The sequence below is a fragment of the Streptomyces candidus genome (assembly GCF_014207445.1).
GTDB classification, from domain to species: Bacteria; Actinomycetota; Actinomycetes; order Streptomycetales; family Streptomycetaceae; genus Streptomyces; species Streptomyces candidus.
This window is the reverse complement of the sequence record NZ_JACHEM010000010.1, coordinates 1-114502: the sequence shown is the minus strand read 5'-3', so window position 1 is coordinate 114502 and position 114502 is coordinate 1. Positions and strand designations below refer to the sequence as shown.

Annotated in this window: 100 protein-coding genes, 2 tRNA genes and 1 riboswitch; of the genes, 43 read left to right on the top strand and 59 right to left on the bottom strand. The window is 71.6% G+C overall.

From position 1 onward, the window contains the following. Window positions 1-38: 38 nt before the first annotated feature. Window positions 39-992: a LysR family transcriptional regulator gene (locus tag HNQ79_RS19765; RefSeq protein ID WP_185032892.1), complete on the bottom strand. Its 954-nt coding sequence runs from the start codon at window positions 990-992 to the stop codon at window positions 39-41. A gap of 242 nt (window positions 993-1234) precedes the next feature. On the opposite strand from HNQ79_RS19765, the gene snpA reads away from it, so the two are divergent. Next, window positions 1235-1897 carry a snapalysin gene (gene snpA, locus HNQ79_RS19760; protein ID WP_185032890.1) on the top strand — a complete coding sequence of 221 codons (663 nt, stop codon included), beginning with the start codon at window positions 1235-1237 and terminating at the stop codon, window positions 1895-1897. Between the two features lie 113 nt (window positions 1898-2010). Here snpA and HNQ79_RS19755 read toward each other — a convergent pair whose 3' ends face one another. The 3 genes from HNQ79_RS19755 to HNQ79_RS19745 all read right to left on the bottom strand — a co-directional run bounded on the left by HNQ79_RS19755 (window position 2011) and on the right by HNQ79_RS19745 (window position 4037). Continuing rightward, window positions 2011-2763: a DUF6304 family protein gene (locus HNQ79_RS19755; protein ID WP_221507939.1), complete on the bottom strand. Its 753-nt coding sequence runs from the start codon at window positions 2761-2763 to the stop codon at window positions 2011-2013. 87 nt (window positions 2764-2850) lie between these two features. Then, window positions 2851-3438, bottom strand: coding sequence for a dihydrofolate reductase family protein (locus tag HNQ79_RS19750; RefSeq protein WP_185032888.1), 588 nt, complete (start codon window positions 3436-3438; stop codon window positions 2851-2853). 5 nt (window positions 3439-3443) lie between these two features. Next, window positions 3444-4037: a dihydrofolate reductase family protein gene (locus tag HNQ79_RS19745; protein ID WP_185032886.1), complete on the bottom strand. Its 594-nt coding sequence runs from the start codon at window positions 4035-4037 to the stop codon at window positions 3444-3446. Between the two features lie 125 nt (window positions 4038-4162). Here HNQ79_RS19745 and HNQ79_RS19740 point away from each other — a divergent pair, with 125 nt between their 5' ends. Then, window positions 4163-4744 carry a TetR/AcrR family transcriptional regulator gene (locus HNQ79_RS19740; RefSeq protein WP_185032884.1) on the top strand — a complete coding sequence of 194 codons (582 nt, stop codon included), beginning with the start codon at window positions 4163-4165 and terminating at the stop codon, window positions 4742-4744. Window positions 4745-4862: 118 nt separating this feature from the next. Here the strand turns inward: HNQ79_RS19740 and HNQ79_RS19735 are convergent, their stop codons facing one another. The 3 genes from HNQ79_RS19735 to HNQ79_RS19725 all read right to left on the bottom strand — a co-directional run bounded on the left by HNQ79_RS19735 (window position 4863) and on the right by HNQ79_RS19725 (window position 8187). Next, window positions 4863-5456 (bottom strand): GNAT family N-acetyltransferase, encoded by a 594-nt coding sequence (locus HNQ79_RS19735; protein WP_185032882.1) that lies wholly within the window; start codon window positions 5454-5456, stop codon window positions 4863-4865. Window positions 5457-5583: 127 nt separating this feature from the next. Then, entirely contained in the window at window positions 5584-6642 is a 1059-nt protein-coding gene (locus HNQ79_RS19730; protein WP_185032880.1) for a family 2 encapsulin nanocompartment cargo protein polyprenyl transferase, read from the bottom strand. A 132-nt stretch (window positions 6643-6774) separates the two neighbouring features. After that, the gene (locus tag HNQ79_RS19725; RefSeq protein ID WP_185032878.1) at window positions 6775-8187 is read right to left on the bottom strand and encodes a family 2B encapsulin nanocompartment shell protein; all 1413 of its coding nucleotides are present in this window, start codon (window positions 8185-8187) and stop codon (window positions 6775-6777) included. 468 nt (window positions 8188-8655) lie between these two features. On the opposite strand from HNQ79_RS19725, the gene HNQ79_RS19720 reads away from it, so the two are divergent. Continuing rightward, window positions 8656-9246: an N-acetylmuramoyl-L-alanine amidase gene (locus HNQ79_RS19720; protein ID WP_185032875.1), complete on the top strand. Its 591-nt coding sequence runs from the start codon at window positions 8656-8658 to the stop codon at window positions 9244-9246. Window positions 9247-9400: 154 nt separating this feature from the next. Beyond that, window positions 9401-10363, top strand: coding sequence for a 1-aminocyclopropane-1-carboxylate deaminase/D-cysteine desulfhydrase (locus HNQ79_RS19715; protein WP_185032873.1), 963 nt, complete (start codon window positions 9401-9403; stop codon window positions 10361-10363). A 126-nt stretch (window positions 10364-10489) separates the two neighbouring features. On the opposite strand, the gene HNQ79_RS19710 is transcribed toward HNQ79_RS19715, so the two are convergent. After that, a complete protein-coding gene (locus HNQ79_RS19710) occupies window positions 10490-12082 on the bottom strand; it encodes a Na+/H+ antiporter (protein ID WP_185032871.1) in 1593 nt (530 codons plus the stop codon). Window positions 12083-12147: 65 nt separating this feature from the next. Between HNQ79_RS19710 and HNQ79_RS19705 the strand changes: the two genes are divergently transcribed. The 3 genes from HNQ79_RS19705 (at window position 12148) to HNQ79_RS19695 (ending at window position 14213) form a co-directional block, all read left to right on the top strand. After that, window positions 12148-12408 carry a UBP-type zinc finger domain-containing protein gene (locus HNQ79_RS19705; protein WP_185032870.1) on the top strand — a complete coding sequence of 87 codons (261 nt, stop codon included), beginning with the start codon at window positions 12148-12150 and terminating at the stop codon, window positions 12406-12408. Window positions 12409-12672: 264 nt separating this feature from the next. Then, window positions 12673-13086 carry an ATP-binding protein gene (locus HNQ79_RS19700; RefSeq protein WP_185032869.1) on the top strand — a complete coding sequence of 138 codons (414 nt, stop codon included), beginning with the start codon at window positions 12673-12675 and terminating at the stop codon, window positions 13084-13086. Further along, a complete protein-coding gene (locus tag HNQ79_RS19695) occupies window positions 13083-14213 on the top strand; it encodes an RNA polymerase sigma factor SigF (RefSeq protein ID WP_185032868.1) in 1131 nt (376 codons plus the stop codon). The genes HNQ79_RS19700 and HNQ79_RS19695 overlap by 4 nt, the downstream gene beginning before the upstream one ends. Before the next feature lie 45 nt (window positions 14214-14258). Here the strand turns inward: HNQ79_RS19695 and HNQ79_RS19690 are convergent, their stop codons facing one another. Then, window positions 14259-14738: a hypothetical protein gene (locus HNQ79_RS19690; RefSeq protein ID WP_373312626.1), complete on the bottom strand. Its 480-nt coding sequence runs from the start codon at window positions 14736-14738 to the stop codon at window positions 14259-14261. 272 nt (window positions 14739-15010) lie between these two features. Here HNQ79_RS19690 and HNQ79_RS19685 point away from each other — a divergent pair, with 272 nt between their 5' ends. Together HNQ79_RS19685 and HNQ79_RS19680 are read left to right on the top strand one after the other, a co-directional pair. Then, a complete protein-coding gene (locus HNQ79_RS19685; protein WP_185032867.1) occupies window positions 15011-15982 on the top strand; it encodes a diacylglycerol/lipid kinase family protein in 972 nt (323 codons plus the stop codon). Between the two features lie 327 nt (window positions 15983-16309). Continuing rightward, window positions 16310-16567 carry a WhiB family transcriptional regulator gene (locus tag HNQ79_RS19680; protein ID WP_004937597.1) on the top strand — a complete coding sequence of 86 codons (258 nt, stop codon included), beginning with the start codon at window positions 16310-16312 and terminating at the stop codon, window positions 16565-16567. Between the two features lie 190 nt (window positions 16568-16757). Here HNQ79_RS19680 and HNQ79_RS19675 read toward each other — a convergent pair whose 3' ends face one another. Further along, window positions 16758-18224, bottom strand: coding sequence for a sensor histidine kinase (locus tag HNQ79_RS19675; protein ID WP_185032866.1), 1467 nt, complete (start codon window positions 18222-18224; stop codon window positions 16758-16760). A gap of 610 nt (window positions 18225-18834) precedes the next feature. Between HNQ79_RS19675 and nagB the strand changes: the two genes are divergently transcribed. Continuing rightward, the gene (gene nagB / locus HNQ79_RS19670; protein WP_185032865.1) at window positions 18835-19620 is read left to right on the top strand and encodes a glucosamine-6-phosphate deaminase; all 786 of its coding nucleotides are present in this window, start codon (window positions 18835-18837) and stop codon (window positions 19618-19620) included. Between the two features lie 81 nt (window positions 19621-19701). Here the strand turns inward: nagB and HNQ79_RS19665 are convergent, their stop codons facing one another. From HNQ79_RS19665 to HNQ79_RS19650, 4 genes are all read right to left on the bottom strand, one after another. Further along, a complete protein-coding gene (locus HNQ79_RS19665) occupies window positions 19702-21234 on the bottom strand; it encodes a glycoside hydrolase family 3 protein (protein WP_185032864.1) in 1533 nt (510 codons plus the stop codon). A gap of 8 nt (window positions 21235-21242) precedes the next feature. Further along, window positions 21243-22031, bottom strand: a complete 789-nt coding sequence (locus HNQ79_RS19660; RefSeq protein WP_260421716.1) for a carbohydrate ABC transporter permease — start codon at window positions 22029-22031, stop codon at window positions 21243-21245. A 119-nt stretch (window positions 22032-22150) separates the two neighbouring features. Beyond that, a complete protein-coding gene (locus tag HNQ79_RS19655) occupies window positions 22151-23170 on the bottom strand; it encodes a carbohydrate ABC transporter permease (RefSeq protein ID WP_185032863.1) in 1020 nt (339 codons plus the stop codon). 181 nt (window positions 23171-23351) lie between these two features. Next, complete coding sequence (locus HNQ79_RS19650; RefSeq protein ID WP_185032861.1) at window positions 23352-24641, bottom strand: extracellular solute-binding protein; 1290 nt, start codon at window positions 24639-24641, stop codon at window positions 23352-23354. A 370-nt stretch (window positions 24642-25011) separates the two neighbouring features. Between HNQ79_RS19650 and HNQ79_RS19645 the strand changes: the two genes are divergently transcribed. The 8 genes from HNQ79_RS19645 (at window position 25012) to HNQ79_RS19610 (ending at window position 33984) form a co-directional block, all read left to right on the top strand. Beyond that, a complete protein-coding gene (locus HNQ79_RS19645) occupies window positions 25012-25812 on the top strand; it encodes a GntR family transcriptional regulator (RefSeq protein WP_185033194.1) in 801 nt (266 codons plus the stop codon). A 183-nt stretch (window positions 25813-25995) separates the two neighbouring features. Further along, window positions 25996-28227 (top strand): carbon starvation CstA family protein, encoded by a 2232-nt coding sequence (locus HNQ79_RS19640; RefSeq protein ID WP_185032859.1) that lies wholly within the window; start codon window positions 25996-25998, stop codon window positions 28225-28227. After that, a complete protein-coding gene (locus HNQ79_RS19635) occupies window positions 28224-28427 on the top strand; it encodes a YbdD/YjiX family protein (protein WP_185032857.1) in 204 nt (67 codons plus the stop codon). The genes HNQ79_RS19640 and HNQ79_RS19635 overlap by 4 nt, the downstream gene beginning before the upstream one ends. 89 nt (window positions 28428-28516) lie before the next feature. Beyond that, entirely contained in the window at window positions 28517-29035 is a 519-nt protein-coding gene (locus HNQ79_RS19630; protein ID WP_185032855.1) for a GNAT family N-acetyltransferase, read from the top strand. A gap of 121 nt (window positions 29036-29156) precedes the next feature. Beyond that, a riboswitch (cobalamin riboswitch) is annotated at window positions 29157-29280 on the top strand. Between the two features lie 148 nt (window positions 29281-29428). Then, on the top strand, window positions 29429-31825 hold the full coding sequence (locus tag HNQ79_RS19625; RefSeq protein ID WP_185032852.1) for a ribonucleoside-diphosphate reductase subunit alpha: 2397 nt from the start codon (window positions 29429-29431) through the stop codon (window positions 31823-31825). Further along, window positions 31825-32841: a ribonucleotide-diphosphate reductase subunit beta gene (locus HNQ79_RS19620; protein ID WP_185032850.1), complete on the top strand. Its 1017-nt coding sequence runs from the start codon at window positions 31825-31827 to the stop codon at window positions 32839-32841. The genes HNQ79_RS19625 and HNQ79_RS19620 overlap by 1 nt, the downstream gene beginning before the upstream one ends. A 131-nt stretch (window positions 32842-32972) precedes the next feature. Further along, a complete protein-coding gene (locus HNQ79_RS19615) occupies window positions 32973-33812 on the top strand; it encodes a helix-turn-helix domain-containing protein (RefSeq protein WP_185032848.1) in 840 nt (279 codons plus the stop codon). Beyond that, the gene (locus HNQ79_RS19610) at window positions 33784-33984 is read left to right on the top strand and encodes a DUF397 domain-containing protein (protein ID WP_185032845.1); all 201 of its coding nucleotides are present in this window, start codon (window positions 33784-33786) and stop codon (window positions 33982-33984) included. The genes HNQ79_RS19615 and HNQ79_RS19610 overlap by 29 nt, the downstream gene beginning before the upstream one ends. Window positions 33985-34043: 59 nt before the next feature. Here the strand turns inward: HNQ79_RS19610 and HNQ79_RS19605 are convergent, their stop codons facing one another. Then, a complete protein-coding gene (locus tag HNQ79_RS19605) occupies window positions 34044-34223 on the bottom strand; it encodes a hypothetical protein (RefSeq protein WP_185032843.1) in 180 nt (59 codons plus the stop codon). Window positions 34224-34304: 81 nt separating this feature from the next. Between HNQ79_RS19605 and HNQ79_RS19600 the strand changes: the two genes are divergently transcribed. After that, window positions 34305-35273, top strand: coding sequence for a helix-turn-helix domain-containing protein (locus tag HNQ79_RS19600; protein ID WP_185032841.1), 969 nt, complete (start codon window positions 34305-34307; stop codon window positions 35271-35273). A gap of 24 nt (window positions 35274-35297) precedes the next feature. Here HNQ79_RS19600 and def read toward each other — a convergent pair whose 3' ends face one another. From def to HNQ79_RS19560, 8 genes are all read right to left on the bottom strand, one after another. Then, entirely contained in the window at window positions 35298-35930 is a 633-nt protein-coding gene (def, locus tag HNQ79_RS19595; protein WP_185032838.1) for a peptide deformylase, read from the bottom strand. Between the two features lie 61 nt (window positions 35931-35991). Further along, window positions 35992-36975, bottom strand: coding sequence for a tetratricopeptide repeat protein (locus HNQ79_RS19590; RefSeq protein ID WP_185032836.1), 984 nt, complete (start codon window positions 36973-36975; stop codon window positions 35992-35994). Window positions 36976-37080: 105 nt separating this feature from the next. After that, window positions 37081-38367, bottom strand: a complete 1287-nt coding sequence (locus HNQ79_RS19585) for an HD-GYP domain-containing protein (protein WP_229923710.1) — start codon at window positions 38365-38367, stop codon at window positions 37081-37083. A gap of 336 nt (window positions 38368-38703) precedes the next feature. Beyond that, window positions 38704-40185, bottom strand: coding sequence for an HD-GYP domain-containing protein (locus HNQ79_RS19580; protein ID WP_229923709.1), 1482 nt, complete (start codon window positions 40183-40185; stop codon window positions 38704-38706). A gap of 318 nt (window positions 40186-40503) precedes the next feature. Further along, window positions 40504-40890 (bottom strand): mycothiol system anti-sigma-R factor, encoded by a 387-nt coding sequence (rsrA, locus tag HNQ79_RS19575; RefSeq protein ID WP_185032830.1) that lies wholly within the window; start codon window positions 40888-40890, stop codon window positions 40504-40506. After that, on the bottom strand, window positions 40887-41555 hold the full coding sequence (locus HNQ79_RS19570) for a sigma-70 family RNA polymerase sigma factor (RefSeq protein ID WP_190012350.1): 669 nt from the start codon (window positions 41553-41555) through the stop codon (window positions 40887-40889). The genes rsrA and HNQ79_RS19570 overlap by 4 nt, the downstream gene beginning before the upstream one ends. A 267-nt stretch (window positions 41556-41822) precedes the next feature. Next, the gene (locus HNQ79_RS19565; protein ID WP_185032828.1) at window positions 41823-42470 is read right to left on the bottom strand and encodes an alpha/beta hydrolase family protein; all 648 of its coding nucleotides are present in this window, start codon (window positions 42468-42470) and stop codon (window positions 41823-41825) included. A gap of 248 nt (window positions 42471-42718) precedes the next feature. Beyond that, the gene (locus HNQ79_RS19560; RefSeq protein ID WP_185032826.1) at window positions 42719-43540 is read right to left on the bottom strand and encodes an SOS response-associated peptidase; all 822 of its coding nucleotides are present in this window, start codon (window positions 43538-43540) and stop codon (window positions 42719-42721) included. A 49-nt stretch (window positions 43541-43589) separates the two neighbouring features. On the opposite strand from HNQ79_RS19560, the gene HNQ79_RS19555 reads away from it, so the two are divergent. The 4 genes from HNQ79_RS19555 to HNQ79_RS19540 all read left to right on the top strand — a co-directional run bounded on the left by HNQ79_RS19555 (window position 43590) and on the right by HNQ79_RS19540 (window position 47248). Continuing rightward, window positions 43590-44318 (top strand): M50 family metallopeptidase, encoded by a 729-nt coding sequence (locus HNQ79_RS19555; RefSeq protein WP_185032824.1) that lies wholly within the window; start codon window positions 43590-43592, stop codon window positions 44316-44318. 152 nt (window positions 44319-44470) lie between these two features. Next, window positions 44471-45790 (top strand): 3-phosphoshikimate 1-carboxyvinyltransferase, encoded by a 1320-nt coding sequence (gene aroA, locus HNQ79_RS19550; RefSeq protein WP_185032822.1) that lies wholly within the window; start codon window positions 44471-44473, stop codon window positions 45788-45790. 18 nt (window positions 45791-45808) lie between these two features. Next, on the top strand, window positions 45809-46825 hold the full coding sequence (rsgA, locus tag HNQ79_RS19545; protein WP_185032820.1) for a ribosome small subunit-dependent GTPase A: 1017 nt from the start codon (window positions 45809-45811) through the stop codon (window positions 46823-46825). Between the two features lie 99 nt (window positions 46826-46924). After that, window positions 46925-47248, top strand: a complete 324-nt coding sequence (locus HNQ79_RS19540) for a DMT family transporter (protein ID WP_185032818.1) — start codon at window positions 46925-46927, stop codon at window positions 47246-47248. An 8-nt stretch (window positions 47249-47256) separates the two neighbouring features. On the opposite strand, the gene HNQ79_RS19535 is transcribed toward HNQ79_RS19540, so the two are convergent. Further along, window positions 47257-47844, bottom strand: coding sequence for a TetR/AcrR family transcriptional regulator (locus tag HNQ79_RS19535; RefSeq protein WP_185032816.1), 588 nt, complete (start codon window positions 47842-47844; stop codon window positions 47257-47259). A 145-nt stretch (window positions 47845-47989) separates the two neighbouring features. Here HNQ79_RS19535 and hisN point away from each other — a divergent pair, with 145 nt between their 5' ends. Then, on the top strand, window positions 47990-48790 hold the full coding sequence (gene hisN, locus HNQ79_RS19530; RefSeq protein ID WP_185032814.1) for a histidinol-phosphatase: 801 nt from the start codon (window positions 47990-47992) through the stop codon (window positions 48788-48790). Between the two features lie 161 nt (window positions 48791-48951). Next, window positions 48952-49359 carry a CBS domain-containing protein gene (locus HNQ79_RS19525; RefSeq protein ID WP_185032812.1) on the top strand — a complete coding sequence of 136 codons (408 nt, stop codon included), beginning with the start codon at window positions 48952-48954 and terminating at the stop codon, window positions 49357-49359. Between the two features lie 131 nt (window positions 49360-49490). Here HNQ79_RS19525 and HNQ79_RS19520 read toward each other — a convergent pair whose 3' ends face one another. Then, window positions 49491-50966 (bottom strand): catalase, encoded by a 1476-nt coding sequence (locus HNQ79_RS19520; protein ID WP_185032810.1) that lies wholly within the window; start codon window positions 50964-50966, stop codon window positions 49491-49493. 126 nt (window positions 50967-51092) lie between these two features. On the opposite strand from HNQ79_RS19520, the gene HNQ79_RS19515 reads away from it, so the two are divergent. Then, window positions 51093-51503, top strand: coding sequence for a Fur family transcriptional regulator (locus HNQ79_RS19515; RefSeq protein ID WP_185032808.1), 411 nt, complete (start codon window positions 51093-51095; stop codon window positions 51501-51503). A gap of 104 nt (window positions 51504-51607) precedes the next feature. On the opposite strand, the gene HNQ79_RS19510 is transcribed toward HNQ79_RS19515, so the two are convergent. From HNQ79_RS19510 to HNQ79_RS19495, 4 genes are all read right to left on the bottom strand, one after another. Beyond that, a tRNA-Met gene (locus HNQ79_RS19510) sits at window positions 51608-51681 on the bottom strand. Between the two features lie 166 nt (window positions 51682-51847). After that, the gene (locus HNQ79_RS19505) at window positions 51848-53743 is read right to left on the bottom strand and encodes a tetratricopeptide repeat protein (RefSeq protein WP_185032806.1); all 1896 of its coding nucleotides are present in this window, start codon (window positions 53741-53743) and stop codon (window positions 51848-51850) included. A 164-nt stretch (window positions 53744-53907) separates the two neighbouring features. Next, window positions 53908-53981, bottom strand: a tRNA-Met gene (locus HNQ79_RS19500). A 72-nt stretch (window positions 53982-54053) separates the two neighbouring features. Then, window positions 54054-56984, bottom strand: a complete 2931-nt coding sequence (locus HNQ79_RS19495; protein ID WP_185033191.1) for a UPF0182 family membrane protein — start codon at window positions 56982-56984, stop codon at window positions 54054-54056. Between the two features lie 173 nt (window positions 56985-57157). On the opposite strand from HNQ79_RS19495, the gene HNQ79_RS19490 reads away from it, so the two are divergent. Continuing rightward, the gene (locus HNQ79_RS19490) at window positions 57158-57739 is read left to right on the top strand and encodes a PPA1309 family protein (RefSeq protein WP_229923708.1); all 582 of its coding nucleotides are present in this window, start codon (window positions 57158-57160) and stop codon (window positions 57737-57739) included. A 75-nt stretch (window positions 57740-57814) separates the two neighbouring features. On the opposite strand, the gene HNQ79_RS19485 is transcribed toward HNQ79_RS19490, so the two are convergent. The 4 genes from HNQ79_RS19485 to HNQ79_RS19470 form a co-directional block, all read right to left on the bottom strand. Then, a complete protein-coding gene (locus HNQ79_RS19485) occupies window positions 57815-58906 on the bottom strand; it encodes a YlbL family protein (protein WP_185032802.1) in 1092 nt (363 codons plus the stop codon). Window positions 58907-59040: 134 nt separating this feature from the next. Further along, window positions 59041-59286, bottom strand: coding sequence for a hypothetical protein (locus tag HNQ79_RS19480; protein ID WP_185033249.1), 246 nt, complete (start codon window positions 59284-59286; stop codon window positions 59041-59043). A gap of 193 nt (window positions 59287-59479) precedes the next feature. Continuing rightward, on the bottom strand, window positions 59480-59974 hold the full coding sequence (locus HNQ79_RS19475) for a molybdenum cofactor biosynthesis protein MoaE (RefSeq protein ID WP_185032800.1): 495 nt from the start codon (window positions 59972-59974) through the stop codon (window positions 59480-59482). A gap of 124 nt (window positions 59975-60098) precedes the next feature. Next, window positions 60099-61229, bottom strand: coding sequence for an SDR family oxidoreductase (locus HNQ79_RS19470; RefSeq protein ID WP_185032798.1), 1131 nt, complete (start codon window positions 61227-61229; stop codon window positions 60099-60101). Between the two features lie 191 nt (window positions 61230-61420). On the opposite strand from HNQ79_RS19470, the gene HNQ79_RS19465 reads away from it, so the two are divergent. Continuing rightward, window positions 61421-62887 (top strand): zinc-dependent metalloprotease, encoded by a 1467-nt coding sequence (locus HNQ79_RS19465; RefSeq protein WP_185032796.1) that lies wholly within the window; start codon window positions 61421-61423, stop codon window positions 62885-62887. Further along, window positions 62884-63405 (top strand): NUDIX hydrolase, encoded by a 522-nt coding sequence (locus HNQ79_RS19460; protein ID WP_185032794.1) that lies wholly within the window; start codon window positions 62884-62886, stop codon window positions 63403-63405. Before HNQ79_RS19465 ends, HNQ79_RS19460 begins: the two co-directional genes overlap by 4 nt. A gap of 137 nt (window positions 63406-63542) precedes the next feature. Here HNQ79_RS19460 and HNQ79_RS19455 read toward each other — a convergent pair whose 3' ends face one another. The 4 genes from HNQ79_RS19455 to HNQ79_RS19440 form a co-directional block, all read right to left on the bottom strand. Then, window positions 63543-64298, bottom strand: coding sequence for an AIM24 family protein (locus tag HNQ79_RS19455; protein ID WP_185032792.1), 756 nt, complete (start codon window positions 64296-64298; stop codon window positions 63543-63545). Between the two features lie 17 nt (window positions 64299-64315). Next, window positions 64316-64996 (bottom strand): AIM24 family protein, encoded by a 681-nt coding sequence (locus HNQ79_RS19450; protein WP_185032790.1) that lies wholly within the window; start codon window positions 64994-64996, stop codon window positions 64316-64318. Window positions 64997-65009: 13 nt separating this feature from the next. After that, on the bottom strand, window positions 65010-66767 hold the full coding sequence (locus tag HNQ79_RS19445; RefSeq protein ID WP_185032788.1) for a TerD family protein: 1758 nt from the start codon (window positions 66765-66767) through the stop codon (window positions 65010-65012). Between the two features lie 142 nt (window positions 66768-66909). Further along, window positions 66910-67452: a M48 metallopeptidase family protein gene (locus tag HNQ79_RS19440; protein ID WP_185032786.1), complete on the bottom strand. Its 543-nt coding sequence runs from the start codon at window positions 67450-67452 to the stop codon at window positions 66910-66912. Window positions 67453-67646: 194 nt separating this feature from the next. On the opposite strand from HNQ79_RS19440, the gene HNQ79_RS19435 reads away from it, so the two are divergent. Together HNQ79_RS19435 and HNQ79_RS19430 are read left to right on the top strand one after the other, a co-directional pair. After that, window positions 67647-68930 carry a ThiF family adenylyltransferase gene (locus tag HNQ79_RS19435; RefSeq protein WP_185033189.1) on the top strand — a complete coding sequence of 428 codons (1284 nt, stop codon included), beginning with the start codon at window positions 67647-67649 and terminating at the stop codon, window positions 68928-68930. A gap of 65 nt (window positions 68931-68995) precedes the next feature. After that, window positions 68996-70459: an ABC1 kinase family protein gene (locus tag HNQ79_RS19430; RefSeq protein WP_185032784.1), complete on the top strand. Its 1464-nt coding sequence runs from the start codon at window positions 68996-68998 to the stop codon at window positions 70457-70459. An 89-nt stretch (window positions 70460-70548) separates the two neighbouring features. Here the strand turns inward: HNQ79_RS19430 and HNQ79_RS19425 are convergent, their stop codons facing one another. The 4 genes from HNQ79_RS19425 to HNQ79_RS19410 form a co-directional block, all read right to left on the bottom strand. Then, window positions 70549-70878 carry a putative WhiB-interacting protein gene (locus HNQ79_RS19425; protein WP_185032782.1) on the bottom strand — a complete coding sequence of 110 codons (330 nt, stop codon included), beginning with the start codon at window positions 70876-70878 and terminating at the stop codon, window positions 70549-70551. Then, entirely contained in the window at window positions 70875-71240 is a 366-nt protein-coding gene (locus HNQ79_RS19420) for a WhiB family transcriptional regulator (protein WP_185032780.1), read from the bottom strand. Before HNQ79_RS19420 ends, HNQ79_RS19425 begins: the two co-directional genes overlap by 4 nt. A gap of 174 nt (window positions 71241-71414) precedes the next feature. After that, a complete protein-coding gene (locus tag HNQ79_RS19415) occupies window positions 71415-71696 on the bottom strand; it encodes a hypothetical protein (protein ID WP_185033187.1) in 282 nt (93 codons plus the stop codon). Between the two features lie 253 nt (window positions 71697-71949). Further along, window positions 71950-74133, bottom strand: coding sequence for an ATP-dependent DNA helicase UvrD2 (locus HNQ79_RS19410; protein ID WP_185032778.1), 2184 nt, complete (start codon window positions 74131-74133; stop codon window positions 71950-71952). A gap of 166 nt (window positions 74134-74299) precedes the next feature. On the opposite strand from HNQ79_RS19410, the gene HNQ79_RS19405 reads away from it, so the two are divergent. Beyond that, a complete protein-coding gene (locus tag HNQ79_RS19405) occupies window positions 74300-74557 on the top strand; it encodes a glutaredoxin domain-containing protein (RefSeq protein WP_185032776.1) in 258 nt (85 codons plus the stop codon). 75 nt (window positions 74558-74632) lie between these two features. On the opposite strand, the gene nudC is transcribed toward HNQ79_RS19405, so the two are convergent. The 5 genes from nudC to HNQ79_RS19380 all read right to left on the bottom strand — a co-directional run bounded on the left by nudC (window position 74633) and on the right by HNQ79_RS19380 (window position 85047). Beyond that, complete coding sequence (gene nudC, locus HNQ79_RS19400; RefSeq protein WP_185033185.1) at window positions 74633-75562, bottom strand: NAD(+) diphosphatase; 930 nt, start codon at window positions 75560-75562, stop codon at window positions 74633-74635. 169 nt (window positions 75563-75731) lie between these two features. After that, window positions 75732-77069, bottom strand: coding sequence for a M20/M25/M40 family metallo-hydrolase (locus tag HNQ79_RS19395; RefSeq protein ID WP_185032774.1), 1338 nt, complete (start codon window positions 77067-77069; stop codon window positions 75732-75734). Window positions 77070-77079: 10 nt separating this feature from the next. Then, complete coding sequence (locus HNQ79_RS19390; RefSeq protein ID WP_229923707.1) at window positions 77080-80802, bottom strand: ATP-dependent DNA helicase; 3723 nt, start codon at window positions 80800-80802, stop codon at window positions 77080-77082. A gap of 76 nt (window positions 80803-80878) precedes the next feature. Continuing rightward, entirely contained in the window at window positions 80879-84286 is a 3408-nt protein-coding gene (locus tag HNQ79_RS19385; RefSeq protein ID WP_185032773.1) for an ATP-dependent helicase, read from the bottom strand. A gap of 362 nt (window positions 84287-84648) precedes the next feature. Next, window positions 84649-85047 carry an MGMT family protein gene (locus tag HNQ79_RS19380; protein WP_373312625.1) on the bottom strand — a complete coding sequence of 133 codons (399 nt, stop codon included), beginning with the start codon at window positions 85045-85047 and terminating at the stop codon, window positions 84649-84651. Window positions 85048-85220: 173 nt separating this feature from the next. Between HNQ79_RS19380 and HNQ79_RS19375 the strand changes: the two genes are divergently transcribed. The 3 genes from HNQ79_RS19375 (at window position 85221) to HNQ79_RS19365 (ending at window position 91428) form a co-directional block, all read left to right on the top strand. Further along, window positions 85221-88007: a lysylphosphatidylglycerol synthase transmembrane domain-containing protein gene (locus HNQ79_RS19375; protein WP_185032771.1), complete on the top strand. Its 2787-nt coding sequence runs from the start codon at window positions 85221-85223 to the stop codon at window positions 88005-88007. Window positions 88008-88099: 92 nt separating this feature from the next. Continuing rightward, window positions 88100-89674, top strand: a complete 1575-nt coding sequence (locus HNQ79_RS19370; protein WP_185032762.1) for an alpha/beta hydrolase — start codon at window positions 88100-88102, stop codon at window positions 89672-89674. A 140-nt stretch (window positions 89675-89814) separates the two neighbouring features. Next, on the top strand, window positions 89815-91428 hold the full coding sequence (locus HNQ79_RS19365; protein ID WP_185032760.1) for an alpha/beta hydrolase: 1614 nt from the start codon (window positions 89815-89817) through the stop codon (window positions 91426-91428). 28 nt (window positions 91429-91456) lie between these two features. Here the strand turns inward: HNQ79_RS19365 and moeZ are convergent, their stop codons facing one another. The 7 genes from moeZ to HNQ79_RS19330 all read right to left on the bottom strand — a co-directional run bounded on the left by moeZ (window position 91457) and on the right by HNQ79_RS19330 (window position 101129). Then, the gene (gene moeZ, locus HNQ79_RS19360; protein WP_185032758.1) at window positions 91457-92635 is read right to left on the bottom strand and encodes an adenylyltransferase/sulfurtransferase MoeZ; all 1179 of its coding nucleotides are present in this window, start codon (window positions 92633-92635) and stop codon (window positions 91457-91459) included. A 63-nt stretch (window positions 92636-92698) separates the two neighbouring features. Next, entirely contained in the window at window positions 92699-93511 is an 813-nt protein-coding gene (locus HNQ79_RS19355; protein ID WP_185032756.1) for a spherulation-specific family 4 protein, read from the bottom strand. Continuing rightward, the gene (locus tag HNQ79_RS19350; protein WP_185032753.1) at window positions 93499-94506 is read right to left on the bottom strand and encodes an SDR family oxidoreductase; all 1008 of its coding nucleotides are present in this window, start codon (window positions 94504-94506) and stop codon (window positions 93499-93501) included. The genes HNQ79_RS19355 and HNQ79_RS19350 overlap by 13 nt, the downstream gene beginning before the upstream one ends. Window positions 94507-94816: 310 nt before the next feature. Beyond that, the gene (locus HNQ79_RS19345; RefSeq protein ID WP_229923705.1) at window positions 94817-96271 is read right to left on the bottom strand and encodes a hypothetical protein; all 1455 of its coding nucleotides are present in this window, start codon (window positions 96269-96271) and stop codon (window positions 94817-94819) included. Continuing rightward, a complete protein-coding gene (locus tag HNQ79_RS19340) occupies window positions 96268-98259 on the bottom strand; it encodes a DUF3492 domain-containing protein (RefSeq protein ID WP_229923704.1) in 1992 nt (663 codons plus the stop codon). Before HNQ79_RS19340 ends, HNQ79_RS19345 begins: the two co-directional genes overlap by 4 nt. Before the next feature lie 228 nt (window positions 98260-98487). Then, window positions 98488-99726 (bottom strand): DUF3152 domain-containing protein, encoded by a 1239-nt coding sequence (locus HNQ79_RS34545; protein ID WP_229923703.1) that lies wholly within the window; start codon window positions 99724-99726, stop codon window positions 98488-98490. A gap of 419 nt (window positions 99727-100145) precedes the next feature. Then, window positions 100146-101129 (bottom strand): alpha/beta fold hydrolase, encoded by a 984-nt coding sequence (locus HNQ79_RS19330; RefSeq protein ID WP_185032751.1) that lies wholly within the window; start codon window positions 101127-101129, stop codon window positions 100146-100148. A gap of 140 nt (window positions 101130-101269) precedes the next feature. Here HNQ79_RS19330 and HNQ79_RS19325 point away from each other — a divergent pair, with 140 nt between their 5' ends. The 4 genes from HNQ79_RS19325 to HNQ79_RS19310 all read left to right on the top strand — a co-directional run bounded on the left by HNQ79_RS19325 (window position 101270) and on the right by HNQ79_RS19310 (window position 103200). Beyond that, the gene (locus tag HNQ79_RS19325; protein ID WP_185032749.1) at window positions 101270-101491 is read left to right on the top strand and encodes an Rv3202a family protein; all 222 of its coding nucleotides are present in this window, start codon (window positions 101270-101272) and stop codon (window positions 101489-101491) included. A 209-nt stretch (window positions 101492-101700) separates the two neighbouring features. After that, window positions 101701-102342 carry a TetR/AcrR family transcriptional regulator gene (locus HNQ79_RS19320; RefSeq protein ID WP_185032747.1) on the top strand — a complete coding sequence of 214 codons (642 nt, stop codon included), beginning with the start codon at window positions 101701-101703 and terminating at the stop codon, window positions 102340-102342. A gap of 151 nt (window positions 102343-102493) precedes the next feature. Further along, window positions 102494-102721 (top strand): DUF3107 domain-containing protein, encoded by a 228-nt coding sequence (locus tag HNQ79_RS19315; RefSeq protein ID WP_185032745.1) that lies wholly within the window; start codon window positions 102494-102496, stop codon window positions 102719-102721. 200 nt (window positions 102722-102921) lie between these two features. Further along, the gene (locus HNQ79_RS19310) at window positions 102922-103200 is read left to right on the top strand and encodes a hypothetical protein (RefSeq protein WP_185032743.1); all 279 of its coding nucleotides are present in this window, start codon (window positions 102922-102924) and stop codon (window positions 103198-103200) included. Window positions 103201-103234: 34 nt separating this feature from the next. Here the strand turns inward: HNQ79_RS19310 and HNQ79_RS19305 are convergent, their stop codons facing one another. Beyond that, window positions 103235-103984, bottom strand: coding sequence for a ferritin-like fold-containing protein (locus HNQ79_RS19305; protein WP_185032741.1), 750 nt, complete (start codon window positions 103982-103984; stop codon window positions 103235-103237). 527 nt (window positions 103985-104511) lie between these two features. Between HNQ79_RS19305 and HNQ79_RS19300 the strand changes: the two genes are divergently transcribed. Both HNQ79_RS19300 and HNQ79_RS19295 read left to right on the top strand, forming a co-directional pair. Beyond that, window positions 104512-106491 (top strand): DEAD/DEAH box helicase, encoded by a 1980-nt coding sequence (locus HNQ79_RS19300; RefSeq protein WP_229923702.1) that lies wholly within the window; start codon window positions 104512-104514, stop codon window positions 106489-106491. A 190-nt stretch (window positions 106492-106681) separates the two neighbouring features. Continuing rightward, on the top strand, window positions 106682-107578 hold the full coding sequence (locus HNQ79_RS19295) for an alpha/beta fold hydrolase (protein ID WP_185032739.1): 897 nt from the start codon (window positions 106682-106684) through the stop codon (window positions 107576-107578). Window positions 107579-107623: 45 nt separating this feature from the next. Here HNQ79_RS19295 and HNQ79_RS19290 read toward each other — a convergent pair whose 3' ends face one another. Continuing rightward, window positions 107624-108541 carry an NYN domain-containing protein gene (locus HNQ79_RS19290; RefSeq protein ID WP_185032737.1) on the bottom strand — a complete coding sequence of 306 codons (918 nt, stop codon included), beginning with the start codon at window positions 108539-108541 and terminating at the stop codon, window positions 107624-107626. A gap of 255 nt (window positions 108542-108796) precedes the next feature. Between HNQ79_RS19290 and HNQ79_RS19285 the strand changes: the two genes are divergently transcribed. Then, window positions 108797-108949: a DUF8834 family protein gene (locus HNQ79_RS19285; RefSeq protein ID WP_185032735.1), complete on the top strand. Its 153-nt coding sequence runs from the start codon at window positions 108797-108799 to the stop codon at window positions 108947-108949. Window positions 108950-109112: 163 nt separating this feature from the next. Here HNQ79_RS19285 and HNQ79_RS19280 read toward each other — a convergent pair whose 3' ends face one another. The 4 genes from HNQ79_RS19280 to HNQ79_RS19265 all read right to left on the bottom strand — a co-directional run bounded on the left by HNQ79_RS19280 (window position 109113) and on the right by HNQ79_RS19265 (window position 112648). Further along, window positions 109113-109718 (bottom strand): MarC family protein, encoded by a 606-nt coding sequence (locus tag HNQ79_RS19280; protein ID WP_185032733.1) that lies wholly within the window; start codon window positions 109716-109718, stop codon window positions 109113-109115. Window positions 109719-109854: 136 nt separating this feature from the next. Then, window positions 109855-110721, bottom strand: a complete 867-nt coding sequence (locus tag HNQ79_RS19275; RefSeq protein WP_185032731.1) for a PHP domain-containing protein — start codon at window positions 110719-110721, stop codon at window positions 109855-109857. Between the two features lie 387 nt (window positions 110722-111108). Then, window positions 111109-111747: a DUF6758 family protein gene (locus tag HNQ79_RS19270; RefSeq protein WP_185032729.1), complete on the bottom strand. Its 639-nt coding sequence runs from the start codon at window positions 111745-111747 to the stop codon at window positions 111109-111111. A gap of 316 nt (window positions 111748-112063) precedes the next feature. Next, on the bottom strand, window positions 112064-112648 hold the full coding sequence (locus HNQ79_RS19265) for a suppressor of fused domain protein (RefSeq protein WP_185032727.1): 585 nt from the start codon (window positions 112646-112648) through the stop codon (window positions 112064-112066). Window positions 112649-113157: 509 nt separating this feature from the next. Here HNQ79_RS19265 and HNQ79_RS19260 point away from each other — a divergent pair. Continuing rightward, on the top strand, window positions 113158-114267 hold the full coding sequence (locus tag HNQ79_RS19260) for a magnesium and cobalt transport protein CorA (protein WP_185032725.1): 1110 nt from the start codon (window positions 113158-113160) through the stop codon (window positions 114265-114267). Window positions 114268-114502: the final 235 nt, after the last annotated feature.

Sequence of the window (114502 nt, the reverse complement as noted above, 5' to 3'; positions counted from 1 at the left end):
TGCCGGTCGGGCACCGGGCGGGGCGGGCGTCGGGCGGGTCAGGCGTCCACCAGCGGGCTCCCCGTCCGGGTCAGCCATTCCCGGTAGCCCGCCGAGCGCAGGGCCGCGTCCCGGTAGGCGGCCTCCAGATCGGCGTACAGGAGCGGGAGTTCGGCGAGACCGGGGCGGCCGGCGAGGAGCAGGCGAACGCCCAGGGGGTCGCCGCGGAGCGGACGGATGGCCATGTCGTCGCGGGGGCCCGAGGTGGGCTGGCAGGGGGCCACGGCTTCGCCGATGACGATGAGGGAGGACGCCGTGAGGTAGTCCCCGTAGAGGAGGGGCGGGTTGAGGCCCGCGGCCGCAAGCACCCGTCGCAGGCCGTCGCGTTCGCCGTCGACGCTGGGGTCGACCATCCAGCGGTCGGCGGCCAGGTCGGCGAGGTCGACGACGGGGGCGGAGGCCGCCGGATGGTCCACGGCCAGGGACACGAACTGGGGCTCCCGGTCGAGGAGTACGCGGACCTCAAGACCGGGCGGCACACGCAGCGGGAAGCCTTCCACCTCGTGCACGAACGCGACATCCAGCGTGCCCGAGGCCACCCGTCGCAGCAGGGCGTGGGCGGAGACGTCGACGTGGAGCGTGGTCTGCGCGTCCGGACTGCGTAGCCGGAGCCTGCGCAGCCAGCCCGCGACGACCCGGCTGGCGGTGGAACCGATGTGCAGGGCGGGTCCGCTGGAGGCGGCCAGGACGGCTTCGGCGCGGGTTTCACTGATGAGAGTGCTCATGCCGTCGACCAGCGGCCGGGCGCGGGCGAGGAGGGACTGGCCGAGGGGGGTGGGGCGGCAGCCGGTGCGGCGACGGGAGAAGAGTTCGGCGCCGAGCGAGTTCTCGATGCGGCGCAATTGCGTGGTGAGGGACGGCTGGCTCATCCCCAGCGTGCGGGCGGCCTTGTGCAGGCTGCCCGCGTCCGCGATCGCGCACAGTGCACGAAGGTGTCTCACTTCGAGCTCCATGGGGGTGAGGGTAGGGCTGGGCCCGGGAGCGCACCAGATGCGCCAAGTCGAGTGCGGGGGCAAGTGGCCGGAAAGCGGCGGCGGCAGGGAGCTGGACCGGGGGATGTCATGGCGCTATCACCGGGTGACATCATCCGCAGCGCGCCTCCGCTCCCCCACACTCTCCCCAGTCCCACTCACACTGTTCCATCCCCCGCCCGGCCACCCACCGGGTACACGGACCAGCAGGGAGACCCCCCACCATGCGTTTTTCCCGTACCCCTCGCGCCCTTCTCGCCACCGCTCTCGGGCTCGGCGTCGCCACCGTCGGCGCCGTTCCCGTGGCGAACGCCTCCTCGGCCAACGCCACTGCCCCTGCGGTGAGTTCGTACGTCTCGTACGAGCAGTCGAAGGAGAACGCCTCCGCCACCAAGGCCTTCCAGCAGGCCGTCTGGAAAGAGGTCGCCAAGCAGCGGGCCGCCAACCCGGGCATCCAGGTCGTCACCGTGCGCTACAACGCGTCCAGTGCGCCGAGCTTCCGCACCCAGATAGCCCGCTCCACGCAGATCTGGAACAGCTCGGTCAGCAACGTGAAGCTCCAGGAGAGCACTTCGGGCGCCAGCTTCAGTTACCGCGAGGGCAACGACTCGCGCGGCTCGTACGCCAGCACTGACGGGCACGGGCGCGGTTTCATCTTCCTCGACTACCGGCAGAACCAGATCTACAACTCCACCCGCGTCACCTCGCACGAGACCGGTCACGTGCTCGGCCTCCCGGACCGCTACTCCGGCCCGTGCAGTGAGCTGATGTCGGGCGGCGGGCCCGGCCCGTCCTGCACGAACGCCGTCCCGGACTCCCGGGAGCGCGCCCGCGTCAACCAGCTGTGGGCGAACGGCTTCAACGCGGCGGTGGCGGCCACCCGCTGATCCACGCCCCGTCCGCCTCACGGCCCTCCGTCGCGTCTCGTGCGACGGAGGGCCGCTGCCGTGGCGCGCATCGGTAGCCGTCGCGCAGGGACACGGCGTACGGGCGGGGCGCTTCAGGCCGTGGACGCCGGCGCCTGGGGTGGCCGAAAATCGCCCTGCACATGAATGAGTTCGGTCCGCGGCGGCGGAAACGCGCCGCGGTGGCCGAGCCCGGCGGCCGGGCGCAGCTCGAAGTCCGGACAGCGGTGCGTTTCCTGTACGGGGCCCGAGTTGAGGTCCCACACGCCGAGCACGTCGGCCCCGGCCGTACGGTACGACTCCTTGGCCTCGCGGAAACAGGCCAGCGAGCCGAAGAAGCCGACCGCCGTCGTCGGGGCGTAGTCGGAGAAGGCGCACGAGAGGCAGGACTTGAGATAGGCGCCGGGCGGGAGTTGCCGCTGGATCTCGGCGAGGGCGCCGGCGAAGTCGTTCTCCGCGTGCCCGGACGCGTACAGCGCCCCGTCGAAGTGCAGGGCGAGCCCGAGGTGGAGGCGGTCCAGACCCGGGCTTCCGGAGTCGGACACCGGTACCGGCCGCCCCAGGGTGAGCAGGCAGCGCAGGACCGCGCGGTGCACGACTCCCGCGTCGTACACCGGCATCGGTATGTCCCACTCCAGTACGCAGCCGCACAGCGCCCCCTGCGGCGCGAGCGTGAACCCGGGGCCTTCCGGCGGCACTTGGGAGTCCGGGTACAGACCGGTGAAGTCCTCGCCGGTGAAGTCGCATCCCCTGATGCGGGCGTGCAGCCGCTGCCCGTCCGTGCTGATGGTGAGGGCTTCGGTGCCCGCACGATCGCGGTACCACCCGACCCATGACTCTGCTGTCATGGGCGGGACTTTAGTGCGTCCGGGGGGCCCGTCGATCATCGAGCGGGGACGGCCGCCGGGTACGCCCGGCGGCCGTCCGGGAACGGGTCACCGGACCTTGCGGTACATCGTGACCACCGCACCGTTGTCGAAGCTCCGGCAGGAGGTCAACTCGTAGCCGCGCAGGGCGAATCCGGCGGAAGCCATGGGCAGTCCCGAGCCGAGCAGCACGGGGTACGTCTTGATGACCAGTTCGTCGATCTCGTCGATGAGCTGTCCGGCGACCTCGCTGCCGCCGCAGAGGTAGATGTCCAGCGGGCTGCCCTCCGCCTTCAGCTTCCGGACCTGCCCGACGACGTCGTCGCCGATCAGCTCGACCGCGGGGTCGGGGTATGCGGTCAGACTGCGGGAGACGACGTACTGCCGCAGGTGGGCGTAGGGGCTGGTGATGCCCATGTCGTACGCCACCTGGTTGCTCCTGCGGCCCTGGACGACGGTGTCGAAGCGGGTCAGCGGCGCGTCCGCAAGGCCGAGGGCCTCGCGGCCCGCGGTCGGCAGGGTGTCGGGGAACTGGTCGAGCATGAAGCTCTGGAACTCCCCGGACGACATCGGTATGAAGAACGCGCCGTCCCCGGTGTCCGGGTGGCCGATGAAGCCGTCGATGGAGGTGGCGATGTAGTAGATCAGCTTGCGCAAGCGGGTCAGCCCTTCGAACGGGAGTAGGTGAGTACGGCGGTGCCGTTGGCGAAGGTGCGGGTGGCGTCGAGCGAGAAGGTGCGCACGCCGAACTCCGTGGTGAAGACGGGGATGCCGTCGCCGAGCACGACCGGGTAGACCTTCAGGACGAGTTCGTCGATCTCGTCGAGGAGCTGACCGGCGAGCTTCCCACCGCCGGCGAGGTAGATGCCGAGTCCGCCGTCCTCCGCCTTGAGTTCCCGTACCTTCGCGACCACGTCGCCGGAGACCAGCTCGATGTCGGGGGACGGCGGGGGGCCCGCCTCGGCGAGGCTGCGGGAGACCACGTACTGGCGCAGGTGGGCGTACGGGCTGGTGATGCCGAGGTCGAGGGCGGGCTGGTAGGTGGTACGGCCCTGGAGCACGGTGTCGAAGTGCGTGTTCGGCGCGTCGTCGATGCCGAAGTGGCGCCGCAGGTGGGTCGGCACGCAGTCCGGGTAGTCGGCGAGCAGGAAGTCCTTCAGGAACTCCTCGCTGACCGGGTAGTGATCGGCCGAGTGGTCCGGGGCGGCGATGAAGCCGTCGAGGGACATTCCGACGTAGTACGTGAGCTTGCGCAAGCGCGGTCCTCTTCCGTAGGGGTGGGTGGCAGGCCCGGGCGGCACAACCACGACGGCTATAGTGCTTCAGATGTAGTGGTTGGGCAACCCCGGCCGGAAGAAAGTGCGAGAAAGAAGAGATCCCCATGGCCAGGAACCCCGAACGCCGTACCGCCCTGCTCGACGCCGCCATCGAAGTCCTCGCCGCAGAAGGGGCACGCGGGCTCACCTTCCGGGCCGTCGACGCCCGCGCGGGGGTGCCCACCGGCACCGCCTCCAACTACTTCGCCGACCGGGACGCCCTGCTCGCCCAGACGGCGGTCCGCGTCCACGAGCGGATGACCCCGGACATCACGGCGATCACCGGCCTGCTGACCCAGGAGCCGTCCCGGGCCGTGGTCACCGGCCTGATGCACGATCTCGTACGCCGCATGGTCGCCGAGCGCTCCGGCTACCTGGCGATGCTGGAGCTCAAGCTCGAAGCGACCCGCCGTCCGGCCCTGCGCGAGTCGCTGAGCCGGACCGTACGGGACGACCTCGACGCGAACGTCCGCTTCCACCTGGCGACCGGCCTGCCGGGCGACGAGGACACCGTGCGCGTCCTCTACCTGGGCCTGACCGGGCTGCTGATCGAGCACTTCACGCTGCCCGACGTGCTGACCGGAACGCCCGAGGCGCTGGACGCCCTGGTGGAGACGGTGGTGGAGCGCGCCCTGCCGTCCGGCTGACCGGCCCGCCGGCCGACCGACCGGGGCGGAGGACCGAGGTCGGAGGACCGGGGGCGGGAGGACCGGGGGCGGGAGGACCGGGGGCGGAGGACCGGGGGCGGAGGACCGGGGGCGCTGTTCAGCTCTGGGGTTCGCGCCACATCGGGTACATGGCAGGCCCGCCGTACGGGAGGTGCAGCGGCTCCCCGTGGTCGGCGAAGCCGAGCCGCCGGTACAGCTCGCGGCTGCGCGCGCTGCTCGCCTCCAGGTACGCGGCCTTCCCCTCCCGGTCGCAGCGCTCCAGGACCGGCGCCATCAGGGCGCTGCCCAGTCCCTCGCCCTGCCGCTGCGGGTCGACCGCGATCATCCACAGGTACAGGTGCGCGGCGTGGTGCGGGTGGTGCGCGGCGGTCAGGGCCCCGATCAGCTCCACCCGCTCGTTGTCCGGGTCCACGGCCTCCCGCAGCCGCGCGGGCCCGTCGTCCGGATCGGGCTTCCCGGCTGGGGTGGGCAGCCACAGGGCGACGGCCGTACTGTCCTCCGCCAGGTCCACCCAGCCGTGCTCCTGGACGAGGTCGACGAAGGTCGCCATCAGCACCGGGTGCACGCGCCGGCGGTGCTCCTCCCCCGGGAGGATCCAGCAGCTCACCGGATCGTCGTGGAACGCCGCGTCGAGCAGCCGCACCACCAGGTCCCGGTCGTCCTTGGTCGCCCGTCGTACCCGCACGCCCATGTCCGTCTCCGTATCGCCGCGGTACCGCACAACTGTCCTGCGCGATCTTAAAGTTGGCGATGCGGGAACGGCGGTACGGGGGCGGGGCCCGGCGGGGTCCGCCGGGCCCCGCCCCCGCCCTCCGCGCTCAGCGCGTGCGTCGCGTGACGAACTCCGCCAGCGCCAGCAGTTCGTCCGCCGCACCCAGCTCGGGCACCGCGCGCGACAGGTGGTCCACGGCGCGGGCCATCCGGTCGGCGGCCTGGCTCTGGGCCCAGTCCCGGCCGCCCGCTCTCTCCACGGCGTCGGCTGCCCGACGCACCGCGGCAGCGTCCATCGCGGGCGCCCGGTACAGCTCGGCCAGTTCCTCGGCCGCCGGGGTCCCGGAGGCCATCGCCGCCACCACCGGCAGCGACTTCTTGTGCGCGACCAGGTCGGCGCCCACCGGCTTGCCCGTCCGCGCGGGGTCGCCCCAGATGCCGATCAGGTCGTCGATCAGCTGGAAGGCGAGGCCCGCCTCCCGGCCGAACGCGTCCATCGCCTCGACCTCCTCGTCCCCGGCCCCGGCGTACAGCGCGCCCAGTGCGCACGCGCACCCCAGCAGTGCCCCCGTCTTGGCCTCGGCCATGGTGAGGCACTCCTCGATGGTGACGTCCTGCGGCGCCCGGTTCTCGAACGCGCAGTCCGCCTGCTGGCCCGCGCACAGCTCGATCACGCAGGCCGCGAGCCGGGCGGAGGCCTTCGCCGAAGCCGGGTGCGGGTCCTCGGCGAGCACCCGCAGCGCGAGCGCGCACATCGCGTCGCCGGTGATGATCGCGTCGGGGACGCCGAACACCGTCCAGGCCGTGGGCCGGTTCCGGCGGGTCGGGTCCTCGTCGATCACGTCGTCGTGCAGCAGTGAGAAGTTGTGCGCCAACTCGATTGCCGTGGCTGCCCGTTCGGCCTGCCGGGGATCGCCGCCCAGAGCCTGGGTGGCGGCCAGGACGAGCGCGGGACGGATCGCCTTGCCCGCGTTGCCCTCGGCGGATGTGCCGTCAGCCTGCTCCCAGCCGAAGTGGTACCGGGCGATCCTGCGGACCTGCCCCGGCAACGACTCGACCGTTGTCCGGAGCCTGGGGTCGACGGCGGCCCTGGTGCGCGCGAGGAGCCCGGCGGCGCCCTCCATGCCGTCGCCCTTCGGGTCGCCCGTCGTGTGGGTCGTGGTCATGGTCAATGCCAAATCCCTCCGTAGCGGAAGGCGCTGGGCGGGATACGCAGCACGCCGCCCACCGCCCCCTTGCCCCCTACCCCCTCGGGCCGTCCCCTCCTGGTCACCCCGCCCCGGACCCGCGGCCCCCGGCTAGCTCCACCGCCCGATCTCGACGTTCTCCAGCACGCCGAGGGCGTCCGGCACCAGGACCGCGGCCGAGTAGTACGCCGTCACCAGGTAGGAGATGAGAGCCTGTTCGTCGATGCCCATGAAACGGACCGAGAGACTGGGCTCGATCTCGTCCGGCAGTCCGGTCTGGTGCAGGCCGATGACGCCCTGTTCGGCCTCGCCGGTACGCATGCAGATGATCGATGTCGTCCGGGCATCGCTGATCGGAATCTTGTTGCACGGGAAGATCGGCACGCCGCGCCAGGCCGGGATCTTGTTGCCCGCGATGTCGACGCTGTCGGGGACGAGCCCGCGCTTGTTGAACTCCCGGCCGATAGCGGAGATGGCGCGCGGGTGGGCGAGGAAGAACTTGTTACCGCGCCGCCGCGAGAGCAGCTCGTCCAGGTCGTCGGGGCTGGGCACGCCGTCGTGCGGCTGGAGGCGCTGCCCGTAGTCGCAGTTGGCGAGCAGGCCGAACTCCCGGTTGTTGACCAGCTCGTCCTCCTGGCGCTCGCGCAGCGCCTCGACGGTCAGCCTGAGCTGCTGCTCGGTCTGGTTCATCGGCTTGTTGTAGAGGTCGGCGACCCGGGTGTGGACCTTCAGCACCGTCTGCGCGACGGAGAGTTCGTATTCGCGCGGCGCGGCTTCGTAGTCCACGAACGTGTGCGGTACGAGGGCTTCGCCGACGTGGCCGGCGGAGAGGTCGATGGGCGCCTCGCCGTACCTGTTGGTGCGCTGGCGGGGCAGCTCGGCGGCGTGCCTGAGGTGGTCGCGCAGCGAGTCCGACCGGTCGGCGAGCGTGAGCACATCGTTCCTGGCCAGGGTCAGGACGGTGCACGCGGTCGCCGCCTTCGCCGTGTAGCTCCAGTCGGCGTCGTCCTCGACGAGTGCCTGGTCGCCGAAGTACGAGCCGTCCGCGAGGGTGCCGAGCACCTGCTCCTCGCCGTACGGGCCGGCGCTGAGCTTCTCGACCCGGCCGTGCGCCAGCAGGTGGACGGTGTCCGCGCTGTCGCCCTGGCTGACGATGACGTCCCCGGCGGCGAACTCGCGCTGCTGGCAGCGCTGCGCCAGTTCCCGGAGGGCGTCGTCGTCCTCGTACGTCCGCAGCGCGGGCAGTTCGCGCAGCTCGCCCGGGATGACGGTGACCTCGCCGCCGGTCTGCACGAAGGTGATGCGGCCGTCACCGACGGAGTAGCTCAGCCTCCGGTTGACCCGGTACGTACCGCCCTGGACCTGCACCCAGGGGAGCATGCGCAGCAGCCACCGGGAGGTGATCTCCTGCATCTGCGGGGCGGACTTGGTGGTGGTCGCCAGGTTCCGCGCGGCGGCCGTACCGAGACTCTGCTGCGGCGGCGCCTGCTGTTCGCGGACCTCGGGACCTGCCTCGACCGACATCTGTCTCCCTCTTCGGTTCTTCTTGATATCGCGCTCGTGGAGCACTGCTTCAGGCTGTGCCTGACCTGCAGAGGAAGCCTTTCAGCACGGGGAGTCGCGGCGCCATTACACAAAAGAGTGTGACTAGATCACCGCGGAGGGGGGAACCCCGCGCGACCGCATTGACAGACCGTGCATGTGCGGCTCGCTGCGAGTCGGCTCCGCCACGACGACCGCCCCGCAGGGACTGTTTCCGGTCACATCGCGTTCCCGGGCCTGACGCCCCGAGCGCTCCCCTCACACGTCGTGACGTACGACTCGCCCCGGCGCCGGGCCCTTGGGGTCTTTGCCCGTACTTGCGGCCGGCCACCGCCCGAGGGCGTCGGTGGCTGTCCGGATCGGCTCGCACGGCGTGCGAGAGAGGTATCGGCGGAAGTCCTGGTTCCGGTACAAGCGGTACACGCAGTTCCGGACGAGGAGACAGCAGCCATGGCCAATCCGCTCTCCGCCGACACCTTCCTGAGAGCCCTCCGCAACGAAGGGGTGTCCGTCGTGGAAGTGGGCAACTGGCGCACCCACAACCGCCACGGCCACGGGCCCTGGGGTCCCGTGCACGGCGTGATGATCCATCACACCGTCACCAGGGGCACCAGCAGTACCGTCCGCATCTGCCGCGACGGCTACTCCACCCTCCCCGGGCCGCTCTGCCACGGCGTCGTCGCCAAGGACGGCAAGGTCCACCTCGTCGGCTACGGGCGGGCCAACCACGCCGGTCGCGGCGACGACGACGTCCTGCGCGCCGTCATCGCCGAGAAGCGTCTCCCGCCCGACAACGAGGCGAACACGGACGGCAACCGGTACTTCTACGGCTTCGAGTGCGAGAACCTCGGCGACGGCCGCGACCCCTGGCCGCACGTCCAGCTCGCGGCCATCGAGCGGGTCTCCGCCGCCCTCTGCCGCGCCCACTCCTGGACCGAGCGCTCCGTCATCGGCCACCTCGAATGGCAGCCGGGCAAGGTGGACCCGCGCGGCTTCACGATGGACTGGATGCGGGGCAGGGTGCGCGACAGGCTGAAGTAGGGACGGGAAGGGCCGGGAACCCGCGACGCACCGCGATTTTCGCAACGCCCGGGACCGGACGCCCGGCGCCCCGGCGCCCGCGACGGGCCCCGGCGCGACTCCAGGGCCGGACGCCACGTACCCGCGACGTGCCGCCGGGCGCGACAATTGCCGGATGCCCCCCGCGTCCCACGACCCGCGCGACCCCCATGGCCCGCACGGCCCGCACGGCCCGCACGATGCAGGCGACGTGCACGAGGTGCGCGACCTGCGCCCGCAGTTGCCGTCTCCCCTGGTCCCCGTCCGGGACGACCGCTTCGAGCGGCACGGGGTGCGGCTCCTCGTCAAACGGGACGACCTGATCCACCCCGACCTCTCCGGCAACAAGTGGCGCAAGCTCGCACCCAACCTCCGCGCCGCCGCCGGCCGCCCCGTGCTCACCTTCGGCGGGGCCTACTCCAACCACCTGCGCGCCACCGCCGCCGCGGGCCGCCTGCTCGGCTTCCCGACCGTCGGCGTCGTCCGCGGCGACGAACTGGCCGGCCACCCGCTCAACCCCTCCCTCGCGCAGTGCGCGGCCGACGGCATGCACCTGCACTTCGTGTCCCGCACGGACTACCGCCGCCGCGCCGACCCCGACCACCTGGCCGCGCTGCTCCCCACCACGCCCTTCCCCGATGCGTACGTCGTCCCCGAGGGCGGCAGCAACGCGCTCGCCGCCCAGGGCTGCGCGGAACTCGGCCGGGAGCTGCGGGGCGCGGCGGACGTGGTGGGCGTGGCCTGCGGCACGGGCGGCACGCTGGCCGGACTGGCGGCGGGCCTCGGCCCCGGGCAGCGCGCGCTCGGCGTGCCGGTCCTGAAGGGCGGCTTCCTGGAGGCGGAGGTCCGGGCCCTCCAGACGTCGGCCTTCGGCGCCCCGACCAATTCCTGGACACTCGCGGACGGCTTCCACTTCGGGGGTTACGCCCGTACCCCACCCGAACTCCACACCTTCGCCCAGGACTTCGAGGAGCGGCACGGGATGGAGGTGGAGCGGCTGTACGTGGCGAAGCTGCTGTACGGGCTGCTGACGCTGACGCAACGGGGAGAGTTCGCGCCGGGGACGCGGCTGGTGGCGGTGGTCACGGGGCGCCCGTGAGGTAGCGCAGCCCAAGCGGGGAGCCGGTGGCCCGGAGTGACGGAACAGTGGGCAAGGGGACGGCACGGCACCAGCAGCACGGCTCCGTCCATTCCGTACCCGCCGGCCCGAGCAGTACAGCGCCGGCTACTCCGCCTCCCGCCACCCCGCCGCCTCCTCCAGATCCAGGCGTCGCAGGAGCACCCTCATCAGTTCGTCGTCGATGCGGCGCGCGTCGCGCAGTTCCACGAAGACCGCGCGTTCCACGTCGATGACCTCGCGCGCCATCCGGCGGTACGTCGCGTCCGCCGACTCGCCGGTGGTCTCGTTGACCGTTCCCAGCCGCTCCCACACCGCGTTCCGCCGCCGCTCCAGTACGGCGCGCAGCCGGTCGGCCAGGGGGCCGGGCAGGGCGTTCCGTTCGTCCGCCAGTAGTTCCGCCAGCCGTGCCTCCGCCGCCGCGGACGCCTCGCTCTGGGCCTGCGCCTCCTGGAGCGTGGCCCGGTGGGTGTCCCGCTTCGGCAGTTCGAGCGCGCGGATCAGCGGGGCCAGCGTCAGGCCCTGGACGCCCAGGGTGCCGATCACGGTCGTGAAGGTGAGGAAGAGGATCAGGTCGCGTCCCGGGAACGGTTTCCCGTCCGCCACCACCGGAATCGAGAAGGCGATGGCGAGCGACACCACGCCGCGCATCCCCGCCCACCCGACGATCAACGGGCTCTTCCAGTCGACGTCCGCCTCCCGGGTCCTGATCCGCCGCGAGAGCCGGCGCGGCACACTCGTCGCCGGGAACACCCACACGAACCGCACCGCGACCACCAGGACGAACACCACGACCGCGTACCGGACCAGTTCGCCGCCGCCGTACTCCCCCAGCCCGCGCAGCACCACCGGGAGCTGCAGCCCGATCAGCGTGAAGACGACCGACTCCAGCACGAAGGAGACCATCTTCCAGACGGCTTCCTCCTGGAGCCGCGTCGCGAAGTCCACCTTCCACGAACGGTGCCCGAGGAACAGCGCCACGACGACCACGGCCAGCACACCGGACGCGTGCACGTGTTCGGCCGTCGCATACGCAACAAACGGAATGAGCAGCGACAGGGTGTTCTGCAGGATCGGTTCCCGCAGCCGCGTCCGCAGCCAGTGCAGCGGCAGCGTCAGCAGCAGCCCGACGCCCACGCCGCCCACGGCTGCGACCAGGAACTCCCGTACCCCCGTGCCCCAGCTCGCGCCGATCCCGACGGCCGCGCCGAGGGCCACCTTGTAGGCGGTGATCGCCGTGGCGTCGTTGACCAGCGACTCCCCCTGGAGGATCGCGGTGATACGCGGCGGCAGCCCGAGCTTGCGAGCGATGGCGGTCGCCGCCACCGCGTCCGGCGGCGCGATCACCGCGCCGAGCACCAGTGCCGAGGCCAACGGCAGCGCCGGCACCAGCAGGCTCACCAGCCAGCCGACCGTCACGGTCGCGAACAGCACGTAACCCACGGAGAGGAGGGCCACCGGCCGCAGGTTCGCCCTCAGGTCCAGGTACGAGCTCTCCAGCGCGGCGGTGTGCAGCAGGGGCGGCAGCAGCAGCGGCAGCACGATGTGCGGGTCGAGCGTGAAGTCCGGCACCCCGGGCACGAACGACGCCGCGATGCCCACCGCGACGAGCAGCAGCGGCGCCGGCACCGGGGTCCGCCGGGCCAGGCCGGCCACGGCGGCGCTCACGGCGACCAGGGCCAGCAGAGGTGTCGCGTCCATCGGTTCTCGTCCCGTCCGGTCGGCGGCCACGCACGCGGGCCGGCTGCGCGCGTACGCTGGCAATCATGAAGGACTGTCCGCACGTCGAGGAACTGCCGCACCCGCAGCCCGACCCGCTGAGCGACACCTGCCTCGAATGCCTGGCCGCCGGCACGCACCCCGTCCAGCTGCGCATCTGTCTCGGCTGCGGGCACGTCGGCTGCTGCGACTCGTCGCCCGGCCGGCACGCGACCCGGCACTTCGGCGACACCGGACACCCGGTGATGCGCAGCTTCGAGCCGGGCGAGAGCTGGCGCTGGTGCTTCGCCGACGGCGCGATCGTCTGAACGGGCGGGAGCGCGCGGGGTACGGGGGCCGGTTCCGGCTCCGCGGCGAAGCGGTTCGGACGGGCGGCCCCGGGGTACGTCAACCCCTCACCGGTACCGCCCAATTGGGCTCCGCACACCTCTAGCCACTTTCCGTGCCCACATGCCTACCATGAGTGACAATTCGCCGGACAGGGGGTCTGGCGACACGGAACGGCGGATCGCGATAGCGTCACCGGCGATAGACGTATCAGACGTACCGCTTGTGCCACCTTGGAGGTGAGGGTGTCCCCTATCGCAGGCGAGCCCGGGAACCAGGACTTCGTGGAGGTCCGGCTGCCCGCTGCGGGTGCCTACCTGTCGGTGCTGCGTACGGCCACGGCCGGCCTCGCAGCGCGTTTGGACTTCACCCTCGACGAGATCGAGGACTTGCGCATCGCGGTGGACGAGGCCTGCGCGATCCTGCTCCAGCAGGCCGTGCCCGGCTCCGTCCTCAGCTGTGTGTTCCGGCTCGTGGACGACTCACTGGAAGTGACCGTCACGGCCCCCACCACGGACGGCCGCGCCCCCGAGCGCGACACGTTCGCGTGGACGGTGCTCTCCGCACTCGCCGGCAAGGTCGACGCGACCGTGGCCGACGACCGTACGGTCAGCATCAGCCTCTACAAACAGCGCGGCGCGGGACCCGGTCCGGCGTGAGCGGGGACGGGCCGGTGCGGGGCGACGAGCGCAGCTCGCGGGCGCTGGACGGGATTCCTGAACAGCAGGCCCGTCCGTACCCGGTGGACGGGCGTGCCGTGGCGTACGAGGCTGCGCAGAGGGCCGGTGCGGTCGCGTCCGCCCCGGCGAAAGCCGCGGCGGGCACGGGCGCGGCGGGCAGGGCTCAGGTGCAGCAGGCAGCGGAGCGGGCGGCGGACCAGATGAGCGACGAGAAGGATGTGCGCCCCGAGGCGCACGAGGTGCAGGGGGCGCTTGAGACGCCCGAGGCGCACGAGAAGCACGAGGTGCCCCAGACGCCGGAAGCACACGAGGTGCACAAGGAGCGCGACGAACAGGAGCTCCCGCCCAATCCGCGGGACCGCAGCGGTGCGCGGGCGCTGTTCATCCAGCTCCGCGAGCTGCCCGACGGCTCGACCGAGAAGGCCGAGCTGCGCAACCGGCTCGTGCGGATGCACCTCCCGCTGGTCGAGCACCTGGCGCGGCGCTTCCGCAACCGCGGGGAGCCGCTGGACGACCTGACCCAGGTCGCCACGATCGGCCTGATCAAGTCGGTGGACCGGTTCGACCCCGAGCGCGGCGTCGAGTTCTCCACGTACGCGACCCCCACCGTCGTGGGCGAGATCAAACGGCACTTCCGCGACAAGGGCTGGGCGGTACGGGTCCCGCGCCGCCTCCAGGAACTGCGGCTGTCCCTGACCTCGGCGACCGCCGAGCTCTCCCAGCAGCACGGACGGTCGCCGACCGTGCACGAGCTGGCGGAGCGGCTGGCGATCTCCGAGGAGGAGGTGCTGGAGGGCCTGGAGTCCGCCAACGCGTACTCCACGCTCTCCCTGGACGTCCCCGACACGGACGACGAGTCCCCGGCGGTCGCGGACACCCTCGGCTCCGAGGACGTGGCGCTGGAGGGCGTCGAGTACCGCGAGTCCCTCAAGCCGCTGCTGGAGGACCTTCCGCCGCGGGAGAAGCGGATCCTGCTCCTGCGCTTCTTCGGGAACATGACCCAGTCGCAGATCGCGCAGGAGGTCGGCATCTCGCAGATGCACGTCTCCCGCCTGCTGGCCCGCACGCTGGCCCAGCTCCGGGAGAAGCTGCTGGTGGAGGAGTAACCCGTACCGGCTGCGGCCGTACAGGACGGGGCTCGCGTCGGGCGCTCAGACGCCGCGCGGGCCCCTCTTGATGCCCAGCGCGTCCACCACCGCCGGGTTCAGCAGCAGCACCATCGAGACGACGGCCACGGCGGCGAGCGCGATGCCGCCGGGGATCGAGAAGCCGCCGTCGGTGGTCAGCAGGGTGTACGCCACGGGCAGCGCCATCAGCTGCGTGATCACCGCGGGCCCCCGGCTCCAGCTCCGCCGCAGCCGCAGCCCGTTCGCCGCCACCAGCGGCAGCACGCCCAGCGCGATCAGGGTGACCCCGCCCATCTCCGCCTGCTCCGGCCGGTCGGGGCTGCCCAGCAACCCCATCACCAGCAGGTAGAGCCCCAGGGCGACGAGCGCCGCGCCCTCCGCCGCCACCAGGGCGGCGGCGACTCCCAGCCGCGCGGGCCGCGGCTTCGCGGGATGCGGCACCGCTGGCACCTCGTCCAGCGGATCAGGCTTGGATTGCGGCTTCCGGCCACGCTTCTCACTCACCCCCGCACCCTAACCTCCCACCCACTCAAGCCCCCCGGACGACCCAGCCCCCAGTAGCCCCCTTGGGCGGCGGGGCCGCCCCCGCCCCCGGGGGCGGAACGGGCGGGCAAGGGGGCGGCCCCCACCGGACGGTGCCCCACGCCCCGCCCCGCCGCGCCACCCCACGTACGCCCACCCCGCAAGGCCCCGCCACCACCCACCCCCCGCCTCCCCCCCGGAGGGACCCGCACCTGCCCCCGTCCACAAACCCCCACCCAGGTAACCTTCCCCGCATGCGCGCACTCCTCGTGGTCAACCCAGCCGCCACCACCACCAGTGCCCGCACCAGGGACGTCCTCCTGCACGCCCTCGCCAGCGAGATGAAGCTGGAGACGGTCACCACCGAGTACCGCGGCCACGCCCGCGACCTCGGCCGGCGCGCCGCCGACAACTCCGACACCCTCGACCTCGTCGTCGCCCTGGGCGGCGACGGCACCGTGAACGAGGTCGTGAACGGCCTCCTGCACTACGGCCCCGATCTCGACCGCCTCCCGCGCCTCGCCGTCGTTCCCGGCGGCTCCACCAACGTCTTCGCCCGCGCCCTCGGTCTGCCCAACGACGCCGTCGAGGCGACCGGCGCCCTTCTGGACGCTCTGCGTACCGGAAGCGAACGTACGGTGAGCCTCGGCCGCACAAAGGGCGTACCCGGTACGGAGGACGAAGCCGTTCCGGAGCGCTGGTTCACCTTCTGCGCCGGCCTCGGATTCGACGCGGGTGTCATCGGCCGGGTCGAACAGCAGCGGGAGCGCGGGAAGCGGTCGACGCACGCCCTGTACCTGCGCCAGGTGGTACGCCAGTTCCTGGACGAGCCGCACCGCAGACGCGGCGTGATCAGTCTGGAGCGCGCCGGCGAGGACCCGGTGACCGACCTCGTCCTGTCGATAGTCTGCAACACCTCTCCGTGGACCTACCTGGGCAATCGCCCCTTGTACGCGTCCCCCGAGGCGTCCTTCGACACCGCGCTCGACGTGCTCGGCCTGAGCCGGCTCTCCACCCCCGCGGTGACCCGGTACGCCACCCAGCTCCTCACCTCGTCACCGGAGCGCGGGCCACACGGTAAGCACGCAGTCACCCTGCACGACCTCACGGACTTCACCTTGCATTCCAAGGTTCCACTGCCCCTTCAAATGGACGGTGACCACCTGGGGCTGCGTACCAGCGTGGCGTTCACAGGCGTTCGCCGTGCACTGCGTGTGATTGTGTGAGTGGAAGGGCCCAAAGTCCTTTATCTCGAACGTACGGACTGGACTCCACCCCTTAGAAGTACGGCTGTGAGCTAGCCGACACCGAGGAATCAAAAAAAACTTCTCGGAAGGGGTTGTATCCGCCGTCGAGGTTTGCGAGTCTCTTCATGGCGATCGGGACGGCCCGCAACACCGGCCTCCCTGAAAACCGGAATCCCTCCTCACACACAGGACCACAACCAGTCTCGACTGGAAGTCGGCCCTTCCCTCGTGAGGGGATTCGTGAAAGCGTTCACATTCACAAGCAATGTGTGTGACATCGAGATCATTCAAGGAGAGGTAGCAGCCATGGACTGGCGTCACAACGCCGTTTGTCGTGAGGAAGACCCGGAGCTGTTCTTCCCCATCGGCAACACCGGTCCTGCGCTGCTGCAGATCGAGGAAGCCAAGGCCGTCTGCCGCCGCTGCCCCGTCATGGAGCAGTGCCTGCAGTGGGCGCTCGAGTCCGGCCAGGACTCGGGTGTCTGGGGTGGCCTCAGCGAGGACGAGCGCCGCGCAATGAAGCGCCGCGCCGCCCGCAACCGGGCGCGCAACGCGACCGCCTGACCCACCCCTGCTTCGAGCCTCGGCTCGGCGGCGCATACAGCGCGTATGCAGTCACCGCCCCCGAAACGCAGCGCGCAGTACCCCCGGATGCGCAACAGAGCGTGAGCAGTTGAGCCCCGGACCGTCACCTCGGTCCGGGGCTCGGTGCTGTCCCGCGCGAGGGCGGGCGGGTGACTCCTGCGTACGGCGACTACTTCTGCGGCCGTACGGGAATGTCCAGCACCACCCGCGTACCGCGCTCGCGTCCGGGAACCATGTCGAAGGTCCCGCCCAACTCGCCCTCCACCAGGGTCCGCACGATCTGCAGCCCCAGATTGCCGGTCCGCTGGGCGTCGAAGCCCTCGGGCAGACCGCATCCGTCGTCGAGCACGGTGATCAGCAGCCGCGCCTCCGCCGGCGTACCGCCACGCAGTGCGGAGACCTCGACGGTGCCCTGCTCGCCCTGGGTGAAGGCGTGCTCCAGGGCGTTCTGCAGGATCTCCGTCAGCACCATCGAGAGCGGTGTCGCGACCTCGGCGTCCAGGATCCCGAACCGTCCGGTCCGCCGGCAGGTGACCTTTCCCGGCGAGATCTCCGCCACCATCGCGAGGACCCGGTCGGCGATCTCGTCGAACTCGACGCGCTCGTCCAGGTTCTGCGACAGCGTCTCGTGGACGATCGCGATCGAACCGACGCGCCGCACGGCCTCGTTGAGGGCTTCGCGCCCCTGGTCGGAGTCCATCCTGCGGGACTGCAGCCGCAAGAGGGCGGCCACGGTCTGGAGGTTGTTCTTCACCCGGTGGTGGATCTCCCGGATGGTGGCGTCCTTGGTGATCAACTCCCGCTCGCGGCGGCGCAGTTCCGTCACGTCCCGGCACAGCACCAGGGAGCCGATCCGGGTGCCCTTGGGCTTGAGCGGAATGGCCCGCAGCTGGATCACTCCCCCGCTGCCCTCGACCTCGGTCTCCCTCGGCGCGTAACCGCTGGCCAGTTTGACCAGGGCCTCGTCCACCGGACCGCGGGACGGTGCGAGTTCGGCGGTGGCCCGGCCGAGGTGGTGGCCGACCAGGTCGGAGGCGAGGCCGAGCCGGTGGTAGGCGGACAGTGCGTTGGGGCTCGCGTACTGGACGAGGCCGTCCGCGTCGAGCCGCATCAGCCCGTCACCCACCCGCGGGGACGCGTCCATGTCGACCTGCTGGCCGGGGAAGGGGAACGAACCGGCGGCGATCATCTGGGCCAGGTCGGAAGCGCTCTGGAGGTACGTCAGTTCCAGCCGGCTCGGCGTACGAACGGTCAGCAGGTTGGTGTTGCGCCCGATGACCCCCAGGACGCGGCCCTCCCGCCGTACCGGAATCGACTCGACCCGCACCGGCACCTCCTCGCGCCACTCCGGGTCGCCCTCGCGCACGATGCGGCCCTCGTCGAGCGCCGCGTCGAGCAGCGGGCGGCGGCCCCGCGGGACGAGGTGCCCCACCATGTCGTCGTGGTAGGAGGTCGGCCCGGTGTTCGGCCGCATCTGCGCCACCGAGACGTACCGGGTGCCGTCGCGGGTCGGAACCCACAGCACGAGGTCGGCGAAGGACAGGTCGGAGAGCAGCTGCCACTCCGAGACCAGCAGGTGGAGCCACTCGAGGTCGGTGTCGCTGAGAGCGGTGTGCTGGCGTACGAGATCGTTCATGGAGGGCACACCGTCGAACATACCCGTAACCTCCACGACAACCGGCGTGCGCATCCCGTAGACAGGCATTACTGGTCTAGTCCACAATGACCGGGCAAAGCTTCATCCTCCCCGCACAGGAGGATGAAATCGGAGGACGGCGCTCTCTGCCCTGACTGCGCCCGCCCCTCCACACGGCCGGAGGCACCGCACGCCGCCGGCCGAGCAACTCCGGGCTGCGGTGCCGGGTGGGCCGAGGGTCCCACCGGGCGCCGTGGCCCGCGGGTCTTTCCGGGGCCGGACACCGTGGCCCCCGCACGGGCCGCTCAAGGCCCCACCCCGCTGCACCCGTCGGCGCACGCCGCCCCCTCCCCACCCCTGCTGCTGCGGCGCCCCCGGGGCACCGCACCCGTGCACCCGTTTCCGCCCCGTCGCGAAGTCGGGCGCCGCGGCGCCCGGCGTGGCCGCGCGCGCGTCCGGCGGGGCTCCACGAGGGTCGCCGAAGTGCCGGAGCGGGCGACGCGGTCGACCATGGGAGGGACCGCTCACCTCTGCTAGATTGGTCTATACCACAGATCGTTTTCGGCCCCTCCCCCCTCATCCCCCTTCTTCCAGATAGGCAGGCATCAGCGTGGAAGTTGTCATCGTTCCGGACGCGAAGGCGGGCGGCGAGCTCATCGCGCAGAGCATCGTGGACCTGCTGGGCCGCAAGCCCGACGCCCTGCTCGGTGTGGCCACCGGCTCCTCCCCGCTGCCCATCTACCAGGCACTGACGGCCAAGGTGAAGGGCAGCGGCATGGACGTGTCGCGGGCCCGGATCTGCCAGCTCGACGAGTACGTGGGGCTGCCCGCCGGGCACCCCGAGTCGTACCGGGCGACCGTGCTGCGCGAGGTCGTGGAGCCGCTGGGGCTGACGGAGGCGTCGTTCTTCGGCCCCGACGGTTCCGCCGAGGACGTCCAGGGTGCCTGCGAGGCGTACGACAAGGCGCTCGCCGAGGCGGGCGGTGTCGACCTCCAGATCCTGGGCATCGGCACCGACGGGCACATCGGCTTCAACGAGCCCTGCTCCTCGCTGGCTTCCCGGACCCGGATCAAGACGCTCACCCAGCAGACCATCGACGACAACGCGCGCTTCTTCGACGGCGACACCGCCCAGGTCCCGCGCCACGTCATCACCCAGGGCATCGGCACCATCCTGGACGCCCGCCACCTCGTGCTGCTGGCGACCGGCGAGGGCAAGGCGGAGGCCGTCGCGCAGACCGTCGAGGGCCCGCTGTCCGCCCTGGTGCCCGCCTCCGCGCTGCAACTGCACCCGCACGCGACCATGGTCGTGGACGAGGCGGCCGCGTCCAAGCTGAAGCTCGCGGACTACTTCCGCCACACGTACGCCAACAAGCCGGTGTGGCAGGGGATTTGAGCCCCTCGGAGCAGACGCGTCACACAGAAGGCCGGGCGTCCCCCCAGCGGGCGCCCGGCCTTCAGCGTACTCCCGGGTCGCCTATCGCCCAGTGAGCGCTTCGGCGGCGGCCGTGCCGCAGACGCGGGCCGCACCGTGCGTCGCCACGTGCAGGGCGCCGCGCGGGGTCGACTGCGGGACGCCCATCTCGACCACGGCGGTGTCCGGGCGGGCCGCCAGAAGGCCGTCGAGGACGGCTGCCATCCACGGGTGGCGGTGTTCGTCCCGTACGACCACGACGACCCGGCGGCCCCCGGCGGCGGCGAGGATCGCCTCGGCGGAGCCGGTCTCGGCGGTGAACGCGCCGGTCCCGGTGCCGGGGAGAAGGCGGGCGAGGTCGGCGGCAACGCCCCAGGGGGTCTCGTCGCCGACGGCGATGTTCGCGACCGGGGTGAGGGCCGCCACGTACGGAGCGGACGACAGCGGGGCGGCACCCGGGGCGCGGGTGACGCGCACGGCCCGGCGGGCGGCGTCCAGGCCCACCTCGCGCACGGCGGGACGGCCGGTCTCGTTGCCGGGCGCGGTCCCCTCCTGCACTGCCGCGCCCGGCCCCGAAGTCCGGGCCCGCTGGGTCCACGTGGCGAGGGATCGCACCCGCGCCGCCGCGTCGGCCAGCCGCTCCTCCGGCAGTTCGCCGGAGCGGACCGCCGCCACCAGCGCGTCGCGCAGCAGCAGGACGGTCCCCTCGTCGGCGAGGCCGCCACCGACGCAGATCGCGTCGGCACCCGCGGCGATCGCCAGGACGGAGCCGCGCTCGATTCCGTACGTCGCGGAGATGGCCTGCATCTCCATGCCGTCCGTGATGATCAGCCCCTGGTAGCCCAGCTCCTCCCGGAGCAGACCGGTGAGGATCTGCGGGCTGAGAGTCGCGGGACGGGTGGGGTCGAGCGCAGGGAGAAGGATATGCGCACTCATGACCGTTTTGGAACCCGCGGCGATGGCCGCCCGGAAAGGCACCAGTTCACGGGCGTGCAGTGTGTCCAGTCCCACATCGATGCGGGGCAGGTCGTGGTGCGAATCGACGTTGGTGTCGCCGTGCCCGGGGAAGTGCTTGGTGCAGGCGGCGACGCCGGAGGCCTGCAGCCCCTCGACGTACGCGGCGGTGTGCCGGGCGGCCAGGTGCGGGTCGGCGCCGAAGGACCGTACGCCGATGACGGGGTTGCCGGGGTCGGAGTTGACGTCCGCGGACGGCGCCCAGTTGAGGTTGACGCCGCACTCGGCGAGCCGGCGGCCCAGTTCGCGGGCAACCTCGCGGGTCAGGTCGGTGTCGTCGACCGCGCCGAGGGCGAGGTTGCCGGGGAAGGACGATCCGCCGCGCACCTCGAGGCGGGTGACGTCGCCGCCCTCCTCGTCGATGGCGACCAGCACGTCGTCCCGCTCGGCCCGCAACTGGGCGGTGAGGGCGGCCAGTTGTCCGGGCGAGGCGATGTTGCGTCCGAACAGGCCGACCGAGGACAGCCCTTCGCCGACGCTGCGCAGCAGCCAGTCGGGGGCGGTGGTCCCGGTGAAGCCGGGCTGGAGGACGGCGAGGGCGTCCCGGGTCAGGGTGTCGGTGGAGCGCGTGGCAGTCGCCATGGGTGAGGTCATCCCTTCACTGCGCCGGCGGTCATACCGCCGACGGCCTTGCGCTGGAGGAAGAGGAACACGATGAGCACGGGCACGGTGAACATCGAGGCGGCGGCCATCGTCGCGCCCCAGTCGTTGCCGAACGCGGTGTTGAACTGGGTCAGCCACAGCGGCAGCGTCTGCGCGTAGTCCTCCTTGTTGAGGATCAGCACCATGGCGAACTCGTTCCAGGCCGTGATGAAGCCGAAGAGCGAGGTCGACATGAGGCCCGGCGCGAGCAGCGGGAAGATCACCTTGAAGAAGGCCTGGGTGCGCGAGCAGCCGTCGATCATCGCCGCCTCCTCCAGTTCCACCGGGACGGCGGCGATGAAGCCACGCAGCGTCCAGATGGTGAAGGGCAGCACCATGACGAAGTAGACGAGGGTGAGCGTCGCGATGCTGTTCAGCATGTCGGAGTCGCGGGCGATCATGTACATCACGATCACCATGACCTCCCAGGGCGCCATCTGGGCCATCATCACGCCGAGGACGAGCCCCTTGCGGCCACGGAACCTCATCCGCGCGATGGCGAAGCTCGCCGCGAGCGCGACGATCAGCGCGAGGAGGACCGCGCCGACGGTGACCATGAAACTGTTCTGCACGTACGTCCAGAACATGTCGACGCCGGACGCCTTGACGTAGTTCTCCGTCGTCGGGGAGAAGACGAACACCGGGTCCTTGGTGAGGATCTCCGCCTTCGGCTTCAGGGACGAGGAGAACATCCAGTAGACGGGGAAGACGAAGACCGCCGCCACCAGGAGGGCCAGGACGTTCTTGCCGGCCTTCCCGACGACCTTGGCGCGCTTGCCCACGGGCCGCTTGCCTGCGGGGACGCGGGGCGCCGCGGCGGAACCCTTGGCCACTGCTGACGCTGTGCTCACTGCGCTCACTGCTCCTCCTCCTGCTTCAGGATCAGGCGGAAGTAGAAGGACATGACGGCGATCAGCATGACGATCGTGAGGACGGAGATCGCCGCGGCCATGCCGTAGTGCTGCTGGCCGCTGCCCTCGACGAAGGCGAAGACCGGGAGGGTCTCGGAGCCCCGGTCGGGGCCGCCCGCGTTCATGGCGTACACCTGGGCGAACGCCTTGAAGACCCAGATAACTTCGAGGAACGTCGTCACCAGGAAGAACGGCTTCATGATCGGGAAGACGACGGCCCAGAAGATGCGCCAGCCGGAGGCGCCGTCCATCCGGGCGGCCTCGTACAGCTCGGTGCCTACGGTGGTCAGGCCCGCGTACATGTTGAGCGCCACGAAGGGGATCGAGCCCCAGGCGATCAGCACGGTGATGATGACGAGCGTCGAGGTGCCGGTCTCGAACCAGTTGTGCTGTTCGTAGCCCGCGAACCCGAGGGAGCGCATGACCCAGTTGGCGACGCCGAACTGCTCGTCGAACAGCCACTTGAAGACGGTGACGGAGGCGACGATCGGCATGGCCCAGGCCATCACCAGCGCCAGCGAGAGCACCAGCCGCATCTTCTTGCCGAGATTGTTGAGCAGGATGCCGATCAGGGTGCCGATCAGCATGATGACCAGCACGTTGACGGCGGTGAACACGAAGCTGCGGACCACGACGGTCCAGAAGTCCGAGGACCCCAGCAGCTCCTTGTAGTTGTCGACGCCGATCCACTCGGGCTTGCGGGTGATCAGCTCGCGCTTGTTCACCTGCTGGAACGAGAGGATCACGTTCCTGATCAGCGGGTAGCCCAGCAGCACGACCAAGGAGATCACCGCAGGGGCGACCAGCAGGTACGGAAGCAGGCCGGTGGGCAGGCCGCGCCTGCCGCGAGGCCGCTGGAGGACTTCCTTGGAACCGGAGGGCGGCGGGGTCTGCGACTCCCCTGCCGACTTCCGGGGCGCGTCCTCCGGAACGGAGGTCACGACTCCCTGGGAGTGCACGGTCATGATGATCTTCCTCGCGGTTGTGGGGCACCCGCGCCCACCGGGCCTGGCGGCCCACCCGGGGGCCACGTCAATGCGTGCTGCCGCACGAAGGGGCGTGCCGGCGCACCCGGGGGTGCGCCGCCGCACGTACGGGTGGTGCGGCAGGGGGACGACTCACCCCTGCCGCACCACTCGCGGTGGACTACTTCTTGTTGATGCGCTCGGTGATTTCCTTGTCGGCGGCCTCAGCGGCGGCCTTCGGGTCCTGACCCTTGAGCACCTTGGTCATGTACTCCTTGATCGGGTTCGGGTTCGTCTCGACGTTCGCCCAGCCCTCGGTGATCGGGGTGAGCTTGCCGACCGAGGCGGCCTGACCCATGGCCTCGGCGAAGGTGCCCGCCGGGGCCTTGAAAGCGGCGGAGTCGTGGTTCGGCAGCGCGGCACCCTCGGTGGCCTGGGCGTACTTGGCCATCTGGTCCTTGCCTGCGGCCAGGGCCAGCCACTCCTTGGCGAGGTCCTTGTTCTTGGAACGCTCGGCGATGGCGAGGTTGGAGCCGCCGAAGAAGACGCTGCCCGGCTTGTCGGCCGTCTTGCCCGGGATCGGGAAGTAGCCGAAGTCGGCCTTGCCCTTGGCGTCCTCGATCGCCTTGATCGCGCCGCCGGCCTCCCAGCCGAGACCGATCCACGAGGCGATGCCGCCCTTGGGAACGACGTCCGTGGACTGCTGCGGGGTGGCCTCGTCCTTGTCCTTGGGCGCCGTGGAGTAGGACTGCAGCTTCTTGTAGAAGTTCATCCCCTCGATGGACTTGGGGTCCGCGAGGGTGCCCTTCCAGTTGTCGCCGTCCTTGACCGCGAGGTCGCCGCCCTCGTCCCAGATGAACCCCGCGAGGACGTACCAGCTCTGGCCCGGCAGGTAGAGGGGCTGCGTCTTGCCCTTGGAGGTGGACTTGATCTTCTCCAGGCCGGCGATCCACTCGTCGCGGGTCTTGGGCGGGGTGACGCCGGCGTCCTTGAAGGCCTTCTTGTCGTAGACGACGACACGGTTGGCGGCCCACCACGGGGCGGCGTAGAGCTTGCCGTCCAGTTCTGCGGACGGGAGCATGCCCTTGTTCCAGCCGTCGGCGCCGAGCTTGGCCTTGTCCTCGGTCAGCTCGGCGAGACCTCCGGTGGCCGCGTAGCCCGCGGTCTGGGTGTTGCCGAGTTCGATGACGTCCGGCGGGGTGTCCTCGGAGAGGGCGGTGGTGACCTTCTCCTGGATCCCGTCCCACTTCTGGATCTTGACGTCCACCTTGACGTCCTTGTGCTTGGCCTCGAACTCCTTGTTCACGGCCTGGATCCAGGGCTCCGGAGCGGACCCGTCCATCACCCAGACAGTGACGGTCTTCGGGCCGTCGGTCTTGGTGTCGCCACCGGACTTGCTGTCCGACCCACATGCCGCGACGCTGACCATCATGCCGGCGACGCCAATCGCCGCGATGAGCTTGCGCTTCATTACGCCACTCTCCTGCTCAGGGATGCCTGCAACCCCCCGCCCACCGCGAGGACAACGCACGAAGTACGGCCTGTGGGACTGGGATCTGGTCTTTAATGGTTTAGACCAGTAGCTGGAGCTTGGCCTAGACCTTTTGGGGTGTCAAGGGTGTGTAAGACGCCGCGATGCGTCCGTTATCGGACCGACACCTCAGGCCGCACGGAAGTCCCCGGCAGCCTCTCCGGCCACCGCGAACACATGCGACGCGGTGTATAAGAAGGAATCGCGCGGAGCCCGAGCCCCGCGCGGCGGACCGTGCCACCATCCATGTGAGCCGCGACAGACGGAGGAGCCGGTGACGGCAGCAGCGCAGGAACCGGAAAGGCTGACCATGATCACCGACGGGGGCAGCACGGCGGGCACGGAGACCGAACTGGAACAGGGCGTCCCGCCGGGCACCGCGACCCCGGCCACCCGCACCGCCCGCGTCCCGAAGTACTACCGCCTCAAGCGGCACCTGCTCGACATGACCGAGACCCTCCCGCCCGGCACCCCGGTGCCCCCGGAGCGCACCCTCGCCGCCGAGTTCGACACCTCCCGCACCACCGTCCGCCAGGCCCTCCAGGAACTGGTCGTCGAGGGACGGCTGGAACGCATCCAGGGCAAGGGCACCTTCGTCGCCAAGCCCAAGGTCTCGCAGTCGCTCCAACTCACCTCCTACACCGAGGACATGAGGGCGCAGGGACTCGAACCCACCTCGCAGCTCCTGGACATCGGGTACGTCACCGCCGACGACACCCTCGCGGGACTGCTCAAGATCGCCACCGGCGGCCGCGTGCTGCGCATCGAACGCCTGCGCCTGGCCAGCGGCGAACCGATGGCCATCGAGACCACCCACCTGTCCGCCAAGCGCTTCCCCGCCCTGCGCCGCTCACTGGTGAAGTACACCTCGCTCTACACCGCGCTCGCCGAGGTCTACGACGTGCGCCTCTCGGAGGCCGAGGAGACCATCGAGACCTCCCTCGCCACCCCGCGCGAGGCCGGCCTTCTGGGCACGGACGTCGGGCTGCCGATGCTCATGCTGTCGCGGCATTCCCTCGACAAGGACGGCGAACCGGTGGAATGGGTACGGTCGGTCTACCGCGGCGACCGGTACAAGTTCGTGGCCAGGCTCCGGCGCCCGCAGGACTGACGCCCGGCGCCGGCAGCTTCCCAGCGCCTCGCACCCGCACGACAGTTGGCGCTGGTACGCCTGTGACCTGCGGTGGTCGCCCCGTGTCCGTACCGATATGCGGACAGGGGGTTACACAGCACGGTCGCACCCCCTAGATTTCGCGCACGTTACGAGGATGATCGCGCGAGGGGACGGACCGTCATGGCAGAGCCGAGATCGACAGCCGAGACCGAGCAGAGCGGGGCCTCCCCCGGACCGGGCGCCTCCCGCGGGCTGTCGCCGAAGTCGATCGTGATCTGGTCCCTGGTGGCGATCGTCGGCGCGGTCGGCTGGGCGGTGCTCGCCCTCTCGCGCGGCGAGGAGGTGTCGGCCGCCTGGATGCTCGCGGCGGCCCTCGGCTCGTACGCCATCGGCTACCGCTTCTACTCGAAGTTCATCGCGAACCGCGTCCTGAAGGTCGACCGTACGCGCGCCACCCCGGCCGAACGCCTCGACGACGGCGTGGACTTCCACCCCACCGACCGCCGGGTCCTGTTCGGCCACCACTTCGCGGCCGTCGCCGGCGCGGGCCCGCTCGTCGGACCGGTGCTGGCGGCCCAGATGGGCTACCTGCCGGGCACCATCTGGATCGTCGCGGGCGTCATCTTCGCGGGCGCCGTCCAGGACATGGTCGTGCTGTTCTTCTCCACCCGCCGCAACGGCCGCTCGCTGGGGCAGATCGCACGCGACGAGATCGGCCCGGTCGGCGGCGCCGCCGCACTGATCGCCGTCTTCGCCATCATGATCATCCTGCTCGCGGTGCTCGCCCTGGTCATCGTGAACGCGCTCGCCGAGTCCCCCTGGGGCGTCTTCTCCATCGGCATGACCATCCCGATCGCCCTGTTCATGGGCCTGTACCTGCGCATCCTGCGCCCCGGCCGGGTCAGCGAGGTCTCGCTCATCGGCGTCGCGCTGCTGCTGCTGGCGATCGTCGCGGGCGGCTGGGTCGCCGAGTCGTCGTGGGCGAGCACCTTCACCCTGGAACCGGGCACGCTGGTCATCTGGATGGTCGTCTACGGCTTCCTGGCGTCCGTCCTGCCCGTATGGCTGCTGCTCGCCCCGCGCGACTACCTGTCGACGTTCATGAAGATCGGAACCGTCACCCTCCTGGCCGTCGGCGTCCTCATCGCGCTGCCGAACCTCAAGATGGACGGCATCACCGAGTTCGCCTCCAGCGGCACCGGTCCCGTGTTCGCCGGATCGCTCTTCCCGTTCGTCTTCATCACCATCGCCTGCGGCGCGCTCTCCGGCTTCCACGCGCTGATCTCCTCGGGCACCACCCCGAAGATGATCCAGAAGGAGACGCAGATCCGGACGATCGGCTACGGCTCCATGCTGGTCGAGTCGTTCGTGGCGATCATGGCGCTGATCGCGGCCTGCATCATCGAGCCCGGCCTGTACTTCGCGGTCAACTCCCCGATGGGCGTCGTCGGCGACACCGTCCAGGCGGCCTCCACCGCCGTCGGCAACCTCGGATTCTCCATCACCCCCGAGCAGTTGGCGCAGGCCGCCAAGGACGTCGAGGAACAGAGCCTGCTGCACCGCACCGGCGGCGCGCCGACGTTCGCACTGGGCATGGCGGAGATCTTCTCCGCGGCCTTCGGCGGGGCGGCGATGAAGGCCTTCTGGTACCACTTCGCGATCATGTTCGAGGCGCTGTTCATCCTGACGACGCTCGACGCGGGCACGCGCGTGGGCCGCTTCATGCTCCAGGACATGCTCGGCAACGTCTACAAGCCCTTCAAGAACGTCAGCTGGAAGCCCGGCGTCTGGATCGCCAGCGCCATCGTCGTCCTGGCCTGGGGCTACTTCCTGTGGGTCGGCGTGCACGACCCGCTCGGCGGCATCAACCAGCTCTTCCCCCTGTTCGGCATCGCCAACCAGCTCCTCGCCGCCGTCGCCCTCGCGGTCTGCACCACGCTGCTGATCAAGTCCGGACGCCTCAAGTGGGCCTGGGTGACAGGCGTTCCGCTCCTGTGGGACGTCGCGGTCACCCTCACCGCGAGCTGGCAGAAGATCTTCTCCGCCGACCCGAGGGTGGGCTTCTTCACCCAGCGCGCCGAGTACCAGGACGCCCTCGACAAGGGACTCCCGTCGTTCAAACTGGCCAAGAACCGCGAGCAGATGGAGACCATCGTCACCAACTCCACCGTGGACGGCGTCCTGTCCGTCCTGTTCGCCGTCCTCATCGTGGTGGTCCTCTTCGAGTCCGGCCGCGCCTGCGTCAAGGCGATCCGCCACCCGGAGACCATCAAGGTCAGCGAAACCCCGTACGTCGAGTCCAAGTTCGTCGCCCCCGCCTCCCTCATCGCCACCAAGGAGGAGAAGGCCGAGCTCGTGGCGGCCGGCGTCGGCCCGGAGGGCGGGGCCCGCAAGACCGAGGAGCGGGTGTGAGCACCGCGGCGGTCCGCCACCGGCTCGCCCGGCTCCGCTGGTACGTACGGGAGCTGACCGGCGAGGCGGCGTACGACCGCTACGTCGCACACACCCGGACCCACTCCCCGGACGCACCGGTGATGACCCGCCGAGCCTTCGAACGCAGCCGTACCGACGCCCGTGAGGGCGACCCCCGGCAGGGCTTCCGCTGCTGCTGAGCACAGTGCGCAAGCATCCCTGCGGCCCGGTGTTCCGCCCCTCGAAACGGGGTGGGGCGCCGGGCCGTCGCCGTTGCACACTGCCCCCCATGAATGTGTTCACCGCGAAGGACCTCACCATCAGGCCCGCCGAACCCCACGAGTACGACGAGGTCGGCGAGATCACCGCCCGCGCCTACCTCGACGACGGCCTCCTCGGCGGCGGTGAGCGGGACCCGTACCTGGCCGTCCTGCGCGACGCCGCCTCCCGCGCCGCCCATGCGCAGCTCCTGGTGGCCGCCGACGCCGACGGCAAGCCCCTCGGCACGGTCACCTACGCCCCCCAGGGCAGCCCCCTCCAGGACATCGGCGTCCCCGGCGAGGCCGAGTTCCGCATGCTCGCCGTCGCGCACCAGGGCCGCGGCCGGGGCGCGGGCGAGGCCCTCGTACGCTCCTGCATCGCCCGAGCCACAGCCGAGGCCGGCGTCGTACGACTGGTGATGTCCACCCAGCCGACGATGCTCGGAGCACACCGCATCTACGAGCGGCTCGGCTTCCTGCGCACCCCGGCAAGGGACTGGGACCCCGTGCCCGGACTGACCCTGCTGACCTACGAACGACCCCTTTAGCCCCCTCCCGGACCGCTTCCACCGGTGCTGTGCCCTTTCCGGGGGGCAACCCCCGGAACCCGGCCGAAACGACACGCGACACTAGATGTGGGGGGTTCTTCAACGAGGACCCACCACATGTATGCTCGTGCTCGCTGTCGCCGCAGGGGAATCCGGTGCGAATCCGGAACTGTCCCGCAACGGTGTGTCATGTGCGCATTTGCGTACCGCCAAGTCCGACGACCTGCCGACAGCTCATCCGGCTCGACCGAACCGGATACCGATACGTCCGGGCCTCGCGGTTGGGCCGGTGGACGCCAGGCGGCGCGTGCCCTCCTTCCGGGGTGCCGTGTGCCCGCGCGCCCCCGCTCCCCCCTGCCGCAGGCCCCGCGCCGAGCGAGGGAGAGCCCCCACGTGACCATCGCGCCAGTCGACCCGGCCAGCACCGAGGTACAGGACGCCGTTCAGGACGCCCCCGGGACCGCGCTCCTGCGCACCCTCACCGACCTGACCGCCGACCTTCCCGACACCGACCCCGGCCGGGTCGCCGCCGCCGCCCTGCGGGGCCGCAACGCGCGCTCGGACGCCGCCGAGCTGCGGGAGCTCGCCACCGAGGGCGCGGCGGGGCTCATCTCCGAGGACCCCGCGTACTCGCGCCTCGCAGCCCGCCTCCTCACCCGCACGATCCGGGACGAGGCCGCCACCCAGGGCGTACGCACCTTCTCCGAGTCCGTCGCCGTCGGCCACCGCGAAGGGCTCATCGCGGACCGCACGGCCGGCTTCGCCGCCAAGCACTCGGCGGCCCTGGACGCGCTGATCGACCCGGCGGCCGACGACCGCTTCGAGTACTTCGGCCTGCGTACGGTCTACAGCCGCTACCTGCTGCGCCACCCGATCACCCGCCAGGTCATCGAGACCCCGCAGCACTTCATGCTGCGCGTGGCCGCCGGCCTCGCCGCGGACGACAGCGACCGCGCGGTCGCCGAAGTCGCTTCCCTCTACCGCCTGATGAGCCGCCTGGACTACCTGCCGTCCTCGCCGACGCTCTTCAACTCCGGCACCCGCCACCCGCAGATGTCCTCCTGCTACCTCCTCGATTCCCCGCTGGACGAGCTGGACTCGATCTACGACCGCTACCACCAGGTCGCACGCCTCTCCAAGCACGCCGGCGGCATCGGTCTCTCGTACTCCCGCATCCGCGCCCGCGGTTCGCTGATCCGCGGCACCAACGGGCACTCCAACGGCATCGTGCCGTTCCTGAAGACCCTGGACGCCTCGGTCGCGGCCGTGAACCAGGGCGGCCGGCGCAAGGGCGCCGCGGCCGTCTACCTGGAGACCTGGCACGCGGACATCGAGGAGTTCCTGGAGCTCCGCGACAACACCGGCGAGGACGCCCGCCGCACCCACAACCTGAACCTCGCGCACTGGATCCCGGACGAGTTCATGCGCCGCGTGGACCAGGACGGCCAGTGGTCCCTGTTCTCCCCCTCCGACGTCCCCGAGCTGGTGGACCTGTGGGGCGCGGAGTTCGACGCCGCGTACCGCAGGGCCGAGGCCGCGGGACTCGCCAAGAAGTCGATGTCCGCCCGCGAGCTGTACGGCCGCATGATGCGTACCCTCGCGCAGACCGGCAACGGCTGGATGACCTTCAAGGACGCCTCCAACCGCACCGCCAACCAGACGGCGGAGCCCGGCCACACGGTCCACTCCTCCAACCTCTGCACCGAGATCCTCGAAGTCACCAACGACGGCGAGACCGCCGTCTGCAACCTCGGCTCGGTCAACATGGGCGCCTTCGTCCTGGACAGCGGCGACATCGACTGGGACCGCCTGGACGAGACCGTCCGCACCGCCGTCACCTTCCTCGACCGCGTCGTGGACATCAACTTCTACCCCACCGAGCAGGCCGGGAACTCCAACTCCCGCTGGCGTCCTGTCGGCCTGGGCGCGATGGGCCTCCAAGACGTCTTCTTCAAGCTGAAGCTCCCCTTCGACTCCCCCGAGGCCGCCGCGCTGTCCACCCGTATCGCCGAGCGCATCATGCTCGCCGCGTACGAGGCGTCCTGCGACCTCGCCGAACGCTCCGGCCCGCTGCCCGCCTGGGAGAAGACCCGCACCGCCCGCGGCGTCCTGCACCCCGACCACTACGGCGTCGAGTTCACCTGGCCGGAGCGCTGGGAGGCGCTGCGCGCCCGTATCGCCAAGACCGGCATGCGCAACTCGCTCCTCCTCGCGATCGCCCCGACCGCGACGATCGCCTCGATCGCCGGCGTGTACGAGTGCATCGAGCCGCAGGTCTCCAACCTCTTCAAGCGCGAGACGCTCTCCGGCGAGTTCCTCCAGGTCAACTCCTACCTGGTGCGCGACCTCAAGGCGCTCGGCGTATGGGACGCGCAGAGCCGCGAGGCCCTTCGCGAGTCCTCCGGCTCCGTCCAGGGCTTCAGCTGGATCCCGGCCGAGGTCCGCGCCCTGTACCGCACCGCCTGGGAGATCCCGCAGCGCGGCCTGATCGACATGGCCGCCGCCCGCACCCCGTACCTGGACCAGTCCCAGTCCCTGAACCTCTTCCTGGAAACGCCCACCATCGGCAAGCTCAGCTCGATGTACGCGTACGCCTGGAAGAAGGGCCTGAAGACGACGTACTACCTGCGCTCGCGCCCCGCCACCCGCATCGCGCGCGCGGCCGGCTCCCAGGCCGCCGCCGAGGCCCCGGCCCCCACCTCCACCCCCATCCCCGTACAGCAGGCGACGGACGCCGAAGCGCTCGCCTGCTCCCTCGAAAACCCCGAGTCCTGCGAGGCCTGCCAGTAATGTCCAGCAATTCCGAAAAGAACCTTCTCGACCCGGGCTTCGAACTCACCCTCCGTCCCATGCGCTACCCGGACTTCTACGAGCGCTACCGGGACGCGATCAAGAACACCTGGACCGTCGAGGAGGTCGACCTCCACTCGGATGTCGCCGACCTCGCGAAGCTGACGCCGGGCGAGCAGCACATGATCGGCCGCCTCGTCGCGTTCTTCGCGACCGGTGACTCGATCGTCTCCAACAACCTGGTGCTCACCCTCTACAAGCACATCAACTCCCCGGAGGCGCGGCTCTACCTCTCGCGCCAGCTCTTCGAGGAGGCAGTGCACGTCCAGTTCTACCTGACCCTCCTGGACACCTACCTCCCCAACCCGGAGGACCGCGCGGCGGCCTTCGACGCGGTCGAGGAGATCCCCTCGATCCGCGAGAAGGCGCAGTTCTGCTTCAAGTGGATGGACTCGGTCGAGAAGATCGACCGCCTGGAGTCGAAGGCCGACCGCCGCCGCTTCCTGCTGAACCTGATCTGCTTCGCGGCGTGCATCGAGGGCCTGTTCTTCTACGGCGCCTTCGCGTACGTGTACTGGTTCCGCTCGCGGGGCCTGCTGCACGGGCTGGCGACGGGGACGAACTGGGTCTTCCGGGACGAGACCATGCACATGAACTTCGCGTTCGAGGTCGTGGACACCGTCCGCAAGGAGGAGCCGGACCTCTTCGACGACGAGCTTCAGCAGCAGGTCACCGACATGATCAAGGAGGCCGTCGAGGCGGAACTCCAGTTCGGCCGTGACCTGTGCGGCGAGGGCCTGCCGGGCATGAACACCGAGTCCATGCGCCAGTACCTGGAGTGCGTCGCCGACCAGCGCCTGGCCCGTCTGGGGCTCGCCCCGGTGTACGGCTCCTCCAACCCGTTCTCCTTCATGGAGCTCCAGGGTGTCCAGGAACTGACGAACTTCTTCGAGCGCCGCCCGTCGGCGTACCAGGTGGCGGTGGAAGGCACCGTCGGGTTCGACGACGACTTCTAGGCCGTACGCACACTTGGGGGCCTCCTCACCGGATGGGGTGGAATGCAGTCATTCCACCCACGGCGCGGGGGCCCTTCGGCGTACCTTGTGGCGCAACCGGCTGGATCCACATGGGAGTTGAGGTGCGCGCCATGTCCGGAACGCAGGCCCGCAAGAACGGCACCCCCTACGGCGACGAACTGAAGGCCCGCCGCGAGCAGGCGGGGCTGACCCAGGCGGAGCTTGCCGCGCTGGCCTTCATGACCCACACGCACATCGCGCACATTGAGGCGGGGCGGCGCATCCCCTCGCTGAGCGACGCACGGCGACTGGACGACGCCCTGCAAACGGGCGGGGTGTTCGTACGCTTCCTGCCGGACGCGAAGCGGCGGAAGGTGGCCAAGCACTTCGAAGCGGCACGGGAGTTGGAGTCCCAGGCCAGCATGATCCGGGAGTTCGGCCTCACGCTGATTCCGGGCCTCTTGCAGACGGAGGCGTACATGCGGGCGGTGTTCCGCGCCTACTTCCCCGTCAAGAGCAAGCAGAAGCTCGAAGAGGCGGTCACCACGCGGCTGGAGCGGGCCCACATCCTGGAAGACCCTCTGTCACCCCACCTCACCGCGCTGCTGGACGAGGCCGCACTACGTCGCCCGCACGGTGGGCTGGTCGCCATGGCGGAGCAGTTGAGGCACATCGTCGCGTTGGGCGAGCGGGACCGCGTACGCGTACATGTCCTCCCGTACGGGGTGGGCTGCCACGCACTGATCGAGAGCAACCTCAGGCTCATGTGGTTCGAGGACATGCCTCCCGTCGCATACACCGACGGCTTGCACTCGGGAAACCTCATCGACGAGGAGGCGGTGGTACTCCAGTGCCAGACGTCCTACGATCTTGCCCTGGGCGACGCCCTGTCGCACGAGAAGTCCCTGGCGCTGCTCAGGGAGATCGCAGAGGAATACGAGCATGAGCACCGAAGCACCGGCATGGCGTAAGTCGAGCTACAGCGGCGGCAGCGAAGGCGACTGCCTCGAATTCGCGTCCAACTTCCCCGACATCGTCGCCGTCCGCGACACCAAGACCCCCACCGGCCCCACCCTCACCTTCAGCAGCGCGGCTTGGAGCGCCTTCCTCCCGCTGCCCAAGCGCGAGGCCCCCAAGGGCTGAACGCCGCCTCCCCTCACACGCGAAGAGGCCCGTCCGTGCCCGGACGGGCCTCTTCGGCTCTACGCCGCACGGCCGAAAACGTTCTGCGCAGAGGCCAAGGTCGCCTCGGCGGCCCGCGCCTCCTGCGCCCGGCGGATCTGTCGGTCGATCCTGAGGTCTCGTGCATGCCCGATGAGCGAGGGAAGCGCGAGAAGGGCGAAAAGGAACGCTACAGCCAGAAGGTTCACGAATGTGTTCATGGCTCTACTGTCGGTCGGCGGGCGAAGATTTGTGAGTGGCAGGACTGTCACCGTTCGTCGAATTACTGCCACACTGGCGGCATGCTGAAAAACGTGGCCGTCGCGCTCGTCGACGGAGTGAACCCCTTCGAACTCGGCGTGCTCTGTGAGGTCTTCGGCATTGACCGCAGCGATCAGGGGCTGCCTGTCTACGACTTCGCGGTCTGCGGCATCGAGCAGCGCGAACTCTCGTCCCGTTCGGGTGCGTTCACCATCAACGTCCCGCACGGCCTCGATCGGCTGGAGGAGGCGGACCTGATCTGCGTGCCCGCTGATCAGCACTGCGAGTCCCGTACGTACCCGGAGCCGCTGCTGGCAGCCTTGCGCAGGGGCGTCGAGCGCGGGGCGCGGGTACTGAGTGTCTGCTCGGGGGCCTTCGTGCTGGGTGCGGCGGGGCTGCTGGACGGACGGCGGTGCACCACCCACTGGCGGCACGTGGACGAGCTGGCCCGGCGGTTTCCGCTGGCCAGGCTGGAACCCGACGTGCTGTACGTCGACGAGGGCCCCGTCATCACCTCGGCGGGCACCGCCGCCGGCATCGATGCCTGTCTGCACGTGGTGCGCCAGGAGGACGGGCCCGAGGTCGCCAACGCCATCGCGCGGCGCATGGTGGTGCCGCCGCACCGGGACGGCGGGCAGGCCCAGTACATCGAGCGGCCGGTGACGACGGGGGGCTGCGACACCGTCGGCGAGGTGCTGGCCTGGATGGAGCGCAACCTCGAACAGGAGCTGACCGTCGAGCAGTTGGCGGCACGCGCCCATATGTCACCGCGCACCTTCGCCCGCCGCTTCCAGCAGGAGACCGGCACCACTCCGTACCGCTGGGTGCTGCGGCAACGCGTGCTCCTGGCCCAGCAGTTGCTGGAGGCGACGGACGAGACGGTCGACGCGGTCGCGGGCCGGTCCGGGTTCGGTACGGCGGCGGGGCTGCGCCACCACTTCCTGCGCACCCTGGGGACCACCCCGCACGCGTACCGCCGGACCTTCAGAGGCCCGGCGCGCGCGGCGTGATCGGCGTAACTGGGGGGGCGAGTACTAGTCGTTGGGGACGGTCTCGTAGCGGGGGGTGCCCTCTTCCATCTGCTTGAGGGCGGCCTTGCGCTCCCGCTTGGAGAGGCGGTCGATGTAGAGACGGCCGTAGAGGTGGTCCGTCTCGTGCTGGAGGCAGCGGGCGAAGTAGCCGGTGCCCTGGACGGCGATCGCTTTGCCCTGGGCGTCCTGGCCGCGTACCACCGCGTAGTCGGGGCGGGCCAGCTCGGCGTAGGCGGTGGGCACGGAGAGGCAGCCCTCGTTGGAGTCGTCCAGGACACGGCGGTCGGCGGGCAGCTCGTCGAGGACCGGGTTGATCACGACGCCGGTGTGGCGGACACCGTCGTCGTCGGGGCAGTCGTAGACGAAGACCTTGAGGTCGACGCCGATCTGGTTGGCGGCGAGGCCGACGCCCTCGGCGGCCTTCTGGCTGGCGAACATGTCGTCGATGAGGGAGGCGAGCGCGTCGTCGAACTCGGTGACGTCCTTGCACTCGCGGTGCAGGACGGGGTTGCCGACGACCGTGATCGGGCGGGCCGTACCTCGCTCCCGGTACGCCAGCTCACGCGCCTCGCAGTCCTCTGTATCGACCACGAACTCCGTGCTGACCTGCTCGTCGACCTGCTGCTGCTGCGCCATGTCCGCCGTACGCCTTCCTCAAAACCCGTGTCGCTTGCCCGTACAGCGTACGTGCCCCGGCTCAGCACACCTCTTCGAGATCCCGCCACTCCCGGCTGTCCGGACTGTCCGCGACCCATCCGTCGAGCAGGCCGCGCACCAGCCCGGGCGGGGCGGCGAGGCCGCACTCGCGCTCGGGAACCCACAGGTCGCCGTTGGTGCGGTGGCCGAGCGGTCCGGGATGTCCGGGCTCGCTGTGGTCGTGCGGGTCGAGGTGCTGTTCGCCGTCGCCCTCGTCGGAGGGCATCTGAGACTCCGAGCAGGACCTGCACAGCAGGCGTACGGACGACGACCAGTCCTCTGCGGCGAAGCCGGCGTCGGCCGCCAGCCGCTCCAGGGCGTCCCGGTCGGCCTCGGTGGCCGCTTCGAGCAGCACCACCCAGGTCGGCACCGGGGAGGGCGCCCAGAGCTCGATCTCGTCGAAGACCGGGAAGGACGGGCCCGCGGCCGTCACCCGCTCGCCGTGCGGGACGCCGTCGTGCAGCACGACCTCGCCCCAGCGCCGTCCCGAGGAGGGCAGCGGAATGGAGAGCACCTCGATGCGTGCGGGGTCCAGCCTGCGGCCCCACACCACCTCCGCCTCGCCCTCGGGGGACAGCCGTACGGCCGCGCTCCCCAGCTCCATGCCGAGCGGTTCCCCGTTCTCCGTCGGTGCGCCGGGCACCTTCAGCCCGTACGCCTGCCAGGCCCGCCGCGCGAGCGGCCAGTCCTGGAGGGCAGTGGCGGCGATGCCGACGTTCCACCAGTCGGGGGCGCCCGTCTCGCGGTCGAGCAGCGCGACGGCGCGCAGGCCCGCGGCGCGCGCCTGGTCCCAGTCGTGCCGGAACTTGTGCAGCAGCGCCAGATTGAACCAGGACTCCGAGAGCCAGGGTTCGAGATCCGCCGCACGTGTCAGCAGCGCCCCCGCGTCCTCGTACCGACCGTCGCCGATCAGCGTGAACGCGCGGTCGGTGGCCTGCCGCCACGAGGCGGAGGGCCGATGCCGTACCTTCCCGAAGATCCTCACGATTCCCGCCTGCCGGTTGGCTCACTTCCCCTGCGCGGCCGTGCCGTCAGGGGCTCTCTTCGCATCCAACCATGCCCGGTCGGAGGCCCGCTCATTACCCACTGGTTACCCCGGCGGGGGCAGGGCGACTCCGCGGGCGAGGACGCGTGCGAGAGACTCGACGACCTCGCTCTGATAGTCGTGCCCGGTGCCCGACCTGAGGCGCTCCAGAGCGCCCAGTGGACCGCCCGGCCCTCCTCCGCATTCCCCCGACAGGTCGACGTACGCATTGACGGTGCGGACGATTCTGGCGGTGAGCGGCTGCTCGCGGTACGGGTCGGCCTGCCGTTCCACGACGTCGGCGACCTCCGTCGGGACCCCGGTCTGCCGTACGACGGCTCCGCCGAGCAGCGCGATGCGGCGCTGGTCGGCCACGGGGAGGGAGGCGGTGGCCCCGGCGGGGACGGGATCGACGAGCGAGAGCTGTCCGATGTCGTGCATCAGGGCCGCGTACTCCAGGAGCGTCAACTGTTCTCCGGAGAGCCCGAGTTCACGGCCGACGGCCTCGGCGAGGGCGGCCACCCTACGGGCATGGCCGGGGAGGGTGTAGCCGGCGATCTCGGTGCTGCGGGCCAGCGAGGCGATGGTCTGCCGGTAGGTGGCTCTGACCTCGGCGTACCGCCGGAACGACAGCTGGGTCAGCAGCAGCGGAACGCAGATCACCGGCAGCGCCCACAGCCCGGCCACGGCGACCGCCAGCGCGATCACGACGCCCGAGGCGCACACGGCCGCGCCGACGCCGCGCAGCGCACGCACCTCGTCGCGGAGCAGCGGGCCGTACGGGTGGCCGGTGCGGGCCTTGGTGAGGGCGGCGGCGAGGACGGCCTCGCAGAGCCCGGTCAGGGCGAGCAGCACCAGCAGGAGCAGGGCAAGGCCGGGGCCCTGGCCCACCCTGTTCTCCACCACGCCGGAGTTGTAGAGCGGCTGGAAACACGCGGCGGCGAACGCGACGGTGAGCACGCGCCGGACCGGCTGGTCGAGCCGGGGGCCGGAGGTGTGGAGGCGGTGGCGGAGGGGGGTGCGGTTGCGGGGGTGGATAGGGGTGCGGGTGCGGGCGTGCAGCAGCTGGGGCGCGGAACCGACCGCCAGCGCGCCCGCGCTCACCGCGACGACCTGCAGTACGCCGTGAGTGGTGGGGATGCCGGCGCAGTGCCCGAGCAGTGCGTACGCGAGCGCGCCTGCGGTGCTGAGGGGGGCGTGGGCGTGGCCCGCGGTGTCGCTCCCTGTCCGGTGGGTCAGTTCGCCCGTGCAGATCAGGGCGGCGAAGGCGAGCGCGATGCCGGGTTGCTGGGGGCCGTGGCGGAGCGTACTGCCGACGGCGACGAGGACGAGCAGAAGAGCGGCACCCCGCACGACCGCCGCAAGCCCGAGCCCCCGTAAGCGCGCCCGCTCAGACCACCCCCACGCCACCGCACACCCCCCGCACATCAGCCCCCACCCGCACCCGAGCGGCCTGCCACACCAGCCCCCTCGGGCGGCGGGGCCACTGCCACGCCGGCCCCCACGCCAGCTCTCTTGGGCGGCGGGGTCGCCCCTCGGGGGCGGAACGGCCGGGCAAGGGGGCGGCCCCCGCCGGAGGTACATCCCCGGCCGTACGCCCCGCCACTGCCCACGGACGCAGCCCCGCACCCGGACGCGGCCCCGGTCCCGGCCCGTGCCCCGCACACTGACGCGCAACGCGATCCCCCCTCACGGCCTCCACCCCCGCCGTCCCACCCAAGGCGGCACGTTTCCCCGCTGTCCCACCAGCAACGACGCCCGCACACCCCGCGGCGCCGCATCCCCGCCGCCCACCTCGGCACCCGCACCCGCACTTTCCGTCTCCGCGCCGCCATCCGCACTGCCCACACCCGCCCCCGCACCGGTGATCCCAGCCCCCCACTCGTCCGCCGTGACCACCGGATTCCACCCCTCCTTCTCCAGGGCCGCCACCAGCGCCGCCACCATCCGCCCGTCGAACTGCGCCCCCGCACACTTCTGCAGCTCCGCCACCGCCGCCGCCACCGGCCGGGCCCGCCGGTACGACCTGGTCGACGTCATCGCGTCGAAGGCGTCGGCGACCGCGACCACCCGCGCGAACTCCGGGATCCGGTCACCGGCCAGCCCGTACGGGTAGCCGCGGCCGTCGACCCGCTCGTGGTGGTGCAGGATCGCCGCCCGCGCCTCGCCGAGGAATCCGATCCCGCGCACCATTTCGTGCCCGTACTCGGGGTGGAGTTCGATGACCCGTCGTTCCTCGGGCGTCAGCGGCCCGTCCTTGCGCAGGACGCGCGTGGGTACGCCGATCTTGCCCACGTCGTGCAGGATTCCGGCGATGCGGAGCACCTCCCGCCGCTCTTCGTCCATGCCCAGTTCGGCGGCCATCATGGCGGCGGCCCGCCCCACCCGTTCGCTGTGACCGCGTGTGTAGCGGTCCTTGAGGTCGACTGCCTGGACGAGGGCCCTGATCGTCGTCTGGTGGGCCTCGTGCTCCCGTTGGTACTGGGCGAAGACCCAGCAGGACAGGTACATCGGGAGGAGTACGAAAAGGGCGGCCGGCGGCCCGTAGGGACTGCGCCACAGCACCGCCGTCATCAGTCCGGCCAGCCCGTGCACACAGTGCGGGGCGAGTGCCCGCAGGAAGAGTCCCCGCCAGGCCGTCCGTACGCCGATCCGCTCGGCGGTGACCAGGATCGCGCCGTCGAGGAGGGCCAGTACGCCGCAGAACGCGAGCACCGCGGCTCCGGCGGGCAGCAGCACGTACGGAAGTGCGGAGGCCTGTCCGAGCCCGGAGGGCGCGCCCGGGGCCGGGGACCGCCCGTCCAGCACCGTGAACATCCATGACCCCGCCCACACCGCGACCGCGAGTTCCGCGGCCCGCCACAGGCGCCGCACGCCCTCCGGCCGACGGCCCACTCGCCCGAGGAGCGCTCCGGGCACGGCGACGAGGGCGGCGGCGGACGGCGGCAGCAGGAAGACGGCGGCGAGCGGTACGGGGAAGAAGGCTCCGGCCGGACCCATGTGCGCGAGGAGGCGGCACCGGGTCAGCAGCTCGCAGGCCGCGTACAGGACCGCCAGCAGCACGACCGCGTCCCAGGGGGTGCGGCGATCAAGGCCGGTCAGGACGCACAGCCCCGCGACGAGGACAACGCACAGGACGCAGGCCCGTGCTCCCGCCGGTAAGGCTCGCACCTGTTCCCCCGCACCCCTTCGGTTCGCCGCCAAATCGTGCGCCACGCTAGCGATTCGGGTGCCGCACAACGCGCGAAGGCCGCCGGTTCCCCCCATCGAGTGACGACGATCGGGAACCAGCGGCCTACGACCGCACGTTGTGTGAGCACACGCGCGGACATGCCGTTCGCATGCGAGTGCACGAGGCGCGCGGACGCGCGGGGATCAAGGGGAGTTCGTACGACGTGCCCCTACGGCGTGTGCGCACGGACACGCTCGCACGGCGGGGCGTGAAGACCCGCTCGTACGGCCTGTACGGATGACGTGCTCGTACGGGTGTTACTGCTTGGCCTGCTCCGTGGCGGCGGCCGACACGGCGTCGGGGGCCGGTCCCGTTCCGGACGACAGGTCCGCGGGCACCTCCGGTGCGAGGAGGTCGGGGGAGGTCACGTCCTGCTCGGGCACGGCCTGACCGGCCCGGATCAGATCAATGCGTCCCAGCACCTTCGACCGCAGGTCCGTGGGCACGTCGTCCGACCCGCAGCACCGCTTGACCAGCTTCTTCACGGCCTGTTCGAGGCCGTACTTCTCCAGGCACGGCGAGCACTCCTCGAAGTGCTCCTCGAACTTGGTGCACTCACCGTCCGGCATCTCTTTGTCGAGAAACTCGTAGAGATGGTCGAGGACCTCAGAGCAGTCCGTCTCGTGCGGATCTCCGCAGCTCATGAGCCCGAGCCTTTCACGTCGTTCGACTCCCCGGACGCGGACGCGGCGCCGGCCGGCACCAGTCCCCGGTCCCGGGCGTAGTCCTCCAGCATGCCGCGCAGCTGGCGGCGTCCCCGGTGCAGCCGGGACATGACCGTACCGATCGGTGTCCCCATGATGTCCGCGATTTCCTTGTAGGCAAACCCCTCGACATCGGCGAGATACACCGCGATCCGGAACTCCTCCGGGATGGCCTGGAGCGCCGACTTCACGTCCGAGTCGGGCAGGTGGTCCAGCGCCTGCGACTCGGCGGAACGCAGTCCGGTCGACATGTGCGACTCGGCGCGGGCCAGCTGCCAGTCCTCGATCTCCTCGGAACCGCTGCGCAGCGGTTCGCGCTGCTTCTTCCGGTAGGAGTTGATGAACGTGTTGGTGAGGATCCGGTAGAGCCAGGCCTTGAGGTTGGTGCCCTCACGGAACTGGTGGAAGGACCCGTACGCCTTCGCATACGTCTCCTGCACCAGGTCCTCCGCGTCCGCGGGATTGCGCGTCATGCGCAGCGCGGCGGAGTACATCTGGTCGAGGAAGCCCAGCGCATCCCGCTCGAAGCGCGCATTGCGCTCGGCGGTGGTCTCCTCCGCGTGGCCGGCTTCGGTCCCTGCGTCGGTCCCAGTGACCGGACCCACCTCCTTCAGCGCCGTGGCGAGCCCGAATGCGGACCCACTCGACTCGGAGGATAGACGACTACCCTGCTTGCCCGCCGCCTGAGCGGGAACGGTCTTCGCCGCCGAAAGCACCGTCCACTCCAGGTCAGAGGCTTGCGGGCGACGTGGGCAGATGGTGGAACCCATGCGGCGAACTCCCTCTCGTTTCTACGTCCGACGCAGGTGACAACAGGGTGACGCCGCACAACATTCCCGACCCTTACGACAGAGGGGGCCCGGTGGCTCCTCTCACTTCCCGATGCGTGCCGTCCACTCCCGTACGCCGGCCGTGAGAACGGCGAGCGCCTCGTCCTGGGTGAGGTCGGCCCGCTTGGGCACCGCGAAGCCGTGGTCGCCGTGCTCCACCTGGACGAGCTCGAAGCCCCCGTCCCGCGGAAACTCCTCCGGGCGCCCGAACGGGTCCCTGGCGCCCTGTACGACCAGGGTGGGCACTCCGGCCCCGGTCAGCTCCGCCTCGCGGGACTTCTCGGGCCTGCCCGGAGGGTGCAGGGGGAAGCTCAGGGCGAGCACGGCCAGGGCGCCCAGTTCGGTCGCGGTCCGGCAGGCGACCCGGGCTCCGGCGCTCCGCCCGCCGGCGACGACGGGTACTCCGGCGCCGGCCAGTTCCGGCCACACACCACGCCATCCGACGTCGAGCGTCTTCGGCGCGGGGGCGACCTTCTTGCCTGCCACCCGCCAGGGCTGCTCGACCAGGGCGACACTCACGCCGTCGGCGGGGAGGGCGGCGGCGAGCGCCTGGAGGTCCCGGGCCTCGACGCCGCCGCCTGCGCCGTGCCCCAGCGCCAGCACGGTCCGCGGGGCATGCCCGCCCTGGGCCTCGTACCAGTGCACCCGCGCCCCACCGGCCCCGGTCTCCACGTCCACCACTCGCACCATCCCCCCATCCTGCCGCCCCCCGCCCCAGCCCACGCACAACGCCGCACCGTCCTGGCCCGCAGCCCCGACCTCACGTCAGCCCCCTTGGGCGGCGGGGGCGCCCCCGGGGGCGCGTGGGCACCTCCCTGCACGAGCGAAGCCGAGTGCTCGGGAGAGGGCGGGCAAGGGGGCGGGCGCCCCCACCGGACGTGCCCCCGCCCTACGCCCGCCCCGTCAGTTGGGCCCCGCCGGACGCCCTCGCAGCCCCCTCAGAACAACGTCCCCACCTCCGCCCCCTCCAGCTCCCCCAAAAGCTCCGGCCCGTTGTTCCGCACATTGCTCACCGCCGTCCCCACCGGATAGGCCCGCACCGACCCCGCCGAAGGCGGCACCAGCAGTTCCCGGGCCTCCTCCACCGCGGTGAGCGACGGGTCCAGCCACGCGGCCCACTTGTCCGGCGTCAGCATCAGCGGCATCCGGGGGTGGATCTCCGCCAGCGAGGACGGTCCGCCCTCCCCCGCCGGCCCCCCGGACAGCGGCGTGGTCTCGGCCTCCGTCGTCACCACCGAGCACGTCGTCCACCAGGCCATCGGGTGCTCGTCGGGCAGGGTCCGGTCCCGCCAGAACTCGTAGATCCCGGCCATCGCCATGACGGACCCCTCCGCCGGGGTCACGAAGTACGGCTGCTTGCGTGCCCGCTTCTTCTTGCCCTCCTCCTCCAGGCCCCGCTCGGCGGCCCCCGTCACCCACTCGTAATAGCCGTCCGCCGGCACGATGCACCGCCGCGCGGAGAACGCCTTGCGGAACGACGGCTTCTCGTGAATCGTCTCGGCCCGCGCGTTGATCATCCGTGCCGCGCCGTCGGGCGACTTCGACCACGAGGGCACCAGCCCCCACCTGAGCATCCGCAGCTGCCGAACCGGGCGCGGGTCCTCCGCGTCTTTCACCGGACGTTCCAGAACCACCGGCACCGTCTTCGTCGGCGCCACGTTCCAGTCCGGCACGAAGCTCTCGGCCGGATCCCACTTCTCCACCTGGAAGAGTCCTGCGAGGTCTTCGGCCCCGCGGCTCACCGCATACCGTCCACACATACTTGTCACACTGCCACGCCCGTACAGCCCTCAAGGAGCCGCCCGAAAAATGGACACCCACAATCTCGGCGCCTCCGACCTCGGATCCCTCTGGGACCGTCTGACCGGCACCCAGCCCGACCCGCAGAACTGGCTGTTGTACGCGACGGCCGCGCTCGCACTGATCGCCGTCGTTCCGCACCCCCTGTGGCGGCTGACGCGCAACGCGATCACCATCGCCCACGAGGGCGGCCACGGGCTGATCGCGCTGCTCACCGGCCGCACGCTGACCGGCATCCGGCTGCATTCGGACACCAGCGGGCTCACCGTGAGCCGTGGCAAGCCGACCGGCATCGGCATGATCCTGACCGCCGCCGCGGGCTACACCGCGCCACCGCTGCTGGGGCTCGGCGGGGCGTGGCTGCTGGCCGCCGACCACATCACGCTGTTCCTGTGGGTCGCGACGGCACTGCTCCTGGCGATGCTGGTGATGATCCGCAACGCGTACGGGGTACTCACGGTCGTCGTCACGGGTGCGGCGTTCGTCCTGGTGTCCTGGCTGGCCGGCCCGGACGTGCAGGCGGGCTTCGCGTACACGGCCGTGTGGTTCCTGCTCCTGGGTGGTGTGCGCCCCGCCTTCGAACTCCAGTCGAAGCGGCGGCACGGCGGTGCGCCCGACTCCGACGCCGACCAGCTGGCCCGCCTCACCCACGTACCGCCGCTGCTGTGGCTCGCCATGTTCCACGTCGTGTCGCTGTGCGCGCTGCTCGGCGGCGGCCGGTGGCTGCTGGGGCTCTGACGGTCCGGGAGCCCGGCGGCGCCCGGAGCCGGGTGATGCTGTGCGTTGCAGGGTGCAGAGCGGGCGCCGGCTCGTGTTCGCTCGGATTGCGTCCCGGTATCCGCACATTTGATCAAAATCCGCGCCCGCCGAGAGCCACTAAAGTGAAGGCCATGACCGAAAGCGCCGTGCACCCTGCCCTCTGGCCCGCCCCCTACGCGAGCGGGGCCGTCGACGCGACGGTCACCGTGCCCGGCTCCAAGTCGGTCACCAACCGTGCGCTCGTGCTGGCCGCCCTCGCTGCCGAGCCGGGCTGGCTGCGGCGCCCGCTGCGTTCCCGCGACACCCTGCTGATGGCTGAGGCGCTGCGCGCGATGGGCGTCGGTATCGAGGAGGGGGTGGGTCCCGACGGCTCCGGCGAGGCGTGGCGGATCATTCCGTCGGGGCTGCACGGGCCCGCCACCGTCGACGTCGGCAACGCGGGCACGGTCATGCGTTTCCTGCCGCCGGTCGCCGCCCTCGCGAACGGCCCCATCCGCTTCGACGGCGACCCGCGTTCGTACGAGCGCCCGCTGGGGGCGGTCATCACCGCGCTGCGCACCCTCGGCGCCCGCATCGACGACGACGGCCGGGGGGCGCTGCCCCTGACCGTGTTCGGCGGCGGTGCCCTGGACGGCGGTGTGGTCGAGATCGACGCGTCGTCGTCGTCCCAGTTCGTGAGCGCGCTGCTGCTGTCCGCACCGCGCTTCAACCTGGGCGTGGAAGTACGGCACACCGGGCCCACCCTTCCCTCGCTCCCGCACATCCGGATGACCGTCGACATGCTGCGCTCGATCGGTGCGCAGGTCGACACTCCCGAGTCCGGGGGCGAGGCGAACGTCTGGCGGGTGGCCCCCGGCGCACTCCTCGGCCGCGACCTCACGGTCGAGCCCGATCTGTCCAACGCGCAGCCGTTCCTCGCCGCGGCCCTGATCACCGGCGGCCGGGTCACAGTGCCGAACTGGCCGACGCACACCACGCAGCCCGGCGACGCGCTGCGGGAGATCTTCACGGCGATGGGCGGCACGTACGAGCTGACCGACGGCGGGCTGACGTTCACCGGCACCGGCACCGTCCACGGCATCGACTGGGACCTGAGTGAGGTCGGTGAGCTGACGCCGGGCATCGCCGCGGTGGCCGCCCTGGCCGACTCCCCGTCCACGCTGCGGGGCGTGGCGCACCTGCGTCTGCACGAGACGGATCGCCTCGCCGCGCTGACGCAGGAGATCAACGGCCTCGGCGGTGACGTCACCGAGACCGCCGACGGCCTGCACATCCGCCCCCGCGCCCTGCACGGCGGCACCTTCCACACGTACGACGACCACCGCATGGCGACCGCGGGGTCGATCCTGGGCCTGGTCGTGCGGGACGTGCGGATCGAGAACGTGGGGACGACCGCCAAGACGCTGCCGGACTTCCCGCAGATGTGGTCCGACATGCTCGCGGGCAACTGACGGCCGGACGGGAACACCATGCGTCGTTACGGCAAGAACCCCGACGAGGACGACATCCGCGTCCGCCCCAACCGCAAGGGCAACCGCCCGCGCACCCACATCCGGCCCAAGCACGAGGACGCCCAGGAGGGCATGGTTCTCACCGTGGACCGGGGGCGCCTGACCTGCCTCGTCGAGGGCCGTACGGTCATGGCGATGAAGGCCCGTGAGCTGGGCCGCAAGGCGGCGGTCGTGGGCGACAGGGTGATGATCGTCGGGGATCTGTCGGGCACCAAGGACACCCTCGCCCGCATCGTCCGTATCGAACCGCGCAGCTCCGTCCTGCGCCGCACCGCCGACGACGACGATCCGTTCGAGCGGGTCGTCGTCGCCAATGCCGACCAGCTCGCCGTCGTGACCGCCCTGGCCGATCCGGAGCCGCGCCCCCGCATGATCGACCGCTGCCTGGTGGCAGCGTACGACGGGGGTCTGACACCGCTGCTTGTCCTCACCAAGTCGGACCTCGCCTCCGCCGATGAGCTCCTGGAGATGTACGTGCCGCTGGGCGTGCCGTACATCGTCACGAGCCGTGCGGAGCTGGAGAACGGGGCGGCGAGCGACGTCGTGCGCGAGCACCTCGACGGGAAGATCACCGCCTTCGTCGGACACTCCGGCGTCGGCAAGACGACGCTGGTCAACACCCTCGTCCCGGCGGACCGCAGGCGCACCACCGGGCACGTCAACGCGGTCACCGGCCGCGGTCGGCACACCACCACCTCGGCGCTCGCACTGCCCCTGGCGGGAGACGCCGGCTGGGTGATCGACACTCCGGGCGTGCGGTCCTTCGGCCTGCACCACGTGGACCCCTCGCGCGTCCTCAACGCGTTCCCGGACCTGGAGCCGGGCACGGAGCAGTGCCCGCGCGGCTGCACGCACGACGACAGCGCGCCCGAGTGCGCCCTGGACAAGTGGGTCGCGGACGGGCACGCGGACCCGGCCCGGCTGTATTCGCTGCGCCGGCTGCTCGCCACCCGGGAGCGGCGCGAGGGCGACTGAACCCTCGGCATTCGCCCCTGCGTCCCTTTGGTTGAAGGCATAATCGCACCGAGCGAGACCAAGCAGTCACCGACTCGGGCCGACAAGGGAGACACTCACATGGCGTGGCTGCTGGTGGTGGTCGCCGGAATCCTGGAAACCGGCTTCGCCGTCTGCCTGAAGCTGTCCCACGGCTTCACGAGACTCTGGCCGACGATCGCCTTCGGGGCCTTCGCCCTGGGCAGCTTCGGCCTCCTCACGCTGGCCCTGAAGAAGCTGGACGTGGGTCCGGCGTACGCGGTCTGGACGGGCATCGGCGCGGCGGGCACGGCGATCTACGGGATGGTCTTCCTCGACGACGTCGTCTCCACCCTGAAGTTGGTGTCGATCTCCTTCGTCATCATCGGCGTCATCGGCCTGCAGCTCTCCGGCTCCGCGCACTAGTCCCCGCGTCAGTCCCTCCGGGTGGCGGCCACCAGACCGCGCACCAACTCCGCCACCGGGCCGTCCTCCGGGCGGCCGGGAGCCACCACCCAGGACACCGCCACCCGGAGGACCGCCTCACAGGGCAGCCCGTCCCCCAACACCTCCCGTGTCCGGTCCCGTACGAGCGTCAATAGCGCCGCCGCGTCGGGTGCCCCGCCGTCCGCCCGCTGCTGTGCCGGTCCGGCCGCGGCGGCGGGGATCCCGCGTGCGGCCCGCCCCGAGGGCAGCCGTTCCGACCAGCAGCCACTGAGCAGGGCCCGGACCAGGGGATTGGCGCGGGCCGCCCGTACGATCCACTCGGCCACTCCCGTGAGCCGGTCCGCGTCGGAACCGGTGCGGTCGGCGAGGATGCGGTCCACTTCGGCCAGGAAGGCGTCCGCCTCCCGCCGCACCAGGGCCCGCGCCAGCCCGTCCTTGCTGCCGAACTCGTTGTAGAGGGTCTGCCGGGACACCCCTGCCGCCGCGGCCACGTCGACCATCCGTATCGCCGTCCAGGGCCGCACCGCGAGCGTGGTGCGGGCGGCGTCCAACAGGGCTTCTCGGGCAGTGGGCACAGCATCGCCTCCCGGCTGCCAGCGTTGACGGCACCTCACGAACTGTCAAGGGTGCCTGCGCGCGACGGCACGCCCGGCCCGGCACCGGCCTGCCGCTGCGGTCCCGTAGGGGCCCTGCCCGATTCCGCTCGATACTGTGGTGCCCATGCCCGACTATCACGATGACCTGCGCCTCGCCCATGTCCTCGCCGACGCCGCCGACGCCCAGACCATGGACCGGTTCAAGGCCCTGGACCTCAAGGTCGAGACGAAGCCGGACATGACGCCGGTGACCGAGGCCGACAAGGCGGCCGAGGAGCTGATCCGGGGCCAGCTGCACCGCGCCCGTCCGCGCGACGCGATCCTCGGCGAGGAGTACGGCCTCCAGGGCACAGGACCGCGCCGCTGGGTGATCGACCCCATCGACGGGACGAAGAACTACGTGCGCGGCGTTCCCGTGTGGGCCACGCTGATCTCGCTCATGGAGGCGGGCGAGGGCGGTTACCACCCGGTCGTCGGAGTGGTGTCGGCGCCCGCGCTGGGCCGTCGCTGGTGGGCGGCGAAGGGCGGCGGCGCGTACACCGGCCGCAGCCTGACCTCCGCGACCCGGCTGCAGGTGTCGAAGGTCCCGCAGATCGCCGACGCGTCCTTCGCGTTCTCCTCGCTCGCCGGCTGGGAGGAGCAGGGCCGCCTGGACGGCTTCCTGGACCTGACCCGGGCCTGCTGGCGCACCCGCGGGTACGGCGATTTCTGGCCGTACATGATGGTCGCGGAGGGTTCCGTGGACATCTGCGCGGAACCGGAACTCTCCCTCTGGGACATGGCCGCGAACGCGATCATCGTCGAGGAGGCGGGCGGCCGTTTCACCAGCCTGGACGGCGTCCGCGGCGTCGAGGGCGGCAACGCGGCGGCGTCCAACGGACTGCTCCACGACGAGCTGCTGGGGTACCTCAACCAGCGGTACTGAGTTCACCGAGGGGCGCGTGGCGTTTCGTCGCGCGCCCCTCAACTTGCCTCTGACTGCCTCTTGTTGACCCCTCGCGGGGCTGCCACTCTGAAAGTTCACTCACTTGTGAACTTGTGAATCCGTTCTCGTGCGGACTCACTCCCAGGAGGTGGCTGTTCTCCATGCTCGTCCGCGACGCCATGAGCACCATGGTCCTCACCATCGGCCCCGCCCACACCCTCCGTCAGGCCGCCCGACTGATGTCCGTCCGTCACGTCGGCGCCGCCATCGTCCTCGACCACGACACCAGCGGCCTCGGCATCCTCACCGAGCGCGACGTGCTCAACTGCATCGGCGCCGACCAGGATCCCGACCTGGAGACCGCCGGCTCCCACACCACCACCGACGTCGTCTTCGCCTCCCCGTCCTGGACCCTGGAGGAGGCCGCCGCCGCCATGTCGCACGGGGGCTTCCGCCACCTGATCGTGCTGGACGACGACCACGGCGAGCCGATAGGCGTCGTCTCGGTCCGCGACATCATCCGCTGCTGGGCCCCGAGCCACCGCCATCCGGCGTCCCTGGCGGGCTGAGCGGCTCCTGACCCTACGGAGAGCGGCTCCTGCCCGTACGGAGAGTCGGAGTGGACCCACGCACAGGCCGGTGGGCCGGGCCCCCAGGGGAACCCGGCCCACCGGCCGCACCACTCGTACTTCGCGCCGAACTACTTGCTGCGCAGCTCCTGGACAGCGGCGTCCAGCCGCTTGCCGAAGTCGCCGTCCGCCTGGCGGAAGTTGTTGACCGCGCGCTCGGCGATGTCGTCGCGCGACACCTTCGAGATGAACCCGGCGAGGTTCTCGATCAGGCGGCCCTTCTCGTCCTCCGACATGAGGCGGTAGAGGTTGCCCGCCTGCACGAAGTCGTCGTCCTCGGCGTGGGACGGGGCCTCGTGGTTGCCCGTCGCACCTGCCACCTGGACCGGCTGCCACAGCGGCACGCCCGTCTGGGCGGGGCCGCCGAAGCTGTTCGGCTCGTAGTTCTTGGCGCCGTTGTGGCGGCCGTCGTACAGGTAGCCGTCACGGGAGTTCGTGCGCGCCTCGGTGGCGTGCGGGCGGTTCACCGGCAGGTGGTCGGCGTTGATGCCGACGCGGTAGCGGTGGGCGTCGCCGTACGCGAAGAGACGGCCCTGGAGCATCTTGTCCGGGGACGGGCCGATGCCCGGCACGAAGTGCGCGGGGCTGAAGATCGACTGCTCGACCTCGGCGAAGATGTTCTGCGGGTTGCGGTTGAGCTCCAGCTTGCCGATGTCGATCGGCGGGTAGTCCGCGTGCGGCCACACCTTGGTGAGGTCGAACGGGTTGAAGCGGTACGTGGCCGCGTCGGCCGCCGGCATGATCTGCACCTGCACGGTCCAGGACGGGAACTCGCCGCGTTCGATGGCCTCGCGCAGGTCGCGCTGGTGGCTGTCGGGGTCCATGCCGGAGAGCTGGTTGGCCTCGTCGGTGGTGAGGTTCTTGATGCCCTGGTCGGTCTTGAAGTGGTACTTGACCCAGAAGACCTCACCCTGGGCGTTGTTCCACTGGTACGTGTGCGAGCCGTACCCGTTCATGTGGCGCAGCGTCGCCGGGATGCCGCGGTCGCCGAAGAGCCAGGTCACCTGGTGGGTCGACTCCGGGCTCAGACCCCAGAAGTCCCACACGTTGTCGGCTTCCTGCGAGCCCGTGTACGGGTCGCGCTTCTGCGTGTGGATGAAGTCCGGGAACTTGATGGCGTCCTTGATGAAGAAGACGGGCGTGTTGTTGCCGACGAGGTCGTAGTTCCCCTCCTCCGTGTAGAACTTCAGCGCGAAGCCGCGCGGGTCACGGACGGCGTCCGCGGAGCCCAGGTTCCCGGCGACCGTGGAGAAGCGCAGGAAGGTCTCGGTCTGCTTGCCGACCTCGGAGAGGAACTTGGCGCGCGTCCACTGCGAGACGTCGCGGGTGAGCGTGAAGGTGCCGTACGCACCGGCGCCGCGGGCGTGCACGACACGCTCCGGGATGCGCTCGCGGTTGAAGTGCGCGAGCTTCTCCAGCAGCGCCTGGTCCTGGACGAGTACGGGCCCGCCGACACCGGCCGTCTCGCTGTTCTGGTTGTCGGCGACCGGCGCGCCGGCCTCGGTGGTGAGCGGTCCCTGCGACGTCACGTGCGCCTCCTGCGTCATTACTGACAGTTCCTGTCCTCGGTCTATCGCTTTTCCTGATCCTACAATGGACACTGTCTAAGTCAAGCGGGCATCCAGATTCACATCCGTTCGGGACTGAGTCCCCTCCCTGTTAGGCTGGAAGACATGAGCGACCTTCTTGAACGACTGCGCGGGCGGGGCTGGCGCATGACCGCGCAACGCCGCGTCGTGGCCGAGGTCCTCGACGGGGACCACATGCATCTGACCGCCGACGAGGTGCACGCACGCGCCGTCGACAAGCTGCCGGAGATCTCCCGCGCCACGGTGTACAACACCCTCGGCGAGATGGTCTCCCTGGGCGAGGTCATCGAGGTCTCCACGGACCACCGCGCCAAGCGCTACGACCCCAACGCCCACCGCCCCCACCAGCACCTGGTGTGCGCGAGGTGCGGCGCCATCCGTGACGTGCACCCCGCGGGCAACCTGCTCGGCGACCTGCCGGACACGGAGCGCTTCGGCTTCACCATCTCCGACGTGGAAGTCACGTACCGGGGCATCTGCCCGAACTGCGCGTAGCCGCCGGGCGCGGGCTCTCGCCCGGCTCGGCTCGCACCACGAAAACGACCTGAGGCCCGGAACTCTTTCGAGTTCCGGGCCTCAGGTCTGCACTGCTTCTTCAGTAGCGGGGACAGGATTTGAACCTGCGACCTCTGGGTTATGAGCCCAGCGAGCTACCGAGCTGCTCCACCCCGCGTCGGTAGACCCAACCCTACGTCGCACCCCCGACCAGCGCAAATCGTTTCCGCGCCACCGCCCGGAGCCGGACGCCCGCGCCGCCGGCCGAGCCGGATGCCCGACCGCCGGCCCGTTCCGAGCAGGCTGTCCCCGCCGCCCTCCGGAGCCGGTGCCGGCAGCGGGTCCTACGCGGTCAGCTCCTGGTGCAGCGCGTCGCGCAGCCTCGCCGCCCGCTCCGCCACCTCCGCGGGCCCCAGCTCCACCGCCCGTACGCACCACCGCTCGCCCTCGCCCAGCTCGCCCCGCCGGGCCGCCAGCAGCGCCAGCCGCAGCGCCGCCCGGCCGTGCCCGGCGTGCGCGGCCCTGGTCCACCACAGCTGCGCCTCCGACTCGCGTCCTTCGCGCGCCAGCAGCAGCCCCAGGTTGAAGGCGCCGCCCAGGCTCCCCGCCTCGGCCGCCTCCCGGTACCACTTCGCCGCGCCCGCCATGTCGCCGCGCCCGGCCGCGAGCATCCCCACCCGCACCTGCGCGCGCCGGTGCCCCTGCTCGGCGGCCCGCTCGTACCACTCCTCGCACTCGGACTTCTCGTCGACGGACTCACCGAGGACGGGGGGCCCGGACGGCGGCTGACGGGCGTCCAGGAGCATCCCCAGCCGGAAGGCGCCCTCCGCGCTGCCGCCGCCCGCCGCGCGCCGCAGGTGCGCCTCGGCCTCGCGTTCGTCGCCGTCCCTGAGCAGGGCGATGCCGACCTGGAGGGCCGCTTCCGTGTGCCCGGCCGCGGCGGCCCGCTCGTACCACTCCAGGGCGGCCCGCTCCTCGCCGCGGCCGGCGTGCAGGATGCCCAGGTTGAAGGCGGCGTCCACACTGCCGGCCTCGGCGGCCTTGGAGAACCAGGGCTCGGCACCGGACGCGTCACCGCCCTGCAGCAGCAGGATGGCCAGCGCGTTGGCGGCCTCCCGGTGGCCCGCGTACGCGGCACGCCGGTACCACTGCTCCGCCTGCGCCGTACGCCCCTGGGCCGCGCACAGCAGCCCCAGGTTGTACGCGCCGTTGATGTCGCCGGCGTCCAGGGCGGCCCGGTACCAGCGCTCGGCGGTCTGCTGCTCGCCCCGCGCGGCATGCCGGGCCCCCAGGGCGTTGGCGGCGTTCCCGTCGCCCTCCTGGGCCGCTCGCAGCCACCACACGGCGGCGCTCTCCTCGTCACCGGCGTCGCGCAGCAGGAAGCCCAGCGCGCACGCGGCGCGCGGCTCGCCGTCCTTGGCGGAGGTCAGGTACCAGCGCCCGGCCTCCTTGAGCTCGCCCCGGGCCTCCAGGATGACGCCGAGGTGCAGGGCTGCCCTGCGGTGCCCGCGTGCGGCGGCCTGCCGGTACCACTGCTCGGCCTCCAGCGCGGGCGGCTTCTCGCCGGGGGCGGTGGAGGAAGTGCGCAGCATGCGGGGGTCGGTGTCCCAGGTGATGCCGCGCCGGTTGGCGACGTCGGCGGCGGGTCCGCCGCCGGTGGGGGTGCCCGCGCGGCGGTCGAGAAGCCGGGCCAGCCGGTACGCGGCCTCGCGGTGCCCCTGCTCGGCGGCGGCCCGCAGCCAGCGCTCCGCCCCGACGTCGCCCCGGTGTTCGAGGAGGTCGGCGAGGGCGTAGGCGCCCAGGGCGTGGCCGTGTTCGGCGGACTGGCGCAGCCAGTACTCGGCGGCGGGTTCGTCGCCGCGTTCGCGGAAGTGGCGGCCCAGGGCGTGGGCGGCGGCCGCGGAGCCGGCCACGGCGGCGATCCGCCACCATCCCGCGGCCTCCTCGGCGTATCCGCGCTGGTGCAGCAGAACGCCGAGGTTGTTGGCGGCGGCCCGGTCGCCCTCGGCGGTGGCCGCGCGCAGGTAGGGCTCCGCGCCGTCCAGGTCGCCGCGGCGCAGCAGAAGGGCGCCGAGGACGCTCATGGACTCGGTGTCGCCCTCCTCGGCAGCGTGCCGGTGGCGTGCCTCGTCCTCCGCCGTGGCGGTGTCGGTGCCTTCGTCGGCCCGCCGCAGCTCCACACGGTCTGTGTCAACCCGCCCTGTCTCCAACAGAGTTGCCCTGTCCCCCATAGTTTTCATCGTCGCACCACCCGCAACCCGGGTACACCTGGTATACCGCAGCCATTGAGGTCACTTCAGCGTTTTGTCGACATGCCCACAGGGCGACAAGTCAAACACATACGGTGTACGGACATACGACGAGGGCCCGGATCCTCAATGGATCCGGGCCCTCGTCTGTTCAGTAGCGGGGACAGGATTTGAACCTGCGACCTCTGGGTTATGAGCCCAGCGAGCTACCGAGCTGCTCCACCCCGCGTCGTTGTTTTCCCACCGTACCACGGTGCGGGGTGGAGCCCTTTTCCGGCCGGCTACTGCTCGTTCCCGGCGATCAGTCGCTCTTCGGTGGATCCTTCGGGTCCGCCGGAACCTTGGGGTCGGCGGGAGCCTTGGGGTCCTGCTTCGCCGGCGGCGCCGCCTTCTGGGCGTCGGCCGCCCGCACCAGCGCCTCCTGGAGCTTCTCCTGGGCCTTGCCGTAGGCCACCCAGTCCTGCGGCGTCTTCTGGAGGGCCTTCTGGCCCTCCTCGTACGCGGCGGTGGCGTCCGTGATGGCCTTCTGGAGGTCGGTGCCGGCGGCGGGCGGCCTGGTCGTGCCGTCGCCCTTGTCCGGCGGCGTCTCCGCGCCCTGCTCACCGAAGACCGCGTTCAGCGCCTCGGCGAGACTGTCCTTGAAGACGGTCTCCTTGCCGTACGAGACGCCGACCTTCTTCAGCAGCGGGTACTGGGCGTTGTTGCCCTGCGCGTACACCGGAGTGACGTACAGGAACCCGTCGTTGAGCGGGATCGTCAGCAGGTTGCCGTACTCGATGTCCGAGTTGGCGCCCTTGGTGTTGCGGACGAACTCCGTGACGTCGGGGTTGGTGCTCAGCCGGTTCTGCACCTGCTGCGGACCCAGTACGTCACCGGTGACCCGCAGAAGCCTTATGGTGCCGTAACTCGGGCTGGCCGCATCGGCGTCGACCGCCATGAACCCGCCGAGGTTGGGGCGTCCGTTGGGCGTGAAGGTCGTCGTCAAGGAGAAGTTCTGCTCCGTGTCGCCGGGCATCTTCAGGCTCAGGTAGTACGGCGGCACGGCACCCTTGGCGGTGGTCGTCGGGTCGTCCGGGACCTGCCAGGCGTCGGAACCGCTGTAGAACTGCTTCGGCTCCGTGACGTGGTAACGGGTGAGCAGCTCGCGCTGGACCTTGAACATGTCCTGCGGGTAGCGCAGGTGCTCCTTGAGCACGGCCGGGATCTTGCTCTTGTCCTCGACCGTGCCGGGGAAGGCCTTCTGCCAGGTCTTGAGGACCGGGTCCTTCTCGTCCCACTCGTAGAGCTTGACCGAGCCGTCGTAGGCGTCGACGGTGGCCTTCACCGAGTTGCGGATGTAGTTGACCTGGTTCTGCTGGGCGACGACGGCGCGCTGGTTGGTGGTCAGCGAGTCCGTCGTGGTGTCACCGAGCACGGTGCGCGACGCGTACGGGTAGCCGTTCGTCGTCGTATAGGCGTCGACGATCCACTGGATGCGGTCGCCGATGATCGCCGGGTAGGCGTCGCCGTCGATGGTCAGCCACGGGGCGACGGCCTCGACGCGCTGCTTGGGCGTGCGGTTGTACAGGATCCGCGAGCCGTCGCCGATGGCACCGGAGTACAGGATCTGCGGTTCGCTCATGGTGACGGCGTAGGCCGCACGGTTGAACGGGTTCGAGAGGCTGACGCCGCTGTTGCCCTTGTAGCTGGTGGTTTTGGTGGGCTCGCCGTTCTTCTCGTAGTCGAGCTCCCGCTGCGGGCCACCGACGATCGAGTACTGCTCGGTCTTCTCGCCGTAGTAGATCCGCTGCTCGTACTTGGCCTTCTCGCTGAGCACGCCACTGGACGGCAGGCCCGACTCGGTGAACTCGGGGCCGCCCTCGTTGTCCGCGTTGACGGAGGTGCCCTTGGCGCTCACCGCGCCGTAGCCGTGCGTGTAGTAGAAGTGGTCGTTGATCCAGTTCCGCTTCGGGATGCCCTTGAGGTCGAGCTCGCGCAGGCCGATGACGGTGTCCTGGCCGTTGTAGCGGTCGACGTCGAGGGTCTGCGGGAACTGGTAGTACTTCCGCTCCTGCTGGAGCTGGCGGAAGGTCGGCGACACCACGTTCGGGTCGAGCAGGCGGTAGCTGGCCGCCGTGTCGGCGTCCTTGCGCAGCTTCGCGTTGTCGCCGTTGTCGCCCGCGCCCTTGTAGTCGGTGACCTTGGCGCCGTCGATGTCGTAGGCCTTGCGGGTCGCCTCGATGTTCTTCTTGATGTACGGGGCTTCCTTGGCCTGCTCGTTCGGCTGGACCTGGAACTTCTGCACGATCGCCGGGTAGAGCCCGCCGATCAGGATCGCCGAGAGCACCATCAGGCCGAAGCCGATCACCGGCAGCTGCCAGGTGCGGCGCCACAGCGTCGCGAAGAACAGCACGGCGCAGATGACGGCGATGCAGAACAGGATCGTCTTCGCCGGAAGGTAGGCGTTGGCGTCGACGAAGCGCAGGCCGGTCCAGTTGCCGGTGGCCTTGAAGTCACTGGACTTCACGGCCAGCCCGTACCGGTCGAGCCAGTAGGCGACGGCCTTCAGCGTGACGAACACGCCGAGCAGGACCGAGAGGTGGCCGGTGGCGGCGGCGGTCGCGCGGGCACCGGGGCTGGTCAGGCGCAGCCCGCCGTACAGGTAGTGCACCAGGGCGGCGGCGATCAGCGAGACCACCACGGCGGCGAAGCCGAAGCCGAGCAGGAAGCGGTACCAGGGCAGGTCGAACGCGTAGAACGCGACGTCCAGACCGAACTCCGGGTCCTTCTGCCCGAACATCGTTCCGTTGACCCACAGCAGCCAGGTGCGCCACTGTCCGGCGGCGGACGCGCCCGCGATCAGCCCGACGAGGGCGGTGACCGCGATCAGCACCCACTTCTTGTACGGTGCCAGGCCCATCCGGTAGCGGTCGAGGCTCTGCTGCTCCATCGACATGGCGCTCAGCGGCGGCCGCAGCCGGTGCGCCAGCCAGATGTTCACACCGACGGCTGCGGCCATGAGGAGACCGAAGACGGCGAACAGGCCGATCTTGGTCCACAGAGTGGTGGTGAAGACGGACGAGTACTTGACCGATCGGTACCAGAGCCAGTCCGTCCAGAACCCCGCGAACATGACGAACGCCATGGCCAGCACGGCCAGTACGCCCAGTGTCATGAGCAGGGTCCGGGCACGCCGGGAAGGCCGGCCCACTCTGATCCGTGGCCCGGTCGGGCCTCCGCCGCGGTCCGGCATCTGGAAAGCCAACGTGCGCACCTCGAAGTTCGCTGTTTTGTACGGAGCGTATGGGTGAAGCGGTCGTGTGGAGCGGTCGTACCGGCCCCGCGGTCGCAGGGCCGTACCTATGCAACTTACTGAAGCTTTACTCAGTTCCCGCTTTGGGGGCCGAAGGAGGCAGGATATTCACCATGTCCAACTCCTCCCCCTCAGACCACACCCCTCCGATGCCCGCGCCGGGTACGCCGATGGCGGCGAGCCCACTGACGCGCGCCGCGCTGGAAATCGACGAGTACGCGTCCGGCCTCGGCTGGGACAAGCCCGCACGGCTGTTCGCCCTGGTCGACACGGCGAAGCTGCGCAAGCAGGAACCGGGGCTCGCCTCGCAGCTCGGCATCGACGCGGCGAGTGCCGCCGGGTACACGCCGATCGAGCAGGAGGAGATTCCCCGCGGCAAGGCGCTGGACGAGTTCCTCGGCACGATCGCCTGGCCCGACGCGGTCGTCGGCTGTGCGCTGACCGTGGAGCGTCTGATGCTGCCCCCGTCGGCGGAGGCGTCCGTGCCGGAGGGGATGAAGGGCAAGCAGCTCACCCAGTGGGTGGCCGCGCACCCGGACCGGCAGGAGGTGCGGATGACGGTGGCCGTGCTGCGCGGCGGGGCCCGCGAGTCGGCGATCCGGCTGCGCGAGAAGGACTCGCCCAACGAGGTGCTGACGGGCCCCGACCTGGTGCCGGGACTCGCCGAGGCGCTGGCGGCGACCTTCGAGTCGTAGCGCGGTGGCCGGTCGGCCCGTTCCTCGTGCGGACTTCGCCGGGACACGCATGTCCTGACATGCAGGGGCGGCCGGTCAGCCCGTCGAGCACTTCGGCAGGCCGGCCGTGTCGCCCTTCTTGATGCCTTCCATCGACTTGACCGCGTCGTCGAGGGTGTCCACCCGCACGAGGGTGAGGCCGTCGGGGACGTCGGCGGCGGCCGTCGCGCAGTTCTCCTTCGGCGTCAGGAAGTACTGGGCGCCGGCCTTGCGCGCGCCGACCGTCTTCATCTGGATGCCGCCGATCGGGCCGACCTTGCCCTTCTCGTCGATCGTGCCGGTGCCGGCGACGAACTTCCCGCCCGTCATGTCGCCCTCGGTGAGCTTGTCGACGATGCCGAGCGAGAACATCAGGCCCGCACTAGGACCGCCCACGTCGGCCAGCTTGATGTCGATCGTGAACGGGAAGGTGTGATCGGTCCCGGCCTGGATGCCGACGATGGCCCGTCCGTTGTCGTCTGCCTTCTTCGTCGTCACGGTGATCTTCTCGGTGGCCGTGGGCTGCGCCCTGTGCGCCTTCTCCGCGGCGGCCGCCTCCTTGGCAGGCACGACGGTGAAGACCACCTTCTCCCCGGGCTTGCGCTGCGTGACGATCTTGGCGACGTCGCCCGGCTCCTCGACCTTCCGGCCGTCCACCTCACGGATCACGTCGCCCGCGTGCAGCTTGCCCTGGGCGGGGCTGTCCTTGACGACGCTCGCGACGACCACGCGCGTGGCGACCGGGAGCTTCAGCGCCTTGAGGGCGGCGACCTTCGCGGTCTCCTGGGACTGGGTGAACTCCTCGGCGTTCTCCTGGGTGGACTGCTCCTCGGTCTTGCCGTCCGGGTAGAGCGTGCTGTGCGGGACGACGATGCTGTCGTGCGCCAGCCAGCCGTAGACCGTCTCCATCAGGTTCATCCGGTAGTCGGCACCGGTGACGCGGACTGTCGTCATGTTGAGGTGACCGGACGTCGGGTACGTCTTGCGCCCGGAGATCTGCAGCACGGGCTCGCCACCCGCGTCGCCCAGGGTGTTCACCGTCGGCCCCGGGGACATCTCCGAGTACGGGACTTTGATGAGGACGCCCGCGCAGAGAAGCGCGATCAGGACGAGGGTGGAGGCGAGCATCGTCGCTGTGCGGCGTGGCATGGAACGACAGTACGGGACGGGTCCGGACGTGCACCGCTGGGGCCGGTCCGTACGGGGCTGGGGCCGGTCCGTACGGGGCGCGGGCGCTTGCCTCGGCTCTCTCGTACGGAACGGGACACATCGACCGGTACGCCTCAGGCGGCGTCGGAACCGGGATGCGACTTCTGCATGGCGTCGCGGAATTTCTCGTAGCCCGCGAGTTCGGCGACATCGCCGGTGGTGCGGTTTCGAGCAGCCCAGCTTCCCCATATCGCAGCACCGACAGCTGCGAAAAGCGGAATCAGCAACCAGGCGAGAGCAGCCATTCCGACCTCCTGACCCAGTGAGCGACCGCTGAACAACCCGAGCGATCGCAGCCAGCCGATCAGCAGATTAACCATCCGCTGCCTCAACGCTCGGGCCAGGGGTCGGGTTACGCAAATCGGGGCGCTTGCCGGCGGGGGGGTTTATGCGGGTTCCGCCCGCGACGGCACCTCACAGGACAGGATCCACCCGCCCTCCCGCCGCCACTCGACGACGGCGACGCGCCGACCCGCCCTCCCGTCGCCCGACCGCCACCCCTCGACGACGGCGCTACGCGCCGACCCATTCCTCTGCCCCGTCGGAGAACTTCTGGTGCTTCCAGATCGGCACCTCGTGCTTCAGGTCGTCGATCAGCATGCGGCAGGCGTCGAAGGCCTCCCCGCGGTGCGGGCAGGAGACGGCCACCACGACCGCGAGGTCGCCCACCGCGAGGTCGCCGACGCGGTGGACGGCCGCCAGGGCCCGTACCGGGAACTTCGCGACGACCCGCTCGGCGACGCGGCGCAGCTCGGCGTCCGCCGTCGGGTGGCAGGAGTAACCGAGCGCGTCGACGTCGGCGCCGCCGTCGTGGTTGCGCACGGTGCCGACGAACAGGGCCGTGCCGCCCGCCGCGTCCTCGCCGACGGCCCGGAACACCTCGTCCAGGGAGAGCGCGGTGTCGCGGATCGCGAGCAGCCGGATCGGGTCCGGCGCCGCCTGTTCGCCCGGGTGGGCGGCGGAGTCGGGAGTGGAGCCGTCGACGGGGGTGCTGGGGGTGCCTGCCATAGGGCCATCGTGCCGTACCGCGCCGTCGGCGCGGTAGAGCGGTTTCGACCGGCGGGCGCCCCTGCCGTCTGGAGCCTCCTACAAGCGGTACGGGCCGCCGGGATACGGCGGCCCGTACCCGGCCTCAGATGCGGCGCCGTGCCTTGCGGGCCCGCCGCACCAGCGCGGCCGTGCCGAGCAGGGCGACCGTGGCGCCCGCCGCGCCCGCCGCGGTGGCGTCCTTGCGGCCGAGACGGCGACCGGCCAGGGTGTGCCGCCCCTCGACCTCCTTGAGGAGTTCCGCGAGGACCTCCTCGTTGGTCCACTGCGGCCGCCAGCCCGCGTCGTGCAGCCGCGACACGCTCACCACCCAGGGGTGCATCGTGTACGCGAGGTCGCCGGCCGGGGACGGGGTGAGGCCGATGCGGTGCAGTCTCGCCGCGGCGCCCAGGGCGACGGCGGAGGGCAGTTCCATGCGGCGGATGCCGCTGATCTCCTCCACCTCCTCCTGTTCGAGCCAGCCGTCGCAGCCGACCGCGAGCTCCCCCTCGACCTTCTCCAGGACGGCGTACTCCAGGGCGCTGACCAGGTCGTCCACGTGGCAGAACTGCCAGGTGGGACGGGATCCGGCGGCGACCAGGAGGCGCGGCGACTCGAAGTAGCGGGTGAGGGCGGTGTCCGTACCGCCGACGAGGACGGCGGGGCGCACGACAGTGACGTTGAGGCCGGGATGGGCACGCGGGGCACGGCGGCCCAGCCGCTCCACCTCGAGCAGGTCCCCGACGCCGGTGGCCTCGGCGGTGGCGCGCAGCTCGGCGTCCTCGGAGAGCGGGACGTCGTTGTCGGGGAGCGCGCCGTAGACCATGGCGGAGGTGCACAGCACGACCCGGTGCACCCCGGCCGCGGCGGCCGCCGTCAGCACCGTCTGCGTGCCGCGCACGTTGAACGCCGTACGGGCGGCGGGGTCGGACTCCAGGTCGAGGTCGAGCGCGAGGTGCACGACGACGTCCGCGCCGCGCAGTTTCTCGGCGATGGCGGGGTCCCGGACGTCGAGGATGTGCCACTGCGCGCCGTCGGTGTCGCCGCGCCGTTCGTCGATGGCGACGACCTCTTTGACGTGCTCGGACTCGGCGAGCCGCCGGGTCAGCAGGGCGCCGACACCGGATGCGGCACCGGTGACCGCGACGACCGGGCCCCGGGCCGCGGGGGTTGATCGGTTTCGCGTTGCGCGAACCTTTGAATCTGTTGCACGAACCTTGGGATCTGGGGAACTCACCGGGCGTCTCCAGCGGTTGTCTTCAGTACGTACGCGAGTTGGCGCGTACGGACCAGGTGTCGTCCATCCTGCCGCAGGCCAAGGGTCCTCGGAGCACCGAGCCCCGAACCCGCTGCGGTGTCTACCCTGGGTGCAGATGCCGGGCAGCCGCCGCCGGCCAACTCCGGCGGCCCTACGAGCCGAGGAAACCCGTGAGCGACACCCCATTCGGATTCGGCGTTCCGCCGGAGGAGCCGGAGGACGGCGACGGCAAGAAGAAGGACCCTGCCGGTGGCGGGCAGGGTTCCGGCGGCGGTCCGTCGAACCCCTTCGGGGGCTTCGGCGCGCTGCCGGGCATGGGCGGGGCGGGCGGTGACAATCCCTTCGCCGCGATGTTCGGTGCGATGAACCCGAACGACCTGGGCGCCGCCTTCCAGCAGCTCGGCCAGATGCTGAGCTACGAGGGCGGTCCCGTGAACTGGGACATGGCCAAGGACATCGCCCGCCAGACCGTGGCACAGGGCACCTCCGACGGCACCAAGGACTCCAGTGTCGGCGCGGCCGAGCGGTCCGCGGTGGAGGAGGCCGTGCGCCTGGCCGACCACTGGCTGGACGGCGTGACCTCGCTGCCGTCCGGCGCGACCACGTCGGTGGCGTGGAGCCGCGCCGAGTGGGTCGAGGCGACGCTGCCCGCGTGGCAGCAGCTGGTCGACCCGGTCGCGGAGCGGGTCGGCACGGCCATGGGCGATGTGCTGCCCGAGGAGATGCAGGCCATGGCGGGCCCGCTGATCGGCATGATGCGCTCCATGGGCGGCGCCATGTTCGGCCAGCAGATCGGGCAGGCCATCGGTGTGCTGGCGGGCGAGGTGGTGGGTTCGACCGACATCGGTCTGCCGCTGGGGCCGGTCGGCAAGGCGGCGCTGCTGCCGGTGAACATCGAGGCGTTCGGCAAGGACCTGGGCGTCGACGCGAACGAGGTACGGCTGTACCTGGCGCTGCGCGAGGCCGCCCACCAGCGGCTCTTCGCGCACGTGCCGTGGCTGCGCTCGCACCTGTTCGGCGCGGTCGAGGGCTACGCCCGCGGGATCACCGTGGACACCTCCAAGCTGGAGGAGGCGGTCGGCGGGCTCGACCCCTCCAACCCCGAGCAGCTGCAGGAAGCGCTCCAGCAGGGCATGTTCCAGCCGGAGGACACGCCGGCACAGAAGGCGGCTCTGGCGCGTCTGGAGACGGCACTGGCGCTCGTCGAGGGCTGGGTGGACGCGGTGGTGCACGAGGCCGCGAAGCCGCGCCTGACGTCGGCGGACGCGCTCCGCGAGACGCTGCGCAGGCGGCGTGCCTCGGGCGGCCCCGCGGAGCAGACGTTCGCGACGCTGGTCGGCATGCACATGCGTCCGCGCCGGCTGCGGGACGCCTCCCGGCTGTGGGCCTCGCTCACGGACGCGCGGGGCCACGAGGGCCGTGACGGGCTGTGGGAACACCCGGACATGCTGCCCACGGCACAGGACCTGGACGACCCGGACGGGTTCGTGCACCGCGAGCACATGGACTTCTCCGAGCTGGACAAGATGCTCGGCGAGGCGGCGGGCAAGCCGGACCTGAAGAAGAAGGACGAGCAGGGCGACACGGACGCCGACGGCACGGACTCCGACGGCACCGACTCCGAGGGCGGCAAGTGACCCTGCACGACGACGCCGTCCTCGTACTCAAGGGGTACGAGGACCAGCCCGAGCTGCGGCAGCAGTACCTGGACCATCTCTCGGCGCATCCGGACGGCATGTGGAAGGCCTGCAGCGCCGGGCATCTGACGGCCAGTGCGCTGGTGGTGGACGCGCGGCAGGGCCGGGTGCTGCTGACCCTGCACAGGAAGCTGAAGATGTGGCTGCAGATGGGCGGGCACTGCGAGAGCGGTGACGCGACGCTGGCGGACGCCGCGCTGCGGGAGGCCACCGAGGAGTCCGGCATCGCGGGGCTGACGCTGCTCCCGGTGGGCCCGGTGCGCCTGGACCGGCATCCGATTCCGGCTCCCTGCCACTGGCATCTCGACGTGCAGTACGGGGCGCTCGCCCCGGCGGGTGCGGTCGAGGCGATCAGCGACGAGTCGGACGATCTGCGCTGGTTCGGCTACGACGAGGTCGCGGGGGTGGCCGACGAGTCGGTCGTACGGCTGGTGGAACGCGTACGCGCGGCACTGTAGGCCGACGGCACACGAGGTAAGGGGCGGCCTCATGGAGGTCGCCCCTTACCTGTCTTACGTGAGCGCGGCTCGTGCCCGGGTGCCGGGCCGATTTCCGGACGCTGTCGCGGTAAGCCCGGTTCGCGCCTGGAGGCCGACTAGCTCCAGGCGTTGTTCTGGTTCTGCCCGTGGGCGCCCTGCTGGCCCACGCCGTACTGCGCTGCCATGCCCTGGCCGATGACCGCGTTCTGCGGCGGCATGACCTCGCTGGGCTGGACCAGCACGATGCCCTGGCCGAGGAAGCTGAGCTCCCAGCCCTCGCCGGTGTTGCCGCGCCTGCGCCGTATCCCCGAGGAGTACGTCTGAGCCTGCATCTGCACCCGCAGCGACGCCGACCATGCGACGACCGCGTCCGCGTCGGCACTGACGTACCGGTCGGGGGTGACCTGCAGCACCAGCGGCTGCCCCGAGGTCATCAGGGCGATCTTGCCGCGGCCGGAGACGTTGGTCTGGTACTTGCCGGAGCCGGAGATTCCGTACTGGCTGTCGACGGCGACGACCTCGGTGTGCAGTGCCGAGTCGAGAGCCAGCACATAGCTGCTGTCGACGGTCAGGCCGTCCTGGTCGACGTCGACCACGTGGATGTACTGGGCGAGGTTGGCGAAGAAGACGGTGCCCTGCCCCGAGCAGCGCATCAGGTCCAGGCCCTCCCCGGTGTGGGCGCGGGCGCGCTGCTGCGGGTTCGACTGGTACTCGCCGTCGAACTCCAGCAGCCCCTGGTAGGCGACCATGCTGCCCTTGCGGGCGAGGACGTCGTCGTGTCCGGTCAGGGCGACCCGCAGGAGCTGCGGGTTCTGCGCGGTGTAGCGCTCGGCCGACTGCTGTTCCGTGTAGCCGAAAAGCGGACTCTGCATGGTGTTCCCCATCCCCCTCAGTGCCTGGCCCGCAGGCGGTCCGAGCTGTCCTCGCTGGGCTGCACGACGACGATCCCCTCGCCGGAGAAGGCCATCTGGTAGGCCTCACCGCTGCCGCGTCCGATCAGTGCGGACGCCTTGAAGCTGCGCTTGCCCTTCACCTTGAGGTTCGGCGACCAGGCGACGAGCGCGTCCGGGTCGACGTACGTCTCGTCCTCGCCCCGTCCGCAGTCCACCACGATCGGGGTGCCGCGCGAGGTGAGCGCGACCCAGCCGCTGCCGGTGACCTTGACGTTCCACAGGCCCTGGCCGGCGAACTTGGCGAGGCCCTTGACGCGTTCGACACCCCACTGGAGGGAGACGTCGAAGGCGAGGAGGTTGCTGCCGTTGACGGAGAGGGCGTCGTTGGCGAGGTTGATGACGACGACGTCCGCGCCGTAGTCGGCGAGGTAGAGCAGGCCGTCGCCCGAGCACTTCATGACCGGGGCACCCTCGCCGGTGATCCACTGCGAGGCGATCTGGCGCACGGCGGGCGGGTTGGGCTCGTACTGTACGAAGCCCTCGTAGGCGACCATCGAGCCGGTGCGCGCGTACAGGTCCTGGCCGGTGGCCATGGCGACCTTGACCATGGAGCGGCCGTGGTTCTCCATGCGGGCCGCGACCGGTGTCGGGGCGAAGCCCGCGAGCTGCTGGTTCATTCTTCGGGCTCCCTCAGACCTCGTACGGCTGGACGACGATGAAGTTCCCGGGGGCTCCCCGGAACTGGAGGTTGACGGTCTCTCCGCTGTGCCCGGGGAACGCCTGGCGGCGCAGCCGGACCTGGCTGGAGAGGATCACCTGGGACGCCGCCGACCAGGCGACGACGGCGTTGCTGTCGGCGAAGGTGGTGGGCGTGACCGGCAGCACAACGGGGATGCCCTGGGTCTTCACCACGACCGTGCCGGTGCCGTGGAACATCATCGTGAAGAGCGCGCCGCCGGGGATGCCGTGACCCTCGATACGGCGGACCTCGTGCTGGAGGGTCTCGTCGAACGCGAGGACGTTCTCTGCGGAGACGCAGATTCCGTCCCCCTGGAGCTCGATGGGGTGCAGGTGCGCGGCGTTCTCCGCGAAGAAGACCTGGCCCGCTCCGGAGCAGCGCATCAGCTGCATTTCCTGGCCCGTGGCGTTGCCGACGACCCGCCCCTTGAATCCGGCGCCCTTGTAGCTGAAGTCGACCTTGCCCTGGTACATCACCATGCTGCCCTGGCGGGCGAGGACGGGTGTGCCGTTGTTGCCGAGGTCGACCCGCATGAGCTGCTCGTTCTGCGGGGCCCAGCGCTGGCCGGTGGGCGTCTCGCGGTACTTCTGGAGGGCGGCCTGGAGGCCGGGGCCGGTCTGCGGCACACCGGGCTGGGGCATCCCTTGCGGAGGTACGCCCGGCTGGGGCATCCCTTGCGGAGGTACGCCCGGCTGGGGCATCCCTTGCGGGGGCAGCCCCTGCGGCATGCCTGGTGGCGGGCCGTACGGCTGCTGCTGTGCGGGCGGCCGGCCGTACGGGCCGGGGGCGGCCGGCGGGTAGCCGTACTGACCGCCCTGGCTCTGGGCCTGGCCGGGCGCCTGGGGCGCCGCCTGCCCGTACTGCTGGGGCGCGTGGGGCGGCTGCCCGTGCGGCGGGGGGCCCTGCGGGTGAAGCGGTGCCGTGATCGTCTGTGCGGCGTGCACGGGCGGGACGGCGGGCGCGGGGGCCTGCGGTGCCGACGTCTGGGGCGCGGGCGGCTGCGGTGCGGGGGCCGGCGGCGCGGGTGGCTGCGGTGCCGGGGCGCCGAAGGAGGGCGCGGGCGGTGCGGCCTGGGGTGCCGGGGCGCCGAAGGACGGAGCCGGCTGCTGCGTAGGCGCCGCCGCCTGCGCGGGCGGGCCGAACCCGGGGGCGCCCTGCTGGGGCGCCGGGGCGGGCTCCTCCTCGGCGACCTCGCCGCCGAAGTTCTTCAGCAGCGCGTCAAGACCTCCGTCGAAGCCCTGCCCGACGGCGGCGAAGCGCCACACGTCCTTGAGGTAGAAGTCCCCCAGCATCACGGCTCGCTCGGTGGTGAACTCAGAGCCGTTGAAGGAGTACCGGGCGACCTCTTCGCCGCCCGCCACGATCCGGACGTACCCGGGAGAGACCTGCGACATCTGGCCCGGGCCGTCGATGGTCGCGGTGAAGGACAGCTTGTGGATGTGGGACGGAAGGCGGTCGAGGGTGACGCGGAACGATTCCGTGTCACCGGCCTGCGCGCCCAGCAGCTGGAGGGACTCCTCGGGCGACTTGGGCTGGTTGAAGAAGATGAAGTACCGGTCGTCGCTCAGCTGCTCGTTCGCGTCGAGCCCGAAACAGCTGATGTCGAAGGTCAGTCCGGGAGCACCGATCTGTACACCTACGTACAGATCCGTCCCGGCTGTGAGGTCACTGATCCTGGCCTTGTGGCCGCGCTGGAATTCCCTGGCCATACGTAACGACCGTCCCCCGTCCCGAAAGTGGATACGTCGCGTCAGGCTAACGGCAAATGCCGACAGGGCGACAAGCCGGTACAGGGTCGGTACAGAGCACCGCGCCCGGGTCGGCCCGACGCCGCTCGATGCGTACGCGCGGTTACTCTCCGCGATCCTTGAGGAGGTGCGGGAGACGGTCGGCGGCGACCACCCCTTCGAGATAGCCACGGGCCCGCTCGGTGCGTGGATACGCCTCCAGGAGCCGCCAGAAGGACGCACCGTGTCCGGGCACGAGGAGGTGGGCCAGCTCGTGGAGGAGCACGTAGTCGACGACGTACTCCGGCATGCCCTGGAGCCGGTGGGAGAGCCGGATGCTGCCTTCGGAGGGGGTGCAGGAGCCCCAGCGCGCGTTCTGGTTGGTCACCCAGCGCACCGAGGACGGCTTGGCGCGGCCCTCGAAGTACTGGGCGGAGAGCCGGTCGGCCCGCTCGGACAGATCGTCGTCGCCGAGGGTGCGCCTGCTCTCCTGGGCGGCGAGCTTGTCGAGCATCACGCCGACCCAGCGCTGCTCCTCCGCCTCCGACATCCGGGCGGGGATGAGCACGATCGTGCGGTCGCCCTCGCGGTAGGCCGAGACGGTGCGGCTGCGTCGGGCGCTCCTGCGGACTTCGACGGCGAGGCGGGGGGACGGGTCGGCTGGCACGCCACGACGTTACCCGCAGTGTGCGACGGAAGTCCTGCCTCCGCGCTGGTACGACTAACTTCCGGCCCTGTGGACAACTTTCCGCGCTGTTTCCGGCCGCCCGGCATTCTGAGAGCGCGACGCAAGAAGCACGGCGAGCGCGCTGGGCAGGGCGGGTACGGCTGGAGCACGGGGAGAGGAGCACGGCCATGGTGATGCATCCGAGGATGAAGCCCGCGCTGCGAAGGGCCTGGCGGGACCGGCAGAGCGTGCAGTTCGGGGTGACGGCGGCGCACGCGGTGGTGGTGGGACCGGTGGACACGGCGACGGGAAGTCTGCTGGCGCTGCTGGACGGGACGCGCGGCATGCCGCTGCTCCGGGAGGAGGCGCGGGCGCTGGGACTGCCGGAGGGCCGGGTGGACACCGTGGTCGCCCGGCTGGCCGGGGCGGGGCTGATCGACGACGTGACGGCGGGCGGGGCGGCGGCGGACGCCCTGCGGAGGCGCACCGGGGAGGCGGACCGGCTGCGGCCCGACCTGGCTTCGCTGAGCGTGGTGAACCCGGAGCCGGGCGGCGCGGCGCGGCGGCTCGCCGCGCGCCGGGCCGCCCGGGTCCAGGTGCGCGGTGCGGGCCGGGTCGGCGCGACGGTCGCCTCGGTGCTCGCCGCCTCGGGAGTGGGGCACGTCGACGTACTGGACGGCGGATGTGTGGAGCCGTGGGACGTGGCGCCGGGCGGGGTCCCGGCCGAATCCGTCGGCACCCGGCGGGCGATCGCGGTCCGGCAGACGGTACGGAGGTGGGCGCATGGAAGGACCCCGGGGAGAGCGCCGCGGACGGGCTCCGGGGCGGGGCCGACGCGGGAGGTGACCGGGTCCGGGGCGGTGGCCGGGACGGGGCGGGAGGTGTCCGGGGCGGGGTTGCTCGCCGGGGGCGGGGCGGCGTCCGGGGCGGAGGGTCGGGACGGGGAGGGATGCGGGGGCGAGGGCGCGTTGAGTCTGGTGGTGGTGGTGCCACGGGACGGGCTGGAGGCGTACGCGCCGGACCCGGCGGTGGCCGAGGGCTGGCTGGCGTCGCGCATCCCGCACCTGTACGCGGGGGTGCTGGAGGCCACGGGGGTGGTCGGGCCACTGGTGCTGCCGGGCGGGAGCGCGTGCGCCGGGTGCATGGCGCGGGCCAGGGCGGAGGCCGACCCGCAGTGGCCGAGGATGCTGGCACAGTGGCGTTCCGGGCGGCGGGCGGACGTGGGGGCCTGCGACGTCGCGCTGGCCACCGCGGTGGCGGCGCTGGCGGCCGCGCATGCGCTGGCCTTCCTGGACGGGGAGCTGCCGTCGAGCACGGGGACCCGGTGGGAGGCCGCGCTGCCGCTCCTCGACTGGCGCGCGGAGCGGGTCGCCGCCCACCGCGAGTGCTACTGCGGTGCTGGTGGGGAGGCACCTGGGGGTGTGGAACGGGACGTGCCATCGGGCGGCTCGAAGCCGCACGTCACAATGGCCGGGTAGGCGCCGTCGAAGGGCACTGGTCCCGGGGCCCGTGCGGCGCGGCTGTCTGGGATTTGGAGGGGCTCATGTCTGATCTTCCCCGGAAGGCGGTCACTCGTACCGCCAAGCTGGCCGCGTTGCCACTGGGCTTCGCCGGCCGGACCGCCTGGGGTCTCGGCAAACGGATCGGCGGGAAGTCCGCCGAGATCGTCGGGCGGGAGCTGCAGCAGCGCACGGCGGAACAGCTCTTCAAGGTCCTGGGTGAGCTGAAGGGCGGCGCGATGAAGTTCGGGCAGGCGCTGTCCGTCTTCGAGTCCGCTCTGCCGGAGGAGATGGCCGGTCCGTACCGGGCAGCTCTGACGAAGCTTCAGGAGGCGGCGCCGCCGATGCCGACCTCCACGGTGCACGGAGTGCTCGCGGAACGACTGGGCGCGGACTGGCGGGAGTTGTTCCTGGAGTTCGCGGACAAGCCGTCGGCCGCCGCGTCCATCGGCCAGGTGCACCGGGCGGTGTGGCACGACGGGCGCGCGGTGGCCGTCAAGGTGCAGTACCCGGGCGCCGGCGAGGCGTTGCTCTCGGATCTGAATCAACTGGGCAGGTTCGCGCGTCTGCTGGGCCCGTTGATTCCGGGTATGGACATCAAACCTCTGATCACGGAGCTCCGGGACCGGGTGTCGGAGGAACTGGACTACGAGTTGGAGGCCAGGGCCCAGCGGGAGCACGCGGCGGAGTTCGCGGACGACCCCGACGTGGTGGTGCCCGATGTGGTTCACCAGAGCGACCAGGTGCTGGTGACCGAGTGGATGGACGGCACCCCGCTGGCCGACATCATCGCGGACGGTACGCAGGAACAACGGGACCGGGCGGGGCAGTTGCTGGCCCGGTTCCTGTTCTCGGGCCCGGCGCGCACGGGGCTTCTGCACGCCGATCCGCACCCGGGCAACTTCCGTCTGCTGCCGGCGGACCCGGAAGCGGGCCCGGACACGGACGCGGGGCCGGACACGGACGCGGGGCCGGACACGGATCCGGAAGCTGGCCCGGACGCGGAAGCGGACGGCGCGGGGGGCTGGCGGCTCGGGGTGCTGGACTTCGGGACGGTGGACCGGCTGCCCGGCGGGCTGCCGGACACGATCGGCGACGCGCTGCGGCTGACGCTGGAGGGCGATGCCGTCGCGGTGTACGAGATGCTCCGCCGGGAGGGGTTCGTCAAGGAGGACATCGACCTGGACCCGGGGGCGGTGCTCGACTACCTGGTGCCGATCATCGAGCCGGCGCTCGCCGAGGAGTTCACGTTCACCCGTGGCTGGCTGCGGCAGCAGGCGGGCCGGATAGCCGACGTCCGCTCCCCCGCGCACCAGCTGGGCAAGCAGCTCAACCTGCCGCCCGCCTATCTGCTGATCCACCGGGTAACGCTGAGCACCATCGGCGTGCTCTGCCAGCTGGGGGCGACGGTGCGGCTGCGGGACGAGCTGGAGGAGTGGCTGCCGGGGTTCGTCGCGGAGGAATTCAAGGCGCAGGAAACCGTGACGGAGCAGGCCGGGGCCGAGTAGATCGGTGGTGTACGGGAGAGCCCCGTGGGGCCGGACCTCCTGGTCCGGCCCCACGGGGCTCTTCAGTACGGCGTGCCCGTGGCGGTCGGTTACTGCATGACCGCCATGGCCAGCGCGCGGCGGGCGCGGAGCGATACGCGCTCCGCGCGGCGCTGCATGCGCCGGGCGGCGACCAGGCGCACGGCCTGGCGTTCCGCGTCGGCTTCCAGCCGACGCTCCTGCATATGGGCACGGGCCATGGCTTCTGGGATGAGTTGCATTTCGCGGGTCCTGTTCTGACGCGAGGCGTTCGCGCCGATGGTGCTTGCGGTGGAGGTTGCGGAGCCGGACGGCTCGTACGTCGTGGGGGTCATCGGGTCCTGCTTCTGCGGATCGTGCGTGTGGGGGCGGTCGATGGGTCCTGTGCCGGTGATGTTCATGCTGCGACCGGGTTCTTGCGCGGACGGCCGCGCGGCCGCTTCCGAGCGACGACCACACCCTGGACGAACAGCTCGCCGCCCCAGACGCCCCACGGCTCACGGCGCTCCTTGGCACCGGCGAGGCAGGCCTCGACCAGCGGGCAGGTGCGGCAGAGGGACTTCGCGTACTCGACATCGGCCGGGGACTCGGCGAAGAAGACCTCCGGGTCGTACGAGCGGCAGGGGACGGGTACGCCGAGGTTCTCGATGGCGTCGTCAAGCGCGGTGAGCGCGGTGAGGGGAGTCAAGGTCGGGTCCTCCGTGAGACCGGGCGGGAGCGGTTGAGAAGTCGGTACGGACGGGGCGTGCGTGTCGAGTGGCACGGTGGTGGGTTCCTCGTCTTGTGGTGTCCGGCCTGTTGGCCGAGTGCTGGCTGGTACCGGGTGGTGCTTGGCCCCGAGGCCCCTTCGCTCCGTCCTCCCCGTTCGGGCAAAACAGAAGGGCCGCGGATCCCTGGTGGGGTTCCGCGGCCCTGAAGGTGCCGGTCCGATCATCGATCAGACTGGATCACTCCAGGGTTCGAGCCCACGGAAGGCCCACATCAGGTGGTGCTGCGTCGTCTGCGTCTTCTTCGATCCGGCACCGGCCGCCGCAAACGCATAGGCCTTGGCCTGGGCATTCGCTACTGCTGCTTCCGGTGCCACGGTCGGTCGCTCATTGCCCTCCCGGACGGGAAGGCTCGCCAGGGACGCCGGACGGACGGCAGAGATGCCGGACAGACCGGTGCCACGCAGCGCAGAGCCGAGAGTGCAGGCGGCGACGACCGAGCGATCGGTCATTTTGATGGTGGAAATGATGTTCGTCACTGGAAGTCGCCTCCTCTCGGCGTCTAGGGGTCCCGGCCGGAGCCGAGACGCACGTTATTCGGATAAGTACAGCACAAAAACAGGGCTTCAGAGAAGTGCCGCTGTTCCCGTGGTTAAGAACCTATGGGGCTCCCCAGGAGAAGCGCAAACTATTTTTTCGACGAGTTTCCCGCGGCTCCGCGCGGGCCCCCGCCGGGTCAGTACCCCGTCCGCGCCCGGCCCGTCCTCAGACGTCTTCCTGCGGCTGCCCCGGCTCCTGACCTGCGCAGAGGGCCAGGACGTCGGTCCCGTAGAGCTTGGTCTTGCGGGTGCCGACGCCCGCGATCCTGGTCAGCTCGCCCTCCGCCTCCGGCCTGGCCTCGGCGATCGCCATCAGCGTCTTGTCGGTGAACACGCAGTACCCGGGGAGCCCTACCCGCCCGGCCTGCCGTTCGCGCCAGTCGTGCAGCCGCTCGTACAGGCCCTCGTCCATGTCGGAGGGGCACTCCTCGCAGCGCATCAGCTTCATCTCACCGCCGTCGATGAGGGTCTTCCCGCACACCCGGCAGCGGATCGGCCCCCGGAAGGTCCGCTTGGTCCGGCCGGGACCGGTCGCCGGCGCGACGGTCCCGGCCGGGGACGGCGTACGTCCGCCCTGGCCGGCGGAGCCGGGGCGCAGGCCCTTGAGGAAGCGGCTGGGGATCCGGGAGGCGCGCCCGCCGGGCGAGCGTGCCAGACCCCAGGACAGGCTCAGGTGCACACGGGCCCGGGTGACACCGACGTACAGCAGTCGACGCTCCTCCTCGATCTGCTCGTCGGTCCTGGCGTACGTGATCGGCATCATCCCCTCGGTGAGGCCGACCAGGAACACGGCGTCCCACTCCAGGCCCTTGGCGGCGTGCAGCGAGGCCAGGGTGACGCCCTGCACGGTGGGCGCGTGCTGGGCCGCTTCCCGTTCCTTCAGTTCCGCGGCGAGTTCGGCGAGGGTGGCCTGCGGGCGGGCCGCGGCGAAGTCCTCGGCGAGGCGTACGAGGGCGGCGAGGGACTCCCAGCGGTCGCGGACGACTCCGGACCCCGCCGGGGGGGTCGGTTTCCAGCCGCTGCCGCTGAGGATGGCCCGCACCTGGGCGGGCAGGCCCTCGACTCCGTCGAGCAGGGCGTCGTTCCCCCCGAAGCTGGCGCTGCTGCGCAGTCCGTGGATCGCCTCGCGCACCTCGGGGCGTTCGAAGAACCGCTCGGCGCCGCGCAGCTGATAGGGAACCCCCGCGTCGGCGAGGGCCTGCTCGTACACCTCGGACTGGGCGTTGATGCGGTAGAGGACGGCGATCTCACCGGCCGGGACGCCCGCGGCGATCAGGTCGCGGATGCGGCGGGCGGTGCCCTCGGCCTCGGCGGGCTCGTCGCCGTACTCGCGGAAGACCGGTGCGGGTCCCGTCTCGCGCTGGGAGATCAGCTCCAGGCGGTGTTCGGCGGCGCGTCCGGTGGCCGGGGCGAGGACGCCGTTGGCGAGGTGTACGACCTGGGGCGTGGAGCGGTAGTCCCGGACCAGTTTGACGACGGTCGCCCCGGGGTGGCGGGTGCGGAAGTTGAGGAGGTGGTCGGGGGTGGCCCCGGTGAAGGAGTAGATCGTCTGGTTGGCGTCGCCGACCACGCACAGGCTGTCGCGGTCGCCGACCCAGAGGTCGAGCAGGCGCTGCTGGAGCGGGCTGACGTCCTGGTACTCGTCGACGACGAAGTGCTGGTACTGGCGGCGGAACTCGTCGGCGATGAGGTGCTGGTCCTGGAGGATGCCGACGGTGAGCAGCAGCACGTCCTCGAAGTCGATGACCGAGCGCGCGCTCTTGAGCTGCTCGTAGCGGGCGTAGATCTGGCTGATTTCCGATGTGCTGCGGGGGGCCTCGCGGTGGGTCTTGGCGATCGCGGCCGGGTAGTCGTCGGGGACGGTCTGGGTGACCTTGGCCCATTCGATCTCCGAGGTCACGTCCCGCAGCTCGCCGCGGTCCAGGCGGATGCCGAGCAGGCCGGCGGCCTCGGAGACCAGCTGCACCTTGCGTTCGATGAGGCGGGGCAGGTCGCCGCCGACGGCCTTGGGCCAGAAGTAGCGGAGCTGGCGCAGCGCGGCGGCGTGGAAGGTGCGGACCTGGACGCCGCCCGCGCCGAGCTGGCGGAGCCGGCCGCGCATCTCGCCCGCGGCGCGGACGGTGAAGGTCACCGCGAGGACGCTGTTCGGTTCGTAGGTGCCGAGCCGCACTCCGTAGGCGATCCGGTGGGTGATCGCGCGGGTCTTGCCCGTACCGGCTCCGGCGAGAACGCACACCGGACCGTGCAGGGCGGTGGCGACTTCGCGCTGCTCGGGGTCGAGCCCGTCGAGCACCGCGTCGGCCGTCTCCGGGACCTGCGGGAAAAGGGAGGAGTGCGTTGCTGCTGTCACCCTGCCATGCTGCCAGGTCGGCTGGGACTGCTGCGCCGGTTGTCCACAGGGGGCGGGTACTCGTCGTACCAATGCGGGAATGCCGTCCCGGTCGCGTACGTTCGAGTGACTGGTGAGTGCGGACAGGTACGGCCTCACCCCAGCGAAGCAGAGGAGCAAGAGGGACATGTCGGGCACCGTGACGATGTACAGCACCACGTGGTGCGGCTACTGCCGCCGGCTCAAGAGCCAGATGGACCGAGAGGGCATCGCGTACAACGAGGTCAACATCGAGCACGACGCAGACTCGGCCGCGTTCGTGGAGAAGGCGAACGGCGGCAACCAGACCGTCCCGACGCTGCTGGTCGTGTCCGAGTCGGGCACCGAGTCGGTCATGACCAACCCCTCGCTCGCCCAGGTCAAGCAGGCGCTGGCCGCCGCCTGACCCGTTCGTCGCGCAACAGAAGACCGCCGCCCCGGATGTCCGGGGACGGCGGTCTTCTGTTGCGTACGGCAGCCGTCAGACGGCGCGGTTCGGCTTCGGGAGAGGCTTGCCGTACCAGAGCTCTATCAGGCGCGCCGCGATGGAGATGCCGTACGGCGGCAGCACCTCGCCGGACGCGAACGCGGCGGTGAGGTCCTCGCGGGAGAACCAGCGGGCCTCCTCGATCTCCTCGCCGTCCACGTTGATCTCGGAGCTGGTGGCGCGGGCCATGAAACCGAGCATCAGGCTGGACGGGAAGGGCCAGGGCTGGCTGGCGACGTACTCGACGTCGCCCACGACGACGCCCGCTTCCTCGAAGACCTCCCGGGCCACCGACTGCTCGATGGACTCGCCTGGCTCGACGAAGCCCGCGAGGGTGGAGAAGCGGCCCTCGGGCCAGTGCACCTGACGGCCGAGCAGCGCCCGGTCCTGCTCGTCGGTGACCAGCATGATCACGGCCGGGTCGGTCCGCGGGTAGTGCTCCGCGCCGCAGGCCTGGCAGCGGCGGATGTGACCGGCGGCGGCGATGACGGTGCGCTCGCCGCAGCGGGAACAGAAGCGGTGCAGCCTCTGCCAGTTCTCCAGGGCGACCGCGTGCACCATGAGGCCGGCGTCCCGGGGGGACAGCAGGAGGCCCGCCTCGCGCAGCCCGGCGGGGCGCGCGGACTGGTCCATGCGGCCGGGGAGGGTGTCCTTCTGGAGGGCGAAGTAGCTGACGCCGTCGTCGTCCCGGCCCAGGAAGTAGCGGTGGGTCTCGGTGAGGGGGGCTTCGAAGGACGGCGTCATGACCAGCTCGGTGCGGCCGTCGGGGGTGTCGTCGACCAGCGCCTGGCCGCCGGAGACGACGAACACGCGGGTCGTCGGGTGGCTCCAGGCGGCGGCGAGCCAGGCCTCGTCCATGCGGTGGTGCGCGGCACGGTCGATGCCGCTGGCAGCGGCGAGGGCGAGGGGGCGGTCGGCGCTCAGGGCGGTGCCGTCGGCACCCGTGGTGCTGCCGGGGCTGCCGCTGCTCGCGGTGCTCGTGGTGACGCCGTTGTCGGTGCTGGTGCTCACAGGTGCTTCCAACTCCCCCGGGTGGATCGGGATTCTGTTCTGCTCAGCGGTTCGGTCGGCCGGGCCGGCCCGCTCGGCCCGCTCAGCGGATCGGCTGCGCGGCGAGGTCGCCCCACAGGTACGCGGTGGTTTCGACGCCCTTGAACAGCAGGTCCAGCTCGACCTTCTCGTTGGGCGCGTGCCAGCCGTCGGACGGTACGGAGATGCCCAGGAAGAGAACGGGCGCGCCGAGCACGTCCTGGAGGTCGGCGGCCGGACCCGAACCGCCCTCGCGGGTGAAGCGGACCGGCTGTTCGAAGGCGCGGCCCATGGCGCGTACGACGGACTGCAGCGCCGGGTGGTCGAGCGGGGTCAGGCAGGGCCGGGTGGCGGCGCCGAAGGTGATCTCGTACCGGATACCGGCCGGGACGCGAGTGGCGATCCAGTCCCGTACCGCCAGTTCGATCTTGTCGGGGTCCTGGCCGGCGACGAGGCGGAACGACAGCTTCAGTTCGGCGGAGGCGGGGACGATCGTCTTGCCGCCCGGCCCTTGGTAGCCGCCGCCGATGCCGTTGACCTCGGCGGTGGGGCGGGCCCAGATGCGCTCCAGGGTGGAGTATCCGGCTTCGCCGCCGGTGGCGTACGACTTGGCCGTGCGCAGCCACCCCTCCTCGTCGAAGGGCAGCTCGGCGAAGAGCGCGCGCTCCTGGTCGGTGAGGGGGACGATGCCGTCGTAGAAGCCGGGGACGGTGACGCGGCCGTCCTCGTCGTGCAGGGCGGCGACCACGCGGGCGGCGACGGTGGCGGGGTTGGGGACCGCTCCACCGAAGGAGCCGGAGTGGATGTCCTGGTCGGGTCCGCGGAAGGTTATCCCGCAGTCGGCGAGGCCTCGCATGCCGGTGCAGACGGTGGGGGTGTCCTCGGACCACATGCCGGTGTCGGAGACGATCACGGCGTCGGCGGCGAGGCGCTCGCGCTGCTGCTCGACGAGCGCGCGGAAGTGCGGCGAGCTGGACTCCTCCTCGCCCTCGACCAGCAGTTTGAGGTTGACGGCGGGGGCGTTGCGGCCGGCGGCGCCCCTCGCGTACATCCGGCCGTCGATCGTCGTCGGCTCGAAGGGGTCCGTGTGCCAGCCGTCCTCGCGGGCGGCGGGCTGCACGTCGTGATGGCCGTAGACCAGGACCGTGGGAGCGTCCTGGTCACCGGAGGGCCACTCCGCGAAGACTGCCGGGGCGCCGTCCGTGGGCCAGACCTCGGCGACCGGGAACCCGGTCTCCCGGAGCTTGGCGGCCAGCCATTCGGCGCTGCGCCGTACGTCCTGCGCGTGCTCGGGCTGGGCCGAGACGGAAGGGATGCGCAGCCACTCGGCCAGGTCGGCGAGGAATGCGGTGCGGTGCTCCTCCATGTACGTACGGACGGCGCTGTCCGGGGTGTCGCTCATGGCCCTGAGCCTAACTCTCCGGTGGGGGTGCGGCGTCCTGCGCCCGGTTCGGGCGCTGGTCGGAGGGGGTGCGGCCGGGGCCGGGGGCGGGGTCGCCGGAGAGGATGCGCTCCAGTTCCCGGCGGCCGGGAAGGTCTGCGGGGCGGACGGTCTCCCCGCTGCGTACGTACAGGAATGTGGCGAGGACCTCTTCGGGACGCAGCCCGTGCAGCTCGGCCCAGGCCAGCCGGTAGATGGCGAGCTGGAGGGGATCGGCGGCGCGGGTACGGCTGGTCTTCCAGTCGACGATCTCGTACGTGCCGGTGGCCTCGTCGCGGTAGACCGCGTCGATCCGGCCGCGGATCACCCGGCCCGCGAGGGTGAGGTGGAACCCGGCTTCCGTGCGGTACGGGGTGCGGCGGGCGTACTCGGTGCGCTCGAACGCCTCCTTGAGGGCGGCGAGGTCGCGCTCGTCGGCGATCTCGGCGTCGTCCTCGTCCCCGCCGGGAAGCTCGTCGGGGCCGAGCATGGGCAGCGGCAGCTCCTCGAAGCGGGACTCCACCCAGGCGTGGAAGCGGGTGCCGCGGCGGGCGGCGGGCTGCGGCGGCCTGGGCATCGGGCGGGCGAGTTCCTGCGCGAAGCCGTCGGGGTCGGCGGCGAGGCGCATCAGCTGGGTGGCGGAGAGGGCCGGGGGGACGGGCACGTCGCGGGTGCCGGCGCGGGCCCGGCGCAGCTCGCTGGTGAGCGCGTCGAGGTCCCGGTCCCAGGAATCGACGGCGCGGGCTTCCTCGGGGGTGAGGGGGGCGGGGACGGGGGGCGGGTCCTGGGGCGGGTACGAGGTGGGGTGCGGGTCCTGGGTCTGGTGCGCGGCGGGGGACAGTTCTCCGGCGGGGTGCGGGGCGGGGTGGGCGCCGGTGGACGGGGACGGAGCCGGGGGCGGGTCAAGGTCCCGGGGCGCGGACGGAGACGGCGGTGGTGACGGGTCCGGGTGCCGGCGTGCGGCATGGGATGCGTCGTCGGGTGCGGCGGCGTGCAGTGCCTCGTGCTCCACCGCGTCGGAATGCGGGCGGCGGGTCGCCAGGGCGTCCCAGTCGTCGAGTTCCTCGTGGGCGGGCCAGTCCTCCGGGCCGGCCCAGGTCTCCGGAGGTACGTCGTCCGACGCTTCCTCCGGGAGCCAGTCGTCCCACGGTGCCGGTGCCGGCTCCGGGGGCGGTTCCGGCATTCCGCGCAGGGCGTCCAGGTGGGTGCGTACCAGGGTGGCCGCGCGGCGGCGGGCGGCCAGGGCGGCGTCGTCGAGGGGGAGCGGCCAGGCGCGGTCGGTGGCGGGTTCCTGGAGGGCGGGGTTGCCCTCGTCCTCCGGCGGGCGGTCCGCCCAGACCTCGATCTCGCCGAAGCCCGCCGCGCAGTGTGCGTACAGCGCTTCAAGGAATTCGGACGGGCCGCGCGGCTTTTTCTGGGACGGGCCCCACCAGTGGCCGGAGCCGAGCAGCAGCGAGCGGGGGCGGGTGAACGTGACGTAGCCGAGGCGGAGTTCCTCGGTGTGCTGGTGGGCCTTCATCCGCTCCTTGAAGAGCTTCATGCCCTTGGCGTCCCACTCCTCCACGTCGGGGAGGGTCTGTGCGTCGCCGCGCAGGGCGTGGGGCAGGACCTTGCCCTGGGAGGTCCAGGAGTCGCGGTTCTGCTCGCTGGGGAAGGTGCCCTTGACCAGTCCGGGTACGGCGACGACGTCCCATTCCAGGCCCTTGGACTTGTGCGCGGTGAGGATCTTGACCGTGTTCTCGCCGCCGGGAAGCGCGTGGTCGAGGCCCTTCTCGTACTGCGCGGCGGTGCGCAGGAAGCCGAGGAAGGCGAGCAGGGTGGCCTCGCCGTCGAGGGAGGCGAATCCGGCGGCCGTGTCGAGGAAGCTGTTGAGGGTCTCGCGGCGGCGGGCGGCCAGCGCCTGCGGGGAGGCGGAGAGTTCGACTTCGAGGCCGGTGGCGTTCAGGACGCGGTGCAGTACGTCCATCAGCGGGTCGGCGAGCGAGCGGCGCAGCTCGCGCAGTTCGCGGGCCAGGTGGGCGAACCGCACCCGCGCCTCCGTCGAGAACGGCAGCCCGTCGTCCGCCTGCCCCGCCGAGTCCAGGAACGTGTCCAGGGCGTCCGCGAGCGATATCACCTCGGACGGGTCGACTCCCTCCACGGCTTCCGCGAGCCTGCGGTCCGGATCGTCGTCGGCGCCGCCGGTCCGGTGCACGAGGAGGCGGGCGCGGCGGCCGAGGAGGGCCAGGTCGCGGGGGCCGATGCGCCAGCGGGGCCCGGTGAGCAGCCGTACGAGGGAGGCGTTGGCGCCGGGGTCCTGGAGCACTTCGCAGACGGCGACGAGGTCGGCGACCTCGGGCAGGTGCAGCAGCCCGGACAGGCCGACGACCTCGACGGGGACGCCGCGGGCGACCAGGGCCCCCTGGAGGGCGGGGAAGTCGCCCGCGGTGCGGCACAGGACGGCGATCTCGCCGGGCGCGGTGCCGGTGCGTACCAGGTGGGCGAGGGAGTCGGCGATCCAGTCGATCTCCTCGGTGTGGGTGCGCAGGAGTGCGCAGCGGACGAGGCCGTCGCGTTCGGCGCCCGGGGCGGGGCGCAGCGCTTCGACTCCGTGGTGCATGGCGCGCAGGGGTGCGGCGAGGTCGTTGGCGAGGTCGAGCAGACGGCCGCCGCTGCGGCGGTTCTCGCTGAGCGAGTAGCGGTCGGCGGGGCGGCCGTCGCTGTGCGGGAAGTGCTCGGGGAAGTCGTCGAGGTTGGCGACGGACGCGCCGCGCCACCCGTAGATCGCCTGGCAGGGGTCGCCGACCGCGGTCACCGCGTGCCCGGTGCCGCCGCCGAAGAGTCCGGACAGCAGCAGGCGTTGGGCGACGGAGGTGTCCTGGTACTCGTCGAGCAGGACGACGCGGAACTCGCCCCGCAGTGCCTCGCCCACCTCGGGCAGGGCGGCGAGCCGGGCGGAGAGCGCGATCTGGTCGCCGAAGTCGAGGAGGTCCCGGCTGCGCTTCTGCTCGCGGTAACGGGTGGTCAGCTCCAGGAGTTCCCGGCGGGCCTCGGCGGCTTCGGGGACCTTGCGCAGGTCGGGGTTGCTGAGCTTGGCCCCTTCCAGGGTGCGCAGCAGTTCCGTGTCGTAGGAGCGGAGGGTCTGCGGCCGTACGAGGTGCTCGGAGAGTTCCCCGTCGAGAGCCAGGAGGTCGCTGACCAGGGCGGCGAAGGACCTGGTGAGGGCGGGGTACGGGCCGGGGGCCTCGCGCAGGACGCGGGCGGCGAGCTGGTAGCGGGTGGCGTCGGCGAGGAGCCGGGCGGAGGGTTCCAGGCCGATGCGCAGCCCGTGGTCGGTGAGGAGCCGGCCGGCGAAGGCGTGGTAGGTGGAGATGCGGGGCTCGCCCATGGGGTCCCCGCTGTGGGCACGCCGGGACGAGCCGGGGGGCGGGGTGGAGGGGGCGATGGCGTCCGGATCGGTGATCCCGGCGGCGACCAGGGCCTTGCGTACCCGCTCGGCGAGTTCTCCGGCGGCCTTGTTGGTGAAGGTCAGGCCGAGGACCTCGTCGGGGGCGACCTGGCCGGTGCCCACCAGCCACACGACGCGGGCGGCCATCACCGTCGTCTTGCCCGATCCGGCCCCGGCCACGATGACCTGCGGGGCGGTGGGTGCCGTGATGCACGCCAGCTGCTCCGGGGTGAACGGGATGCCGAGGAGCCGCTTGAGCTGCTCGGGGCCGGTGAGAGTGGTGGTCACCTCGAAAAGGCTATCCGTCCCCACTGACAACGCCGGCCGCAGCATCTCTCACCAGGCACGACGTCGGCCGTGGTGGTCATTCGACGATGTGCTTGCCCTCGGGCTGGGCGCTGCAGGAGGCACGGAACGTGCAGTGCGTGCACTGCTGGCCGGTACTCGGTGCGAACCGTTCGTCCAGTACCCGCCCGGCGGCCGTGGCCAGCAGGTCGCCGACCCACTCCCCCGCCAGCGGTTCCTGGGCCTGGATCTTGGGCACGGCCTCGCCGCCGTCCTTCTTGGCGGCGGCCTGGCGCAGCTGCACGAGTTCGGCGCCGCCGGGCTCGGGGCGCGCGCCGCCGAACACCTCGTCCACGGCACCTTCGCGGACCGCCAGCTGGTAGACGGCGAGCTGGGGGTGGTGGGCGACCTCGTCGCGGGTGGGGGCGGACTTGCCGGTCTTGAAGTCGACGACGTACGCCCGGCCCTGTGCGTCCGTTTCGACGCGGTCCATGGAGCCGCGGATGCGTACCTGGTACTCGCCGCCCGCCTCCAGGGTCACGTCGAAGCCGTGTTCGGTGGCGACGACGGTGCGTCCGCCACGGTCGGTGACGTGCCACTGGAGGAAGCGTTCCAGCGCCACGCGCGCGTGCTCCTTCTCCTGCCGGGACTTCCAGGGGGCGTCGAAGGCCAGCGCGTCCCACACCGAGTCGAGGCGTTCCATGAGGACGGCCAGGTCGGCGGGGGTACGGCCGGAGGCGACCTCGTCGGCCAGTACGTGCACGACGTTGCCGAAGCCCTGGGCGGCGGTGGCGGGCGCGTCCGCCTTGACCTCGCGGCCCAGGAACCACTGGAGGGAGCAGGTGTTGGCGAGCTGGTCGAGGGCGCTGCCGGAGAGGGCGACGGGCTGGTCGCGGTCGCGCAGCGGAACCGCGCTGTGCGTCGCCTCGTTCAGGCCCCACCAGTTGTCCGGGTGGGCGTACGGCACCATCGGCTGCCCGTTGTCGTCACTGAGGGCGGCCAGCCTGGCGAGGCGGCGGGCGGCGGCCTCCCGGAGCGCTTCGGAGGCGTCCGGGTCGACGGTGGTGGCACGCAGTTCGGCGACGAGTGCGGAGACGGCGAGGGGACGGCGCGGGCGGCCGGTGACGTCACGCGGCTCGACGCCGAGTTCGTTGAGGAAACGGGAGGGCATGTCGCCGTCGTCGGCGGGGGCCTTCACGGCGGTGACGACGAGACGTTCACGCGCGCGCGTGGCGGCGACGTAGAAGAGTCTGCGTTCCTCGGCGAGGAGGGCACCGGGGGTGAGCGGTTCGGCGAGTCCGTCACGGCCGATGCGGTCCGCCTCCAGGAGGGAACCGCGGCGCCGCAGGTCGGGCCACAGGCCCTCCTGGACGCCGGTGACGACGACGAGGCGCCACTCCAGCCCCTTGGAGCGGTGTGCGGTCATCAGCCGTACCGCTCCGGGCCGTACCACGCGCTTGCTGAGGGTGTCGGCGGCGATGTCCTGGGCGTCCAGCTCCCCCAGGAAGTTGAGCGCGCCGCGCCCCCCGGAGCGTTCCTCGGCGCGGGCGGCGGTGTCGAACAGCGCGCACACGGCGTCCAGGTCGCGGTCGGCGTTGCGTCCGGCGGGACCGCCGCGCAGGGCGGACCGCTCCAGCCGGTCGGGCCAGGCGGTGCCGTCCCACAGCGCCCAGAGGGCCTCTTCGGCGGTGCCGCCTCCTTCGAGGAGTTCGCGTGCCTTGCGCAGCAGGGTGCCGAGGGTCTGCGCGCCGCGGGCGTACGACGGGTCGTGGGCGACGAGCCGCTCGGGTTCGGCGAGGGCGCGGGCGAGGAGTACGTCGGAGGGCGGCGGCACCTGGTTTCCGGCGGTGCGCTCCTCGTCGCGCAGGGCGCGGCCCAGGCGGCGCAGGTCGGCGGCGTCCATGCCGCCCAGGGGTGAGGAGAGCAGTTCGACGGCGGTCTCCGTGCCGAGCCAGGGCGGCACCTGGACGTCACCGCGGCCGGGGTCGGGCGGCTCCGCGTCCGTTCCGGTTCCCGCTGCGGGGTCCGTCTCCGTGAAGGGCGTCCTCGGGGCGTTGGCCAGGGCCGCGCGGGCGACCGCCCGCAGTGCGGTCAGCAGCGGGGTCACCGCCGGTTCGTGGCGCAGCGGCAGGTCGTCGCCGTCGATCTCCAGGGGGACGCCGGCCGAGGTGAGGGCACGCCGTACGGAGGGGATCGTGCGCCCGCCCGCGCGCACGAGGACCGCCATGTCGCTCCACGGCACTCCGTCCTCCAGGTGCGCGCGGCGCAGGATGTCCGCCACGTTGTCGAGTTCGGCGCCGGCCGTCGGGTACGTGAAGACGTCGACGCGCCCTCCGTCGCGCAGGGCGTACAGCTCCCGGTGCGCCCGTACGGCCGCCGCGGGAAGCCTGGTGAGCGGCATCCGGCGGGTGAGCAGCCGGGTGGCGGCCAGCAGGTCCGCACCGGAGCGGCGGGAGGTGGTGAGGACCTCCACCCGGGCGGGGCCGCCGTCCGTGGTGCGGAAGGTCTGCGGGAAGTCGAGGATGCCGCCGACGTCGGCTCCACGGAAGGTGTAGATCGACTGGTCGGGGTCGCCGAAGGCCACCAGGGTGCGTCCCTGCCCGGCCAGCGCCTGCAGCAGCCGCACCTGGGCGGGGTCGGTGTCCTGGTACTCGTCGACGAACACGGCGTCGTAGGCGGAGGCGAGCCGTCCGGTCGCCGCCTCGCGTTCGGCGAGCAGCACCGCGCGGTGCACGAGTTCGGCGTAGTCGAGAACGCCCTGCATGTCGAGGACGTCGAGGTACTCGGCGAGGAAGGTCGCGGCGGCCTTCCAGTCGGGGCGGCCGGTGCGCCCTGCGAAGTCGCTCAGGGCGGCGGGGCCCAGGCCGAGTTCGCGGGTGCGGGCCAGGACGGCGCGGACCTCGTCGGCGAAGCCGCGGGTGGTGAGGCAGGCGCGGAGTTCGTCGGGCCAGCTGACGTGGGCCAGGCCGCTCTTCTCCAGGTCGATCTCGCCGGCGAGCAGCTCGCGTACCGCCACGTCCTGTTCGGGGCCCGACAGCAGCCGCAGCGGCTCGCTGAACAGGTCGCTGTCCTGGTGGGCGCGGACCAGGGCGTAGCAGAACGAATGGAAGGTGGTGGCCTGCGGGGCCTGCCGGGTGCCCAGGCGCAGCGCCATCCGGTCGCGGAGTTCCACGGCCGCCTTGCGGCTGAAGGTCAGGACGAGGATCCGTTCGGGGCGGCCCCCCGCGGCGATCCGGGACGCGACCGCCTCGACCAGAGTGGTCGTCTTGCCGGTGCCCGGTCCCGCGAGGACGAGCAGCGGTCCTCTGCCGTGGTCAACCACCGTGCGCTGGTGTGCGTCCAGCAGAGGGGGACCGGTCCGCTCCGGGGCCGTCCGGACCAGCCGGTACGCGCCCGGGGACCGCCGGGGCTGCCGGTACGGCCGGTGGGAGGTGCGCGGCTGGTTCCGGGAGGTCCCGGGAGGGCCCGAAGTGGAGGAGGTGCTCACGTGGATCGCCGGTCCTGGTGGGTGGTGTGCTGGCTGCCTTGCGGCCGTGGTGGACGACTGTGCTGTACGGATGATGCGGGGCCCGGTACGGGAGGTACGGGGTCCGGTACGGGGTGTGCGGGGCCGCTGGGGCGGGCGCGCCGGACGTACCGCGTGGTGCCGACGCTACGCCAGGAGAGGTACTGGACGCAGCGGCTCCGCGACGGCGGGGGCCGCGACGGCCGACGCGACGCGCGTCCCCGCCGGGGCGCCCGGGGGCGGCGGCGGGTACTCCGTACGGTCGCCGGACAGCCCCCGGGGGCGTGCCATGGCGGAAGCTGGACTGTGTGAGCCGTACGATCCGCCGCGCCGCGCGGCCCGTCTCAGGAGCCGTTCCCGCGACCGCATCCGGTGCCGTCGCCGGGGACCGCGCCGCCGTCCCACCTGGCCCGCCGCATGTCGAGGCGCGGCAGGTGCCCCTCGGCGGTGCGCGGGGCGGTGCGCAGGGGAGTCCTCTCGGCCCGGTAGTGCTCCAGTGCGCGCAGCTCGGAACCGGGCAGCAGCTGTCCGTCCGCGCGGACCACGCGCCACCAGGGCACGGCCCCGCCGTACAGCGCCATCACCCGGCCGACCTGCCGGGGGCCGCCCTCGGTGAGCCACTCGGCCACGTCCCCGTACGTCATGACGCGGCCGGACGGGATCTGTTCCGCGACGGCAAGGACCCGTTCCGCGTACTCGGGGAGCTCGTCGCTCACGGCAGGATCGTCGCTCATCCGGCCCATCCTGCACCACGGCACCGACAGTGCCGTCCGTCCTGCGGGCACACACCCCGCACTCGGGGCAAATCGGGGCACAACACCCTGAGGCCCCCCTTCCTCACCCGGTCATGCCACCATCGTCCGGGCGGTGACCGGTGAGACCAGAACACGAAGAGACGACGACGAAGGAGCAGGACGTGCAGCCACAGCAGGCGGCAGGCGCTCCTGACGCCGTCCCGCGGCCGGATTCCGGCGGCCCTCTCGCGGAGGAGGAACTCGCGGAGACCGCCGTCACGGACAGAGCGACCACCGCCACGAGCGGTGCGACGCTCGTGTCCTCCGGTGGAGCCGCATCCGGCTCCACCGAAACCGACCTCAGCGACGAGGGATACGTGGAGCGCGTCTCCGGCGACGAGCCGCTGCTCGCCGCCCGCGTGCACCGCCCCGCCGACCTCGTACGGCTGCTGACCGGGGTGCTCGGCATCGTCTGTGTGATCGCCCTGGCGGCGTTCGCGCACGGCACCGCCTCCGGGCTGGAGAAGGACATCCTGGAGGGCACCAAGCAGACCCCGGTCGTCCTGGTGCGGCTGGCCGGTCTCATCTCCAGCATCGCCGTCCTCATCCTTCCCGTCGGCTTCGCCATCGAGCGGCTGATCAAACGTGACGGACTGCGGATCGCCGACGGCGTCCTGGCCGCCGTACTGGCTCACGGTGTCGCTCTCGCCACCGACCTGTGGGTGTCGGGCCCCGCGCCCGACAGCGTCCGGGAGGCGCTCACCCGGCTCTCCCCCGACGGCGGCAACGTCCTCACCGACCCGGTGCACGGCTACCTCGCGCCCGTCATCGCCTACATGACGGCCGTCGGCATGGCACGCAGGCCGCGCTGGCGGGTCGCGCTGTGGGCGGTACTGCTCGTCAACGCGTTCACGGTGCTCGTCAGCGGCCAGACCACACCCCTGTCGATCGTCGTCACCGTCCTGATCGGCTGGACCGTCGCCTACGCCACCCTCTACGCGGTGGGCTCCCCCAACGTCCGTCCCACCGGGCAGACCCTGCTCGCCGGACTGCGGCACGTGGGCTTCCGCCCCGTGAGCGCCATGCGCGCCGAGGAGCCCCTGGACCTCACCGACCAGGGCGACCGGGGACGGCGCTACATCGTCACCCTGGAGGACGGCCCGCCCCTCGACATCACCGTCGTGGACCGCGAGCAGCAGGCGCACGGCTTCTTCTACCGGGTGTGGCGGCGCGTCACTCTGCGCGGCATCACCCAGCGGCGCTCCATCCAGTCGCTGCGGCAGGCCCTGGAGCAGGAGGCGCTGCTCGCCTACGCGGCCATCGCGGCCGGCGCGAACGCCCCCAAGCTGATCGCGACGTCCGAGCTCGGACCGGACGCCGTGATGCTCGTGTACGAGCACCTGGGCGGGCGGACGCTGGACTCGCTGCCGGACGAGGCGATCACCGACGAGCTGATGCGGGACGCCTGGCGCCAGGTGAAGGCCCTCCAGTCACGGCGCATCGCGCACCGGCGGCTCGCCGGTGACGCGATTCTGGTGGATCGTTCCGGCACGGTGATACTCACCGATCTGCGGGGCGGCGAGATCGCCGCGGGCGACGTCGTGCTGAGGATGGACGTGGCGCAGCTCCTGACGACCCTGGGGCTGCGGACGGGCGCCGAGCGGGCTGTCGCCGCCGCCGTGAAGGTGCTGGGGCCCGACACGGTCGCCGACAGCCTTCCCCTCCTCCAGCCGATCGCGCTGAGCCGCTCCACGCGCGCGACGTTGCGCCGGCTGAGCCGTGAACGGTCGCAGCGGCACCGCGAGGCGGTGCTCGAAGCGTCGCGGCTCGCAAAGGAGGCCCGCGTCCGCGAGAGGGACGAGAAGGCCGCGGCTCCCGGCGGGCGCAAGGCGGTACGGGCGGAGAAGAAGGCCGAGAAGGAGGCTCTCGACGAGGCCACGGAGGGAGCCCGCGAAGAGGACCTGCTTACGCAGATCCGCCACCAGGTGCTGCTCATCCGCCCACAGGCGCCGGTCGAGGCGGTCCGGTTGGAGCGCATCACGCCGCGCACGCTGATCAGCGTGCTGGCGGGCGCCTTCGCCGCGTACATCCTGATTTCGAGCCTGCTGAAGAATCCGGTCACGGACGCGTTCGCCACCATGAACTGGGGCTGGGTCCTGGTGGCGGCCCTGCTCTCCGCGCTCAGTTACGTGGCGGCGGCGATGAGCCTGCTGGGATTCGTCCCGGAGAAGGTGCCGTTCTGGCAGACCGTGAAGGCGCAGGTCGCCGGATCGTTCGTCAAGCTGGTGGCCCCGGCCGCGATCGGCGGTGTGGCGCTCAACACCCGCTTCCTGCAGAAGGCGGGAGTACGCCCGGGACTGGCCGTGGCGAGTGTGGGCGCGTCCCAGCTGTTCGGCCTGGCCAGCCACATCGGCCTGCTGATGATCTTCGGTTATGTGACCGGAACCGAGCAGACCTCCTGGGACAACCCGTCCCGGACGGTGATCGCCGGTCTGCTGACGGCGGCGGTCCTGGCGATGATCGTCACGGCGGTGCCGTTCCTGCGCAAGTTCATCGTCACCCGGCTGCGTTCGCTGTTCGCGGGTGTGGTCCCGCGCATGCTCGACGTGCTGCAGCGACCCAGGAAGCTGGCCACCGGCATCGGCGGCATGGTGATGCTCACCATTGTCTTCATCATGTGTCTGGACGCGTCGATCCGCGCCTTCGGGGGCAGCAGTGTCGACGACCTCAGCTACGCCCTCATCGCCGTGGTGTTCCTGACGGCCAACGCGGCCGGTTCAGCGGTGCCGACACCGGGCGGCGTCGGCGCGGTCGAACTGTCGCTGTTCACCGCGCTGACCGTGGTGGCGAAGGTGCCCCCGGACGTCGCGACCCCCGCCGTACTGCTGTACCGGCTGCTGACGTTCTGGCTGCCGGTGCTGCCGGGCTGGCTGTGCTTCAACAGCATGACCCGCAAGGGCGCGCTCTGACCGGCCCGTCCGCGCCGTACGCACGCGCGCGGCGGCACTCGCATGGACCCCGGCGCGCGCGGCCCGTAGGGCCACAGCGCACGATGGGGGGCATGCCTACCTCTTCCGTGCGGCGCGCCCCGGTGCTGGCCGCCTCCGCCGCCCTCCTGCTGTCCCTGTCCGCGTGTTCCGGCGGGAGCGGCGCAACGGGCGGCAACAAGGACTCCGGCGACAAGAAGCAGGACCTCTCCGCCCAGCAACTGAAGTGGGCGGACTGTCCGGCTCCGACGTCCGCCCAGGGCGAGGGTGACAAGCCGTCGCCGCTGCCCGGCGGCACCCCCTGGCAGTGCGCCACGATGAAGGTGCCGCGCGACTACGCGAAGCCGGACGGCGACCTGATCGACCTGGCCCTGATCCGGGCCGAGGCCGCCGACAAGAAGAAGCGCATCGGCTCGCTGATCTACAACTTCGGCGGCCCCGGCGGCTCCGGCATCACCACGCTGCCGAGCGCCGCCAAGGACTACGAGAAGTTGCGCTCCCGGTACGACCTGGTCAGCTTCGACCCGCGCGGGGTGGGCCGCAGCGCCCCCGTGGAGTGCGCGGACGCCAAGACGCTCGACACGTACTACGCCTCGGACATGACCCCGGACGACGCCGCCGAGGAGAAGCAGTTCGCCGACGGCCTCAAGAAGTACTCCGAGTCCTGCCGGCAGAACTCCGGCGGCATGCTGCCGCACGTCGGCACCGTCAACGCGGCGAGGGACCTGGACCTGATGCGACAGGTGCTGGGCGACGAGAAGCTGCACTACTTCGGCATCTCGTACGGCACCGAACTGGGCGGCGTCTACGCGCACCTGTTCGCGGCGAAGGTCGGCAGGGCCGTGTTCGACGCGGTGGTGGACCCCACGCAGAAGGCAGAGGAGAGCTCGCTGGGCCAGGCGAAGGGCTTCCAGCTGGCGCTGAACAACTTCGCCAAGGACTGCGTGGCGCGCGGCGACGACTGCAAGCTGGCGGGCAGCACCCCGGAGGAGATCGAGGACAACATCGTCGCGCTCCTCCAGCGCCTCGACAAGAAGCCGGTCCCGGCGGGCCACGGACGGCAACTGACGCAGAGTCAGGCAACCAACGGGATCGTCCAGACGCTCTACTCGAAGGACTTCTGGCAGTACCTGGAGCAGGGTCTCGACGAGGCGGAGGGCGGCAACGGCTCCCTGCTCCTCGTCCTCGCGGACGCCATGAACGGCCGCAACCAGGACGGTACGTACAGCAACATCGGTGCGGCCAACGCCGCCGTCAACTGCGTTGACTCCAAGGAGCGTTACGACCTCGCCTACGCCAAGTCGAAGGTCGCGGACTTCCGCGGGGCGTCCCCGGTCTTCGGCGACTTCCTCGCCTGGGGCCTGTCCGGCTGCTCGACGTGGCCGGTGCCCGGCCAGTGGGAGACGCCGAACGTGAGCGCTCCGGGGGCCGCACCGATCGTCGTGATCGGCACCACGGGGGACCCTGCGACGCCGTACGAGGGCGCCCGGAAGATGGCCGAGAAGCTGGGCAAGGGCGTCGGCGTCGAGCTGACGTACAAGGGCGAGGGGCACGGCGCGTACAACGGCAGCAGTGCGTGCGTGAAGTCGGCCGTGGACGGCTACCTGCTCGACGGCAAGGTCCCCGCCGCGGGAACGGTCTGCGAGTAGGCCCTCCTGCGGGCCTGCGAGGTGGCACGCAACGGGCCCCGCACGGGCTTTCCGTCACTGTCAGTGGTCGCGCCTAGGATGTGGGCACTTGCTTTCGAACTCGGAGCGGATACGGGGAGCAGTGCGACGGGGGGCCTGTCATGACGCGGCGCGGGGCGGTACGAGCACGGGCGAACGCGTGGGTGGCGGCGGTGGTCCTGACCGCTGTCGCCGCCACCGGGTGCAGTACGGACGGCGGGCCGCCGCGACCGGGGGCCACCGACGACGGGCGGCCCGCGTCCGAGCGTCCGACCGCGTCCGACCCGAAGGGCTCCGCGTCCTCCGAGTCGGCCCTGCCCGCCGCCGTCAGGAACCAGAAGCTCTCCTGGAAGGCGTGCGCCGCCCCGGTGAAGGCGCGCGGCGCCGAAGCAGTGGCCCCCGGCGGCGAGTGGCAGTGCGCCACCGCACAAGTCCCGCTGGACTACCGGAACCCGGCCGGCGAGACCCTGGGCATCGCCCTGATCCGGACGCGCGCGTCGGGCGGCGACGCCAAGCGGATCGGCTCGCTCCTGTTCAACTTCGGCGGGCCCGGCGGCTCAGGGGTCGCCACCCTGCCCGCCATGGGCGAACATTTCGGCACCCTGCGCGGGCGTTACGACCTGGTCGGCTTCGACCCCCGCGGGGTGGCGGACAGCTCCGAGGTGGTCTGCCGGGACGACCGTGCGACGGAGGCCTCGCTCGCCCTGGACTCCACCCCGGACACCCCCGCCGAGGAGAAGGCGTACTTCGCCGACGCGAAGGCGTTCGGCGCGGGCTGCGCAGAACGCTCCGGCAAAATTCTCCCGCACGTCGGCACCACCGGCGCCGCCCGTGACCTGGACGTGCTGCGCCAGGTCCTCGGCGACGAGCAGCTGCACTACCTCGGCTTCTCGTACGGTACCGAACTGGGAGGTGTGTACGCGCACTTGTTCCCGAAGCGGGTGGGGCGGCTGGTCCTGGACGCGGTCATCGACCCGTCCGCCGGCCTCGTGGGGCACTCCCGCAACCAGGCCCTCGGCTTCCAGCGGGCCCTCGACAACTACTTCCGCAGCGGCGGTACGACGCCCCGGGCGGGCACGGCACGCGTGGTGCGTTTGCTGGAGCGGCTCGACGCGGCTCCGCTGCCCGCCGGCCCGGGACGCCGGCTCACCCAGAGTCTGGCGCTGACCGGCATCATCGCCCCGCTCTACAGCAGGAGCAGCTGGCCCGCCCTGACCGAGGCCCTGTCGGCCGCCGAGCGGGGCGACGGGACACCGCTGCTGCGCCTGGCCGATTCCTACAACGACCGGGACGGGCAGGGGCACTACAGCACCGCGCACCACTCGCAGCGCGCCATCTCCTGCGCCGACACCAAGGGCCGGGTGAGCGCCGACGAGGTCCGGGCCAGGCACCTGGCGGACTTCCGTAAGGTGTCCCCCGTCTTCGGGCCCTACCTGGCCTGGGACCTGGCGGGCTGGTGCGCGTCCTGGCCCGTGCCGGGGGCGCACGAGACGCCGGAGGTGTCGGCCCCCGGTGCCGCACCGGTCCTGGTCGTCGGAGGGACGGGCGACCCGGCGACCCCGTTCGAGGGATCGCTGCGGATGGCGGAGGAACTGGGCCCGCAGGTCGGCGTGCACGTGACCTACAAGGGCGAGGGGCACGGCGCGTACCCGTCGGGGAACGCCTGCGTGCGGCAGGTCGTGGACGCGTACCTGCTGGACGGGAAAATACCGGCGGCGGGCACCGTCTGCTCGTAGTGCCCGCCGCCGCTGGTGCGAAGTGGTCCTAGTAGACCGGCTTCTCCGGCTCGATCTGGTGGACCCAGCCGATCACGCCGCCGCCGACGTGCACGGCGTCCGAGAAGCCCGCCGACTTTAGGACGGCGAGGACTTCCGCACTGCGGACACCCGTCTTGCAGTGCAAGACGATTTTCTTGTCCTGCGGGAGGTTCTCCAGGGCGGTGCCCATCAGGAACTCGCCCTTGGGGATCAGCTTCGCGCCGGGAATCGAGACGATCTCGTACTCGTTCGGCTCGCGGACGTCGATGATCTCGATCTTCTCGTCCGCGTCGATCCACTCCTTGAGCTGCTTGGGAGTGATCGTGGAGCCGGCCGCCGCCTCCTGGGCCTCCTCGGACACGACGCCGCAGAAGGCCTCGTAGTCGATGAGCTCGGTGACGGTCGGGTTCGCGCCGCAGACCGCGCAGTCGGGGTCCTTGCGGACCTTGACCTGGCGGTACTGCATCTCCAGGGCGTCGTAGATCATCAGGCGGCCGACCAGCGGGTCGCCGATGCCGGCGAGGAGCTTGATGGCCTCGGTGACCTGGATCGAGCCGATCGACGCGCAGAGCACACCCAGCACGCCGCCCTCGGCGCAGCTGGGGACCATGCCCGGCGGCGGGGGCTCCGGGTACAGGCAGCGGTAGCAGGGGCCGTGCTCCGACCAGAACACGGACGCCTGGCCGTCGAAGCGGTAGATCGAACCCCAGACGTACGGCTTGTTCAGCAGCACGCACGCGTCGTTGACCAGGTAGCGCGTCGCGAAGTTGTCCGTGCCGTCGACGATGAGGTCGTACTGGGAGAAGATCTCCATCACGTTCTCGGCTTCGAGCCGCTCTTCGTGCAGGACGACGTTCACGTAGGGGTTGATGCCGAGGACCGAGTCCTTCGCGGATTCGGCCTTCGAGCGGCCGATGTCGGCCTGACTGTGGATGATCTGGCGCTGGAGGTTCGATTCGTCGACCTCGTCGAACTCGACGATGCCGAGCGTGCCGACTCCGGCGGCGGCCAGGTACATCAGAGCGGGCGACCCGAGGCCGCCGGCACCCACGGCAAGCACCTTGGCGTTCTTCAGGCGCTTCTGCCCGTCCATCCCGACGTCCGGGATGATCAGGTGGCGGGAGTACCGACGGACCTCGTCAACGGTGAGCTCGGCAGCGGGCTCGACCAGGGGTGGCAGCGACACGGGAACTCCGTTGGTCGGTATATCAATACGGTTGTTCTCCCCGTAACACTGCCACGCCCCTTCTCATTCCGAGACACCCGGTCCGATCCGCGAGACGATTTCGTCCCAGTAGCCGGGCAGTGCCTCCCAAGGGCTGCCCACCTGCTCACCGGCCCTGTCCCGGTCCGTGCGGTCGGTGAACCAGATCGTCCCGGCACCCTGCCAGCGGGCGATGCGCAGCGCCTCCTCCAGATGCGTGCGCGGCACTCCGTGCACCAGGTGGCAGAACCGGGAGGCCGGGTAGGAGGCCGTCCATTCGGCCGCCTGCGACCACCGGTAGTCCGTCCACGGACCGGCGAACGTCACCAACTGGTCGGCGGTCTCGGCGAACCCGGCGTACGGATGGGTGCCGTGCCCGAGGACGAGCCGGCCGCCGTCGAGGGCATCCGTCCCCCGGAGCATCGTCCGCAGAATGCCGGTGAGCCGCCGGGTCGCGGGCAGTTCTGCCCGCTCGCCGGAACACCGGTCGAGGTAGAAGCCGTCGACCCGGTACCAGTCCAGGAAGCGCTGGGCGTCGGAGATCAACTCGCCGAAGTCCCTCGCTCCGTACGTCGCATCGAGGTGTCCGAGCACCCTGAGTCCCGCATTGCGCAGCCGCCCCACGGCTTCGAGGCAGTGCGGGTCGGGACGGGCGCCCGGCCCCTCGGCGACGTTGAGCACGGTCCAGTGCAGCGGGGCCGCGAGCCCCGGCCCCGCCGCGTACGGCCTGGAGAACCGCAGGAGTTCGGCCCATTCCACCGGCGCGAGGAGCGGGTGCGCGTATCCGGGGACGCCGATCCCGGGCCGGTCCGCCCCGATGGCGGGGCGGACGGCGCCGGGGGTACTCAGATGCGGCACGCCGCCTCCATCCAGATGTCCGCGAGCGATTCCTCCAGGTTGATCCGGGGCCGCCAGCCCAGCCGGTCGCGGGCCGTGCGCACGTCGGCCTGCTGCCAGCTGCCGCACCCGTCGGGGTACGGGTACGGGGCCGCCCCGAGGTGCTCGGTGAGCGCGTCCGAGGGCCGGGGCGCACCGATGGTCGGGACGCCGCCGTTGCGCATGGCGGCGCTGGCGGCGGCGGAGCTGGAGTACCCGTTGGGGGCGTCCAGTTCGTGCAGCGCCCCGCCGTACCCGGCGACCCGGGCGAGGACGGCGGCGGCGTCGCGCAGCCGCACCGCGCGGCCGGTGCCGATGTTGACGACGCCCTGGGCGGCGGACAGCGAGGCGGCGTGCACGGCGCGCGCCACGTCCCGTACGTCGACGAAGTCGCGCTGCACGCCGAGTCCGCTGAGCTTGAGCTCGCCGTCGCCGGACTGCATGGCGCGGCGCATGGCCTCGGCGAGCCGGCCGAGCGGGGAACCGGCCGGGGTGCCGGGGCCGACCGGTGAGAAGACCCGCAGGACGACGGCGTCCAGGCCCGAGCCGAGGACGAGTTCCGTGGCGGCGAGCTTGCTGACGCCGTACGGTCCGCCGGGGCGCGGCACCGCGTCCTCCGCGGTGGACGATCCCGGCTGGGAGGGCCCGTACTCGGCGGCACAGCCGAGCTGGACCAGCCGCGCCCCGCAGCCGCTGCGGCGCAGGGCCTCGCAGACGGTGGCGACGGCGACGGTGTTGTGCCGGGTCAGGTCGCGGGCGCCGCCCCGGGTGGCCCCGGCGCAGTTGACGACGACGCCGGGGTGCACGGCGTCCAGGAAGCGGGTGAGCGCTCCCGGGCTGCCGGTGGCGAGGTCGAACCGTACGTCGGCGTCGTCGCCCCGACCGAGGGCGGTGAGCTGGACGGCGGGGTCGGCGAGGAGGCGGTCCGCGACGAAGCGGCCGAGGTATCCGTTGGCGCCGAGCAGCAGAACCCTCATCGTGCGTCCCCTCGGTGCCGACGGACGCGCACGGGCTGCACGGGGAGAGGGGGTGGGGGGTTCATGTGTCGTTCTCCTTGGGGGTGTTGTACGGGGTGTGCGGTGGTGATCGGTGGTGCAGGAGCGAACAGGGACGGGTGGGGGTGGAGCGCCGGCTGTGGCGTCGTCGGCTTCGCGACAGCCGGAGTCTTTTGCCGGGCCGGGGCCCTTTGTCAGGACGAACGGTCCGGACTCCGCGGTGGGAGGAAGGGGGCTGCGAACCTTCTCGTGGAGGAGGTTTTGGAGCTCGTGGCGCGGTGGCGCCGGCCGCTCAGCCGCGCCGCCCCGCCCGTGCGGTGCCGCCCGTGGGCGCGGGGGCCGCCGCATGTGCGGAGGCCTGGGACAGGGCGACTGCCGCGTGCGCCAGGAGACCCAGTGCGGCGGCTCCGCAGGCGAAGGCGGGCACTGCTCCCGCGCCCCAAGCGCGCACCGCGTGCCGCACCGGCCCGGCCAGCGCCTCGCACCCGGGAAGCCGCGAGGCGAGCACGGAGCCGAGGAGGGTGATTTCGGCGGCGCAGGCGAAGGTGAGCCCCATGGAGCCCGCGTCCGGCAGGCCGTGCACGGCGAGCAGTCTGGCCAGGAAGAGCAGGGCCCCGACCGCGAGGGCCGAGACGGCGAGGCCTCCGCCGATGCCGAGCCGGGACGCGCCGTACAGCAGCAGCGTCAGCGCGGCCGCGTACAGCCCGAACACGCCGAACAGCAACGGCCGGACAGCCGACCCGAAGTCCTCGGTGCCGCGGCTCACGGTGAGTCTGCGACGCGCCTGTACGGTCAGCAGCCGGGCACACCAGGCGGCGGGCGCCAGAGCTGCCGCGAGCCCGAGGAGAGCGGCCGGTGCGGGCGTCCACAGGGGCCCGTCGCCGAGCAGACGCGTCAGCACGCCGTCGCCCAGCACCGCGTACAGCAGCAGCCAGCCGGTACGCGCCCACGAGGTGTGTCCGTCGGCGCGGAGCGGCCCGTGACGCAGGCACAGCAGGAGAGCGAGGGCGGTGGCCAGGGCCCCGGTGACGAGCAGGGCGACACGCAGCCCGCCGGCCGCCCGGCCCGCGCCGAGCAGGGTGAGGGCGCACAGCGCTCCCGGCAGGAGTGCGTACGCCGCCCACCCGGTCGGCAGCGAGCCGTCGCGCACGGGGGGTGCCGGAGCGTGTGCGGTGGCGTCCTCCTCGTCGGCACGGGGGACGCGCGCGTAGAGCTCCTCGGCGAGCGAGAAGACGTCCCGGTGGCGGAAGCGGGCGGCGGTGCGGTCGGTCACGCCGTGCGCTTCGAGCCCGGCGGCGATCTCCAGGGGGTCCACGGCGCGCTCGCACAGCTCGCGGTGCCGGTGCATGAGCACACGGACGGGGTCGGCGGGCGTCTGCGGGGCGACGGCGGACGGCACGCGTGCCGCGGTCCGCACCGACGCCGCGGCCTGCCCGGACACCTCACCGCGCCCGGCCACCGCGGCCCAGCGGGGCGTCCGTGTCCGCCCGTCGGTCTCCGTACGGCGGCCGGCCGGAGCCTGCACGGTGGCGACGGGCCGCCCGCTGCCCACCGGCGGCCTTCCGGCCCCCGCCTGCACGCCGGCCACGGACTGCACCACCGTTGTCGCCTGCGCAGCGGGCGCCGACTTCGAAGCGTCGGCGGGCTGCACCGGCAGGCGGGGGGCGACGGCCGTCGCGCCGGACAGGTCCAGCCCGTGTGCGGGGGTCTCCGCCATGCCCGTCGGATCTGCCGTCTGCGTGGTCATGGGCGTACCTCCCGTACGGAATCGGTGGTGTCGGCCGCGCCGGGGCGGGCGGCCGGGTCGGCAAGGCGGTCGCCCGGTCCGGGTGTCCGCTTTCCGGGTCCGGAGGGCCGGTCACCCGGCCCGGTGGTGCGCCGCTCCCGGTCGGACACGCGGTGCGCCGGGTCGTCTGCCGGGGCGTCGTCCGGCAGCGGGTCCTCGGTCGCGCGGTCGGTCAGGACCGCCAGCCCGCCCCGCGGCCCGGTCGCCCCGCTCCCGCCGGCGTGTGGGAACGCGGTGCTGCCGGGCCCGGTGCCGCGTGGCCCGGTGGCACCGTGCGCACCGCCCGTCCAGGCGCCCGGCACATACGCCTCGGCGGCCAGCGCGAACGGCAGCGGTTCCCCGTCCGCCGGTTCCCGCCGCACCGGGCAGTGCGAGACCAGCTCCAGATAGATGTCGCGAAAGGCGGCCAGGTTCTGCTCGACGGTGAACAGTTCGAGGGCCCGCGCCCGCCCCGCCGCGCCCAGGCGCGCCCGGCGCTCGGGGTCGCGCAACAGTGCCAGGCAGGCGTCCGCGAGGGCGCGCGGGTTGCGCGGCGGCACCACCAGCCCGGTACCGCCGACGACTTCCACGACGGCACCCACGTCGGTCGACACCGTCGCCCGGCCGCAGAACAACGCCTCGACGAGGCTGACCGGAAAGCCCTCGACCACGCTCGACAGCACGACCACCGAGCCGGACGCGTACGCGTCCGCCGGCTCGGCTGCGCCGGGCCCCCCGAGTTCCTCGAAGAGGACGGGGCTCTCCCCCTCCGTACGGGCGTCGACGGCCTCGTCGGGGAAGAGGTGCGCGGCGAGCGCCCGGCAGTGCGCGAGGTAGGCGGCGGAGGACGCGTCCACGACCGGCGCGGACACGATGCGCAGCCGGGCGCCGGGCTCGGCCGCGCGGACCTGCGCGAAGGCGTGCAGCAGGGCGACCAGGTCCTTGGCGGGTTCGATCCGGCCCACCCACACCAGCGTGCCGTCCGCCCCCGTCCCGTCGGTCTCGCCGACGGCGGCGAACCGCGCGGGATCCATGCCCGGGTAGACGGTGCGCAGCTTGCTGCGGTCGGCGCCGCAGCGTTCCTGCCAGCGCCGTGCGTGGGCGTTGCCGGGGGTGATCACGGCGGCCTGGGCGTACACCTCGGCGGCGAGCAGCCCGTGGAAGCCGGCCAGGAGCGTGCGCACCGGGGCGCTCAGCTCGGCCTCCTGCGCGGCGAGGTAGTGCGCCCGCAGCTGCACGCCGTACTCGGTGACCAGCAGCGGTACGCCGAAGAACCGCTTGGCCAGCAGTCCCGGCAGTGCCGCCGCGCCCGCAGATGCCGCGTGGCAGAGGTCGACCGCCCCGAGGCCGCCCTCGCCCTCGTCGCACCAGTCGAGGGAGAGCGGACGCAGGAGGCGTTCCAGGAGGTCGGCGAGGACGAGGTGGTCGGAGACCTTCGCGGTCTGCACGACGCGGGGTGCGCCCGGCGCGCGGCAGGCGCGTTCCAGGGCGCGCACGGCGCGCTCGGAGCGCAGGGCGGTGTGCACGCCGCCCTTCTCGCGGGCGAGTTCGGCAAGACCGTAGAGGCCCGCCGCGAACCGTTCCCCCGCGGACGCCGCAGCGGACGCACGGGCGGTCCCGGCCGGGCCCGGAGCGCGCGCACCCGCCGTCACCCCCGCGCAGACGGCCGACACCAGTGCCCCGAAGTGCTCGTCGAACCTCCGGCGTTCGCGCCGCCCGTGGGAGCGCGCCCCGAGCCGTCCGTACGACGTCCTGAAGTCCGCCTCGGAGGACCACAGCGGAGCCGTCCGCACGCGCTGGACCTGCGGAGGGAGCGCAACCCAGCCCTGCTCCTCCTGGTCCTCGCTGCGGCTCAGGGCGTAGACGTCGAACTCGTGCCGCGTGAGCCCGCGCACGAGCCGGTCGCACCAGAACCTGGACTCACCGGTGGCAAACGGATAACCACCCTCCGTGAGCAGTCCGATCCGCACGTGGACACCCCCGATCTCCCTTGTGGGCAGCCGCCGTTGGTATGGCGACTCGCAGCGGGACCGACCGTATGCGGACATGCCGGTGGTGCGACGGACGGTTGTCCATCGCACCACCGGAAGGGGTGAACAGTCGTAACTTTCGCGTACGACCGGCGTTCTCTCGCGCTAAAGAGGTACGGGAACCCCGCCGGGGCCCGGAAACGGGTCACCGTCGGCGCCGGGGGCCGCTCAGCTTTCCGGGTGCACCCAGGGGTTCGGCCTGCACTTCTTCGCGCCCGTGTCCAGCGTCTTGGTCTGCTGCATCATCACGGGAGCGAGCGCGCCGTCCTCGGTGCACGACTTGTGGCCGTATCCGAGCCGGTGCCCGACCTCGTGATTGATCAGCATCTGCCGGTACGCGAAGAGTCGTCCGTCTCCGAAGGTCGGCGAACCGGCGGCCCAGCGGAAACCGTTGATCATGATCCGTTCGGTGATGGCGGAATCGCAGGAGACGTTCTGCGAGAGCGTCTCAAGGCCCGACTTCAGGCACCAGGCGTTGGTGGTGACCGGGGTGGCGAGCGTCACCACGAAGTCCACTTTTCCGCCTGCCCTGCGGTCGAACGCCATGTCTCCGTCCCCTGCCCAGCTCCTTTTGTCGTTCAGGGTCCTCTGCACGGCTTCGGCGAAGAACTTTCCGTCGAGCCCGACGTCCTTCTCGACGTCCACGCGGTACGTCTTCCTGACGAGCGCCTTGCCGGGCCCCTGGTCCTCGCCGGGGACGGTGTCGAACGCGTTCGGCCCGGCCTGGTCCGGGGCCATCGGCAGCTTCTGCGCCATGCGGTGCTCGTACGTCGCCGGGACCGCCGGCGCGACCTCTCCGGTTCCGCCGTGCGGCGTCGGACGGTCCTGGTTGCGGGATGCGCCGCTCTCCGCGGCGAACTTCCGCTCGCCCGGGCTCGGGGCCGCCGCTTCCTGCGCGCCGCCGTCGGGCTGCTGTCCGGCCACCACCGCGGCGAGCGCCACGGTCATGGCGGCTGCGGTCAGCCCGGTGGCGACGCGGCCGCGGTGGCGCTCGGCGCGCGGGCGTGCGGCGCGGTCCGCTGAGGAGCCGGGTGCGGTGCGGCCGTCGTCGACGGCGGCCTCGTCGTCCGGGCCGGTGACGGCGTCGTGCGGTTTCCGGGCGTCCGGGTGGGGCGCGAGGGCTTCCTGGGGCTGCGTGTGCGGCCCGGTGCCGGGCTCCTCGAAGGCCTCCACGAAGTCCCGGCGCGGCCCGGCGTGGGGCGTACCCCCGACGCGCTGCCCGGGAACCCGCACCGCCCCACCGAGCCCCGTCGGGGGCTGCTGGGCCGGCGCGAACGCCGTCGCCGTACGGGGTGCGCCGACCCAGTCGCCGTAGCGCGCGCCGCCGGTGTCCGTAGCGGTGCCGGGCGGACCCTGGCGGCCCCAGCCGCCCCCGGCCTCACGCTGTTCGGGGTGCCCGCTCCGCACGGAGGGCTGTGTCTGCCCGAAGGACTGCGGCTGCGGAAAGGACCGCGGCCTCGGGTACGTCTCCCCGTGCGGGCAGGTCTCCTCCCGGGGGTACGTCTCCCCCGACGGGTACGCCTGTCCCTGCGGTTGTGCCTGCGGTCCGCCGGCCAGGTGGTGCGGCCGGAAGCGCGGCACGGCCCCCGTGTCGCCCTGACGGCGTCGTCCCTCCCCGGGCGCGGCACTCGCGCCTCCGGAGGGGTCGGCGCCCCCGGGTATGCCAGGGGTCTCCTCGGCACCCTGCGGTGCGGCACCTCGACGGCTGTGGCGTCCCACTCGGCGGATCAGCTCCTACGCGTTTTCACATCTGCGGCGGCAGTCTGCGGCGACTGCCTGTGTGCCTGCCCGTGCATCGTGCCGGTCTGCGGCGTCGGGCCGCGGTGTCAGCCCTCGGCGTCCGCGGCGGAGGCCTCTCCCGTCCCCATCAGCCCCAGGAACGCCTCCGCGACCGTCTCGGGGTACTCCATCATCGCCACATGCCCGGCATCCGGAAGGGTCAGGAGACGGGAATCGCGAAACGCCGCCGATGCCCTGCGGGCCATCCGGAAGCCGACGAGGCGGTCCCGCCCGCCGTACACCAGCAGGGTGGGTGCCAGCACCCGCTCCGCCTGCCGCCACAGTCCGTGCTGGCCACCGAGGGTGTACGCGTTGACGATGCCCCGCGCGGAACGCGTCATCGCGTCCCAGAAGTACGGCAGCTGCAGCCGGCGTTCCATCTCGTCGACGGCCGCCCGGAATCCCTCCGGCGTGACGCGGGTGGGGTCGCCGTAGCAGAGCCCGGTCACCCCGCGCGTGCGCATCTCCGCCGTCCAGTCCCGGCTGAGCTTCGCGAACAGTCCCGCCACCCCCGGCACCGCGAGCAGTGCGGTGGGCACGGCGCCGCGCTGCACCCGGATCTCCGGCAGCGCGGGCGAGACCAGCGTCAGGGTCCGCACCAGGTCGGGCCGCACGGCGGCGACGCGCGTGGCGACGGCCCCGCCCAGCGAGTTCCCGAACAGGTGCACGGGGCCGCGCCCGCTCGCGTCGAGGTAACGGATCACGGCGCGCGTGTGCGCGGTGATCGAGTAGTTGCCGTCGTCCGGTGGCGGCGAGTCCCCGAAGCCCGGCAGATCGAGTGCCTCGCTCTCGACGACGCCGTCCAGGAGGGACATCAGCGCGGACCAGTTCTGCGAGGACCCGCCGAGGCCGTGCACGTACAGCGCGGGCGGCAGACCCGTGCGGGACGGCGGCCTCGACCGCACGTTCAGCGTCAGCCCCGGCAGGGTGACGGAGCGCAGTTCCTCCCCCTCCGCGACCTTGACGGTACTGACCCGCGGCATCGGGGCGGCTGCTGCGGCATCGGTTTGCGGCAGCTCGGTCGAAGACATGCCGCAATGTTACGAGACGATCACGCGGGGGCTCATGTGTTCGCCGTCACAGACCGCGTCGCGCACGCCCCCTCCTGCTCCTACGCTCGAAACAGGGCGTGCGCCGCATGAGGCGCCGCACGCCGGAAAGGCGGAACACCATGACTGTGGACCCGACCGACCCGGACACCTTCGAGACGGACGAGACGATCGTCCTCGCCGACTCCCCGGAAGCTCCGGAGGCAGACGCCGCCGAGCAGCACACCGACGTACAGCCCGACGGAGACCCCCCTGTGACCAGCGCCGATTCCGATTCCGCGAACGAGGCGGACATCGCCGAACAGAATCTCGCCGTGCCCGTGGACGAGGACGAGTACCGCTGACAGTGCCGCCCGTTCCGCTCAGGGGGACGGCGCGCGCCCACCCGTCACTGCCCGGGAGCGCCCTTCCCGCGGTGTCCGCTCCGTGAAATTCTGCGTTCGCACCGCGCACGGCAGGGTTACTCAAAAGTACGATGGCGGTCGCGGCGCACACCACACGGAACAGCCGTGCGGTGAGAGGTTGCGTGAACTTGAAAGACATGGGAGGCGGCGTGACAGCCACCGAGCAAACAGAGGCGGCACGCCCACGAGGCACCCGTCTGCCGCGCCGGGCCCGACGCAACCAACTCCTGGGTGCCGCTCAGGAGGTGTTCGTCGCACAGGGTTACCACGCGGCCGCGATGGACGACATCGCCGAACGCGCGGGCGTGAGCAAGCCCGTGCTCTACCAGCACTTCCCCGGCAAGCTCGACCTCTACCTGGCCCTGCTCGACCAGCACTGCGAGTCGCTGCTGCAGGCGGTGCGCACCGCTCTGGCCTCGACCACCGAGAACAAGCAGCGGGTCGCCGCCACGATGGACGCCTACTTCGCGTACGTGCAGGACGAGGGCGGCGCGTTCCGCCTGGTGTTCGAGTCGGACCTGACGAACGAACCGGCCGTGCGCGAACGCGTGGACCGGGTCTCGCTCCAGTGCGCGGAGGCCATCAGCGAGGTGATCGCCGAGGACACCGGACTGTCCAAGGACGAGTCGATGATGCTGGCCGTGGGTCTGGGCGGGGTCTCGCAGGTGGTGGCCCGTTACTGGCTGTCCAGCGGCTCCACGATTCCGCGCGAGACGGCCGTGCAGCTCCTCACGTCGCTGGCCTGGCGCGGCATCGCGGGCTTCCCCCTGCACGGCACGGACCAGCATTAGAGGGCCGCGAACCGGCACCCGGGCGGCGCCGTCGGCCCGTGTTCGCTCCCGGCGTTGTCCCGCGACGCCGATCATGTCCCCGTACCGGGCTAATGTGTCTGAACGTACGGCGCGGCGACCGCGCCGCCCAGATCGTCGGAGGGACATAGCCGTGGAGGTCAAGATCGGCGTGCAGCACGCACCCCGGGAGATCGTTCTGGAGAGCGGGCAGTCTGCCGAGGAGGTCGAGCGCGCCGTGGCCGACGCGCTGGCCGGCAAGGCACAGCTGCTCAGCCTGAACGACGACAAGGGCCGCAAGGTCCTCGTACCGGCGGACCGGATCGCCTACGTGGAGATCGGCGAGCCGGCGCAGCGTCGGGTGGGCTTCGGCGCCCTCTAGAACGCGCAGTCAGCAGTACGCGAAAGGCCCGGCGGGATCCTCCCGCCGGGCCTTTCGCGTCTGCCCGCGCACGTCGCCGCTGCCGTTGTCCGGCCGTCCGTTCGTATGCCCGCGAGGCCGGGGAGGGTTGCATTCCGCACCCTCCGGGTAGGACGGGCTGTGACCCACTTGCCCGCGTCACAGTGCAGGAGGTAACCGCGTTGATCTGGGAAGCTCTCGGTTCCGTCGTCCTGGGACTCGCTCTGGCCTGGGCCGCCGACTCCCGGCTGTCCGACCGCCTGCCGTCCCGCTCGCGCGTGCTCACGGCGGGACTTGTCGGTGCCCTCTTCGGCGCCTATCTGACGCACATGGCGGTCGGCCCCGGCCATCCGCTCGCCACCCTGCTCGGTGCGGGCGCGGTGGGCGCCGTGACGCTCTCCCTGCTGCTGCGGCCCAGCGGTCCGCCGCGCCGCGTCCGCCGCAGGTCGGCGGCGGCGTAGCCCTCGGGCTGCGCCGCCGTCCCCGTACGGTCGGCTAGGCGGCCAGCCCCAGCGCCGCCATCCGCTTGGTGTGCGCCTCGGTGATACGGGAGAACATCCGGCCGACCTCGGCGAGGTCGAAGCCGTCGGCCACCCCGCCCACCAGCATCGTGGAGAGCGAGTCGCGTTCGGCGACCACGCGCTGCGCCTGCGACAGGGCCTCGCCCATCAGCCGCCGCGCCCACAGCGCGAGCCGTCCGCCGACGCGCGGGTCGGCCTCGATGGCGGCACGCACGTTCTCCACGGCGAAGTTTCCGTGGCCGGTGTCGTCGAGGACGGCCAGCACCAGCGAGCGGGTGTCGGTGTCCAGGCGGGCGGCGACCTCACGGTAGAAGTCGCTGGCGATCGAGTCGCCGACGTACGCCTTGACCAGGCCCTCCAGCCAGTCGGAGGGAGCGGTCAGGTGGTGGAAGTCGTCCAGTGCCTTCGCGAAGGGCTCCATGGCGGCGGTCGGCTCGACGTCGATGTCCGCGAGACGGTTGCGCAGTCGCTCGAAGTGGTGGAATTCGGCGGAGGCCATCTTCGCCAGCGCCGCCTTGTCGCCCAGGGTGGGGGCGAGCTTGGCGTCCTCGGCGAGCCGCTCGAAGGCCGCCAGCTCTCCGTACGCGAGGGCCCCGAGCAGGTCGACGACGGCGGCCCGGTAGGTGGGCTCGGCGGAGGCCGTGCCCCAGTCCTGGTCGGCGATCGAGAGGGGGGCGGGGGCGGTGTCGGCGGGGTTGTCCTTGGCGGTGTCAGGCGTCTCCATAAAACGCACAATAGCCCGCCAGGAAGAAGGAGTAAGGGGCTGGTCAGGGTGCACGCCCCCCACCACCGCCCCACCATTCCTACGAATTCACCCAACACACATGCGCGAATCCGGGGTACAGTGGTAATGCGCTTGCTGAGCATTCACGCCGTCCGCACTCAGGTTCGGCCGTACACACGAAGGTGTGTACGAACTCTCCGCAAGCCATCCTAATGAGGATGCCCGGTCGGTGGCCCGATCGGCTCCGACCCGACAGCCCTCCGGGCGGCACGGTGCACACGCACCACCGCGAGCGAGGGAACCCTCAGCGGCACGAGCGCTAGAGCAACGGCAGTGGTCCCGCGCCACCCGGTCCTCCCAAGGCCGGATGAAACCCCCAGGCACGGTACGACCCCCGTTGTTCGCCTTGAGTCGCGTCTCACAGAAGAGGCAGCACCCTGACTACGTTCCGAGACCTCGGCATTCTTTCCGAGACGGCCGAAGCCCTTGAGGCAGTCGGCATCACGTCCCCCTTCCCCATCCAGGAGATGACGCTCCCGGTCGCCCTCGCGGGCAGCGACGTCATCGGCCAGGCCAAGACCGGCACGGGCAAGACCCTCGGTTTCGGCCTCCCGCTCCTTGAGCGCGTCACCGTCCCCGCGGACGTCGAGGCCGGCCGGGCCGAGACCGGGAGGCTGACCGACGCCCCGCAGGCGCTCGTCGTCGTCCCCACCCGCGAGCTGTGCCAGCAGGTCACCAACGACCTCCTGACCGCGGGCAAGGTCCGCAACGTGCGCGTCCTGGCGATCTACGGCGGCCGCGCGTACGAGCCCCAGGTCGAAGCCCTCAAGAAGGGCGTCGACATCATCGTCGGCACCCCGGGGCGCCTGCTCGACCTCGCGGGACAGAAGAAGCTCGACCTGTCGCACATCCGCGCGCTCGTCCTCGACGAGGCCGACGAGATGCTCGACCTCGGCTTCCTGCCCGACGTCGAGAAGATCATGAAGATGCTGCCGCCGAAGCGTCAGACCATGCTCTTCTCCGCGACGATGCCCGGCGCCGTCATCGGCCTGGCCCGCAAGTACATGTCGCAGCCCACGCACATCAGCGCCACCTCGCCGGACGACGAGGGCGCGACCGTCAAGAACATCACGCAGCACGTCTTCCGCGCGCACAACATGGACAAGCCGGAGCTGGTCTCCCGCATCCTCCAGGCCGACGGCCGCGGACTCGCGATGATCTTCTGCCGTACGAAGCGCACCGCCGCCGACATCGCCGACCAGCTGGAGAAGCGCGGCTTCGCCTCCGGCGCGGTCCACGGCGACCTCGGTCAGGGCGCCCGCGAGCAGGCGCTCCGCGCCTTCCGCAACGGCAAGGTCGACGTACTGGTCTGCACCGACGTCGCCGCCCGCGGCATCGACGTCGAGGGCGTCACGCACGTCATCAACTACCAGACCCCTGAGGACGAGAAGACCTACCTCCACCGGGTCGGCCGCACCGGGCGCGCAGGCGCCAAGGGCATCGCCGTCACCCTCGTGGACTGGGACGACATCCCGCGCTGGAAGCTCATCAACAAGGCGCTGGACCTTCCCTTCGACGAGCCGGAGGAGACGTACTCCACGTCCCCCCATCTCTACGAGATCCTCTCCATCCCGACCGGCACCAAGGGCATACTGCCCCGGGCCGACCGCACCCGCGCCGGACTGCGCGCGGAAGAGGTCGAGGACCTGGGCGAGACGGGCGGCCGCGGACGCAAGCCCGCCGCCGCTCCGGCACCGGTCGAGGAACTCCCCGAGCGCACCCGTACGCCGCGCCAGCGCCGCCGCACCCGCAACGGCTCGGACCTCGGGGACGCCGCCGCCGTGACCCCCGCAGCCGAGTCGGCCCCGGAGCCGGCCGCCGAGGAGTCCGCTCCCCCCTCCGACGGTACGGAGCCGCGCACGCCGCGTCGCCGCCGCCGGACCCGGGCCACGACGGGCAGCGCCACGGCCGTCATCGAGACGCCCGCCGCCACGGAGGCTCCGGCAGCCGAGGCGACCGCTCCCCCGCTGGACGAGGCGCCGGCAGCCGCTCCCCGGACGCCGCGCACCCGTACGCGCAAGCCGGCGAAGGCCGACCCCGAGGCAGCATCGACCTCGACCTCGACCTCGGAGGCCTCCGCCTCCACGCCCGCACCGGCTCCGGCCGCCGCGGCCAGGCCGACCCGCTCGCGGGCCCCCCGGGGCAGGACCCCCTCGCCGGTCGTCGACGCGTCCGCCGAGGTCTACCAGGCCCCGGCCCGGCCGCGACTGAAGCGCCCCGTCCGGGCACGCGTCTCGGCCGAGCCCGAGGTCGACTTCCAGATGGCGCCGATGTCGGAGCCCGAGCCGGTCCAGCCGCGCCGCCGTCCCGCCACGCGCACGGCCTCCAAGCCGAAGACGGAGAAGTCCGCCGTCAAGAAGAGCGAGCCCGCCGCCTCCGCCGAGGGCGAGTCGAAGCCGCGTCGTCGGCGGACGGTGCGGCGGGGGGCTTCGCAGCCGGAGAGCTGACCGGGCTCTCGGCCTGCGGGCTCGCATCGCTTGCGTATCGCCGGATGGCCCCGGCCTCCCTCTGAGGGGAGGCCGGGGCCATCGGCGTGGCGGGGGAGGGATGGAGTACGGAAGGGCCCGCGTCGGGCGGCGCCCGCTGTCCAGGGAGCTGGCGCGGGCGCGTGGGGAGGGGCGGATGTAGCCTCGGCGCATGAGTAGGCCGCACACTTTCGTCCCGCCGCCCGGCACCCGTCCCCTCGCCCTGCGCACCGGGCGCGGCACCTTCGCCGCCCTCGAAGCCGAGCCCGTCGCCCGCCCGGCGACCGGCACCGCCCTCCTCCTCCCCGGCTTCACCGGCAGCAAGGAGGACTTCATCGCGATGCTGGTCCCCCTCGCCCGCGCCGGCTACCGCGTCGTCGCCGTGGACGGCCGCGGCCAGTACGAGTCCGAGGGCCCCCGGGACGACCAATCCCCGTACACGCAGGGCGAGTTGGCTCACGACGTGCTCGCCCAGGCGGCGTCGCTCTCGGGGTCGGGCGACCGCGGCCCCCTGCACCTCGTCGGTCACTCCCTCGGCGGCCAGATCGCCCGCGCGGCCGTCCTCCTGGACCCGTCGCCCTTCCGGTCGCTGACCCTCGTGTCGTCCGGCCCGGCCGAGGTGGACTCCGGTCAGCAGCAGAAGGTCGCGCTGCTTGCGCAGGCCCTCACCGTGCTGCCCATGGAAGAGGTCTGGGACGCGATGCAGGCCATGGAGCCTCCCGTGCCCGCGCCGGAGGAGACCGCCACCGAGGGCAGGAACCCGCAGCACGAGGAGGCGCTTCGACGGCGCTGGCTGCGGCACAGCCCCGCCCAGCTGATCGCGACCGGCCACCAGCTCACCACCGAGCCCGACCGCGTCGCCGCGCTCCGGGACACCGGGCTCCCCCTGCACGTCGTCTCCGGCACGGTCGACGACACCTGGCCGGTCCCGCTGCTCGACGACATGGCGGTACGCCTCGGCGCCCACCGCACGGTGATCAAAGGGGCGGGCCACTCGCCCAACACCGATCGCCCAGATGACACCGCACGGGCACTGGCCGAGTTCTGGGACCGGCACCCCGGCGCCTAGTGCCCGCTCCGGACGGTGCCGCCCGCCACGTACCGCGACCGCGGGCTAGTACTGCGACTGGAGGTGCTGCCAGAACCCGTCCCGCAGCGACCGGCGCAGGTCGGAGTGCCCGCGCAGGGAGCGCTGGAGCATGCGCTCGGCCTCGACCAGGAGTTCCTGGTCGACCGGTCCGGGCAGATACGGGCGGCCCGGCAGCAGTTCGCCGAGCTCCTGGCGTCCGCGTTCCCCGAGCCACTTCGCCGCGATCTGCGCGCCCAGGAAACGCACGTCCTCGCGCTTGGGCGTCGGGCCGTTCTCCTGCTCGTACGTGGTGACCGGGCGCCGGGTCACGTACGGCTTGCAGAAGTCCAGGTCGAAGGTGCGCTGGCTGTCGACCTCCCAGAGCAGCGGCTCGGCCTGGTTGCGTCCCTCACCCGCCTCGATGCCCCAGAGGTGGACGCGCGCCCCGTACCCCTGGGCAGCCTCGACCGCCGAGACGAGGTCCTCGTCGCCGCCGACGAGGGCCGCGTCGCTGATGGCGCGGTGCCGGGCGAGCGACTCCAGGTCGGTGCGGATCAGGGAGTCGACGCCCTTCTGCTGGTTGTTGGCGTTGAGGTTGCCCAGGCGGACCTTGACGTCGGGGAGTTCGGCGATGGACTGCTGCTCGGTGGTGTGAATACGGCGCCTGGCACCGTCGTACCAGTAGAGGCGCAGCAGCCGGCTGTCGGCGAAGATGATGCGGGCCTTGTCGATGAAGGCCTCGATCAGGCCGCCCGCGTCGAGGTCGAAGGAGCGCCGGTCCTCGGTCCCCGTGACCAGCAGGCCCGCCGCCGCGTACACGTATCCGGCGTCGACGAAGATCGCGTGGGTCGAAGGGGTCTTGGCGACCTCCGCGAGCATGCGGGTGAGCAGCTCGTTGGTGCGGTCCAGGCGGGCGGAGATCCTGGCGAGGTCAGTGGGGCCCGAAGGCTGTGCGTCGTCCATACGGGACCCATTGTCCGGGGCGCGGGACGCCCCGCACAACCGGCACCCGAGAGGTGCCCGGCCCCTGCCCGGCACGCCCTCGGCGCGTACCCGACCGGCCGGTAGTTAGCCTCGCGAAAATTTTCCTTAGCGTAGGGAATCTTTTTCGGGGGAGGCTCGTTGTACCCCTATGGAACGCGCGGGCTCCTCAGCCACGCGCGCCCCGTACATTCACCACAGTTCTCCAGCAGGAGGATCAGACGAAGGGAGAAGCGCGTGCGCTTCGAAATCATGCGCCTGGACGACGTCGACGGCACTGCCGTGGACAGCACCGTCGTGGACGCCGCCTCCGTCAACCGGATCGTGCAGCAGGCCGCTTCCATCGGCCAGCGCATCTACATCCGCCCGGCCGACTCCTCGGCCTCGTAACACCGACGATGCACCACCGATGATGCAGCGACGACGATGTAGTGATGGCGACTCAGTGACGACGACTCGGCGATGACGAGTCAGTGACGACGAAAGCGCCCCCGTGCAGATGTGCACGGGGGCGCTTTGCGTTGCGTCCGGGGCTCACGCGGTCCCGGGTCTGTCACGTTCCCTGGACGACCTGGGTGATGCCGTTGATGATCTGCTGCACGGCCAGGGCGGAGAGCATCATGCCCGCCAGCCTGGTCACCAGCACCACACCACCCTCCTTGATCACTCGGATGATCACCAGCGAGAAGCGCATCACCAGCCACAGCACCACGTGCATCGCGACGATCGCCGCCCAGACCGAGATCTGACCGCTCACGCCGTGGTTGTGCTGGACGGCGAGGATGACGGAGACGATCGCGCCCGGCCCGGCGAGCAGTGGCATGCCCAGCGGCACAAGAGCGACGTTGACGTCCTTGGTCTGGGTCGGCTCCTCGTTCTTGCCGGTGAGCAGGTCGAGCGCGATGAGCAGCAGGAGCAGCCCGCCCGCGATCATCAGCGCGGGGATGGAGACGTGCAGGTAGTCGAGGATCTGCTGGCCGACGACGCCGAAGACGGCGATCACGCCGAAGGCGACGGCCACCGCCTGCCAGGCCATCCGGCGCTGCACCTTGGCGGGACGGCCGGAGGTCAGACCGAGGAAGATCGGAGTGATCCCAGGGGGGTCCATAATCACGAAAAGCGTGAGAAAGAGGGATCCGAAAACGGCAAAGTCGAACACAGTGAGGCCTTGCAGGAGAGGGCCGTACCGGCGCGCGGCAGGGCGCGCGGGCACGACTCGTTGCGGAACAGGGGGGTGTTTTCCCGTACGGAACCGGAGAGCGCCGTGGGTGTACGGGGGTGGGGGGCCCGGTGGTTCAGGCGCGCGGGCGTCCACCCGCGCCGGGCACCGGGAAGGCGCCGGTCGCACGCCGGGTGATCTCGCCGTAGACGTCGGGGTGCGTGGTGTACTCCCCGAGGCGCACGGTCTTGCGGCTGCCGTGGTAGTCGCTGGACCCGGTGACGAGCAGGCCGTACTCCGCGGCGAAGGCACGCAGCCTCGCGCGGTCGGACGCGTCGTGGTCCATGTGGTCGACCTCGATGCCGTCGAGCCCGGCGGCCGCCAGTTCGGCTATCGCGGTGAGCGGGACGGTGTCGCCGCGCTTGGCGGCGCCGGGGTGCGCGAAGACGGTGACGCCACCGGCGGCCTTGACCAGCCGGATGGCGGTGAAGGGGTCCAGTTCGTGCTTGTCGACGTACGCCCGGCCGTCGTTGGCCAGCCACTCGGACGTGAAGGCGTCGGAGACGGTCTCCACGACGCCCAGCTCGACGAGGGCCTCGGCGATGTGCGGACGGCCGAGGGAGGCGTCGCCCGCGATGGCGGCGACCCTGGACCACTCGATCGGCACGCCGAGCTGCTGGAGTTTGGTGACCATGCCCTGGGCACGCGGCACCCGGTCGTCCCTGACCAGCTCCCGCTCGCGGGCGAACTCGGGCTCGTCGGGGTCGAAGAGGTACGCCAGCATGTGCATGCCGACGCCGTCGATTCGGCAGGACAGCTCGGCGCCGGTCACGAGGGTGAGGCCCTCGGGCAGCGCCTCCAGTGCCTCCGCGTGGCCGCGCACCGAGTCGTGGTCGGTGAGGGCGACGACGTCCAGACCGGCGGCGCGCGCGTTGCGGACCAGCTCGGCGGGGGTGTCCGTGCCGTCGGACGCCGTGGAGTGGGTGTGCAGGTCGATGCGCACGACGCGGACTCCAGGGGCGGGACGGGCAGAAGGGACGAGGTCAAGGGTAACGGGGATTCGAACGGGCTCTGTGCCGGGCGGCGGCCGGGGGGCGGGGGGGGACGGGGGCGGCGGGTGGGCCCGCTCGGCGGCGGGCTCGGGTACGCCCTTGGGACGGCGGGGCGGGCGGGGGGCGACGGCCGGGGGGCGGGACCGCGGAGGCAGGACTGAGGGCGGGGGCGGGGTCCGCCGAGGCAGGGCCGGCGCGGGGGCGGGGCCGGCAGAGTGCGGCGTTCGCAGGGGGCCGCACCTTGCCCACCCGTGCCGCCCCTCTGCCCAAGGGGGGCGTTGGGGAGACGCGCGCCTCTGCCCAGGGGGCTCAAGTTGGCGGAGGCCTGCCCGGAGGGCTTACGTCAGCAGGCGGGGGGAGAGGGCGCCGCAGGGGAGCAGTTCCACTTCTGCGCCCGCGTCGCGCAGGTCCGTCAGGACCAGTTCGTCGTACATCAGCAGCCCCGACTGTTCGGGCCACACGATCGCCCAGAGCCACAGTCCCCGGGCCTCCCCCGCGAAGACCGCGCGGTCCGCCGGCGTGTCGGCAACGTGCCAGAGCGGCGTGGGCCGGCCGGCCGCGAGAACCTTGGTGACCGGTGGCTTCTCCATCGCGATGTGCGGGCCGGGGTCGGGGCCGTCGATACCGGCGTACCTGGCTCCCAGCCCGACGCCCAGTTCCTCCGCCACGAGCAGGAGTTCGCCGAAACCGCCGAGCGGACCGGGGCCGGAGCACGCGACCGCCGTCGCCCGTCCACCGGTGCGGTCGTCACCCGCGTACGCGATCCCGCTGAACAGCCAGCCCACGGGCAGTGGCCACGGCATCCACACCGGCACCCGCGCCCGGTTCACGGCGACGGCGAGCGCCTCGACGCTCGGCGGCAGCACGGGTTGGAGCGGGTACACGTCCTGGTGCACGGAACATTGCCAGGTCTCGGCGAACAGACCGGGCGCCCTGACCCGGCCTCCGCACTTCGGGCAACTGGGTTCGCCCCTCATAGCGCCCAACAGTCCTCCCCGGTCGACGCCGCGTCAAGGACGATCACCCAGCCGGCGCACGCCGCTTCCCGACGCTCCTCCGATCTCTCCCCACCGCTCCCTCCGGCCAAAACCAGACGCGGCCCGCATTAACCGGTCGGCCGCGCGTCGCCGTGGCCGGTGCGCACCGGCGGCAGGCACACACAGGCGGTACGCACACACGGGCCGGGACGGGCGCACCACCGGCCGGGCCCCTTGCGGTACGTACGCACGGGGGCGAATTCCGGTCGGCTTTCCGTGCCGATTCCCGGCCCGCGAACCTCCCGCGGGCCCCGGGTCAGTCCAGCGGCACGCCCGCGCGCAACGGATCGCGCAGGTCCGTCCCGTACGACAGCCAGCGTTCCTGGAGTTCCTGCGCACCCTTGACCCGCTTCCACGCGGCCTCGTTGGCGGTCATCGGCAGCAGCGGCAGGAAGCGCACGGGGTCAAGGGGTTCGTCCAGTTCCAGGTCCTCGACCAGTCCCCCGCTCTCCGCCACCAGTACGGAGCTGAACGGCGCCCCCGGCCACAGCGGCCCGCCCACGTCCAGCGACGCGCCGGGAGCCACGATCAGACCCTCCACCTGCGGGGACGCCGCCAGGACCGCGAGCGGGCGGAGCACCTTGTCGGTGTCGGCGAGCCCGGCCCGCACGGAGAGCACCAGCTCGGCGCGCGGTCCCTTCACAGGGTCGGCGAGGGCGGCCGTCGGGTCGGTCATCGGGGCCGCGGACATGCCGAGGGTGGCGTAGCGGACGACGTCGCCGTCCACGAAACGCAGCACTTCGATGCGGTCCGTGCCGAGGAACGTGACCGCGGCGCGCGCGTCCGGTTCGCCGAGGGCCGACCGCAGTCGGGCTTCTACCAGCGCAAGTACATCTCCCATGGTCCGCGAGCATAGGCCGCGTATGGAAAGGGCAAAGGCGCGGCTCGGCGGGGCTTGACACCGGAGGCGGCTGGTAACCTGGGCCGCTGGTCGGGGCGAGCCCCAGGGCGCTGAGGCGTCGCTCGTCGGCCCCGACGACACGTCGTCCCTCACGGGGGACCGGCCGGAGGAGGTGGGACTGCGGTGGATCGAAGTCGACCCGGTAGTACCAACCGCTCTTCCGCAACGCCTCCGCCCCACGCGCTGCTCGCGCCACTCGCGGTCTGAGGCTTCGTACCCGGCCCTTTGTGCACCGAAACACTCGGTCCCCAGAGCGTCTCGCACGACGGAAGAGCACGTCACCGTTACCTGCTTTGCCTGATCCGTGTCCGAGCGAACGCCGTCACCGCGTGCTCGCGGTGCCGCCCGCTTTGCCGACGTGCACATCCGTCACCGCGCCGTGACGCCGCACGTCTCCATTCCGGGCTGTGCCACCTTCCGCCGACGGCTTCTCCGTGAAGGAGCCCGCCATGTCGATGATCCGTGACCTGCGCGCAGTGGTCCGCCCGTCGCTGCGCAAGAGCCCGACCGTCTATGCCAACTACGACGCCACTCGCGACCACTCGGCCTCCAGCGCCGTGGTCGACTGCGCCGTGTACCGCGACGGCCGCCGCATGAAGGAGTGCACCACTCCGCACGAGGCGATGGTCCGCGTGCGGGAGTCCGGCGGCTTCGCGTGGATCGGCCTGCACGAGCCCACGGAGGCTGAATTCGCCGGTATCGCCGCCGAGTTCGGGCTGCACCCGCTGGCCGTCGAGGACGCCGTGCACGCGCACCAGCGGCCGAAGCTGGAGCGCTACGACGACACCCTGTTCACCGTCTTCAAGACCATCCACTACGTGGAGCACACCGAACTGACCGCCACCAGCGAGGTCGTGGAGACCGGCGAGGTCATGTGCTTCACCGGCCGGGACTTCGTGATCACCGTCCGGCACGGCGGCAAGGGCTCGCTGCGCACCCTGCGCCACCGCCTCCAGGACGACCCGGAGCTGCTCGCCAAGGGGCCTTCGGCCGTCCTGCACTCCATCGCCGACCACGTCGTCGACGGGTACATCGCGGTCGCCTCGGCCGTCCAGGACGACATCGACGAGGTCGAGATCGACGTCTTCTCCGCTCCGGCGAAGGGCAGTTCGCGCGGCGCCGACGCGGGCCGCATCTACCAGCTGAAGCGCGAAGTCCTCGAATTCAAGCGGGCGGTGGCCCCGCTGCTGCGCCCGATGCAGCAGCTCAGCGAGCGGCCGATGCGCCTGATCGACCCCGACATCCAGAAGTACTTCCGCGACGTGGCCGACCACCTCGCCCGCGTCCACGAGCAGGTCGTCGGCTTCGACGAGCTCCTCAACTCCATCCTCCAGGCCAACCTGGCGCAGGCGACGGTCGCCCAGAACGAGGACATGCGCAAGATCACCTCGTGGGCGGCGATCATCGCCGTCCCCACGATGATCTGCGGCGTGTACGGCATGAACTTCGACCACATGCCGGAGACGCACTGGCGGTACGGATACCCCACGGTGATCGGCGGGATCGTGGTGGTCTGTCTGACCATCCACCGCCTGCTGAAGCGGAACGGGTGGCTCTAGAGGTACGGGGGCTGCGGGAGTACGGACGGCCGCGGGGAGTGCGTGCGGCCGCAGGGGTACGGGACGGGCCCGCCGCGGGGCCGGGGGCCTAGATGAATGAGTCCGATGTTTGTGCTGGTCGCGACCATGGCGAAGGGCGTCCGTTGGTCAGTGTGTGAAGACAGACCTGGACGCCCTTCTGGCGGCACTGTACGTGTTCATCGATGACCATGTGGCGCCTTGTCGCCGGATCGGG

Excerpts from the sequence above, each read along its gene's own strand:
- HNQ79_RS19715 (WP_185032873.1), top strand. The coding sequence starts at position 9,401 with ATGCCCCCCGCGTCCCACGACCCGCGCGACCCCCATGGCCCGCACGGC.
- HNQ79_RS19620 (WP_185032850.1), top strand. The coding sequence starts at position 31,825 with ATGTCCAGCAATTCCGAAAAGAACCTTCTCGACCCGGGCTTCGAACTC.
- HNQ79_RS19685 (WP_185032867.1), top strand. The coding sequence starts at position 15,011 with ATGCGCGCACTCCTCGTGGTCAACCCAGCCGCCACCACCACCAGTGCC.
- HNQ79_RS19615 (WP_185032848.1), top strand. The coding sequence starts at position 32,973 with ATGTCCGGAACGCAGGCCCGCAAGAACGGCACCCCCTACGGCGACGAA.
- HNQ79_RS19655 (WP_185032863.1), bottom strand. The coding sequence starts at position 23,170 with ATGACCGTGCACTCCCAGGGAGTCGTGACCTCCGTTCCGGAGGACGCG.
- HNQ79_RS19505 (WP_185032806.1), bottom strand. The coding sequence starts at position 53,743 with ATGAAAACTATGGGGGACAGGGCAACTCTGTTGGAGACAGGGCGGGTT.
- HNQ79_RS19730 (WP_185032880.1), bottom strand. The coding sequence starts at position 6,642 with ATGACCACGACCCACACGACGGGCGACCCGAAGGGCGACGGCATGGAG.
- HNQ79_RS19295 (WP_185032739.1), top strand. The coding sequence starts at position 106,682 with ATGAGTAGGCCGCACACTTTCGTCCCGCCGCCCGGCACCCGTCCCCTC.
- HNQ79_RS19475 (WP_185032800.1), bottom strand. The coding sequence starts at position 59,974 with ATGGCAGGCACCCCCAGCACCCCCGTCGACGGCTCCACTCCCGACTCC.
- def (WP_185032838.1), bottom strand. The coding sequence starts at position 35,930 with ATGGCGCAGCAGCAGCAGGTCGACGAGCAGGTCAGCACGGAGTTCGTG.
- HNQ79_RS19725 (WP_185032878.1), bottom strand. The coding sequence starts at position 8,187 with ATGTCGGTCGAGGCAGGTCCCGAGGTCCGCGAACAGCAGGCGCCGCCG.
- HNQ79_RS19540 (WP_185032818.1), top strand. The coding sequence starts at position 46,925 with ATGGCGTGGCTGCTGGTGGTGGTCGCCGGAATCCTGGAAACCGGCTTC.
- HNQ79_RS19765 (WP_185032892.1), bottom strand. The coding sequence starts at position 992 with ATGGAGCTCGAAGTGAGACACCTTCGTGCACTGTGCGCGATCGCGGAC.
- HNQ79_RS19425 (WP_185032782.1), bottom strand. The coding sequence starts at position 70,878 with ATGAACATCACCGGCACAGGACCCATCGACCGCCCCCACACGCACGAT.
- HNQ79_RS19485 (WP_185032802.1), bottom strand. The coding sequence starts at position 58,906 with ATGCCACGCCGCACAGCGACGATGCTCGCCTCCACCCTCGTCCTGATC.
- HNQ79_RS19645 (WP_185033194.1), top strand. The coding sequence starts at position 25,012 with ATGATCACCGACGGGGGCAGCACGGCGGGCACGGAGACCGAACTGGAA.
- HNQ79_RS19350 (WP_185032753.1), bottom strand. The coding sequence starts at position 94,506 with ATGAGGGTTCTGCTGCTCGGCGCCAACGGATACCTCGGCCGCTTCGTC.
- HNQ79_RS19435 (WP_185033189.1), top strand. The coding sequence starts at position 67,647 with ATGCATCCGAGGATGAAGCCCGCGCTGCGAAGGGCCTGGCGGGACCGG.
- HNQ79_RS19520 (WP_185032810.1), bottom strand. The coding sequence starts at position 50,966 with ATGACGCAGGAGGCGCACGTGACGTCGCAGGGACCGCTCACCACCGAG.
- HNQ79_RS19345 (WP_229923705.1), bottom strand. The coding sequence starts at position 96,271 with ATGACCACGCAGACGGCAGATCCGACGGGCATGGCGGAGACCCCCGCA.
- HNQ79_RS19330 (WP_185032751.1), bottom strand. The coding sequence starts at position 101,129 with ATGTCTTCGACCGAGCTGCCGCAAACCGATGCCGCAGCAGCCGCCCCG.
- HNQ79_RS19665 (WP_185032864.1), bottom strand. The coding sequence starts at position 21,234 with ATGGCGACTGCCACGCGCTCCACCGACACCCTGACCCGGGACGCCCTC.
- HNQ79_RS19705 (WP_185032870.1), top strand. The coding sequence starts at position 12,148 with ATGAAGGACTGTCCGCACGTCGAGGAACTGCCGCACCCGCAGCCCGAC.
- HNQ79_RS19495 (WP_185033191.1), bottom strand. The coding sequence starts at position 56,984 with ATGCCGGACCGCGGCGGAGGCCCGACCGGGCCACGGATCAGAGTGGGC.
- HNQ79_RS19565 (WP_185032828.1), bottom strand. The coding sequence starts at position 42,470 with ATGGTGCGAGTGGTGGACGTGGAGACCGGGGCCGGTGGGGCGCGGGTG.
- HNQ79_RS19740 (WP_185032884.1), top strand. The coding sequence starts at position 4,163 with ATGGCCAGGAACCCCGAACGCCGTACCGCCCTGCTCGACGCCGCCATC.
- HNQ79_RS19270 (WP_185032729.1), bottom strand. The coding sequence starts at position 111,747 with ATGAGGGGCGAACCCAGTTGCCCGAAGTGCGGAGGCCGGGTCAGGGCG.
- HNQ79_RS19405 (WP_185032776.1), top strand. The coding sequence starts at position 74,300 with ATGTCGGGCACCGTGACGATGTACAGCACCACGTGGTGCGGCTACTGC.
- HNQ79_RS19525 (WP_185032812.1), top strand. The coding sequence starts at position 48,952 with ATGCTCGTCCGCGACGCCATGAGCACCATGGTCCTCACCATCGGCCCC.
- HNQ79_RS19430 (WP_185032784.1), top strand. The coding sequence starts at position 68,996 with ATGTCTGATCTTCCCCGGAAGGCGGTCACTCGTACCGCCAAGCTGGCC.
- HNQ79_RS19260 (WP_185032725.1), top strand. The coding sequence starts at position 113,158 with ATGTCGATGATCCGTGACCTGCGCGCAGTGGTCCGCCCGTCGCTGCGC.
- HNQ79_RS19490 (WP_229923708.1), top strand. The coding sequence starts at position 57,158 with ATGTCCAACTCCTCCCCCTCAGACCACACCCCTCCGATGCCCGCGCCG.
- HNQ79_RS19710 (WP_185032871.1), bottom strand. The coding sequence starts at position 12,082 with ATGGACGCGACACCTCTGCTGGCCCTGGTCGCCGTGAGCGCCGCCGTG.
- HNQ79_RS19650 (WP_185032861.1), bottom strand. The coding sequence starts at position 24,641 with ATGAAGCGCAAGCTCATCGCGGCGATTGGCGTCGCCGGCATGATGGTC.
- HNQ79_RS19560 (WP_185032826.1), bottom strand. The coding sequence starts at position 43,540 with ATGTGTGGACGGTATGCGGTGAGCCGCGGGGCCGAAGACCTCGCAGGA.
- rsgA (WP_185032820.1), top strand. The coding sequence starts at position 45,809 with ATGCGTCGTTACGGCAAGAACCCCGACGAGGACGACATCCGCGTCCGC.
- HNQ79_RS19380 (WP_373312625.1), bottom strand. The coding sequence starts at position 85,047 with ATGGGCCGGATGAGCGACGATCCTGCCGTGAGCGACGAGCTCCCCGAG.
- HNQ79_RS19415 (WP_185033187.1), bottom strand. The coding sequence starts at position 71,696 with ATGACCGATCGCTCGGTCGTCGCCGCCTGCACTCTCGGCTCTGCGCTG.
- HNQ79_RS19290 (WP_185032737.1), bottom strand. The coding sequence starts at position 108,541 with ATGGACGACGCACAGCCTTCGGGCCCCACTGACCTCGCCAGGATCTCC.
- HNQ79_RS19555 (WP_185032824.1), top strand. The coding sequence starts at position 43,590 with ATGGACACCCACAATCTCGGCGCCTCCGACCTCGGATCCCTCTGGGAC.
- HNQ79_RS19680 (WP_004937597.1), top strand. The coding sequence starts at position 16,310 with ATGGACTGGCGTCACAACGCCGTTTGTCGTGAGGAAGACCCGGAGCTG.
- rsrA (WP_185032830.1), bottom strand. The coding sequence starts at position 40,890 with ATGAGCTGCGGAGATCCGCACGAGACGGACTGCTCTGAGGTCCTCGAC.
- HNQ79_RS19445 (WP_185032788.1), bottom strand. The coding sequence starts at position 66,767 with ATGGCCAGGGAATTCCAGCGCGGCCACAAGGCCAGGATCAGTGACCTC.
- HNQ79_RS19300 (WP_229923702.1), top strand. The coding sequence starts at position 104,512 with ATGACGCTCCCGGTCGCCCTCGCGGGCAGCGACGTCATCGGCCAGGCC.
- aroA (WP_185032822.1), top strand. The coding sequence starts at position 44,471 with ATGACCGAAAGCGCCGTGCACCCTGCCCTCTGGCCCGCCCCCTACGCG.
- HNQ79_RS19605 (WP_185032843.1), bottom strand. The coding sequence starts at position 34,223 with ATGAACACATTCGTGAACCTTCTGGCTGTAGCGTTCCTTTTCGCCCTT.
- HNQ79_RS19600 (WP_185032841.1), top strand. The coding sequence starts at position 34,305 with ATGCTGAAAAACGTGGCCGTCGCGCTCGTCGACGGAGTGAACCCCTTC.
- HNQ79_RS19480 (WP_185033249.1), bottom strand. The coding sequence starts at position 59,286 with ATGGTTAATCTGCTGATCGGCTGGCTGCGATCGCTCGGGTTGTTCAGC.
- HNQ79_RS19755 (WP_221507939.1), bottom strand. The coding sequence starts at position 2,763 with ATGACAGCAGAGTCATGGGTCGGGTGGTACCGCGATCGTGCGGGCACC.
- snpA (WP_185032890.1), top strand. The coding sequence starts at position 1,235 with ATGCGTTTTTCCCGTACCCCTCGCGCCCTTCTCGCCACCGCTCTCGGG.
- HNQ79_RS19735 (WP_185032882.1), bottom strand. The coding sequence starts at position 5,456 with ATGGGCGTGCGGGTACGACGGGCGACCAAGGACGACCGGGACCTGGTG.
- HNQ79_RS19640 (WP_185032859.1), top strand. The coding sequence starts at position 25,996 with ATGGCAGAGCCGAGATCGACAGCCGAGACCGAGCAGAGCGGGGCCTCC.
- HNQ79_RS19455 (WP_185032792.1), bottom strand. The coding sequence starts at position 64,298 with ATGCAGAGTCCGCTTTTCGGCTACACGGAACAGCAGTCGGCCGAGCGC.
- HNQ79_RS19630 (WP_185032855.1), top strand. The coding sequence starts at position 28,517 with ATGAATGTGTTCACCGCGAAGGACCTCACCATCAGGCCCGCCGAACCC.
- HNQ79_RS19610 (WP_185032845.1), top strand. The coding sequence starts at position 33,784 with ATGAGCACCGAAGCACCGGCATGGCGTAAGTCGAGCTACAGCGGCGGC.
- HNQ79_RS19325 (WP_185032749.1), top strand. The coding sequence starts at position 101,270 with ATGACTGTGGACCCGACCGACCCGGACACCTTCGAGACGGACGAGACG.
- HNQ79_RS19265 (WP_185032727.1), bottom strand. The coding sequence starts at position 112,648 with ATGGGAGATGTACTTGCGCTGGTAGAAGCCCGACTGCGGTCGGCCCTC.
- HNQ79_RS19365 (WP_185032760.1), top strand. The coding sequence starts at position 89,815 with ATGACGCGGCGCGGGGCGGTACGAGCACGGGCGAACGCGTGGGTGGCG.
- HNQ79_RS19370 (WP_185032762.1), top strand. The coding sequence starts at position 88,100 with ATGCCTACCTCTTCCGTGCGGCGCGCCCCGGTGCTGGCCGCCTCCGCC.
- HNQ79_RS19450 (WP_185032790.1), bottom strand. The coding sequence starts at position 64,996 with ATGAACCAGCAGCTCGCGGGCTTCGCCCCGACACCGGTCGCGGCCCGC.
- HNQ79_RS19395 (WP_185032774.1), bottom strand. The coding sequence starts at position 77,069 with ATGAGCGACACCCCGGACAGCGCCGTCCGTACGTACATGGAGGAGCAC.
- HNQ79_RS19305 (WP_185032741.1), bottom strand. The coding sequence starts at position 103,984 with ATGGAGACGCCTGACACCGCCAAGGACAACCCCGCCGACACCGCCCCC.
- HNQ79_RS19720 (WP_185032875.1), top strand. The coding sequence starts at position 8,656 with ATGGCCAATCCGCTCTCCGCCGACACCTTCCTGAGAGCCCTCCGCAAC.
- HNQ79_RS19675 (WP_185032866.1), bottom strand. The coding sequence starts at position 18,224 with ATGAACGATCTCGTACGCCAGCACACCGCTCTCAGCGACACCGACCTC.
- HNQ79_RS19515 (WP_185032808.1), top strand. The coding sequence starts at position 51,093 with ATGAGCGACCTTCTTGAACGACTGCGCGGGCGGGGCTGGCGCATGACC.
- hisN (WP_185032814.1), top strand. The coding sequence starts at position 47,990 with ATGCCCGACTATCACGATGACCTGCGCCTCGCCCATGTCCTCGCCGAC.